The sequence below is a fragment of the Paenibacillus sp. PK4536 genome, from assembly GCF_028594455.2.
In the GTDB taxonomy this organism is placed as follows: domain Bacteria; phylum Bacillota; class Bacilli; order Paenibacillales; family Paenibacillaceae; genus Saccharibacillus; species Saccharibacillus nuruki.
This window is the reverse complement of the sequence record NZ_CP126313.1, coordinates 689,154-804,496: the sequence shown is the minus strand read 5'-3', so window position 1 is coordinate 804,496 and position 115,343 is coordinate 689,154. Positions and strand designations below refer to the sequence as shown.

The following is a 115,343-nucleotide window of genomic DNA, read 5'->3' as shown; positions in this document are numbered from 1 at the left end:
CAACTGGCGTCACTTAAAGATATCAAAATTATTAGTGCTCATCTAGTAACGATGCTTACTTTAGCAGGGCATTATACATTATATGCGTACCTTACGCCTTTCCTTGAAACCATGATGGGTCTAAATTCCAACTGGATCAGTATCGTATACTTCGTATTCGGTCTTGCAGCAGTAAGTGGCGGTATGATCGGTGGAGCATTATCAGATCGTCTAGGTAGTAAAAAGAGTATTTTGCTAGTGGTAAGTGTGTTCGCTGTTATTATGTTCACTTTGCCGATGGCTAGTCAGTACGTTTATATATTCCCAATTGCACTATTTATCTGGGGTGCACTAAGCTGGGCGCTGGCTCCGGCTCAACAAAGTTATTTGATCCAATATGCACCGGAATCTTCGGATATCCAACAAAGCTTTAACTTCTCAGCATTGCAAATTGGTATTGCTGTAGGTTCTGCTATGGGTGGTGTATTGATCAAAAATACAGGCAATATCGCTATTAATGCTTGGGTAGGTGGCGGAATTATCGTGGTTGCTTTTGGAATCGCCTTGTTCTACTTATTGTCCAAACCTGTAAGATCTCGTAATGTAGCGAATACGATTACTCGCTAAAATAAATATCACTACGTATGGTTTTAATATAGGGTGAATTAAAAAACACCGATATGATCTGCGTCTAAGATCTTATCGGTGTTTTTTTGATTAGTACAGATAATAAACAACTGCTATCTTGATGCAAAAATACAGTGACATGGACTATAGATCATGCTATCTTAGCAATGAAAAACCAATACATATCAGAGGAGACAATGATGCCAAAAACAGATTTCGCAAACTTTAATTGGCTTAATGAAAATGCTATACGTTTTGAAGAGGACAACGTTATTTTACATGCACCTGCTCAAAGTGATTTCTTTTGCAATCATGGGGGCGTATCAGAAGAAGGCATCACACCTGAATCGTTGACCAATGCTCCCTTCTTTTTTACAGAGGTAGCCGGTGACTTTGTGATGCGTGTACAAGTGAATCATGATTTCAAAGATGTCTATGATTCTGCTTCGATTATGGTGATGCAAGATGAAAAGCTATGGGCGAAATTATGTTTTGAATATACTGATTTTTATACACATTCGATTGTAAGCGTGATCACCAATACATTCTCAGATGATGCTAATGGCAACAATGTAGAAGGCAACACAGCATGGCTTCAAGTGGCACGTGTTGGGCAGTCGTTTGCTTTTCATTATTCGTTAGATGGTGTTCGCTTTGATATGGTTCGATTCTTTTATTTACCTGTCGATCAACAAGTGAAAGTAGGATTACTACCCCAAGCCCCTACAGGTCAAGGTGGAGAACGAACATACTCGCATTTTTCGTTAGAACAAAGAACAGTCAAAAATATTAGAGTGGGCAAATAAGCAGTCGATTCTGTTCTATTGAAGTGTGTATGTTTTGGATGAGTTTTTTGATTGATTGTACAAGCTACCTGATTGTTATAAGGTAGCTTTTTTTGTTGTTCTAATTGGAGTGAATCATCATTTATCTCTAGATCGTTTTGTATATTCAATTATAAAATCATAGACAAAATCAAAAAACGTTTGCTTTTAAATAAACATAATTATATAATATCTATGAAATGAATAGATAAAATCAAATTTGTCTAGAAGGAGATAAAGATATGGAAAAAAATCAAGAAATATCAGATCGATTCTGGAAAGCAGCGTTATCCGATCTGAAGCGTGGTTATGTATTCGAAGAAGATACTCATTCATTAGGTCGTTTTATATGCTTGATTGATGGGAAGACGTGTGAAAAGGGAGTAATTTATCAAGAAGAAGGGGTCTTTTACGAAGCAGAACGTTATATGCAACATTATATTCAGCAACAGCACACATCTATGTTTTCTTATTTGTTGGAGCTAGATAAAAAGTGGACAGGGCTCACGGATATCCAAAGTGGAATGGTGCAATCTTTTTATCAAGGGCGTTCAGATACGGAGATTGTGGCTGAAGTGGGCGGTAGCAAATCAACAATTCGTAATCACCGCTTTGCGTTACGAGAGAAGACCAAGCAAGCCAAAGTATTTCTAGCGATTATGGAATTATTAGAAGAACAGCAAAATGATCCAGCTCCATTAGTGTCTGTGCATCGTACAGCAACGATGGTGGATGAGCGTTATGCTGTGACTGAGAAAGAAAGTAAAGATATTTTAAATCAATATTTCCCGGATGGATTAGAAGGTTCACTAACCAATTTTCCGCGTAAAGAAAAGCGCAAAATTGTTATTTTACGCCATCTGATGAATGGCTTCGAACTTGGTAAAAAGTATACCGAAAAAGAAGTTAATGAGATTCTGAAGCGTTCTTTTGCAGACTATGTTACCCTACGCCGCTATATGATCGAGTATGGATTTATGGATCGATTAGATGATGGAAGTCAGTACTGGGTAAAACAATAAGTGCTAGCAAGCATAAGTACACAGAATTTAATATTAAAAAGTGTGATATGTAAGTTAGTTATCAGAATAGATTAAAAAACCTCTCTGACACTCAAAGCACAGAGAGGTTTTTGATCTATTTATTTAGCACGCAGTTCTTTTTGAATCTGACAGATACGACTTTGAGAAATACCTAGAATACGAGCTAATTCATTTTGCGTCGCTTCTGGATTAGCTTTCATCGTATCTTCTACTTTCGTCAGCATTTCCCCCCGTTTACTCCGTGATTTACGTAAAGATGATTGTAGATTGCGATTAGGTGCGGGTGCACTAGGCATATCTTCTAAAGCGATATGTTGAGTCTCATCGCCCATCTGTTCGGTACAATCTCCACAAATAAATTGATCTTTATAATAGATTAGATTGTCAAATGTTCCGCAAAAGATACATTGAATTCCTTTATGTTTCCGAAAAATAATTTCTTTTTCTGTGATAAAGAATTCCATAGGATCGCTGACACCAATTTCCATCGTATCGCGTATTTCTTTCGGAATAACGATACGTCCTAGACTGTCCAATTGACGGACCATACCGGTTTTTTTCATAAGAGTTCCTCCGCTTGGTCAAATTTATAAAAGAGAAAAATAAAAGTAACTAGAAAAGTAAGGTTATTTACTTTCTAATCCCTTATTTGTATAAATTCATAGTAACATCGAATATACAGATAAGGAACAAAATTAATGCAAAAAATATAACTTCTATATTTAGTTAACTACATAATTATGCATTAAAGCAACTGAAGATGCTTATTTTCTATCTTGAAAATATAAATTTTCATTATGATTTAGATCTAATTAGTATGATTTAAGCATGAAAATGGATAAATAAAAAAAATATCAAATTTGAATAATTTGTATAAAAATTCATTTAAATATATAATTGTTTATTTCGATATTAGGAATCATTTGGCCGTAAAATCACCTGCTTATCGATTGACATTAAGCGTTTTAAAGCAATATGTAACATCTACTTTGTTATCATACACCCATCTGCGAATAGATTCAAATTTCAGATATACATACGATACTATAAACATATCTGAAATAAAAAAAGCTACCTGTTAAGGTAGCATAACCATCATCAATACAGGAGTAGCAGCGAGTGTGAATAACGCCGCCAAAATCATCGAAATACTGGAAATCGTACCGGTTAAAGAACTAAGCTCAAATGCTTTGGATGTACCTGTTCCGTGTGCCGCTGTACCAAATAAAATGCCTCGTGCAATCTCGCCGTCGATCCGTAACCATTTCACAATAAAAGGACCTACAATCGTACCGATCAATCCGGTCATAATCACAAATACCGCTGTTACTGTAGGTACACCGCCAATCGCTTGAGAAACGTTCATAGCGATCGGTGTAGTAATCGAGCGCGGAATAATACTGCTCATCAGACCACTATCCAAATGTAAAAGTTTCGCTAATAATGCAGACGAAGTTACCGCTACAATCGAACCGAATAGAACACTGGATACAATCTCAACTGCATGCTTTTTGAGGGTTTGGATATTTTTGTACAATGGAATAGCAAAAGCAATCGTCGCCGGCTGTAGTAATCGAGATAACCATTGTCCACCTTGATTATAAGCGGTATAAGGCACATGAATAGTCAGCAAAAGAATCACTAGAATCAGTGGCGTAATCAGCAGTGGAGATAGATAGACACGCGGAAAGCGGCGATATATTCTTTTGGTGACCATATAGATTAACAATGTTAGTAGTAAGAATAATACAGTGTTCATCCTGCGTGACGCTCCTTCCGCTTGGCCATCGTTCCAGCAAGTAATCCTGAACTGACCATCACTAATATCGTGCTGAGTATAACAATAACGATAATTCGTACCCCATCATGTTCTAACATCGGGATATAATTCATAATACCGACCGCTGAAGGAATAAAGAACAATAACAGTTCAGCCAGTAACCAGTTCGCTCCAAGCTCTACCCATTCAAGCTTGATCACTTTGGTCTGTAACAATATAAATACAAGAGCAATGCCGATAATACTACCCGGTACAGGTAGGTGTAACCAGCGCACCAATACATTTAACAGTTCAGAAAAGCCCATCAGTACAGCAACCTGAAGTATTCCTTTCATGATATTTCGCATCTATGTTAAACCTTCTCTCTTATTAACTCCGAATGATTGTCTATATGAAAATTTTACATCTGTTTCTTTCATAGGTAAAATTCATATATGGCATGAAATGTATTCCATCTGTCTATAGGAGGAAAGTGACATGGATATTCGGCATTTGCAGTACTTTATGGAAGTTGCGAGGTTGGGAAGCTTTACCAAAGCGGCAGAAGCGCTGTTTATTACACAACCTACGATCAGCAAAACGATCCGTTCATTAGAAGATGAATTAGGTGCCAAGCTGTTTAATCGAATCGGGCGTACCGTCGAATTAACCGATGCAGGCAAAGTGATCCAGCATCAAGCTCGCATTATTGTAAAGTCTTTTCAAAATTTATCCTCCGAGTTAGACGATCTACGAAACCTCAAAACAGGGCATTTACGTATCGGATTACCCCCAATGATCGGTTCACGATTTTTCCCACAGATTATTGGAAAGTTCCATCAGTTGTATCCAGATGTAACGATTCAGCTTTTTGAAAATGGTGGGAAAAAGGTAGAACAAGATGTTGCAAACGGTGCGCTAGATATTGGAGTCACTGTATTACCTGTGACCGAGAATGTATTGAACCATTTCTCCTTTACCGAGGAAAAATTGAATCTACTCGTACCGAACCATCACCGATTCGCGCACCAAGATTGTGCTGAGTTAAGTACACTCGCAGAAGATTCATTTATTATTTTTAGTGAAGACTTTACCTTGCATGGTCGTATTATCGATGCGTGTATCCGAGCAGGATTTCAACCGAAAGTGATCTATGAAAGTTCGCAGTGGGACTTAATTAGTGAAATGGTTGGAGCAGGCTTGGGAGTAGCTCTTTTACCTGAGACCATCTGTCAGCAGATTAGCCGGGATCATGTGCATATCCTGCCATTGGTGAACCCATCTATCCCTTGGCAACTGGGCATGATCTGGCATCAAGATCGCTATCTATCTTTCGCCGCTCGCGAATGGCTTCGATTTACAAGAGAGTTTTTGGGGAAATAAAGGTTGGTTGTGGAAGTCATTAGAGATTGGTGAATAAGGGTATGCCTATTTGAGGGTGTATCCTTTTTTTAGTAGTCTGAGTAGATATGTAATCTAATAAAACTTATATCAGTAATTTTTAAATTATATAGTATGAAATTAAAGCATCAGCATCTAAGATAAAGAGAATTAATATATAAATGTATATATTTAAAATTGCTTAAAGGTAGTATCAAAATAATATTAGAGGAGCTTTAGGTGTGGAAAGATATGAAGTAGAACAAGTAGTCAAAGAGCTAAATAAATATATTGAAAAAGAGCTATGGTTTGATTTTACAGTTATAAGTTTGCTTCAAGATGAAATGATTATCCATGGTGGACTTAGTCTTAGTTATCCAGACATCGAGATCAAATTCAAAGGGATTTTCTTTACTTCTTTATTAATGGACTGGCATACAAATACAAGTCACAGGTCTCTATTTCTACTAAATGCAGAAGAAGAAAGACAAATGAATTTGAAATTAAAAGTAGAACATTCGCATTTCATTTTTAAATTTTTAGCTGAAGAATATTCTGAAGAGGTCGAATTTTTGATTGTAGCAAAACAGATTTCATATCGTTTGTTAACAGCTAAGGAGAATATATGATGTACTAACATAAGCGAACTGACTATTGATAGGATAGGTACGTTAGAAGGGTTCACAGAACCTGATAAAGTTGGTGATCATATTACAAATCCATGTCCTGACATGATCATCGCATATATTTTATATTGGATACCTGATCAAGCAGAAGATTTCTACAAAGTACTTGTAAATGACTATATCATCTTAGATTTAGCAGTCGCTATAGATTTATATCAAGAAAAGAGACGATATTATGATCTTGTATAACATGGGAGAGTATAGAGTATGAGAACATCAAAAGAACGTATAGCTGAATTTGGTCAACAACATAGAGCATTTCCTAATCTAGAATCTCTACATGCTTATCGTGATCTGAGCAAAGGAAATCGTTCAGAATACAATATAGAGGTTATTTTATGTAATACTTTTGTTGAAGGAAATAGTAAAATGCGAATCATCTTTCTACATGCAAGAGATATTAACATAGGTAGCTTGGAAGGAATACTAACATTAATGATTAAAATAAACGACGTATCCAAAGATCAAATGGAAGATATCAATTACAGAATTGTTGAAGAAGAAAATCTTACCTTCTCATTTTATTGCAAAGATTTTAATTTCGAAATGATATAGTTTTAAATCAACACTGATTATGCTATATATCAAAAAACTTTTAATGAAAAAATTATTACATAACTAGGTATCTGTTATTTTATAGAATAATGGATAGCTTTCTTTATCATTTAACTGAAGTTAAACTTACTAATTAACTTTTTATTACATATAAAATGCTCACTTGTATAATCTACCCTTCTGTTTTATTAGATATGAATGCTTTTGGTAAAATAAAGAGATTGCAGTACAATAGAAATGATGCTTACTTCAAAAACAAAAGAAACAACCAATAGAGAGAAGGTGCGGAAGGTGACGACCGTTATCGATATTTCAGTACGGACTTTAGTGGAATATGTGTATCGGACAGGTAGTATCGAATCAGGCTTCCGTGTCGCCCAGTCGATGCAAGAAGGAACACGTATTCACAAACAGATTCAAGAAGGATACGGAGAACACGGGGAAAAAGAAGTCCATCTCAAAACCGAAATTGCTTATCATGATCTGCTCTTTCGGATCGAAGGGCGTTGCGATGGATTATGGGTGGATGAACAAGGGCTACTCACTGTGGATGAGATCAAGTCCACTTCGATTTCAGCAGAGGATATTGGAGACGGGCGAGAGGTGCACTGGGCGCAAGCACAGATGTACGGTTATATCCTCGCACGAGATCGTCATCTGGAACAGGTGAGAGTCCAATTAACGTATGTACACAAAAGCAGTGGCAAAGAGACCAAGCTTGAACGTATACAGACCTGCGAACAACTACAACAGTTTGCTAACGATACGGTAGCTGAATATGCACCTTATGCGGAAATGATCGCCAAGCACCGTCAGAAGCGTAACGATAGTATTGAGCAGTTAGCGTTTCCTTTTGCCGGTTACCGATCCGGTCAACGTAAATTTGCAGGAGCAGTCTACAAAACGATCGGTGAGAAACTGAATTTATTTGCCGAAGCACCGACAGGTACAGGGAAAACGATTTCGACGTTATTTCCAGCGATCAAATCGATCGGAAGCGAACAAGCAGAACGATTGATGTATGTGACTGCCAAAACGGTCACCAGAGCCAATGCCGAAGAAGCACTACAACGGATGGAAAGCAGTGGCTTGAATCTACATGGAGTGACGATTACTGCCAAAGACAAAGTCTGCTTCTGTTCGGCAAATAGTACAGGCGGACGCGATAATTGCGAATATACAGAAGGTTACTATGACCGTATTAATGGCGCTATTCTCGATATGATGAGTAATGAGACTCTGATGACCCGCGCAGTGATCGAACAATATGCGCAAAAGCATCATCTATGTCCATTTGAATTATCGATTGATGCTTCGTATGCGTCAGACGCTGTCATTTGCGATTATAACTATGTGTTTGATCCGAAAGTTTCATTCAAACGTTTATCCGATGATATGCGTAAAAAAACGATTTTGTTAGTCGATGAAGCCCATAATCTGGTCGATCGTGGACGCAATATGTTTTCGGCAGCATTGAACAAGTCTGGTTTTCTGGATTTGAAAAGAGATTATAAAGACTCGGCGGAATCGTTAGCCAAAATCTCCAGTGCGATCAATGCGTACTTTATTCGGTTACGGAAGCAAGGCGAAGATGGCAAGTTGATCCAGCGACAACAAGCACCAGAAGAAATTTTCCCACTGTTAGAAGAGTTTGTGATTCGAGCTGAAGTTACCTTGCTAGAGCAAGGAGATCAGGGGGATATCCAGTTGTTGCTGGAAACGTATTTCGCGGTGCAGGCTTTTCTACGAATTGGGCGATTGTATGATATGGAGAGTCATATGACGTATGCGGAAGTGCAGGGTAGTGATGTGCATTTACGGATGTTCTGTATTGATCCTTCGCTACAACTTCGACAGACGGCTAAAGGATATCGCTCAGTGATTCACTTCTCAGCGACATTATCTCCAATTCGGTATTACCGCGATATGTTAGGGGCAGAGGAAGACGATTATAATATTTCGATTCCATCTCCTTTTTCACGAGAACAATTGGAGGTACAGATTGTACCGTTGTCTACACGTTATCGAGATCGGGAGCGTACACGAACAGAACTTGCAAATGTACTGGCTCAACTGATCAATAAGCGACCAGGCAATTATTTAGCTTTTTTCCCTTCTTATCAATATATGCAAGATGTGATTGATATTTTTGAGACATTAGATGTAGAAACAGATGTATTGATTCAGCAGTCTGGAATGGCAGAAGAAGAACGAGACCGTTTTCTAAATGCTTTTCAAAGTGATAATCCGCGTACCTTAACAGGGTTTGCGGTGATGGGTGGAATATTCAGTGAAGGGATTGATCTAGCGGGTGATCGCCTGACAGGTGTCATTATTGTCGGTGTAGGGCTACCACAGATTGGACCTGAGCGAGAATTGATTCGTGAGCATTTCAGTCAGGCTGGATTCAATGGATTCGATTATGCGTATGTCTATCCCGGAATGAACAAAGTCCTTCAAGCGGGAGGTCGCCTAATTCGTACCGAAGAAGATCGGGGACTGTTGATGCTGGTGGATGATCGCTTTTTGCAACGTCCTTATTATCAGTTGTTACCAACAGAGTGGCGCAGTGATTCTCAGCCATAAGATTTTATAAAGTTATCCATCTATAAGTCAAAGACTCAAAAAATACCCCTGTACAGTTCATATCGCAACTGTGCAGGGGTATTCGCGTACAATTCTATAGTGTAACCCTTAAATACTTATTTCTGTGAAGCTTTGGTAATTTCGCTATATGCCCAGTGTCCAGGAGTTACATCTTTCCAGCTACTTGCTGTAGTAGACGTAGAAGAAGTGTCCTCACCCAGTACACGATTCAATACAGTAACAATCTCAGCCCGACTGACTGCTTGATTCGGATAAAATTGACCGTCTGGATATCCTTTCATCCATCCGGATTGAATGACTTCACTGATCGTATCAGCTGCCCAGTGCCCTTGAACATCTGCTGGCAACAAAGCTGTAGATGTGCTGTTCAGTCCTTGCCAGCGAGTAATCAATGTAGCGAGTTCAGCGCGAGTCATCGGTTGAGCAGGCTTGAAGTTGCCGCCCGGATACCCTTGTAACCAACCGCTTCCTTCGATACTTTGAATACTGGAAGCTGCCCAGTAAGAAGTCGGTACATCTTTAAAATCGGTACTGCTTGTGGCAGTGGCTGTTGTTCCTGCTTGTTGTAATGTCAGAGCACGCTCTAACATAACCGATAATTCCGCACGGGTAACTTTCTGATCAGGACGGAATGTGCCATCTGGATAACCTTGAATATAACTGCTTGCTTTGACATTGGTTGTCGATTTCGGAGGTGCTTTGGTCGTTGCATCGGTATTTTTAGCTGGTGTAGTGGTAGTGCCGTTCGCTAATTCATTATACGTTGGATTATCATCCAGCGCAGATGCTCCAATAGCGCTTCCGCCTCCACCGCCAGTGACCACTTCAGTTGATGGTAATGGTTCAGTCGGTACAACAGGTACAAATGGTGCTGTTATGACCAGTGGTGGAGAGACTGGCAAGCCTGTATACGTGTCTGTTGTTGGAGTCGTTTGTGTTGGCATTGCTGGTACGGAATCATTTGGAACAGGTTCTGTAGTCTCAACAGGTACTACAGGTGGAAGTGTCGAATTAGAAGATACCTGAACCTTATAAAATTTGGAAATTCCATTAGTACCACGCACTTCGAGCGTAATCGTTGTTAATCCAGATTGAAGTGTTATCGGTTCTTCCGCATATACACTATCTGCTACTGTTACATTATTAATAAGAAGTGATGCGTCTGGATTATAGACACTCGCTTTTACTGTTGTCTGTGTGGTTCCATCAGGTAATGTTACCGCATAGGCTGTATTTTCAGGTGAGAATGAAGGAGTTAAAGCTCCATTTTCAATAGATAAAGAAGCAAGATCTGTTCCCAAATCAGGTGCAGTGGCATGAATCACAAAGCTTTGTTCCAAATTACTGCCATTACTTCCTGTTGCTAATACACGAATTGGATAGCTGGTAACGCCTCGTGTCAGTGCTTTGGTGGTCTTCACCTGATTATCTTGAATCGTGAAATAATCGTTAGCACTGCTTCCCTCGCCACCAATCAATGTGTAGGTAAAGGAATCTTGTACTTTTGGATTTTGAGTAGAGGTGTTCAGTAAGCCTGCTGTTGTGCCAGCATCTACGTTCCATGCAATCGTATCGCCGGTTAACGTGATCTCGGAAGGGACAGCCAGTGTGCTCGCCGCATAATCTTCTCTAATTTTAGATAGCGCACCATTCATATTGGAATCTAGACTACTATAGAATACCAATTCGGTTGTGCCACCGGGTTCTAGATCGCCAGCATTAAATGTCAGTGTTAACCAATCATCGGTAAGATCAGCTGGAATATGCTGACCGCCATCTTTTTTAAAAGCAGGTTCGATATAAGGGTTACGACTGAATCCTACAGATGCTTGAGCACGTGGATCTTGTGCCACATACATGAAAATATTATCACTGGTATTCCCAATCGCTGCTGCAATCGCTTCGGCATCTTGAGGTGGATTGGAAGGAACCCAGTTGATCGTACTGTTATCTTCATGGAAATCAGCATCAATATCAGGATCAAGGAAGCGCATATAATGAACATCGTACACGGAATCTGTAACGCTGTTATTTTTGAGTGTGATAGTTGTTTTGAAAAAAGCATCTCCCGGCTTGAAGGAAATGTTCTGTTGGACAGCGAGTGCTTGATCAGATGTGTTGCCAGATGTTTGAGCGATTAATTGCTCATCCGTGGATAAATCCTGAGTGGTGCTTGGAATATCAATACTTCCACTTTGTTCTTCGTTCACAAATGTGAGTGGAGACTTAGAAGATACAGACGGTTTGTAACCGACCACAAAACCTTCTGAAGGGCTTCCCGGCAATACATAATCACCACTGGTCATATCCTTACCAAAATCATAACCGTCTTTGTCCACATTCATACCAATATTGCGTCTCAAATCTCCGGGATGAAAACCGGATGGGCTGTCACTGTCTGTGCCGAGTGTTCCACTGCTGGAAATCCCGAGTTCAATATAGGTTCCACCCAGGAATGTATCCTGACCGTTCTGCACATGTCTTGCTAATTCTGATGCGTGTGTTGGAATCGGTGGTAGTAGTAATAAGACAGCCATCACACTACAGATACCTGTTTGTAGCAGACGGCGTGGGTAAAACGGATTACTGCTCATCAGTTATAGTCCTCCTTTATATATGAATAGTTCGCAAGAATTTGCAAACCTATATAACTGTTTATCGTAATCAAATGATTTAACTTTACATTTTTATGCAAAAAAGATTAAAAATTTGTTAAGAATCAGGAGTGATCGGTGTGAAGTTGGAGATTTCGGAGGTATTAAGTCAGACTTTTATGAAATTAACAGGGATACCTGAACATACACCAGCTGCACAATCGGTGAAAACAACGATTCAATTTATCCGTACAGCTGAAGAGATTTTTAAAAGTATGGATGCCCGTTTTGCAGGGATGGGATTATCCCGGGGCAAAATTATGATGTTGTGCATTTTGTATGCCGATACGAATCGTAGTCTGTTACCTTCTGAATTGGCAGATCGAGCACAAGTGACGAGAGGAACGATTACCGGTCTGGTGGATGGATTAGAAGCTGAAGGTTGGGTCAAACGAATTCATGATGCCAAAGACCGTCGCCGTACATCGGTGCAATTAACCGACAAAGGAATGCGATTTGTAGAGCAAAATGTAGAAGGCTATGTTGGCTTAATGATTGCTCTTACGTCCAAGTTCGATGAGGATGATTTTGTGAAGATGCAGGAACTGATATCCAAACTTCGAGAAGGTTTTGAAGTAAGCAGTCAGCTTGAGATATAACATTATTTACCATATAAATATAAATAAAACGGATTCTCTTAAAATAAAGAATTAAATGTAGGATTATTACGAAAAGTGTATATAATTAAAAGTATATGGTTATAAACATTGACAAGGTTTGCATACAGATTTAAAATTAGTTAACCTAATAATTAGTATGGCTAAATAATAGGATTTTACGTTGAGGTGAATAAATGGTGGAAGAAGATTTGAAGTTTGAGGGAATATCACCGATGGGTGAAGAGTTATTACGTGCGTTTCGTCTTTTTCGTAAAGCAGATTGGCGTCAAAAGCCAGTAGCGGGATATAAACCAAGTGAAATTATGGCTTTGATCTGTATCGGTAACAAAGCAGATTCGGTCAGTTGCGGGATGCAAGTCTCTGAACTTAGTCGCCTGCTTCGGGTTACATCTCCAACCGTTACACAATTGATCAAAGGGATGGAAAACGATGGATTGGTTGAGCGCAATATGGATCAAAGCGATCGTCGTGCTGTTCGTGTCACATTGACTGATAAAGGTGCGGCTATCATGGAACAGTCATTAGCTGTATTCAAAACGTCATTTGAAGGTTTGGTCGATTATCTAGGAGAAGAAGATAGTCGCAAATTAACCGAATTATTGGGTCGCGTTTTTTCATATTTTCAAGAACGAGTGTTTGAACCTGCGGAGCCAGAACATAAAGGGGATGCAGAGTAATGACCAAACTGCTAGGACAGCTTCGACCGTATTACGGTGGAATCGGTCTGGTTCTGCTGTTGGTATTTTTGCAAACGATGTCAGAATTGTTCCTGCCTACATTAATGGCTGATATTGTAGATACAGGTATAGCGGCAGGGAATACAGCTTATATTGTGCGTATTGGCTTATATATGTTACTCTTTGCCGCAGGTGGAATGTTATGTTCCATCGCGGCTAGTTATTTTTCAGCCAAGATTGCGATCGGTTTTGGTCGTGATCTACGCAGTCGTGTATTTTCACATGTCGAAAATTTTTCGTTGCAAGAATTTGATCGTATCGGAACAGCTTCTTTAATTACGCGTACAACCAATGATATTACACAACTTCAACAAGTGCTAACGATGATGTTACGGATGATGGTAATGGCTCCGCTTATGATGCTTGGCGGTCTTATTATGGCGATCTCCAAAGATGCAGAGTTATCACTTATTTTCGTTGTTGTTATTCCATTGTTAGGATTTGCGATTTTTAGTATTGCTCGTAAAGGAATGCCACTATTCAAAGCATTGCAGAGCAAATTGGATCGCTTGAATATGGTCATGCGTGAAAATCTGACCGGGCTACGCGTAATTCGTGCATTTAATCGGGATACGTATGAAAGTAAACGGTTTGATGGAGCCAGTCGTGATCTAGCGGATACAGCAATTTCGGTTAATAAATTGATGGCGCTGATGATGCCTGTTATGATGCTGGTCTTGAACTTCTCGATTATTGCGATTATTGGATTCGGTAGCGTACGGATTAGTTATGGTGATATGCAAGTTGGTGATCTGATGGCATTTATTCAGTATGCGACTCAGATTCTATTCTCCTTCTTAATGTTATCTGTAATCTTCGTGATGGTGCCAAGAGCTTCGGCTTCTGCAACCCGTATTAATGAAGTCTTGCAAATGAAACCAGAGATTGAAGATCCTGAACAACCTGTGACTACAACACTTCAAGAGCGCCGTGGCAGTGTGATTTTTGATAATGTAACCTTCCGTTATCCAGGAGCAGAGCAACCTGCTTTGGAACAGATTTCGTTTCAAGCCAAAAGTGGTGAAGTGACTGCCATTATCGGTGGAACAGGATCAGGAAAATCGACACTGGTGAATCTGATCCCACGTTTTTACGATGTGGAAAGTGGGCAAATTCTGGTCGATGGTATTGATATTCGTGAACGTGATCAAGCGTCACTGCGTGCGAAAATCGGCTATGTACCGCAAAAAGCATTATTGTTTACAGGCACCATAGCAGAAAATATTCGGTACGGATATGAACAAGCTACCGATGAAGAAATGAAGCATGCGGCTACGATTGCGCAAGCCTCTGAATTTATTAGTGAAATGAAAGAAGGATACAATTCAGTGATTGCTCAAGGCGGTTCGAATGTATCGGGTGGACAAAAGCAGCGGTTGTCGATAGCTCGTGCATTGGTACGTAAGCCAGAATTGTATATTTTTGATGATAGCTTCTCAGCACTTGATTTCAAAACTGATTCTAGATTGCGTGCAGCACTCAAAGAAGAAACAACAGACGCTGCTGTTTTGATGATTGCTCAGCGTGTCAGTACAGTAATGGATGCTGATCAGATTATTGTGTTAGAAGATGGCAAAATTGTGGGTCGAGGCACCCATCGTGAATTGCTAGAAAGTAGCGAAGTCTATCGTGAGATTGTATCTTCGCAACTGTCGGAGGAGGAAATCGCATGAGTGAAGAAGAAAAACCGAAACCTCCACAACGACCTCAAGCGGGACAAATGGGCGGACCACCACGGATGTCTTTACCGGGCGAAAAGCCTAAAGACTTTAAAGGCACATTACGAAGATTGCTAGCTTACTTGAAGCCTTATCGTATGCAATTACTTGTTGTGCTAATTGCTGCGGTGCTCAGTACATTATTCAGTATTGTGGCTCCCCGTATTATGGGAATGGCGACAGATGAATTGTTTAACAGTGTCACCGGAGGAACTGCTATTAACTTTAGATATATTATTGATCTGCTAATGATTCTGGCAGGATTGTATCTATTTAGTTCGTTGTTTGCTTATTTTCAGCAATACTTTATGTCTGGTGTGGCTCAGAATACCGTTTATGAAATGCGGAAAGATGTGAAAAGCAAATTGTCCCGTCTACCGTTACGTTACTATGACAGGCAGTCTCATGGTGAAGTGCTGAGTCGGGTAACCAATGATGTGGACAATATTAGCAATACATTACAGCAAAGTCTGACCCAGTTGATTACATCGATCGTGACACTGGTGGGTGTAATCATTATGATGTTGACGATCAGCCCACTGTTGACACTAATTACGATCTTAACGATTCCACTGAGTCTACTTGTCACTATTGTGGTTGCTAAGCGTTCGCAAAAGCATTTTGCCGGACAACAAGCATCACTAGGTGATCTGAATGGACATGTGGAAGAAATGTATACCGGACACCGTGTTGTCAAAGCATTTGGACGGGAAAAGCAGTCTTTAGCCCAATTTGATGAGTTAAATGAAAAGCTGTATGAGTCGGGTTGGAAAGCGCAGTACATTTCCGGTACGATCATGCCATTGATGTCATTTATCAGTAATATTGGTTATGTGTTAATCTGTGTAATTGGCGGTATTATGGTCACTCGTGGAACAGTAGGGATTGGTGGCGTACAAGCCTTTATCCAGTATGCTCGTCAATTCTCGCAACCGATCACACAGCTTGCCAATATCTCTAATATTATTCAATCCACGATTGCTTCAGCAGAGCGTGTTTTTGAAATTATGGATGAACAGGAAGAAGAAGATCAAGCGACAGCTACGATTGCTCGTCCTGTACGTGGTCATGTCACGTTCGAACATGTAGCTTTTGGCTATAAAAAAGATGAATTATTAATTGAAGATATGAATATTGAGGTACGTGCCGGACAGACAGTTGCGATTGTAGGTCCGACTGGCGCAGGGAAAACGACATTGATCAATCTATTAATGCGTTTCTACGAACTCAATAACGGACAGATTACGATAGACGGTCAAAATATCCGTAAATTGTCACGTGCTGAACTACACAGCTTATTCGGAATGGTATTGCAAGACACCTGGTTGTTCGGTGGAAGTATTCGCGATAATATTGCGTACGGACGTGAAGATGCGACAGAAGAAGAAATTATACGAGCTTCTGAAGCGGCGCGTGCGGATCATTTTATCCGTACATTACCAGATGGCTATGATACTGTTCTGAACGAAGAAGCTTCTAATATTTCACAAGGTCAAAAGCAGTTATTAACGATTGCGCGTGCGATCTTAGCGGATCCTGCGATTCTGATTCTGGATGAAGCGACCAGTAGTGTCGATACCCGTACCGAAGTATTGATCCAACAAGCGATGAATACGTTGATGGAAGGGCGCACTAACTTTGTGATTGCTCACCGTTTATCGACGATTCGTGAAGCCGATCTGATTCTAGTGATGAATCACGGTAAAGTGATTGAGACAGGTACGCATTTGGAATTGTTAGAGCAAGAAGGATTTTATGCGGATCTGTATAATAGTCAGTTTACTGGACAGGTGAAGATAGCGAATTAACGTCATATCAAAAAGAAAATATAATAAAAAGCACGATCTTTATCCTTAGAAGAGGAAAAAGATCGTGCTTTTTTTATTGAAAGTATTCTATATAATATAAGAATTTTGAAAATAAATAAGACCAACACGAGGCAGCTCCTAGACCGAACTACAACACCAGTCTTATTCGGATTTTAACAAAGAAATGATAGGTTATCATCTCAGTTTTATCTGTAAAACATAAAAAGCCTCTTCGCCATATAGCGAAGAGGCTTTGCTAGCTGAATAAATAGCTATGGTCATTTTTTTAATACTACTCTAGCATAATTCACTAGAAATATTAATGAATATTTTTCTTCTCAAAGTTACCACCGATGACTTCAGACACATGCTCAATCGCAAGGAAAGCAGAAGGGTCGATATCTTGTACAATCGTCCGTAGCTTCGCAAGTTCGAGACGAGTCACGACGCAATAGATCATCTGGGTGTCTTCTTTGGAATAACCACCTTTAGCATACATAAAAGTAGTACTACGTCCAAGGCGATCCACAATCGCTTGCGAGATTTCTTCGTATTCTGAAGAAATGATCGTAACCGATTTGGATTCTTCTAGACCTTCTACAACAATATCCATCACTTTGGCTGCTATATAATACGTAAAGATTGAGAACATCGCTGAATCCCAGCCAAATACAAACCCGGCAACAGCAAAGATAAATACGTTGATAATCATAACGATTTGTCCTACAGGCATATGGAATCGTTTGGAAAGTAAAATCGCTACAATCTCTGTACCATCCAGTGATCCACCGAAGCGAATAACCAGACCAATTCCGAATCCAAGAATCACACCACCAAACATACTGGCTAGGATCTTATCATCTGTCAGTGCAGGTACATGATGCAAGTAAGCTGTCATCAACGACATGACTGTAATCCCGTATAATGTAGAAAAAGCAAACGTTTTACCGATCTGTTTATAACCGATAATCAGAAAGGGAACGTTGATAATAAAGATAAAGAGACCTAGCGGAATCGGAGTCACTTCCGATAAAATGATTGAAATACCTGTAATTCCTCCATCGATTACGCTGTTAGGAATAAGGAAAATTTCGAGGGCTACTGCCATCATTACAGCACCAGTTGTAATGAAAATGAATTTGGCGAGCAATTGGACGGGAGTTAATTTGCGGTGTTTTCTCGGCATACACAATCCTCTTTCTCAAATTATTAGGTAGGATTATTGATTAATTCCATAAGCGCTACACGTTATGGATATTCTTGCATAAACAAGCGAACCTATCGAACTATTCAACAATATCTAAAGAGCACAATCGTACTGAAAAAGATAAGCTACCTATATAAATAATATCATAAATTTCTTATCAATCCTAATAAAACGTAAAATTTAATCAATAAACCTCAAAAAAGGCAGAATTATTAAGCTTTTCGCATGTTCTCGTAGCCAAGCAAGAGAAATGTACGTATTTGTCTACTAATCGTTTAAAAATAGGGCAAAGAAGGGTATGAATAAGTATCTTATGCTCCAATCATGGGGGTACTTTTATGTATAATAAAGGGCTACTTATTTACAATGGAAACGCAGGTTCATTGACGACCGAATTACTAGGAACAGCTTTGGGCATTTTGTCATCACAATTACCTGAATTAAATGTACGGCGTACAGATCGACCCGGTGAAGCGAAGCAGTTATGTCATGAACTGGGTGAACAATACGATGTTGTCTATATTTTAGGTGGAGATGGAACAGTCCATGAATGTATTAATGGATTAGCACTATTAGAGCATCCTCCAGTGATCGGGGTATTGCCAGGCGGAACTTGCAATGATTTTTCACGAGCATTGTTAATGCCTCAGCAGATGGAAAGAGCCGCACAAGTACTCAATGAACGTCATACCCGTACGTTAGATATCGGAACGGTGAACGGGCAATATTTTACTAACTTTTACGGGATTGGATTAATTGCAGAGACTTCGCAAAATATTAATCCTGATCTCAAAGGTGCTTTGGGCAAAATTAGTTACTTTCTCAGTACATTACAGACGGTACGAACAGCCGAACCGTTTACCTTTCATTTGACTCATGATGAAGGAGAGATCGATGGGGAAGCGATTATGATCTATGTGGCAAATGGGCGCTTTTTGGGAACCAATCCATTACCTTTTCCAGCAAGTTCATTGGAAGATGGTCTATTAGACGTGCTGATTATCCGTGAGGCGGGATTGCCATTACTTCGTGAAATTGTCAGTCGCAAAACAGAAGAAATATGGAATCCGCAATATAGCAATATAGATTATATTCGAACCACCCGAGCGACGTTAACTACTGCTCAACCGATGCCTGCTGATATGGATGGTGAAATCTATCTGGAGACACCCGCAGAGCTAGGCGTATTATCCGGTAAATTAACATTTCTGATCGGAGAACCTGTATCCAATATAGAATAAATCGTTATACGATAGCCTCCAAAGCGTACAATTTTCTATAAAATATTGACGATAGACGGGATCAACACTGGCTGGTATTCTGTGGGGCATTATGATATGAATAGAGAGAACGTGAAATTCAAGCATCGTCAGTAAAAGATGCACTACAGGGGGAACAAGTAATCATGTCACAAGTTCAATCGGTTTATTTTAACCATGATGCTGGAGTCGATGATCTAGTATCTCTATTTATGTTATTGCAAATGGACAATGTAAAATTAACAGGTGTATCCGTCATTCCAGCCGATGGCTATTTGGAGCCAGGAGCAGCAGCGAGTCGTAAAATTATCGACCGTTTTGGCAAATATGCACCTGAAGTGGCTCGTTCTAATTCACGGGGTAAAAATCCATTTCCTGCGGCTTGGCGGATGCATACCTTTTATGTAGATGCATTACCGATCTTAAATGAATCGGGTACGATGGAAGCACCACTGGCTGAATTGCCGGCTCACCGTCATATGATTCAACAATTGCTACAGACGGAAGGTAAAACAACATTACTATTTACCGGCCCTCTTACCGATCTAGCGCGTGCTCTAGATGAAGCACCAGAGATCGAAGACAAAATTGAAAAATTAGTCTGGATGGGTGGCGGATTCGCACATGGCAATGTCGATGAACCTGAACATGATGGAAGTGCAGAATGGAATGTGTTCTGGGACCCGGAAGCGGCACACCGTGTATGGCAAAGTAATATTGTGATTGATCTTGTCGCTTTGGAAAGCACGATCAAAGTACCTTTAGACCTCAATATTCGCAAGCGTTGGTCAACCGATCGTCGTTATGAAGGTGTTGATTTCTTAGGCAACTGCTATGCTTGTTGTCCACCACTTGTACATATGGAGAACAATTCAACCTACTACTTCTGGGATGTACTGACTACGTTATCCATTGGTCGTCCAGATATTGTGCAGAAAAAAGTAGTGAATTGCGTAGTCATTCCAGATGGCCCATCACAAGGTAGAACGGTAGAACAAGCAGATGGTCGCCCGGTGAATTTTGTCTATGATACGAACCCGACTGCGTTTTTTGACTATATGATAGAACTTGCGAAGAAATCAGCACCTGCTCGTTATTAATACATCAGATAGCATACATTCCAAGCTGTATATGATCCGTCTGTCCAAACCTATATACTAGGTCAACTACAGGCGGATTTTTGACGATATCCCAAAAAGGTGTAGGATAGATAAGATATAGAATAATTACATTCATTTTCTAGACAAAATAGTAGAAATTGAAGCTCAATAAAACGGATGAATTGGAATATGCTTACACGTAATGTTCGCTTATAGAACAAAATTTATTTTAAATAGCCTAATTATGTTGCTCCATACTATTAATTTATGTATAATAACGAGGTCGGACGAACCAAACGTACGACATTTACCAGTGAAGGTGATAAGATGAATCTTCTGGATCATAATGAGTCCAAAAAGAAAATGGCACAGTTGTATAACGAAGTATCCAAAGAACTATTTGGTTACGGAACTACGTTGTTACGAGTTACGGTTGAAGATCATATTATTACTTTTCAAGCCAGACACCGACGTTCTCCGCGGTCGGCTGCTCTTGAAGGCGAAGATCCTGCACTCAAGCAGGAAGTCGATTTTCGTTTATCGACTGTCTATAAGCGCAAATTTCGTGAGAAGTTAGAACAAGAATTACAATTGAATATTGAAGCTATATTGCGCGATTATGATGCGTCTACCCAATGGGCTTTTACCAATGTGGTACTGGCAGAGAATCAATAACGCAAGCTGGTTTCAACTGACACGCCAACCTGACTGGCGGATTTCCTTTTTTGATCTATCTTAAAAGGTGACCGGATACAGATCAGTTTGTAACGGGTACCGCTTTGCTTTGTTTATCGAAGAAAAGTGTTCTTGTTCTTACAAGGATACTTTTCTTTTTTGTTTGTTTATAGGTAATTGTTGCAACATTGTTATTCAGAATCAACCATTTGAGAGGGGAAACCAAACAATGAGTAAAAAGTGGATGAGTGGATTGCTGGCATTAACATTAGCAGGTGTGGGGCTTGCAGGTTGTGGAACAACGATTGATCAGAACGGTAATGCAAGCACAGGTGGCAATGCAGACGGACAAAAGGAACTGGTTATCTCGACATGGGGCTTTTCCGAAGATTTTCTACAAGAATCGGTATTCCAACCATTTGAAAAAGAACACAATGTCAAAATCGTACTCGAAACAGGTAATAATGCAGAACGATTAAACAAAATTCGTCAAGGCAGTACGAATGTGGATCTCATCTACCTCTCTGATTATTATGCCCAACAAGCGATTGACGATAATTTACTAGAACCGATTGATCGTACCCAATTAACGAATTTAGATCAGATTTATGATATTGCCAAAGCACCCAATGGCGAAAAATATGGCCCTGCTTATACGGTAGCTCAGCTCGGTATCGCCTACAATCCAGCATTAGTGAGTGGTGAGGTAACTTCTTGGAGCGATCTATGGAAGTCAGAATTTGCTAATAACTTAACGATGCCAGCGATTACAGCAACCGCAGGCCCGATGATGATCGATGCCGCTTCACGTGTAGCAGGCAATAAAGAATTTAACGAAGATGCAGCATTTACTCAACTAAAACAATTAGACCCGAGTGTGGTCAAATACTATAGCCAAACCTCGGAATACGTCAATATGATCGGACAAGAAGAGATTGCCGGTGGCCCGATTATGGAAATGTATTTCAAAGATATTCAAGCCGCTGTACCGGGTGCGAAGTTCGTCACTCCATCCGAAGGGGCTTATGCCGTTATCAATACAGTGAACATCGTCAAAGGTAGCGATAACAAAGAACTGGCTGAAGAATTTATCGACTGGCAGTTGAGCAAAGACGTACAAGAGAAATCTGCCAAAGCCAAAGTTGATTCTCCTGTCAATAAAGATGTGGTACTGACAGATGAAGAAGCACAAGGAATTACGTATGGTGCAGATATTATAGAGAATCTACGTAAGTTAGATATGGAATTTGTAAATAAAAGTATGCCGGTATGGACAGATCGTTGGAACCGCGAAATCGGAGGTTAAGCTCCAATAAAGTACGATCTTTACAACCACATCTTAAAGATCAAAGGAGGATGTATTTTGAGTGCAGGGCAACGGAAAGTCATTATGGATGTCGACACAGGAATCGATGATGCGCTTGGAATCATGCTAGCTGTTGGTAGTGGAAGTTGTGACATTTTAGGGATTACGACGGTTAATGGGAATGTATCCATGCAGCAAGCGACGACGAATACATTCAAAATTCTACAGTTGATCGATCGTACGGATATTCCTGTTTTTGCAGGAGCAGATGCTCCTTTAGTTCGAGAGCCTAGATTCGAACATTCAGTTCATGGCAATGATGGGATTGGTGGCGCCTTAACGGAGATGCAAGTGGAGCAGCAGGTTCAACCTCAAGCGGCTCATGAATTTATGATTGAGCAAATTATGAGCCATCCCGGTGAGATCACGTTGATTCTTACAGCACCACTAACTAATGTAGCATTAGCGATTCAACAACAGCCGGAGATTGTCGCTAACGTCAAAGAAATCGTCATTATGGGTGGAGCCGTTAATGAATACGGTAATATCACACCAACAGCCGAATACAATATGTACGTCGATCCTGAAGCCGCCAAGCAAGTACTAAACGCAGGCTTTGCCAATCTAGTCCTTGTACCGTTAGATGTGACACGCAAAGTATTGCTAAACAACAACCATCTCGGTGCGCTCAATCGTACCGCTCAACCTGAAATCGCAGTGTATGTAGGTCAGAGCACATCCGCTTATATGGAGCGCTACGAACAACGCAATGGAGTCAAAGCATGCGCCATGCATGACCCGCTTGCAGTAGCCGCCGCTCTGTATCCCGATGTGATTAGCACCACGTTATATCACGTCGATATCGAAACCAACAGCGACTTATGCGATGGACAAACGGTATGCGATTTTCAAAATCGTTTGGGCAAACAACCCAACGTCCAAGTCGCTCTAACGGTCAACCATATCGCCTTTTTCAAAATCTTTTTGGAATCCCTTAGTAATCTCAAAGCAACCGAGCCTGTAGCAAGTGTAGAACTAGAACTGATCGAAAATGCAGAGCAGATTTCTTTAAAATAGCAGTGTGCTTAGAGTGGACTAATCATTTAACTTTTGATGTGGTTAGGGTATCCGCTTCAGAAAAGACTTTGTTCTTATACTCCGTACCATTGAAGATAGGGTGGATTTTCTAAAAGTAAAACCAATTGCTCTATCCCTAAGAACCACCTTAATTCTGCTCAGATAGGAGCGTATCCACCTATGAAAATCAATAAGATGTACTGGCTGCTCCTACCCGGGCTGCTGTTCCTTACCGTATTTATGCTGATTCCGATTATATTGACGATTGGCTCAACGTTTGTGCAAGAAGGCAAGCCTACCTTGGAAGGGTATCTGTACTTTTTCAAAGATGCGTATTTCAACCGGATTCTACTGACAACTCTACGAGTGAGTGTATTTACAACTGTGATCTGTATTGCTCTTGGTTATCCGGTCGCTTACTACATTTCTCGCTTGGGTACACGAAAAAAAGGGATTTTACTAGCTTTATCTATTTTTCCGTTGTTGACCAGCCCTGTTGTGCGCTCGTTTAGCTGGATGATTATTCTAGGACGTAAAGGTCTGGTGAATAATGCTCTGGTTGCTACTGGGATTGTCGATAAACCGATCGAAATTTTGTATACACCAACAGCGATGATTATCGGACTGGTGCATCTATTTTTACCATTGATCATTATTACACTTGTAGGTGTGATGGAAAATGTAGATAGTGAACTGATTCGTGCCGCAGAAAGTCTGGGCGCTTCTCGGTTTACAGCATTGCGTAAAGTATTATTTCCGCTCACGATTCCGGGTCTGATCATCGGAAGTGTACTTGTATTTGTCGGTAGTCTAACCGCGTATACCACTCCAGCCTTGCTTGGAGGCAAAGAACGGGTAATTTCTACATTCCTATATCAGAATGCAATGACATTAAATGATTGGTATCTAGCTTCAGTGATCGCTACGATTATGATTGTGATTACACTGGTTGTTGTAGGATTGATGAACAAAGTAGCTACGAAATTGAATCCGAAGGGGTGAGACGAAGATGAAAGAAAAACATTACGGACTGGCGATATTTAGCACGTTAGTTTTTATTTTTCTGCTAGGACCACTGGTGATCATCTCGGTCACCTCATTCGGACCGGGCACAGTATTGAAATTTCCACCGGATGGATTTTCACTCAAATGGTATCAAAATATATGGGCAGTCGATATGTTTCCGAAGACGTTTGTCACCTCTATTATTATTTCGTTATTGGGGAATTTACTTGCTCTGATTCTGGGTGTACCTGCGGCATACGCGCTAAGTCGATATCACTTTCGCGGACGTGATTTGCTCAATGCGATCTTTTTATCACCGGTGTTGATTCCCGGTATTGTACTTGGTTTTACGATGCTCAAATATGTACTGGTCATGTACCAATTGCCAATTTATGCAGGTCTCTTAGTCGGGCATACAGTCATTATGTTGCCGTTTATTATTCGAGTGATTGGTTCCAGTCTATCGAACTTTGATTTTTCAATCGAAGAAGCTGCAGTCAGTCTTGGTGCAGGGCGTTTACAAGCTTTTTTCAGAGTGGTATTACCGAATATTCGCTCAGGCATTATGGCGGCGGTATTGATCGCTTTTCTGGAGTCATTCAATAATGTCGATATCTCTGTATTTATGACAGGACCGGGAATTAGTACATTGCCGATCCAAATGTTGACGTATGTACAGAATTATTTTGATCCAACAATAGCTGCGATTTCGGTCGTATTGATGATATTGACCGGTCTATTGATGTTCGTGATTGAGCGCCTGATGGGTGGACTGGCTTACTTTACCAAACGATAAGGGGAGGCATACGACGATGACATTACTCAGCTTAGAACAGGTATCGGTGGCGTATGATAACCACCTGATTTTGGAGAATTTCGATCTCAAATTAGAAGAAGGTAAATTACTTTCATTACTCGGACCAAGCGGCTGTGGCAAAACAACCACATTGCGTCTGATTGCAGGCTTTTTGGAGGCAAAAGGTGGCAAATTTATGTTCGACGGGCGTGATTATACCCACCTACCTGTGAACAAACGCAATTTTGGATTTGTTTTTCAAAGTTATGCGTTATTTCCACATTTGTCGGTCTATGATAATGTAGCGTTCGGCTTACGTCTGCGCAAAATGAAAGAAGCGCAAGTGAAAGAAAAAGTATTACGTATGCTTGATATCGTTAGTCTGAATGGCTTTGAAAAGCGGTTCCCGCAAGAATTGTCTGGTGGACAACGGCAACGTGTAGCTATTGCCCGCGCACTGGTGATTGAACCGGATCTGCTACTATTTGATGAACCGTTAAGTAATCTGGATGCTAATCTCCGAGTGACGATGCGTGTTGAGATTCGTCGTTTACAGCAAGAATTAGGAATGACTGCGGTCTACGTATCTCATGATCAGGAAGAATGTTTTTCGATCTCCGACCAAGTAGCAATTATGAACGCTGGCAAAATCGAGCAATTAGGTGCTCCTACCGATATCTACCAGTATCCCAAAACCGAATATGTCGCTCGTTTTATCGGGTTTAATAACTTTTTGGTGTTTGATGGGACTCGTCAAGGAAATACAGGGCTAGAGTGGACGATTGGAGATTACGGATTTGATGTGCAATTACAAGCCGGTCAATCGACAGCGAACACGTACAAAGGCGCGATCCGTCCGGAAGATTTACGTATTATACCTTTAGGTCAACTGACGGATCTACAAAAGTCTCTGTCCAATCAAGTACCAGGAGCGGTCAAAGTCAGCACGTATCTAGGACGAAGTTATCAATTTGAAGTACAGACAGCGTTAGGCGCATTTACAGTTAATCAAGAAATGGATATCCCGATTGCACCGGGTCAACAGGTGATGATTACTTTTCCAGCGGATAAGATTGTGATGGTGGGACAATGAGTAGTGTAAATACATCTGCATCCTCTCCAATCGCTGTAGATCTGCTTATCACCAATGTTCAGGTTTACAATAGTTACTATAAAGAATTTCGTACAGGCGATGTAGCCGTTAAGGGAGACAAATTTCTATATATTGGTCAACAAAGCAGTGATCGTTTTGCCGCCGAGCAGATCATCGAAGGTCATAGACGATATATGATCCCCGGTCTAATCGATATCCATTTGCATATTGAAAGCTCGATGATCACACCAGCGACCTTTTCTCACGGCATTTTACGCCGCGGAGTTACAACGATCGTACCTGAACCGCATGAGATGGCTAATGTATTCGGGCTTGAAGGGGTCAAAGAAATGATTGCCGCCAGTCAAGATGTGACGTGCGATATGATGTATAGTATTCCTAGCTCTGTACCCGCCACACCGCTGGAAACAACAGGCGGTTCTATCGAGATTGCGGATATCGACGAGTTGATGCGTACGGAGTCGATTATCTGTCTGGGCGAAATTATGAACTATGTCGATGTGATACGTGATCCAGAATGTAAAACGAATCAAATTTTACGTCATATGAAGACGCATTATCCGCATCTTGTTATCGAAGGGCATACGCCCAAGTTACTTGATCTAGATCTCCATCAATTGATCACAGCAGGAATCGATTCTGATCATACCCACCAGAGTATTGAAGGAATGACAGAGCGTATAGCAGCAGGGATGTTTATTGAACTGCAAGAGAAATCAATGACACCGGAAATTATGGATTATATGATCCATCATGATGTTGCAGAACATTTCTGCTTTGTGACAGATGATGTGATGACCGATAGTCTAGCGTGGCGTGGACATCTCGATTATATCGTCCGTAAAGCGATTCAGATGGGAATGACACCTGAAGCAGCGGTCTATGCGGCCACTTTTACACCTGCAAGACGAATGAATATGAGTGATCGTGGAGCCATAGCACCCGGTAAATTAGCCGATTTTATTTTACTATCCGATATCGAGCAGTTCCAGATTGATGAAGTTTACAAAAAAGGATTGTGTGTGTATCAGCAGGATCAGCCGTATATACAGCCTTCTTCTCAACCACAATTCCCAGCCCACTTTTATCAGAGTGTGAAGTTAGAGCTACTGAACGAGCAACATTTTCAAGTTCCAGTTCATAACGAGGACGGTCTGTATGAATGTCGGGTAATGATGGTCAAAGACGGATCAACCTTTACCGAAGAACGTCTAACTGATGTGAGTGTGCGTAATCAGCAGTTGATGTGGGAACAGAGCGGGTATGGATTGATCGCTACGTTTGAACGGTATGGAAAAAATGGTAATCATGCGTATGGTCTGATCGGTGGAGATACGATTACACGTGGTGCGATAGCAACAACCTATTCACATGACAATCATAATCTGCTTGTCGTCGGTCGTAATCCACAAGATATGGCGATAGCAGCCAATGAAGTGATTAGTAAGCAGGGTGGATTCTGTGTTGTATTAGATGGAGAAATCATCGCTTCCCTACATTTACCTGTAGGTGGTATTTTAACAGAAGCCCCACTGGAAGAAACAGCTGTTGCTGTGGATCAACTGGTTACGGCTATGCGTGAATTAGGGTATAAGCATTATAATCCGATTATGTCGATTAGTACGCATTCGTTGCCCGTTAGCCCTGCACTCAAAATTACTGATTATGGTCTTATTGATGTTAATCATGGGAAAGTGGTTCCTTTATTAACAGGAGCTACTCGAAATAGTATGAATTCTTCCTATTAAGACTGCATCATCTTTTATGCTATCTCTACCTAAAATGATGAAAAGCATAATTATTCAAAATAGTCATACTAAAAAAGCCGTTGCTCCTCTACATAAAGGAAAACGGCTTTTTTAGATTCACCTACTTTTTTTGACGATATCCCAAAAACGTGTAGGATAGATTACATATAGCGAAAATAGAGCATAAGATGATAACTATTCAGGAGGTATCTGTATGAAAACACAAGCACAGTATATAGAACAATTACATTCGTTGTTGCAACGTACTTCTTTACTGAAAGAAGAGTATATCGATTATATTACGAATCCGTTTATGTCATCTTTTCGAGAAGACTTTGCTCCTTTTGTCGAACTGACTGCTACAGGATACCGACTACAGATGTATGAACGTGGACAAAATGTGTTTACCAAAATGATATATGATGAGGATGCGATGTTGTACTGGATATTAGCGTATACGATTGAACTGGTGACGCATATTCGCTTATTACGCAAATACAAAGTCGATAACAAAACCTCTTTTCTTACATATGATGAACAGCTAGTAGCAGAATGGCAACATGATCAGACGCAAATATTTGATGCGATTGGCGGCATATATGCACAATGGTGGCATGAGAAAGGTAAACGAGCAGATATAGAATCAATCTAGCATCATAAAGGTTACCCGATCATTTGATGGGCTTGATGCTTCATCTGTATTAATTGTTCCCGGATATGAACCACTGCACCGATAATAATCATCGCTGGATTACTCACATGAGCGGCAGTGGCTATTTGAGTGATATCCGCCAGTGTACCTGTAAATATGCGCTCGGCTTCGGTTGTTCCATTTTCGATAATAGCGACAGGGGTTGTAGAAGGTTTACCGCAAAAGATCAGTTCGCTACAGATTTCTTCCAACTGACTGACACCCATATAGATTGCCAGTGTATCCACGCTGTGAGCAAGTAGATCCCACCGCACAGGGGACGGAGATACCAGTGGAGCGGAAGAAAATATCGATTCTGTCGTAGTTGGCTCAATCGCTGGATTCGCCCGGCAGACTGTAATACAAGCAAATGATGTGGCTACACCACGATGAGTGAGCGGAATCGAAGCACTGGCGGCTGTTCCAATCGCTGATGTGATACCCGGTACAATCTCATAAGGAATATGATGTTCAGCTAGAAATAAAGCTTCTTCTGCACCCCGTCCAAAAACAAAGGGGTCGCCTCCTTTGAGTCGAACCACAGCATGACCTGCTGATGCATAAGAGAGTAGTGTACGATGAATAGTGGCTTGATTCATATGATGCAATCCAGGCGCTTTACCACAAAATAGCCTCTGTGCATCTGGACGGGCATAGGTTAACAACTCGTCATTCACCAGACGATCATACATAATCACATCGGCTTGCTGAATCCGCCGTAATGCTTTAACTGTAATCAATTCAGGATCACCTGGACCTGCCCCGATAATGCTTACTGTGCCATATGCTCTATTCATCTTCACCACTCCTTTGCTCAAAATGTGATATAGATCGCTCCACTATCAGGATCGACTTCTGTATTGTACGTGTGCACACAACCTTCATCAGGTTCTTGTACTTTGCCACTTCGTAGATCGATTTTCCAATCATGTAAAGGACAATGAATCGCTGTCCCGCAGACCATCCCTTCAGATAAACGTCCTTTTTTGTGAGGGCAGCTATTTTCAACGGCATGAATACTACCATCACTAAGGTGAAACAAAGCAATCTCGGTCTCACCTAGTTGGAAAGTACGTGATCCTTTTTTATCGATGTCTTGAATATGCCCTACATGTAATTTGGTCATCGTCATCGCAGTTCCCCCTTAATGGATAGATGTGGTCGATCCGGTTAATGGTGCTTGGTTCAAAGGTTCAAAGTTTTTGCGTAATTCGTCTTTGGCAATAATTTCTTTCCACGGATCAGAAGTATAACTCAGCGTTTCTTCTATACGACTAACCAGCTCCAAGCGAGTCTGTTGATCGGCAAGTGCTTCTTTGACATGATCTAGACCTACACGTTCAATCCATGCGGCGGTGCGTTCATTAAAGCGAGCATGTTCACGATAATATTGTAAATACGCGCTGGACCATTCCATCACTTCTTCTTCCGTTTTGACTGTGCATAGCAGTTCGGCAGCCCGTACTTTAACACCACCATTGCCTCCCACATGCAGTTCCCAACCGCCATCGATAGCTACTAAGCCCAAATCTTTGATTGTCGCTTCTGCACAGTTACGTGGACATCCAGAGACTGCTAATTTTATTTTGGCAGGGCCAGTTAAGCGTTCATATGCTTTTTCCATTTTGATTCCCATTGCCATCGCATCTTGTGTCCCAAAGCGGCAGAATGTATTACCCACACATGTTTTGACTGTACGTAATGTTTTGCCATAAGCATGACCGGAAGGCATATCTAATTCTTCCCAGATTTTAGGCAGGTCTTCTTTTTGGATACCGAGTAAATCTAATCGTTGACCACCTGTAAATTTAACGAGTGGTACATTATATTTTTCAGCTACATTAGCTATCTTTTTGAGATCAGCAGGTGAGGTGACTCCGCCATAGATACGAGGAACCACTGAATACGTACCGTCTTTTTGAATATTGGCATGATACCGTTCATTGGTGAAGCGAGATTCTTTTTCATCTTCATATTCTGCTGGAAATAACATGCCTAGATAATAGTTGAGTGCTGGACGGCATTTGGAACAGCCTTCAGGTTCGCGCCATTCCAGTACATTCATTACTTCTTTGACTGTTTTGAGACCCATCGTTTTGATCTGCTCTACAATCTCGTCACGTTGTAGTGAAGTACAGCTGCACATGCCTTCTTTGACCGCTACTTGAGCCGAATCTCCCGCATAATATTGAAGCAATCCTTCTACAAGTGGAGCACAACCTCCGCAAGAAGCAGAAGCTTTGGTACAAGCTTTGAGTGATCCCATCGTATGACAACCTTGATTCAGTACTGCATCACCGATCGCTGCTTTGCTAACACCGTTACAACCACATACGATTTCGTCATCAGCCATACTTTCTAATCGTTGCAAAGGAGATACTGTCGCCGCACCAGCTACATAACCAGTGAGCAATTCTTTTTCACGTCCGACAATCGACTCACCACTTTTGATCAAAGAGAACAATGAACTGCCTTCAGACGTATCTCCGAACAATACAGCTCCGATTAATTTACCATCTTGAATAACTAATTTTTTGTAAATATGATCGATATCATCTTGCATACGTAGCGACTTGGTCTGTTTTGTATCTGCAAATTGTCCTGCTGAGAATACATCTACACCAGCAACTTTGAGTTTAGTCGAAGTAACAGAACCCTCGTACCCGGCAGTGTCTAGTCCTGCGAGACGTTTAGCAAGCACAGCACCTTGCTCATATAAGGGAGCAACTAACCCGTATCCAATGCCACGATGTTCTGCACATTCGCCAACGGCTGAAATATGAGGAATATTCGTATGCAGATGATCATCGACTATAATTCCGCGATTTATTTGAAGTGCTGAAGATAAAGCTACATCAATATTAGGACGAATCCCTACTGCCATCACCACAAGATCAGCGTCCAATGATTCACCATCTGTGAATCGAAGCCCTGTGACTCTGCGCTTGCCGGTTAATTCAACGGTACGCTTACCTAGTAAGAACTTCATGCCCTGAGCTTCTAACTGTTCTTGAAGCATCAATCCTGCGGGAAGATCAAGCTGGCGATCCATCAAATGTTCATTAATATGAATAACGGTGACATCCATACCCAGATTCAGTAATCCACGTGCCGCTTCAAGTCCAAGCAGTCCGCCCCCGATAACAGCTGCTTTATGATGAGTCTGAGCGGTTGAGATCATGGTCTCGCAATCTTTGATATCTCGAAAACCAATCACTCCGTCTTTGTCTGAACCCGGAATAGGTGGGATAAAGGCTCTTGAACCTGTTGCAATAATCACTTCATCATAGTCAACATGCAAGCCAGAAGCAGCAATGACCTGACGGTTCTGCGCATCTATACGCACGACTGGATCACCTGTATGTAGAGTGATCTGATTGTCACTGTACCAATCATGGTCATTGATAATGATATCGTTGATTGAAGCGCCACCTGCAAGCACGGTAGATAATAAGATACGATTATAGTTCGGATGAGGTTCTGCTCCAAAAATAGTGATCTCATATGCATGTGGTGCTAGCTTCAGTAAATGCTCTATCGTCCATACGCCTGCCATTCCGTTTCCGATCAGTACTAATTTTTTGGGTGTTGTCATGATGATCTCTCCTCCTATAATCTCTGTAAAATATAAAAAGCCTGTCTCATTCCAACCAGAGATAAGCGTGCGAAACGCTTGGTACTCTGATATAGGGTAGAGACAGGCTTCATTGCCGTCTATGATTTAGATACTCCATTGTATCTATGATATTCAAAAGAAATGTAGTTCAACATAATGATGCGACAAGCTAAACATGTTGTTTTTCGATAAACCAACTATAAAAGATGTATAATTACATGTCAATATAAATAACATAAAAATTTTATTTGAAATTAGAAGTTAATTATGTTTACATGATAAATATCGAAATAACCTCATTTACCTTCTTTTTCTCAGAAAAGAGCTGAAATATATATATTTACTTTAAAATTTAGCTTTTCATGTAATATTTTCTATTATATATTTCATATAAAGTATTAAGTGATATGAGGAGGGAGTACCTCTCAATGCGTTCTTTACTGATTATCCGTATGAATAATATGATCTGTGGTCCGGATCAGCTAGAGTCTGTGGTATTACCTGAGACTTTGCTGGAAGATAACGGGTATCAGGCGTCGATTTCAGTTGGGGCTGATGATGTCAAATCTTTGTTAACCAAAGCCGATGCTGTAGTGCTTGATCTACCTATTGAAGAGATTGCTATCCTCGAACATATTCTGACGCATTCACGCAATATCCCGATGTTATGGTGGTGCAGTCCATATACCACCTCTTCTTCTGTCCAAGCCTGTGAAATGGAAAGTGCTATTGATGGGATTCTTACACCTACCATGAAAGAACAAGACCTTCACTGGGCACTTCATTTTGCAGCTAAGATCTGTGTCGAAAGGCAACAATGGCATAGCGAACGTCAACAATTGGTCTCCCGCTTAGAAGATCGAAAGTGGATCGATATGGCAAAAGGCATTTTAGCAGATATGAAAAAGATCTCTGAAGCAGAAGCCTATGACATTTTACGTAAAAAAGCGATGAACGATCGTAAACGCCTTGTAGATGTTGCCACAGCGATCGTTAAAGCCCATCAATTGTTACAATCTTAATAGTCAAAGGAGGAACCTGACGTGAACATGACGGACATACTGAAAGAAGTAGGTCGAGGCAAAAGAGGTTCCAGAGATCTTACTTATGATGAAGCGATAGCGGTAGGCGAAATGATTTTGAATCGAGAAGCGTCTGATGTACAGATCGGTGCTTTTTTGATGGCAGAACGGATGAAGATGGAAAATATAGAAGAAATGCATGCGTTCGTAGATATTTGTCGTAAATATGCATTACGTACTTCTTCGATCAATAGTCTAGATTGTGCAGCGCCTTATGATGGACGTACGGCTTCGTTTATCGCCAGCTTTGCGACTTCATTTGTGCTAGCGTCCACAGGTCAAAAAGTGACGTTACATGGCAGTGAGCCATTACCTCCTAAATGGGGAGTCACATTGCCTTTATTGTTGCGTGAAATGGGAGTCAATACCGATCGTCTGACACGAGATCAATCTCTATACGCCGCCCAAGAAACAGGGTTATTATTTGTATCAGCAGAGCAGTGGTGTCCTCCTCTCGGCGCTTTGCGTACATTACGTGAAGAAATAGGGGTACGTACGATCCTGAATAGCGCTGAGAAATTAATGAATTATAGTCATTCTCCTTATCTAGTATATGGCGTGTTCCATAATACGTTTTTTGAACGAATTGCTAAAGTATTGCAACGGCTGGATTATCAGCGTGCCGCTATTATTCAGGGAGCAGAGGGGTCGGAAGATTTATTTATTGATCGCCCTACACGTACGTATGTAGTAGAACATGGTGAAGCTCGTATGGAGATTATAGATCCTGAAGTGTATGGACTTGATATTTCGTTGCCTGAAATGAGCTGGACAGCCGCTACACAGATCGAAGTGACCGAACAGGTGTTACGCGGACAAGCTGATCTTGCATTTACTAATCAAGTACTACTCAATAGTGCTTACCGCTTAGCACTAACAGGCCAGACAGGCTCGATTGAAGAAGGCGTATATACCGCTAAGTCTATATTGGAAAGTGGCAAAGCTTATCAAGTCTACTGTCACTGGGGTCAGCTGATGCGTGGCGAACAGCCTAATATGTTATCGCTTGGGAAGATATAAACATACAAAAACCGCTTCTCCTGTTGAGGAAAAAGCGGTTTTAATGTTTTTAGCCAATGATTGAATGAGGATCATCGAGATCAGATACCATTATGATTCGGTATCTTCATTTTCATCGATTTCGACTACTTTTTTGACAATCTCTAGCTTGCGATAACGACGTGCGCTACGACGCAATACTTTGAACGTCAGATCTTCAAATTCATAGATTGCTCCAATGGCAAGATCAGGACGTTGACCGTATAACCAACCACTGATCGTATCCAATTCCTCATCATCCAGATCCGTACCTAGCAGATCGTTGACACGGTTGATAAATACTTTACCATCGACAATCAGATGATGTGGAGCAATTTGTTGAATTTCATCTTCTTCATCGGCATCGAATTCATCGCGAATCTCGCCCACGATTTCTTCCAAAATATCTTCAATCGTAATCATCCCTGAAGTCCCGCCATATTCATCGACTAATATCGCAATATGTGTTCCTTCACGTTGCATTCGTTTGAGCAAATGCTTTACAGGTGTGGTCTCTGATAAAGACATCACCGGATGAATCAATGGAGCAACATTCAGATTCGGCGTTTCTTCCGCTGCTAAAAAGAACTGCTTGGTATTGATCATACCGATAATATTATCTTTACTTCCTTCCGCTACAGGGAAACGAGTGTATTGTTCTTTACGAATAATCATCCGATTTTCTTCCGGTGATTTCTCGGTAAATAAACACACCATGTCTGTACGGGGAACCATTAATTCTTTGGCTAGCATTTCATCAAAAGCAAAAATACGACTCACATAACCATATTCACTTTGATTGATTTTGCCACTTTCATAGCTTTCATTCAAAATAATATGCAATTCTTCTTCCGAGTGAGCTTCTTCATGTTCGCTTGCAGGTTGTAGACCAATCAAGCGTGTTAAGAAGATAGCCGATCCATTTAAAATAAAAATAAAAGGATACATCAAACGGTTAAACCAGATAATCGGACGAGCGGTATACAACGTCACTTGTTCTGCTTTGCGTAAAGCCACTGTTTTCGGCGTTAATTCACCAACAACCACATGGAAATAAGTTACTAATAATAAAGCAATCGCATACGATAAAATATGACTGAGTGATTCAGTAACACCCAAATTAGCAAAGATAGGAGATAACATATACTCTACAGTCGGTTCTCCTAACATACCCAGCCCTAACGCTGTAATGGTTATGCCTAATTGACAGGTAGACAGGTAACCATCCAGATTCGAGATGACTTCTTTCGCATAACGAGCATTTTTGTTTCCCTCGGTGATCAACTGATCGATACGACTACCTCTTACTTTTACAATCGCAAATTCCACAACGACGAAAAACGCAGTAAAGATAATTAAAATTACAAATAACGTTAAATTAAGTCCTATACTAATACTGTCAGACAACAAACTCTCTCCCTTCGTGCGTGCCGATCCTATCGGGTCAGCATCCGCGATCCATTAATGTGAATGAGTCACACTTACTATCAGCAAATGTGTTAGACATGATTAAGGTCGTACGGAAACTGTATCCATATAATTGGACCGGTACTTAAGCTCTGCAAGTAATAAGCGCTTGAGCAAGAGAGGGATGAAAGAAAGAAGATGAGTGGGACTGATCGATATACGCACATACCGAACCAGAATCGCAAAGTAAGCAGCCAGTGTCATCACTGGTGGTAAAGTAGGCACATTTTATCCGCCATCTACATTACCTGCATACCGTGCTGATCCGTATGTCATTTTGCCTGGATAAATTCCAGTTGTGACAGCAAAGTCATAGTCTTCTTCATCTGTTGATTGAAATGGCATACAGAACAACAGCATGATTAGACTCATCAGTACAGCACTCATCATTCGCCTTCGTGCGGGTAAAGTATCCAAGTAGCATCTCCCATTTGAATAGGACGGTAAAGTCGTCCTCATGTATAGTTATATATATTCATATTATTACAAATATATTAACTCTGAATATCGAATATTGAATCAGATTACGGATTAGCTCTATACTAACTTTTGCTTAACGAGTAAGTAAGATAAAGAAAATAATAGCTAATGCAAAGCGATAGTAAGCAAATACATACAATGGAAGACGTTTAAGCAGATTCAAGAATGTTTTGATTGCGACTAGAGCGACAAGGAAAGCCGCAATAAATCCAGCTGCAAAAAATCCGAAGTCATCCATACTTAAATACTGTGCACTTTTGACAAGATCAAGTCCTGTTGCTCCGAACATTACCGGCACAGACACTAGAAATGTAAATTCAGCAGCAGCAGTGTGAGATATCCCGAGCAATAGTCCACCTGAGATGGTAGAACCAGAACGAGAAAATCCTGGCCATAGAGCAAGACACTGGAATAAGCCTACACCAAAAGCCTGCTTGTATGTAATATCATCAACCGTCATATTACCCGCTGAGCGGCCTTTACGCCATTCGGCATAGATCATTAGCAAACCACCGACAACAAGGCTGTAGACGACAGTCATAGGTCCGAAAAGGTGTTCTTTAATGAAGTCATGCAAAATCAATCCAACCACAACAGCTGGCAACATCGCCAAAATAATATGCAAAATGTTTAGACGGCGTTGAGGAGCAATACCATTTTTACTTTTGAGACGACCATTAAATAGATCAGGAATCGTCATCAAAATATCAATAAACTTACGCCAGTACAATACGACAACCGCAAGTACGGCTCCGAGTTGTACTACAATCTCAAATGTTTTGACCTGTTCTGCATTCTGATCTAGACCAAGTAAATAACTTGTCAAAATCATATGCCCGGTACTGGATACTGGCAAGAACTCTGTCAAGCCTTCAATAATACCCATAATAATCGCTGAAATAATATCCACGAACGGACCTCCTTTTAATGTGAGCATAGGTATAAATGTAATTTACGCTTACTCCATAGTATGAGATAAGACCGTACTCCGTCAATTTGCTAGATAGCCTATGTTATAAAGGTACATTCGTGCTATCTTCAGAAAACTGAACGAAAAGAACTAGATATATAAAGTTTATTGATAAAGTAAGCGTTTGCTTATTTAGAAATAGTTACGATTAGCAACATATAAACTCGTAATTTGTCGATCATTTTACTGATATTTATTATAAAAAGAAATAAATCCCACTTAAAATCATACTTTTAAGTGGGGGTTATTTAAGGGTTTATTTTATTGATTATTCTCATTTGCTTGCTGAAGGAGAATCAGTCATACGTATACTATAAGAACCAGAAAGTACACCATCTTTGCTTGAAAAATTAATCACATGTAACCCTATACCTGTAGCTTTTCCGTAATTAGGAATAATTAATTGTTTGCCCGCAGGTACTTGATAAGATAAATAAGGTTTGTTTGTACTTGCCATTCTAACATTTACAGTTAGTATAGTATGCCCTGAATTACGTATCCAGACTTTAAGCCAACCGTATCCAGCTGGAACATCAAAGTTTCCTCCCGAAGAAACAAGAGGAGTTTTTTGGATCGCTATTTTAGTGTGATGGCTAACAGCTGTATTATGTACTTTGGAAGCTTTAACCTCTAAAGGTTGTAATGCAATCCCTAACGCTAGAATAGCTAAAAGATAAATTTTGGATCTTTTCATAGTATAAACTCCTTATCTTCAACTTTATGTATTTTCTATAATTTAACTATAATACCTTTTTTATTTAAATGTTGCCATCTTGATCATAAGGTAGGATAGAAAAATAACAAATTTGCTCTACTTTTATTATTATGTTTAAATTATTTAATTTTTTGCAGATAACACTAGCCAAATTCTATAGTATCTGTTATGATTAATTCAGGAATTAGAATAAGTCTAAATTTAAAAATATAAAACGAAAAGAGGAATTATCTATGACATCTCTACAAAACACTTCTACTACAACTGAGACTACACAAACAACTGCATTATATAACGCTTTGAATGTACAAATTGCAAACTGGTCTTTGCTTTATACTAAACTTCACAATTTCCACTGGTACGTCAAAGGTGAAAACTTCTTTACACTACATGCTAAATTCGAAGAATTGTACGATCAAGCAACGGTATACATGGACGATATTGCTGAGCGTTTGTTAGCCATCGGTGGTCAACCTGTAGCTACACTTCGTGAGCAGTTGGAATTGTCTACATTGCTTGAAGCAACAGGTACAGAGCAAGCGAACCAAATGGTCAGTTCACTTGTTGAAGATATCGCAACTGTATCGACAGAATTAACAGAAACAATCGTGCTTGCAGAGCAAGTCAGTGACCAACCGACTGCTGATCTATTGATCGGTATTCGTGGCGAGATTGAAAAAGCAGCATGGATGTTGAACGCTTATCTTGGTCGTTAAGATCATCTGTTATCGGTCACAATAATGAATGTATAGTATAGCTTTTATTATAGAAGCCCTTCAGAGTATGATCTGGAGGGCTTTTGTTGTCGATAAGATAGAAAGCGATCGCATGGCTTAAAGCCGCTCATACTGTTCCTTTGAAACGATAAAATGAGCTATATATTCTAGTCATCCAAATGCAGTATAGATGCGTATTTTAGAGTGAGTGTGCTATTTATGGAACGATATGGAAAGTCTCTCAGCCCTTATACAGCAAGGATGTGCACGTTCTGTGACAATTGTGTCATAACACTGCCGAAGCGTTGTTTTGTAACGTATAATATGGACAATCCGAATAATGATACACAGACCAATCAGGCGGCCTCCCACCAGAGCGTCGCCTGTTTTTATATGTTGTAGAAGCGATTCTAATTTATAAGATAAAATGAGGTGGAATACATGGCCGTTACACATCCGCTGATGCAAGAAGCTACATTGTTTTTGCATCAATGTTATCAAGAACTTGGCAAAAGTGATGCTGAACTAGAGGCACGTCTGCAACAAGTTGAATATGATATTCAAAACAATGGAAGTTATGAACATACATTTGAAGAATTAGAGCATGGGTCTAAGATGGCATGGCGTAACAGCAATCGCTGTATTGGACGTTTATTTTGGGATAATCTCAAAGTGCGGGATCAACGCCATATTCAGGGAACGGAGCAGATTGCTGACTCTTTACTTGAGCATATCCGGTATGCTACAAATGGAGGGAAAGTGCGTCCAACAATCACTATTTTCAGACCTCGTGCTATAGATGGCTCAGAAATGCGAATTTGGAACCATCAATTGATTCGGTATGCAGGTTATCAGACGAAAGAAGGCATAATCGGTGATCCTGCTTCACTTGAGTTTACGCAATTTTGTGAACGTTTGGGTTGGACAGGGGCAGGAACTTCATTTGATGTGCTCCCATTAGTCATTAGTGAACATAATGGTTCACCACGCTCGTTTGAGATTCCTCAAGCAGATGTAATGGAAGTGCCGATGATCCATCCTGATTTTCCGGGATTTACAGAAATGGAATTAAAGTGGTACGCTGTTCCCATCGTTTCTGAAATGCGTCTAAATATTGGCGGTATTCATTATACAGCGGCTCCTTTTAACGGTTGGTATATGGGTACAGAGATCGGTGCACGTAACTTTGCAGATGAACATCGGTATAATTTGTTACCGCAAATGGCGAAGATTATGGGATTGGACACCAGTAGTAAAGCAACACTATGGAAAGATCGTGCATTAGTTGAATTGAATTTGGCTGTGTTATATTCGTTTAAAGAAGCAGGTGTGAGTATTGTGGATCATCACACAGCGGCTTCACAATTTCAGCGATTTGAAGAACGAGAAGCTGAAGCAGGACGTGCTGTAACCGGTAACTGGACATGGCTTATTCCGCCAATGTCACCTGCAACTACACATATTTTCCACCAATCGTATGATAATCGGGTAGTCACTCCCAATTTCTTTTATCAGGATAAACCATATGAACAGAAAGCTTCTGCTTCTCAAGGAGGCTGTCCGTTTCATTAACATGAGAGGAATATTATTTTGAATAAAATGGCAAGGCATATGAAAGGGTTTGTTCATCCGGCACGCTTGATCCCACTGGGTTTTGCAGGGATGATTTTTATTGGAACGATACTTCTGAGTCTTCCGCTAGCGGGTACTAATGGTCATAGTGTAGGGTTATTGAACGCATTTTTCACCGCCACTTCAGCTGTTTGTGTGACAGGGCTTGCTGTGATTGATACGGGAGCCAGCTTTTCATTATTTGGTGAACTGGTCATCATGGTATTGATTCAGATCGGTGGACTAGGATTTATGACGTTCGGGGTGCTGTTTGCTGTGTTATTAGGAAAGCAGATTGGACTCAAGCATCGTTTAATGATCCAGCAAGCGACTAATGCTTTTTCAACGCAGGGATTAGTGAAATTATCGCTTAACATTTTCCTGATCGCTTTTGTACTTGAATTTGTAGCGATGATCACTTTGACACTACATTGGGGACCGACAATGGGATGGGTACCTGCGCTATATCAGGGCGCTTTTTACGCGATCTCTTCTTTTAATAATGCAGGCTTCTCCTTGTCTCCAGATAGCTTGTCCAGTCATGTGGGCGATCCGGTCGTCAATACGGTCGTTATTTCACTATTTGTGATCGGTGGACTTGGATTCATTGTCGTAACCGATATATTGCAAAAGCGCAGATGGCGTCGATTTTCTTTAAATACCAAGTTGGTACTGATGACTTCAGCGATTGCGACCATATTTGGCGTATTGTTTGTACTGATAGTAGAATGGGGCAATCCATCAACACTTGGGCATTTGAGTATCACCGAGAAAATCTGGGCATCGTTATTCCAAGGCGTTATGCCACGTTCATCCGGTTATAATACCGTCAATATCGGTGGTCTGATGGCGGCAACGCAATTTGTCTTTATTATTCTAATGTTTATTGGAGCTGCCAGTGGTTCCACCGGTGGGGGGATCAAAACCAATACGTTTGCGATTCTAATGCTAGCACTCTATAGTGTCGTACGGGGTCGTAGTGAGATTCGCGCATTTCACCGCAGAATTAGCTTTGATACAGCATTTCGTGCATTAGCAGTTATTATGATCTCGCTGGGTATTGTGTTTACAATGACGATTTTACTGACCATCACGGAAAGTGGAACAGATGCGCAATTTTTAAGTATTTTCTATGAAACGGTATCAGCTTTCGGTACAGTCGGTTCATCTATGGGCTTAACGCCTCATTTAACACCCGCAGGAAAAGTGATCATTATTATTACGATGTTTATCGGTCGTCTTGGTCCACTTGCTCTAGCGTATGCACTAGCACAGAAAAACAAAGAAGCCAAGTTCAGTTACCCGGAAGAAAAGGTACTGATTGGCTAAAAAAAAACATTCTACTCAAAAAAGTAGAATGTTTTTTTTTTTTATATTTTATTATACTAAAGAGATAGCAAGAGCAAATCTTTCTAAAAAATGGGGTGCTATAATAGTAGATGTAGTCGTTTCTAATACCATACCAATTCTTGAAGTAGAACTATTCGCAGCTACAGGTGACCAATTTTTATTTCTTACTAAAATTGTAACTATTGCTCCATTTTTAATTTCAGTATACTTAGGTTCCTGATATTCTTGAAAGGCTCCATTTTTTGTATTATCCATAACAGCGCCTTGTTGAAAGTAATCTAGTTTAGAAGCTATTTTTCTTAATTTATAATCTGAAACTTCATATCGATAACTAAGTTTATCTATTCCGTAATATGAAGGAAGACGAGAATCTGAATTTGGATACTCAAGATAATAAACTGTACCATAAACGTGAATTGTACCAGCACTATCAGTAGTTTGTTTAGGAATATATTGATTAAGGGCAGTAGCAGCAAAATTTGCTTTATACTGAGTCACTATTTGGCCTGTAGCAATATTTCTTAATTCTTGGATAGGATGAGTTTCGTTCTCAATAATTTTGAAATTATAAACATCTTCGTTTACATTTGTACTATTTGTAAAAGATTTAGCAGTAGGTAAATCAGTTGAAATTTTTAGTGGTGCCTGTACTTTAGTACTATCTAAAATTTTTACAGATTCAAATCCTTCTGGTATGTACAATTCTTCTGTACTTTCACTTGCAAAGGTTAAATTTGACGAACTAAACATTAATGTAAAAATTAGTAATGTTAATGTTAATCTTTTAAAATTTTTCATTATTGAATTCCTCCTAAATTTCTATTGTTTTGATCCTAAATTTCTGTTCACCTCCTAAACTTAATTATTCATTACAAAATATCTTACTTTCTGAGAGAAGTCAAATTGCGGAATAATAACCATAATCAAACTGTACATCCTCAACCGATAGGACTTGAGCGAAACGGCCATTCCATACATTTTCATGATGAGCAATAATCTGATCGGCATGCAATACAGAGCTATCCAGTGTGCTGGTGCCATCTTTAATCACAATATTTTGCTGATAACCTAGACTATAGGCAGCTCGCATAGAAGTATCGATACAGAATTCAGTCTGTGCACCTGCAAAAATGAGTTGCTGAATCTGATTTTTTTGAAGCCATGGTAGTAGTTCCGTCTGATAAAAAGCATCCCATTTGGTTTTGCGGAACACAGGATCTTTATCCTGACGATCTAGCTTATGATAGATTTCCCATTCAGGCGTATCGACATATAGATCTTCGCCTGCGGTATAACTGGTGTGTTGAATAAAGATCACCGGACAATCTACAGTACGAGCTTGGGCAATCAGTTGATTGACTTTTGTAGTGAGTCGATCGCGTTGATACAACGCATTTTCAGGCAAATCAAAAAAGATTTCTTGCATATCAACAACAAGTAATGCCTGCTTCATCTTTATTCCTCCGATCACCTATGTATGATGTAAAAACATATTATATCTTAAAAAGCATCTGGATTATATAAATGCGATTGGTGTTTTATACAGAGTTATGGAACAATATAAGACATAAAGTACGCGATCAATCTTACTTATACTCTAGAATCAAAGGATGGATATGCCATGAGCGAAGAACGTATCGAAATTAGTAAAAATGTATTGATTGATTGTCTTGGACTCCAAGCAGGAGAGTCTTTGGTTGTAGTGGCTGATGATAGTCGCCAACATCTAGCTGAATCTCTGTATGAAGCAGGAAAGCGATTAGGAGCAGAATCGATGTTGATGGTTATGCAAGAGCGTAGCAAATCAGGAGAAGAACCACCTGCTTCGATTGCTACAGCGATGATGAACGCTTCGGTAGCAATCTGTGTAACACGTTATTCGTTAACTCATACCGCTGCACGTAAGCAAGCCGCAGCCGCAGGTACACGAGTAGCGACGATGCCAGGGATCACAGAAGATATGTTCACCCATGGTGCGATCACTGCTGAATATGCCAAAGTAAAAGAATTAACAGAACATGTAACTTCTTTACTGACCAAAGCATCGACAGTCCGTATTGAAAAAGAAGGATATAGCTTATCCTTTTCAATAGAAGAACGTGAAGGTGTTCCGAGTACAGGATTGTATTTGAACCCCGGAGAATCCGGTAATTTACCTTCAGGTGAAGCTTATATTGCTCCGATGGAAGGAACCGCTCAAGGTCAGATCGTGATTGATGGTTCTATTGCAGGGATCGGAGCACTGGATTCTCCATTATTACTGAATATTAGCGAAGGTCGTCTGGTCGCTGCCGAAGGAGATACAGGAGCCGAATTATTGCTGATGTTAGGTGACGGCGATGGACGGATGTTAGGTGAATTTGGAATTGGAACAAATGATAAAGCACGTATTACAGGAATTGTGTTGGAAGATGAGAAAGTCTACGGTACGATCCATGTTGCTTTTGGCAGTAATAATACATTTGGTGGAACAGTTGCAGCAGGTGTACATATTGACGCTGTTGTCTAGAAGCCAGACGTGTATCTGGATGATGTTCTGATTATGCGTGCAGGCGAATTGTTAGCATAAAAAAAGTAAAAAGAGCGATTTCTTGCTATTACAAGAAGTTGCTTTTTTTTATTGTAATAAGTGGATTCAAAGTAATACTTTGTCGTTTATTGTAAATATAGAGCTTTTTTATTCTATTGTTAATTACACAGGGAGGAATTTGTTCATGCATCGTAAGTATACACGAAATATATTATGGATTGTCCCAATGGTTATTTTATTGTTGATGACTGCCTGTACGCCAAGATCTGATTCATCGGAGCAACGAGCAGATGGCAAGGTAGAAATCGATTTTTGGACATTTTGGGGTTCGGAGACTCGTCGTCCGATTATCGAAAAGATTATCAGTGACTTCAATGCTTCGCAGGATCGCATTATTGTTAAGCATACATACCTCCCTTTTGGTGATATTTGGACAAAGAATCTTGCGGCAGTGGCGGCTGGTAATCCGGCGGATGTCATTATTAATGATTACGCCAACGTAAACCTCCGGGCGAGCAAAAATCAAAATACCAATCTAACCCCTTATTTGCAAAAAGATAATATTGAAGCCAATTTCTATCCAGAATTATGGAAAAATGTACTTTATAACAATGAAGCATATGCTTTACCGTTCAATACCGATACACGAATGCTGTATTATAACAAAACCGCTTTTAAAGAAGCAGGGCTTGATCCCAATCATCCTCCGCAAACATGGGCAGAATTGGAAGAGTATGCTCAAAAATTAGATAAAAAAAGTGGTGATACCTATCAACAAGTTGGGTTCTATCCACTTTGGGGTGATTTTGGGATAGATAGTTGGTTGATCAACGGAGACAATGGTCAAGGGTACTTTGATGATAATAATCAGACCACGATCAATACTCCGGGCAAAGTAGACACGCTGAAATGGTTGCTGTCCTGGCAAGATCGTCTAGGTCGTCAGACGGTAGATGCGATGAAAGCCGAATTCGGTAATGGACAAAGCGATGCCTTTATTTCAGGTAAAGTCGCTATGTATATTCAGACAGGAACGTATAACACTCAACTTGAAGAGTTTGGCAAAGACCTTGATTTTGGTGTAGCCCCGATTCCAGAACGTGAAAGTGGCTCCGGTCATTGGAGTAGTGGTGGTGGATTTGTCGTAGAAATTCCTCGCGGAGCTAAGCATCCAGCGGAAGCTTGGGAATTTATGAAGTATCTAACAGGTGTAGAAGCTCAGAAATACTGGGCCATCAAGAATTTTGATAATGTCGCTAATATGGAAGCTGCACAAGATCCAGAAGCGAATCAGAATCCAGTCTACAAAGCTTCAGTGGAAAATCTAGAAAGTACCAAATTATTCCCTATTCCATTAAGTGCTCCTGATTATAAAAATCTAATTAATCCACATATGGATGCTGTATTACTGGGAAAAGAAACGCCCGAGCAAGCTTTAGCAGCGGCGCAACAAGATATACAGAACTTGATGGCGCAAAATACAAAATAAATCAATCATTATGTAATTCAAGTGTAGAGGCGAGAGTGGACTCGGAGCTAATCCTTGTTAAACTCTCGCTTCCTATGTTCATAAAGGGGGTCAATCATGAAAGCAACGATCGGGCACAAACGTCCGAAACTGTCTAAATTAGCCCGTCAGGAAGAAAGACAAGGGTATATGTTTATACTGCCGTGGTTGATTGGATTATTTGGGATTACATTGTTTCCTATGTTATTTTCACTGTATGCCAGTTTTACCAATTATGATGTGACCTCACGAATGGACTTTATCGGGATAGACAATTATAGACGGATGTTTTCCGATGATCCTTTGTTCTGGACGTCTTTAGGAAACACATTATATTATGTCGTATGGATGGTTCCTCTAACGACGATTGGTTCTGTGCTACTGGCTTTGTTATTAAATGAGAAGATCTTAGGGATGCGCTTTTTCCGCACGATCTATTATTTGCCTGCTGTACTATCTGGAGTCGGTGTCTATTTTCTATGGATGCAATTATTAAGTCCAACCAGTGGGTTAATCAATACCTTATTATCTTGGGTAGGTATATCAGGCCCTGCTTGGTTAAGTGATCCAGTATGGACTAAGCCAGCGATTATTTTGATGAAAATGTGGGCAGTAGGCGGAGGGATGTTATTATATCTAGCGAGCTTACAAGGTGTACCTTCACAACTCTATGAAGCGGCTAAGCTAGATGGAGCTTCTGTGTTTCGTCGATTCTGGCATATCACGTTGCCGATGATTTCGCCTGTCATTTTCTTTGATGTTGTAACCAGTTTTATCGGTGGATTTCAAGTGTTTCAAGAAGGATATGTTATGACTGAAAGTGGTAACGGTGGACCTATGAATTCACTACTTTTTTATAATCTGCATATGTGGCACAAAGCGTTTACCGTTTTTGATATGGGCTATGCCATGGGTATGGCATGGGTGCTATTTGTGATCGTGCTTGTACTCACTTTAATCAATATGAAATTATCCAGACGCTGGGTGTATTATGAAGGAGATGATCAATAATGGGACGTGTACAGTCATATATCTCACCGCAGATACATCACAAAAAGCGTCTATCTACACGTCAAATCATTATTTTTATCATTCTGGCATTAGGAAGTATCTTATTCTTATTGCCACTCTGGTGGATGATCGCAACATCGTTAAAGTCGATGCAAGAAATTGCTCAATATCCGCCTACGTTTATCCCGCAAGAATTTCATCTGGATAATTATATTCGTACATGGGCAGCTGCGCCATTTACTCAATATACGTTGAATACCTTATTGCTTTCCTTTTTTGCAGTCACTGGTAATGTGATTGTGAATGCATTTGTTGCGTATGGATTTGCACGTATTCGATTTCGTGGTAAAAAAATATGGTTTTCGATTTTGCTAGCGACTATGATGATTCCGGGATTTGTTACCCTTATTCCGCAATATGTGATGTTTTCCAAATTACATTTAGTAGGCACTTATTATCCGTTAATTATTCCGCAGTTTTTGGGAAGTGCTTTTTATATTTTTATGTTGCGACAGTTTTATTTAAGTATTCCTCGTGAACTGAGCGAAGCCGCGAAGATTGATGGAGCCAATCACTTTTATACATGGTTAAGAGTGATTATTCCACTATCCAAGCCTGCACTAGCAACGATTGCGATTCTTTCATTTAACGGCGCATGGAATGACTTTTTGGGTCCACTGTTGTATGTAAATGATGAGTCGCTGTATACCTTACAAATCGGTCTGCAATCTTTTCGAGGAAGTGTACAGACACAATGGAATTATCTGATGGCAGGTTCTGTACTGGTATTATTGCCTGTGATTGTGTTGTTCTTTATTTTTCAACGTTATTTTATCGAAGGAATGAATTTGACCGCAGGTACCAAAGGATAAGTCACTATAGTATTGCAACTCCATTAAGCGTTACCCTATTCTACCGAAGAAAGGGATACGCTTTTTTGGTGTGTTAGGATAGTATGATAGAGCAGAAGATAGATCTAGCAACAATGTGAATATGGTGGTGAACAAAATGAGAGTGCTAGAATTGACGATACAAGAGTTATTAAAGATTCCTTTGTTACATCAAACAAAGGTGATAAGCGGTGCACAAGGGCTGGATCGTGTAGTCAAAACGATTGATATTATTGAGGAACCTTATGAGATTGCAGGAGATAAGCAAGGAGTACTTATTCTGGTGACCGCATATGCGCTTCGAGATCGTCCAGCGTTATTACTAACAATGATTCAACAGCTACATCAAAGTGGAGCAGCAGGTCTGGTGATCAAATCGGTACAGGTGCTTGATCATATTTCAGCAGAAGCGAAAGAGCTAAGTGATCAGTACGGACTTCCCTTGATCGAATTACCAGAAGACATTTCATATAGTGATATCACTCATGCTGTTATCGAACAAGCACTCCATCGACAAGAAGTGTTACTGCAACGATCAGATGAATCGTATCGTACATTAACCACCATGGTTCTTGAAAATATAGGTATCCAAGCAGTAAGCGATCATGTGGCAGGACTACTCAAAGCACCTGTCGCTGTGATCAACCACAGTGAAGAATTGATCGTCTCCTCACCCATCGGTTGGGATTTCCATCATGCGCAGTATCCTGTCCGGCGAAATATTAATGTCGATCAGCGTAGTGTCGCTTATCTGTTAGTCGATAAAGAACATTTAGATGCAATGGAAGAAGTGGGGATTGAACAAGCACGATTAGTACTGGCGCTAGAACTGATGCGTAACAAAATTATCGAAGACACTGAAAACCGTTTACGAGGTAATTTTATAGATGAATTGATGACACCACCGGCTCCTCCTCGTCATGAAGTCGAAGATCGTGGTCAACAATTAGGAATGAATCCTTCTCATTTGTGGGAAGTGGCTGTGATTGAAGGACGTGTAGCACCGGATGAAGAATGGTTGACACGCTTATTGTACCAAGAAGCTGCCAAGTATAATATTCGTCCACATATCGAGTTTCGTAGTAATCGTGCGATTCTATTTCTACCTACACCTCAAGTGAATGCAGATTATGCGGGAGATCAGCGCCAACAGACTATTCCATGGGCAGATATTGTCTTGTCATGGTTAAATGATAAAGAAGGCAAATTAGCAGGATATCGCTCGGGTATTGGTCGCCCCAAAGCGTTGTGGGATATCCATGAAGGATTTAGCGAAGCCCGTAATGCACTAACGATTTCTCGCCGATTGAGCGGGGAAACCGCTTTGACCGCTTACAAAGATATCGAAGTCTATCATTTACTACGTGGCACGATGGATGAGAAAGGGTTCGGTATACTATTTGACCGTAAGCTCGGTAAGCTCAAGCAATATGACGAAGAACATACGACCGATTTATTACGGACACTTTTCTTCTATCTGGAAAGTCGAAGTAGCTTGATTGATACTGCTCATTTGCTATCGATCCACCGCAATTCAGTAAAGTATCGGTTAGAACGTATTCGCGATATTACAGGATTTGATCTTAACGATCCTCATGAGCAATTGGTCTACCAGATGTGCTTGATCTACTATTACCTGTTAGAACATCCCGAATAATGAAGGATCCAAGTCGTTTTCTCATCAGAGAGAACGGCTTTTTATTTTAAATTTTAGTTACATAGAAGCTTAATCAATTAATGATTTTGACCGATAAATAATAAGCAAGATAGTTAGCAAATGATGTTGTACTGGGGATAACAACAGAGATTGCACATGAATAATTACGAATAGAGTTACATTTTTACAGGTAAAAAGCATAATTAGGGGGAGTACGAAAAGGTATGGCAAGATTAGGATTTCGAGAAAAGATGGTTATTTATATTAGTATCGTTATTATTATTGGAAGTGGATTATTGGGTTATTATGCAGTTCAACGTGCCAGTAGCCAAATGATTCAAGCTTCTCACCAAAAACTACTTGGCGATCTGGAAAGTGGTTATTTGTTAATGGATGCGATGTATCCCGGGGAATGGGAAGCACGTGATGGGAAATTGTATAAAGGCTCGCAGGTCATGAATGATCAATTTGCATGGATAGATCAATTTGGTCAAAAAACAGGGGATACCGCTACTTTATTTTTAAATGATACTCGAATTGCTACAAATGTGATCAAAGAAGATGGGCAACGTGCAACAGGTACCCAAATCTCAGATACAGTCGGTAATATCGTATTAAAACAAGGTCAATCCTATACAGGCGAAGCCAATGTGGTCGGGCAAGTCAATCAAGCCGCATATATGCCTCTTCAAAATGCTTCGGGTGAAGTGATTGGTATCTGGTATGTGGGTGTGCCTAATGCTCCTTATGAAGAAGCCAATGCTAGTTTTGAAAAAGGGATTATTTTATTCGTTGTATTAGAAATTGTTGCTGCAATGATTGTAGTGTGGTTAGTAACGAAGCGTCTGTTACGTCCTTTAATTATGATCACTCGGGCTGCTGAGCAAGTCGCAGGGGGCAGTCTACAAGTAGAGCTTCCTGTAGTACGTAGTCAAGATGAGATTGGACGTTTAAGTCTGTCGATTCGTGCCATGATGGATAATTTATCGCATCTAATGGCAGACATTCGCCAGAATATGTATTCTTCGGCAAGTCAGATCAGTGATTCGTCAGAGCACTTTTCCAGATCACTCGAACAGATGAGTCATTCGTATAGTGAGGTTGTACTTAGTAATAAAGAAATGAATAGCAATGCGTCTTCAGGCAACCAAGTGATTCACGAATCCAACGATATTATGCAGACACTCTCACATCTTATTACTCGTGCTGCGATTCGTATCAACGGAGCTGTGCAGGATTCAGAATATACACAAGAAACAGCGCAACGAGGCAAAGAAACGATGACACAAACGATTCAATCGTTAGAAGCATTTGCCCAAGCCGCTGTTGAAAATGGGAAAATCGTACAGGAGTTAGATAGCTATTCCAAAGAAATTCAATTGATTGCACATACGATCTCAGAGATTGCAGGATCGACAAATCTACTAGCTCTCAATGCTTCGATAGAAGCTGCACGTGCAGGAGAAGCAGGGCGAGGATTCGCAGTAGTCGCTTCAGAAGTCAGACGACTGGCTGAACAAGCAAGTGAAGGAGCACAATCAGTAGAACAATTCACTTCCAAAATGAGTGTATCGATTACTCGTGCTGTAGAGACGTTGAATCAAGGCAGTCTTTATCTCGCATCCGGTCGTGCTGCGGCGCAATCATCTGAAGAAGCTTTGGAAGCGATCTGGCAAGCGGTAGGAACAACAGCGATCAGTATTGGTGAAGTATCTGTGATTGCTCAAGAAAAAATCGAGTGTTCTCAAAAGGTGAAAGCAAAATTAATTCAGTTAGAAGAAACGATTGAACATGCCCTTCAATCTTCTAATAAAGTATTGGTTGTATCAGAAACCGTAGGAACTGAGATTGAACAACTGGCGGCAAGCTCACAGCAGTTAGATGCGATGTCATCTCAATTGCAAGCAGCAGTATCTAAAGTTCTTTCGTAATCTAATCGTTTGATTAGAAAATATCACAAAGCCAAATACCCGCTGAACCGACCATAGATGATCGATTCAGCGGGTATTTGTTGTACACATTTACACATAGCCAATCTGTTCAAGTCCAAGCAGAAGGGTCCCAACGCAGATCAGAAGTGATCGGCATATCATGACTCACTTGTTCTAACAATGTATCTGCATCATCAGAATAGACCAATCGGCTTAACGAAGACGAACCTGAAAATCCTTCGCGGACAGTATGTTGAATCAACTGTAAAAGAGGTTCATAATACTGATTCACATTATATAATCCTAACGGCTTATGATGAATTCCAATCTGTGACCAGCATAATACTTCAAATAATTCTTCCAGTGTACCTAATCCACCGGGTAAAGCGATAAAAGCATCTGCCATTTCTTGCATCATTGCTTTACGTTCATGCATACTATCGACTCGAATCAACTCACTTAATCCTTGATGGCCTCGTTCGCTATGTAGCAATCCAGCAGGCATAATTCCTGTGACTGTACCTCCTGCTTGTAAAGCGGCATCTGCGATAGCACCCATCAATCCCAGTCGTGAACCTCCATAAATCAAATGAATCTCATGTTCAGCAATACGTTGACCTAACAATGATGCGTATTGCAAATAATCACTATTATATCCTGTACCCGAGCCTGCAAATACACATATTGATCTCATACTATTCACTCCTTATGCAAGGTATATATCTGTATAGTATATATACCCTTTATCAGCGCAATATAAGAAAAAGCCTTGAATATATTCAAGGCTTGATCCCCTAATAGAACTTTAATAAAGAAATAGATAAGCAAAATTGAATTATTGCGGATTATTTGTCCATAGACCTGCGCTTTTCAGCAACACACGAGAAGGTAATTTAAGTGCAGCTACAACCAATTCAGCCAAATCTTCCGGTTGCATCATACGATCTTCTTCACCAATCGGTAGCCCTGCATTGACTGCAAGTGGCGTATTCACTGTACTTGGTGTTAGCGCAGTTACGCGGATATTGAATTTGCGTACTTCTTGCATTAATGATTCAGTCATACCCATCACAGCAAATTTGGAAGCGCAATAAGCTGATCCTGTAGCGAATCCACGTTCACCCGCAGTAGAAGCGATATTGATAATATCTCCGCTTTCTTGTGCGATCATACCTGGTAACAATTCATGAGTCACATAGTATGTACCCATCAGGTTAACACGTAGAATTTGTTCCCATTCTGCCGGGTCCATATCAACCATTTTACCGAAGCTACCGATTCCAGCATTATTGATCAGAATATCTACACGTCCCAAAGAAGCCGCAAGTGAAGCAACTGCCTGACGTGCTTCTTCTGAGTTCCCGATATCTGCTGTCGCTGTAAATACTTGAATATCATAAGTAGAAGTCAATTCAGCCTTCAACTGTTCTAGATCTGAAGCAGTACGTGCTAGTAATCCTAATTGCACGCCTTCTTTCGCAAGAGCTTCAGCAATCGCTTTACCGATTCCTTTACCTGCTCCTGTGATAATAGCTGTTTTATGATGAATATCCATAGATGAAATCCTCCTAGTAATCGTGTGATAGATTGCGTACCTATTATACTCTTCCGAACTCATCGGGGCAAAATTAAAGCAATTACTTTTGAGAAAATGTAATAAAATCAGTTACAAATTCCGACAATTCCTATATACTGATATATTGTGGAATTTAATTCCTAGAAAGTGAAGGGATGCCTTTTGGATCAAGATTATGTTCAACCTATTATTGAAAAATTATTGCACCGCGCCAATAGTCATGTGCACGTGTTAACCAAACCGTATTTTCCAGGTGATCGTTCGATAGGTGGCAAGTTCGGTATGAACAGCCGTACGATTACTTTATATATTCAAGAAATTGAAGAACAATGTATCGAGCTATTTGGATCGTTACAACCTATCGAATCTTATATTCAGATCATTTTTGCTCATGAATTAGGTCATGCTCATGATCCGATGTTAGAAATGTTAGCTGATGAATTAGAGCAGTGTTCGGATTCTTTGCAATGTGCACGGATTGCTTTGCGAATTGAAGAAAATGCGTGGGAATATGCACGCGATTTATTGCCTGACGTAGAACTTTTTATTTTTGAAACGATTCTGGATCGTTCTTTAGAAGCGTATTATGATGCGTTAAATGCCTATCAGACAGGGAATATTGCATGATCTTACATCTAACGAACTACCAATATACAATGATAAAAAGATAGATTAGTCACACGAACATGTGTACTGATTTATCTTTTTTTGTTACAATAAATACAAACTAGGAGGTGTATTTATGAAATTCAAAGATTCATCCAAGCGTCGTGTTATTTTGTTTATAGCTATGTCTTTAGACGGGTATATAGCGGATGAACAAGGAAGTGTAGAGTGGTTAGAACAGATTGAAGGGGAAGGTGATAACGGGTATAACGATTTTATAGAGCAGGTTGATACGATTTTTATGGGTAGACATACATATGAAGTTATTCAGGGGTTTGATATGCCTTTTCCATATCAGGATAAGCAGTGTTATGTATTTTCTCGTTCATCTCAGCAGGCAGACGAACATGTTACTCCTATTCAAGAAGAATTAATATCGTGGGTACCACAGCAATTAGAACAATCAGGTAAGCATATCTGGTTAATGGGCGGCGGTCAGCTTGTTCATGAATTTTTGCAACATCATTGGATCGATGAAATGATCATTACGATAGCGCCTGTGATGTTAGGTTCAGGAATCCCCCTTTTCCGAGAAGGATTCCCGACCTCATCATGGATTGCTCAAGAGACTCGTTCGTATGGACAACTCGTCACACTACATTATGTTAAGCCTGACTTGCTGCAATCGCCTGCTCCAGATCAGCAATAATATCCGAAATATGTTCTGTTCCTACCGATAAACGAATCAACTCTGGACGTACGCCCGCAGCCAGTTGTTGTTCTTCCGTTAACTGCTGATGGGTTGTACTGGCAGGATGAATAATAAGCGACTTGGAATCACCTACATTAGCAAGATGTGAAAATAATTGAACTTGCTCAATCAATTTCTTCCCGGCATCAGCGCCACCACGAATCCCAAATGTCAGAATCGCTCCTTGACCTTTAGGTAAATATTTCTGTGCCAAATCGTAAGAAGGGTGACTGGCTAGACCGGGATAGCTTACCCATTCGACTTGCGGATGTTGCTCTAGAAAAGCAGCCACTTGACTAGCATTTTCACTATGACGTTCCATTCGCAGATGGAGCGTCTCTAATCCTTGTAACAATAACCACGAGTTAAATGGAGCAATCGGCGCGCCTAGATCACGCATCAGTTGTACACGGGCTTTGATAATATAAGCAATAGCACCTACCGCTTCGGTATACACCAAGCCGTGATAACTCGGATCAGGCTCAGTTAAGCCTGGAAATTTACCATGGGCTGTCCAATCGAACTTCCCACTGTCTACAATCACACCACCAATAGATGTACCATGACCTCCGATAAACTTGGTCGCCGAATGCACTACAATATCCGCTCCATGTTCGATCGGACGAAGCAAGTAAGGACTTGGAAAAGTATTATCGACAATTAGCGGAATCCCATGCTCATGGGCAATCGCAGCAACAGCTTCGATATCCAGCACATTTCCTAGCGGATTACCTACCGTTTCTGCATAAAGCGCTTTCGTCTGATCTGTAATCGCTGCTCGGAACGTCTCCGGATCGTCTGAATTAACAAATGTAACTTCTATACCAAGCTTAGGCAATGTATTAGCAAATAAGTTGTATGTACCTCCATATATACTCGCCGCGGATACAATATGATCACCGCTACTGGCAATATTGAGAATCGAAAATGTGATCGCGGCTTGCCCTGATGCGGTAGCCAGTGCACCTGCGCCACCTTCCAAAGCAGCAATCCGTTGTTCAAATACATCCGTTGTCGGGTTCATCAGACGGGTATAGATATTACCAAATTCGTTGAGTGCAAATAAATTAGCCGCATGTTCACTATCACGGAATCCATATGAAGAAGTCTGATATAACGGTACAGCTCTTGAAAAAGTAGTCGGATCGATTTCTTGTCCTGCATGAATAGCTAACGTTTCGAATGAAAAAGGTTGATGTTCAGACATAAGCTCAAATCTCCTTTAACCAAATAGAATAGGTGAATAGAGGCTGTCGAATCAGAGGTGTTGTTCATTCTCAATTTTACCTATTTTCGCATGATCTGATGTAATATTCAATCTTAATTTTATAATTCCTATAAAAATAGTATGCTTTATAGCTGGAGTACATATAGTTTTGTGAATAAAGTGTTGATATTTACGACATAAAAGCTTCTCTTGAATGACTTTCACTCTTTAAAAATAAGGGTAATATCAGACGAGGAGGGTGATCTTATGCGAAAACGTGATGCAACGAGAAGAAAGAATCTACCACGAAAATCACGTCGGATGCGTATACGTAAACCAGATGAAACCAGTCTTGTTGTGGATCTAACACATCGGCGTATCTTTACCAACAATCGGTATGAACTATTCCGGCTCTTGAATGATATTTTTACAACACTTTGTTTTTTGACAGGTAGTTATTTCTTTTTTACCAGTGAAACGAAAACAGGTACGATTATGTTTATTATCGGTAATGCGAATACATTGCTACGAGCGATTATTTCTATTATTCAGCGTGTTCATATGGAATGGATTGACGATGAAAAAGGAAAAGAGACTTTTTATCCTTCTAAATAAACAGCAGGATATAAAGATAATATAAAGCACACCATTTGCATTCAGATTATAGATGATTATGAAAACAAAAAACGGCAACAAAAAACCTCAACGATAAGAGTTGAGGTTTTTTTATATTTAACTCTAACATGCGCTCTATTTAATTCTAAGATAGGCTCCATAGAAATGCTGATTACCGATTTACTTTTTTCAATGCTTTAGTCGCTGGTCCTTCAATTACCTCACCATTATAGGCAAATCGTGCTCCGTGACAAGGACAATCCCACGAGCGTTCAGCTTCATTCCAACCGACTTCACAACCCATATGGGTACATGTCGTATCCACCATATGTAGAGCACCCTCTGGATCACGATAAGCACCGGTGCGTTTCCCATGATGCCAGATGACTCCGCCTTCATCATTGTCTAGATCATCGGCTTTACGGCGGTTAAAGTCTAATTTACCTGTAATCATTTCTTTAGCCACGTTCGCATTTTGGACAACAGCTGTTTTGATCTTAGTCAATAACGGTTGCTTGCGAGAAGGGTTAAACAGTTCAGCATACCGATTATCACGGCCCATAATCATATCTGTCATCATATGAGCGGCAAGTGTACCTGAAGTCATCCCCCATTTGGCAAAAGCGGTACCGACTAGAATATTCGGCTCATCTTCTGTGATATAACCAATACATGGGATATCATCAAGCGAAAATAAATCTTGAGCTGACCAGCGGTAAGGAATTTCTTTGATCCCCAGTAACATGCCTACAAAGTGTTCCAAACCTTCATAATGCGTAATCGTCTCATCTTCTTGACCTGTTTTGTGTCCATTACCACCAACGATCAACATTTCTTGTCCATCAATCGTAGCCGAACGAAGAGAGTGTTTTGGTTCATCTACACTCAGATACATCCCACCGGCAAAAGTCGTCTCTGCACGAACCGCTAATGTATAAGAACGTTGAGCACGTAGACGAGCAAAGTAAAATCCATTCTGGTCAGTGACTGGATAATGCGATGCGGATACTACTTTGTCGCAAGTGATACCAAATTCCTGATCTTGTATCAACAAACGTGGACGATCTCCTGATTCCACTTCTTCAATCATCGTATCTTCATAGACTGTTCCACCAAGTAAAAGGAATTGTTGCAACAAGAACACAAGGTACTGTAACGGATGGAATCGTGCTTGATCCGGTAAAGCGATAGCTCCTTTGACACTTAACGGAATAGGCAACGAATCAACCCATTCGCCAGGAATACCCAGCTTACGGTAAGCATCCATTTCTTTTTCCAACTTTTTGAGTGTAGCATCGTCTGACTCTACATAGATGTAAGATGTCTCTTGTTGCCAATCACAATCAATCTGATGTTCTTCAACCAGACGGCGCATATAATGGAGTGCTTCTTGGGCACCTTCATAATAAAGAATAGCTTCTTCTTCACTAAAATTGCTGATCAACTCATCATAGATCATGCCATGTTGCGAGCTGACTTTGGCAGTTGTATATCCTGTGGTTCCATCTAATACTTTGCCACTTTCTACTAAGACTACTTTTTTACCTTCTTGAGCCAGTAGATAAGCCGCTGTAATGCCTGTGATCCCTGCTCCTACAACAACAATCTCTGTATCCAATTCTCCTTGCACACTAGGAAAAGTAGGCAGATCTACCGTAGCTCTCCATAGCGAAGATGGATATTCAGGTAAATTTTGAGGCGATGTATTTTCAGACGTTTCTTCATGAGATGGTTCTTGCATCGTTGTCCTCCGTCCGGTTCTGTAATAAGAACGCTATAATTTGAAATTCATAGGTTTTCATTTTTATTATTACCACCGTATGGATAAGACTAAGCGCTTGGCTATACGTGAAAAGATGTATATGCAGGAATTTCATGGTAAAATAGAATACTTCACCAACTACAAAGGAGAGATACATATGACCCAAGCAACGAAAAAACGCAAATCACGTCTGTTTATCATGGGAAGTGTCGTTTTACTTTTGGCTGTAATGACAGGATGCCAACAAAGTCAATCAGCGACGCCAGCAACTACGGAACAACCGTCTACAACGCCAACCCAGACTACTGAAAATGCAGCAAGTAATCAAGCAAATAGCATATCAACAAGTTCCAAAGCAGATTCAACTACATTCACAGAAGAGCAAGTAGAGCAAGCTATCCAATTCGCTGCTAATTACAAAAAAGATCAATATACAGTAGGCGAGGAATACAAGAAAAAAACTTCACTAGAAGAAATGATCGAACAAGAAATGAAGAAAAATGAATCCTATCTTACAGAAAAACAATTACAATATCAGACTGTATCCAGACTGCTCACTTTACCTATGCAGTTAGCTGTTAAAAAGCAAAGTACCTTAAGCCCTGAAGATCTAGAAATACACAAAAAAGAACCCCAAACCAAACAAGGGGTTCTGCAACTTTCTTATACAATGAAGATCGCTTTTGCGAACGGAGAGCCAAGTATTCCTGTCGAGGGCGAATTACAATTACAGCCTACCGCAGATACATGGAAAGTTAGCTATGATGTGTTTAATCATAACGACTTATTTAACATCATCAATGCCAAATCGTAAAGTGTAAACTACATTTGTATAGAAATATGATCATGGTAATTATCGCAATTATCGAAGTAATTCTTGTAAAGTCTGTTGCCAGCGTTCCAATACTTCGTCTGCTTGATGAAGCTCAATCGTGATACCGGAAGTAAGGGTAGCATATTTGGCAGTATCTTCGCGAATATGCTCGATGGTAGCGACAAATCGTGCTCTAGCATAGAGGGCATTTGGTAACGCTGGCAAAGGCGTAAGCGATACACGCAAAGCATAAGACACCCCTTGCCAGACAAACGTTAGTAACGCTTGCCCAGTACGTAAAATATTAGTGGTCGTTGTTGTACCTTCCCATAGAGCGAGTCGTAGATGCTCGCTATCTATGGCGATCACTTCACCGACACTAACCATGGCTTGATGCGGATAACCATCTTCATTAACCGTAAGAAGAGGCATCGCTAATTGCTTTTTTTCATGTAATTGCTGTCCATCGAATAACTCTAATAATACAGGGGAAAGTGAGACAGTATTCATCAGTAGACACATCCTTTTCTAAAAAAAAAAGTCTTGCTATACCCTAACCATCTATGTTAAAAATATATTAATTATACCCGAGTCTGTTGAACCTGTAATCTCTGGGATAGAAGCAGGAACATTCAACGACTTGAATTGGAGAAGGAGGTGAGGCAGGATGTTGTATTTCCTATTATCTATTACGCTTGAGCGCAGACCGCTTGGTAGCTATAGTATTATTCATTCATTTGGCGAAGACGGGAGAAGTCTGTCCAAAAATGAATATCTTTATTATGGCGAAATGCCGCTCCTGCCTTTATCTCCAGACGGATACAGAGCGTAAGTTTGTCTAGATACGAAGCTACGATTGATCGGTGCAACGGAAATCAATTCCGATATAATCACTTCGTACGTTCTAGCAAGCCACACGTAACACTCTATACCTACTGGCATATAAAGCGTCTGCTCTGATGCAAGCAAAAACAGAGAAGTCGCAGGGACATTTCCCTGCGGCTTTTTTGTGTTCTTTACCCTATGCGCACAGATCAGATCGCAAGGCAGAAGCGCATTTCCCTCTACTTTATATACTCAGAGGAGAATGAACAATATGTCTATTATGATCGCCTGTCAGCAGGTTCAACAATATTATGGTGCCGAGCATGTGTTAACGAATGTTACTTTTGAAATTCACAGTGGTCACAAAGTCGGTCTGATCGGAATGAATGGGGCAGGCAAAACAACGCTGTTTCGCATTTTGTCCGGTCAAGACAAACCGTTTCAAGGAGAAGTCCATATCCAAAAAGGCGCTAGAGTGGGTTATCTGCAACAGATGCCTGTCTATGCTCCAGATATAACGATCTTAGAAGTTCTGCAAGAAAGCTTTATTCATCTGACCCAATTGCAAGAACGAATGGAGCAACTAAGTATACAGATGTCAGACGAACATCTGGGAGAAGAACAGATGCAACGGGTACTTCAGCAGTATGGAGAAGCACTGGATACCTTTGAGCGTGGAGGCGGGTATGAAATGTCTGCTCGAATCGATCGAATCGCAAATGGTCTAGGGATTCCTGCTGAGCATTACGATCGGTCGTTCGAAGGGCTATCCGGTGGAGAAAAGACTAAAGTCGGTCTGGCCACACTATTACTCACCGATCCAGATATTCTGCTTTTAGATGAGCCGACCAACCATCTAGATATGGATGCAGTGGTCTGGTTAGAACAATTTATCAGTCAATCGACAGCAACGGTAGTCGTGATTTCGCATGATCGTTATTTTTTAGATAAAGTAGTCCATCAAATTGTAGAACTAGAGGATGGAGAAGCTACCACGTATCCGATGAGCTATTCGGCATATCGAGATGAGAAACAGCGCCGTCTGGTCAGACAATTCGAAGATTACAAAGATCAGCAAAAAGAAATTAAACGCATCAAAGAGTCGATCAAACGTCTGATCGAATGGGGGAATCGTTCTAATCCGCCTAACCCATCGTTCCACCGCAAAGCGGCTTCGATGCAGAAAGCATTAGATCGTATGGAAAAGGTTAAACGTCCAATTATGGATCGTGCACAGATTGAACTGGATTTGAGACAGAAAGATCGTTCTGGTGATCGTGTATTGGTACTGGATCGAGTGACTAAGCGCTATGGAGATAAAGTCTTGTTAAACCAAGCCTCGGCTCTATTACGATATGGGGAAAATGCTGCGATTATCGGTGGCAATGGTGCAGGGAAAACGACCTTATTACGTATGATACTGCAACAAGAATCAATCGATGCCGGCACATTGTCACTCGGCTCACGTGCCGAAGTCGGCTATCTGGCGCAAGAAGCCGCTCCACCTGATCTGGGAGAAACGGTACTGCAATGGTTCAAGCTAGCGGCGAAGATGGAAGAAGGCGAAGCCAGAGGACAGTTAGCGAAGTTCTTATTTTACGGATCAGACGTGTTCAAAAAAGTCTCTGGTCTATCGGGTGGCGAATGGAGCCGTCTCCGTCTAGCCATCCTGATGCACGAACGCCCGAATCTGCTGATTCTGGATGAACCGACCAACCATCTGGATATTTCCGCCAGAGAAGCACTGGAAGAAGCATTAGAAGAATTTCCAGGAACGATCTTGACGGTATCCCATGATCGCTATTTTATCAATCGGATTGCCGGTCAGATTTGGAGTCTGGATGGTGGAGTGTTGAGTGTGAATTTGGGGAATTATGAGGATTGGCGAGAGTGGAAGGAGAAATTAAGTAATAAATAAAAATAAAAAGAGATTCTTTTTAGAATCTCTTTTTATTTTTAATTTTATTTAGAATCCTACTCCATTGCTATTAGTAGTTATTTTGCTATCAAAGTTAGAAGAATTTATCACTGGACTGCTAATTAATATCAAAGCTAGACTTAGCAACAATGTGAATTTTCGCATCATTATTCACCCCTCTAATTAGATTTTCGTAAAATTCTTTCTGATTATCTGTAGAAAAAGCTTTGAATTGTTCAAATAAAGATACACAATCTAGAACTTTATTTTTATTAACTATTTCTAGAGCCATTTCTAAACTTTTTAAAACGTATTTTATTCCATCGTTGTGTAATTCTCTTATTAAAAAATAGAGAGCTAATTCATAATAGAATGTTACCAACCGTGCTTTATAGGTAGATTTTTGATAATAATCATTTTGAAAATTGATTTCAGAATCAAATGATATTGAAAAAGTTTTCAAAGTGTTTTTAATATCAAAGTTGTATTTATTAGCAGCTTCTAAAATTACTATTATACTAGGCAATATTTCATTTGGATGTCTTTGAAGAAAATTAACATACTCATCTAAATTAGAGTCGTCACCCATTAACAAGTCTAAATTATGTTTGTTTGCTATAGCAGCTAATTTAAATTTATCAACTTCTTTTTGACCCACGCTATCTAAATCAGGAAACCAACTTAAATCAGCATATCCAGATATATAAGATTTTGCATCAAGATATTTTCCCAAGGATTCTAGAGCAACAGACTTCAAAAGAAAGCTTTGTCCATAATACACAACTATATGACGCTCTGTCTCTTTTGGTGCAATTATTTTTTCAGGATAATGAGGATCAATCTTATAAACTTGTTCTAATAATAATTTTAATTCATCAGCACAGTACTCCATTGTTTTCCAGTCTTGAAGAGTATAATAAACATTTGCTAATTGAAGTAATGCATCTAACATTAAATTTTCGGGTAATCTATTACGATAAGGTTCAAAGCGTATTGCTGATCTAAAGCTTTTTTCTGTATTCTCACCAATCGAAGCTCTAAAAACTCGATAATGCGAAATCGCTAATCTTTCAGAATGCTGATGCTTTTCGTTCTCAATCACACATTCATAGAATGGCAACGACTCTTGTACCTTACCTTCAGCATACAATTCTTCAGCCAATCCAAAGATTGATATCGTATTGTTCAAATCCTCCATCAAACGATCAAGAACTTCTTTGATACAATCATATCTGCCAATCTCTGTACAACGCAATAAAAATGCCTTGATCCGACGCCAGTCTGCTTTTTCATTAATAAAACATTCGTCCACATAATACTCATACATCCAGCCTTCTGCATGACCCAAAGCTTCTGCCATCAAGTCTAACTGCCGAATAGAAATCGATTTTGGAGGATTACCATTCAAGATCCCGCTGATGATACCACGGTTGATTCCAGCCTGTTTACCGAAGCTGCTTAATGAATGACCTTTTTGTCGAATTCCTTTTTCAATCTCAAGCCGTATGGTTGTGGTGTTGGTAATCATAACCGAACACACCCCTTTATGTTGAAAGTTTCCCGTTGCTGCGCCCCAGTAAGCCCATGAAATTCAAATTTATTACATTATACATTACGCTTTGAACGGGGGTCAATTACTTTTAATCAAATCTTCAAAATTTAGGAATCACAAAAGACATAGTTACCATACAAGCGAAGTTATGGTTTCTATGTCTTATTGGGTGCTCAGTTTCCATTTTTAGAAATCAGTCGAAACTTTTTAAATTTTTATTTATAGTTCATTTCCTGTATATAGAACATTTCCTGAATAATCTCTAATTTCATACTTACTTTTATCTCTCACTAGCTCAAATAATTCTAAAGCAAGCTTAGAATAGCGATGATTTGCTTCACGTCCACTTCCTTGTTCTCTATCTAAATGATATAAATTATTATCTTGTTGTATATCATATCCAGTATCATTTTTAATTTCTCCCATAAATTTTTTGACACTATGCCATCCTTTGTAGCCCATTAATTTTCCAATGTCACTTAAAGAATAAGGATATAATAATACCAATTGTTCAGGATCAGTTACTCCTCCAGCTCCTACAACATTTATTTTTGTAGTATTATCTGATCCGTCTATTGACTCAAAACCTAATTTTGATGCAAGCTGACCCATATCACCAATTGATTTAAAATCTAATAAATTGGCTTCTAAATTAGTTACTGTTTTACTCTTTATTATATTATAAATATTATTTTCTAAATTTCGAATAATATCCACAGGTTCATTAATATTTTGATGAAGACTTTCGTAAACATTAGTGAAATCGTTTACAAGTAAATAATTTATTCGAATAGATTTTCCATTATTAAGATCAATTAACTTATCTGAGGCTGGTTTCATCGTTTCAGAAATTGGATCTTGTTGCCAGTCAATAAACCAAATATTGCTGACAGGCTCATCGTCATCTGAAACAATTATTTCTGAAACGTCTGCTAAAATAGATTTTATATTTTCGTCATTTAAAGCATATCCAATAAAAATGATAGGATATTCCATAAAATATGTTAACAATTTGGCAATAAGATATTTTTGTTTTTCCATAAAGAGATCATAATCTTCGCTTGAAATTATAATTTCTTTAGGAGTAGTAATGCATCCGTGAATTTTTAGTAAATGTCCATAATTAGCTGACTCTCTAGAACGAATTACTTGTTGGCCAATAATAGGATTATGATTTGGAAATAGCTTTTCTAATAGCAAATCGTAGTTAGTTGTTATTATAGCATGTGGAGTTATTTTCATTAATGCTTCTAATTCTTCTTGTTTATAATGATCTTTTACAACAAATGCCTCACTTAATTGTTCGAGATAAGAAGAAATTTGATATTTAAGAAATATGCTTCTGGGATAGTTTCCTTCAAATAGTTTTTTTGGAAATATATCATTTTTATGATTTTTCCAAGCATAATTATGATATTCCTCTACTATTTTTGACCCGACTTTAGGTAAATTTTCAGTATACTGTTGAGTATAATAGCCTATAGGATATTGTTTTTCAGGATTTAAGTTAATTAAATATTCTAATAGACCGACCCAGTTAGGAGAATTAATATCTTCTTGAGATTCCAGCTCCAGCGAATAAAATAGGTCTACTATTACTATCATTAAGTAATGTACGTATCTTAAAAAGAGATTCGTCTAAATAATTTTGGTAATTTGACATCATGTTCCTTCTTTCCTTTAATATATTCTAATTACGATTTTATTATACTTTATATAAGTAGTCATTAATTTATTGGAGTTTAGCATACATAGCTAACATTAACTAAACAAAACTTAATTATTTTTAGGCATATCTCGTAACTTTCGGAACAATTCTAAACAATCAACAATACGTCCATGACTGTACTTCTCAACTGAATTTTCTAAAGCAAGAAGTATTTTTTCTAATTTCTCATCATATACTTCACGGTTGCATTGATAGAGAGCTAATTGATAATAGATATTAATATAGCGACTAATTCCAACAGTTACATCTAAATAATATTGATTTAGAAATTTTTCTTGATAAATATACTCTAAAATATTTGGAGGATAAATGTGATCATTAAAAGTATCTAAAATAAAATCTATATCATACTGATGAGTATTGGCAGATTCTAAAATAATCGTTAAACTAGCAAGAATTTCACTAGGATGGACTTTTAGCAGTTCACAATAATCTTTTAATACACTAGAGTTACCTGATAGCAATTCCAAATTAGCATAATTGAATTTGGCAAAGACTTTAAACTTTTCTACTTCGTATTTTCCTTCTTCATCTAATCCTTCAAACCAACTCAAATCAGTAAAACCTTCTAATTCAAGACGTGCATTAGTATAATCGCCCTTATGCTCTAAAGCTGTAAATTTGATAATATGACTTTGTCCATAATACACAACTAAAGGTCGTAATGTTTTAATAGGAGAGGTTTTTCTAGTAAATTTCTTGTTTTGAAATTCTTGTTTATAAATTGTGGAAGCTAATATATTCAACTCATGACCACATTGCTCTAAAAGCTCCCAATCTCGAACAGTGTAATAAATATTAGATAATTGTAATAATGCATCTAGTGCGAGAGCTTCTGGCAGTTTATGTCGAAATGGATAGAAGATCATGGCTTTTCTTAGATTATTTTCAATGTTATGACCTAATGATGCTCTAAATAACCGATAGTGACTGATGGCTAACCGCTCAGAATGATAATTGCGCTCATTCTCAATCACACATTCATAAAAAGGTACAGCAACAACCGTTTGGTTTTGCTCCACTAATTCTTCTGCGAGATGGAATACATGAGCGACATGAGTAGGATCTTCCATCAATGAGTTTAAAATATCACCGATTAGATCATCACGATTGAGTTCGATGCAACGGAGTAGAAGTGTACGAACACGTCGCCAATTCGCTTTATTTTCTTCTGAAAAGCATTGTTCTACAAATAATTCGTATAGCCAGCTTTCCGGTTTGCCCAGAGCTTTAGCCATAGCATCTAATTGAGTGATCGACATGATTTTGGGAGGGTTTCCATTCAACGTAGCACTCAAAATACCACGATTGATTCCAGAAACCTTACTAAAATGACTAAGCGAATAACCCTGCTTATGCATTTCGGACTCAAGTTCAGTAATTAGGGTTATTCGATGCTTCATGCAGATCACCTCGATGTAGTAGGATATATGTTAAGGCATGGAACGAATGACATTTTGAAGCAAAGAAGTATAGTCTAGATTGAGATTCATATTGCATTTACGTAATGATGTATCAAATCGTTTAATCGTATTTTGAAGTTTAGTAGACTGACTCGCATGTTTCGATTGATAGACAGCTAACTGGTAACACATATTTGTATACTGATTGTCTGCCACAGATTTTTTTTTCGCTGAATGATCCATATATAAGTTCGTTGTAATATGCTCATGAAATTTTTCGATAATATGATCAACCACAATATTGTATTGATTTGCAGTACTTAGAATCGTCAGCAACCCCGGAATCGTTTCCTTCGGATAGTTTTCCAAAAAGGCAACATAACCATCCAGTACACTAAAATTCCCTTTATATAACTCGGTACAGTAGCTGTTGCCTTGAGCAAATATTTTGAAGCGTTCTACTTCTTGTTGCCCGCACTCATCCAGATCGTCTAACCAACTCAGATCACTATATTTCCTAATGTATGTTGTTGATTCTTCATATTGTCCTACTTTTTGATAAAATATGGATTTGATAAGATACCCTTGTCCATAGTAAACAACGAAAGAACGCTCACTTTTGAGATTATGGTATTTCTTTTCTTTATAAAGTCGATTGGATAATTCGATTAAAGCATCTCCGCACTTTTCCATTAGTAACCATTCGTTAGCGGTATAGTACACATTTGCCAACTGCAACCAAGCATCTAATTGCATATAAGAAGGCAGACGATCACAGAAAGCTTGGAAAGTCACAGCCGCTATAAAGTTCTGTTTAATATCGCGTTTAATCGAATAGCGGAAAATACGATAATGACTGATCGCCAGCCGTTCTGCTTGGTAGTTGCGCTCATTACTCACGACACATTCATACAACTGCATAACACTGTCACTCGGATTATCTACAATGAGTTCTTCAGCCAATTCAAAAACGTGATTAAGATAGGATATGTCTTCAAGCAACAAGCACAAAATACGATCAATCAAAACGTTTCGATTGAGTTCAATACAACGGAATAGGAGTGCGCTAACACGTCGCCAATTCGTTTTACCTTGTTCGTCAAAGCATTGTTCTACAAACAGCTCATACAGCCAACCTTCTGGCTTGCCCAAAGCAGTATTCATTGTATCTAACTGATTAATCGACATCGGTTTGGGAGGGTTTCCATTCAATGTGGCACTTAAAATGCCACGATTGATTCCAGAAATTTGACTGAAACGACTAAGAGAATAACCTTGTCGGGAAATCTCATTTTCTAACTCCGTACATAAGGCTATTCGGTTGTCCATACAGCTCACCTCTTGACTGTTGTATTAAGGCATCGAACGAATAAAAAGTTGTATCAAAGACGTATAGTCCATCGTACGGCTCATATTGTATCTACGTAATGACATATCAAATGTATTCAATGTATTTTTGAAAATAATAAATTTTTCTTAAAGTTTATCTATATGTCTTTCGGTTGACAGAGCAACATCATTCTTATCTAGTTAATTATAGTTTTAATTTATTTTCCTTATAACAAATATAAATTCTGCTAAATCAAAACGTTTCGATAAACATGTTGCTCATATAACCAGCCTTCCGGTCGATCGAGAGCGGCTGCCATACGATCTAGCTGGTTGATCGATATTGATCGAGGTGGGTTGCTATTGAGTGTTGCGCTCAATACGCCACGATTAATCCCTGATATTTTTTCAAACTGCGTTAAATTGATTTTTTTGTCTTGCAGTTCTTGCTCAATATGAGAGCGTACTGTATCCAGTGGGCTCATAAACGGTAAGCACCTCCGAAAAATACAATAATCCTTATACGATTCCAGAAAATGATATTTTTTATTATTCTATAAGTTACTTAAAATGTCAGAGTACCTTTTTTAGTAACTTAGTATAAGGGTTCTATTGACCTATAGAATTTGGGAGTAAACACTCACGGATTACAAAAAAAGGTTGTGATTACAAAATAAAAGAATCCGTTTTTTGAAAACTCCTGTAATAATAAGGATACAAGTTACTTCACTACTGACCTATAAACGGACACGTAGAAGTACAAATGTTGGCTGACAGGATCTCACTACAATCCTATATACCCTAAGCTCATAAGCACGCTAGAAATAACATTAGTAAAGTAGCTTGTAGATGTAAATAGCTGTCCTATAGAAATATGGAAATAAATAGAAATACTCTAGCAAGTAAACGTAGTGAGTCCGAAGAATTGTGTAGCAACATACCACATAAGTAGTAAATTAGTTGATATCATAGAACACCTAAACATTCCCTAAATGAATAGAGAAGACCAGAAAAGAGCATGATCGCCTACAGATCACGCTCTTTTCTGGCGTTTAATGACTGTTTTGTTGAATTTCAAAATATTTCCAAAACATATCTTCTAAAATGGTTTTAAATGGATATTTTTGTGGTATATTCTATAAGCTGTTATTTTATATCTAACATGGAGGCTTATGAATGAACAGAGTCAGCATAGCGTTTACCGATTGTGTTAAAAAGAAAATGATTTGGAATCTGATCCCGGCGATGATTATCTTTTTAGTGTGGATGTATGGTATTCATGTCAGTGTCTACGAAGCCATAGGATCTGCTGTTATTGCAGTCATCGTATTAACGATTGGTGATATGATTTCTAGTTATTTTTTTGGCGACACATTCAATACGAATCATCGTGCACACTAAGCGACTACTCTAACTTTTATTCTTTCTTCACACTATAAATGAACCTACCTTTCTTCCTATACTATGGAAAAGTTAAAATAAATCGTTGTTTACAAAAAACAAAAAGCACTGTTTTAAAAACATGTGTCATACTCGGTGGCAAGAGTAACAAGGAGATACGTTATTCTGCCCGGTGATGCGCCCCACGTAGAACTGTGCAACGTCAATCTAGAACAGACAAATAGCTAAATGATAAAGAGCATCTTGATCTCGGAAATATACCGGATTAAGGTGCTTTTTGTTTCAGTAAGAGAGCTGTGGCTTATTATGAGAGAAGAGACTATTTCTTTGCTGAGATCAATCTACAAACTCAAAAGGGAAATTTGGTTTTTTTGATAACTTGTGGGAAAATATAGAGGCACAGTGGTTTCTATAAATACTGTAGATTTGCAAAACTAGAGGTCTGCTTCAAATTGGTTTATGATAAATAGGAGGTGATCGATATGAGTGCATTCAAATCATGGTTAAACAGTACGAAAAGCAACTTGAATGATCAGATGAAAAAGTTCAAAAATAAGGACTTTTTAGAAGCGATCGTAGCAGGTTGTGCTCTTGTAGCGGCAGCAGATGGTAATATCAGCGCAGATGAAAAGCAAAAAATGGCAGGTTATATCGGACGCAATGAGCAATTGAAAGTGTTTGATATGAGTTTGGTGATTGCTCGCTTTAATCATTATGTAGAAAATTTTGAATTTGATGCGATTATCGGTAAGCAAGAAGCGCTTAAAGCGATCAGTAAATTCAAAAGCAAACCTGAAGAAGGTCGATTGTTGATTGGTGTATGTAGTGCGATCGGTTCAGCAGATGGTGACTTTGATCCTCAAGAGCAAGCGGTTGTACGCGAAATCGCGACAGTTCTTGGCTTGAATGCTTCTGAATTTGGACTGTAAGTCGGGTAAGAATGAAGGCAGTTTCAAAAAAGTTGAAACGATTCTCCGGTAATAACAGTATTACATATCAGTATTACAAAGGAGGTCATATCATTTTATGAGTATCAGCTTAGTCAAAGGTCAAAAAATTGATTTAACCAAAGGCAATAGCGGTCTGAATCAACTGGTGGTTGGTTTGGGTTGGGATCCCGCAGAAACGCAATCTAAAGGATTCTTCGGTATGAAAAAAGCAAAAGCAGATATCGACTGTGATGCTTCAGCGATTCTGTTGGATGCAAATGATAAATTGACCAAAGCTACCAACTTGGTCTGCTTTCATAACTTGACGAGCGGTTGTGGTTCTGTCAAACACAGCGGCGATAACCTAACTGGTGAAGGTGCAGGAGACGATGAGCAAATCCATATCGATCTTTCTAAAGTACCTGCTGATGTGAATAAAGTGCTCGTTGTGGTTAATATTTATCAAGCAGAGCAACGTAAACAAGATTTCGGTATGATTTCGTCTGCTTATATTCGTATTATGAATGGACAGAATCAACAGGAATTGGTTCGCTTTAATCTGACGGATGATTATTCCGGTATGACAGCATTGATTACGGGTGAAATTTACCGTAACGGAGCAGAATGGAAATTCAACGCAATCGGTCAAGGAAAACAGGCCGCACATATCGATATTTTGGCTCGCCAATATTCGTAATCAGTAAGCGTTATCTTCAACAGCAACTCCAAATCATACACATGGAAAGAAGGAATTGAACATGGGAATTAACTTATCTAAAGGACAAAAAGTAGATTTAACGAAAAGTAATCCAGGATTGGCTAAGATCACTGTAGGTCTTGGTTGGGATACAAATAAATATGATGGCGGCGGAGAGTTCGATTTGGACGTATCTGTATTTTGCGCGAATACTGAAGGTAAAGTATCTAGCGAGAAAAACTTTATTTTCTTCAACAATCCTCAAAATGAAAATGGTTCTGTCGTACATACAGGCGACAACCGTACAGGCGCAGGCGATGGCGACGATGAGCAAATCAAAGTAGACATCCCGAACGTACCTGCTGATGTAGACAAAATTGCATTTACAATCACAATCTATGAAGCAGCAGCTCGTAACCAAAACTTCGGTCAAGTATCTAACGCTTACGTTCGTATCGTAAACGATGATAACAACGAAGAATTGATCCGCTTTGACCTTGGAGAAGATTTCTCTATCGAAGCAGGTGTAGTTGTTGGTGAATTGTACCGTCATGGCGCAGAGTGGAAATTTAACGCAATCGGTAACGGCTACAAAGATGGTCTTGCAGGATTGACACGCGACTACGGCTTACAATAAACGTTTGGTATCTAGCGTTTGGCAGTAAAAACGCGACCAAGTGCAATGAAAAAATGATTTTTGCAAAGCAAAATATCTTACTTCTAGCGTTTGGCAGTAAAAACGCGACCCAGTGCAATGAAAAAATGATTTTTGCAAAGCAAAATATTGTAACATTTTCTATCTTTTAAATAAGCTGTCAATGAGGCGGAGCGCATAGCTCCGTTTTGTTTCAGTCTCATATGTAGTATGACATTACAGTGATGGTAAGGAGTGAGCAGAGGATGACCATTAATTTATCCAAGGGGCAACGGATCGACCTTACGAAAACAAATCCAGGATTAACACGTGTTGTGGTAGGTCTGGGCTGGGACACGAACAAATATAGCGGTGGTAGCGATTTTGACTTGGACGCTTCGGCATTTTTATTGCATGAAGATGGCAAAGCCAAAACAGAAACGGATTTTGTATTCTACAATAATCTAACGACCTACAATGGTGCTGTTACGCATACCGGAGATAACCGAACAGGTGAAGGTGACGGGGATGATGAGCAGATCGTTGTCGATTTCAGTAAAGTGCCTGCTAGCATTTCGCGTATCGGAATTACCGTTACGATTCATGATGCTGACGCACGTGGACAGAATTTTGGACAGGTAAGTGCTGCTTTTGTACGGGTAGTCAATGAAGATAACAATAGTGAAATTTTGCGCTTTGATCTAGGTGAAGAATTCTCTACAGAAACAGCAGTAGTGTTCTGTGAGTTCTATCGTCAAGCAACAGATTGGAAGTTCCAAGCGATCGGTAGTGGATTCTCAGGCGGACTGGCAGCATTGTGTCAGAACTACGGATTACCAGTATAATCCTGTTGTCTCAACAAATAAGGCAAAAGCATGAACTATACATGAATAGGGTGGGTTTCCTGCCCTATTTTTTTTAACTCGTCACTAGCATTTAATGCTAAAATAGGAAAGAACAATGGACCATTTACGTCATAAATTACGGGGTTAAACAATTATGAGTGTAGCTATTGTTAAAGGACAAAAAACAGACATAACCAAAACAACACCAGGGCTTCAACAGCTTATTATTTCGCTGGGTTGGGAAGCACCTGCTTCATTAGAATTAGATACTTCTGCTTTTTTGCTTCAACAAAATGGAAAAGTGAAAAGTGATAATGATCTTATTTTTTATGGTAACCCGGGCAATTCTTTTATTACTTATGTTGAAAATGCGACAGGCAGTGATGCTCGTCAATTTAAAGTAAATGTAGGAGCGATTCCGCAAGATATTCAAAAAATTGCGGTAACGCTGACCATTTACAATAGCGATAAACCGACAGAAAATTTTAGTCAGGTGAATCGTACGTACTTACGTTGTACCCATGAAGCGACAGGTGCAGAGATTTTTCGCTATGATATCGATTCCCAATTTTCATCCGAAACTGCGATTGTGGTAGGGGAACTCTATCGTTATCAGACAGAATGGAAATTCGCAGCAGTAGGAGCAGGTTATTTTGGTGGACTGAAAGAATTATGTGGTAGTTATGGTGTTGAGGTAGAAGATACACCTGCTCCCACACCGCCACCAACACCACCAGTACCTCCTAAGCCTGTTTCGCCACCACCGCCGCCTCCTGCACCAGCTCCAATACCGGCGAAGCCGATGAATCTTAATCGACCATCGACTCCACCTCCTGCTCCTCCAGCGCCAACACCAGCTCCTACGCCTTCAGTAAACTTAAATCTATCCAAGATTGAGCTTAAGAAAAAAGGCGATGTGATTAATCTTCAGAAAAAATCGGGCGGTACCCTCGGGGAATTACTGATCAATCTGAACTGGAATCGTCAGGAGAAAAAAGGATTATTCAAACGTAGTTCAGGAGTCGATCTGGATCTAGGTTGCTTGTATGAATTACAAGATGGTGATAAAGGTGTAGTTCAAGCACTCGGTAATTCTTTTGGTTCTTTGACAAATTGGCCTTTTGTAGCGCTAGACGGTGATGACCGAACAGGTGCTATAGCAGGTGGCGAAAATATGCGGATTAACGGTAACAAAATATCCGAAATCAAGCGTATTCTGGTCTTTTCTTTTATCTATGAAGGTATTACACGTTGGACAGATGCCGATGGTGTCGTGACTATTTCTCAACAAAATGGACCTGATATTATTGTGCGTCTAGACGAAGCAGATAATCGCAGTCCGATGTGTGCGATTGCAATGATACAAAATGTGGGTAATGAAACTTTTAGTATCGAAAAGTTGGTTCAGTATTTCAAAGGTCATTCGGATATGGATCGTGCTTTCAATTGGGGCATGCGCTGGAAAGCCGGTAGCAAAGATTAGGCTATCGCTATAGATGATGATAATGAACATACACAGAATTTACACAAATCGGTATTACAAGTGTTGATACACCTCTAAAATAATTAGAATGTGGACATCACGCTTAACACACGAAGTGTATATGGAGGACGATGTATGGACTGGTTCAGTAATTTTTTTCAAAGTATTGCTGATAACTACGGTCACTTCTTCTCATGGAGTGAGATTGCTGCAACTCTATCCGATCCAGTGAGCTGGGGAGTTATTGCAAGTCTTGTACTATTAGAAGGATTATTGTCCGCTGACAATGCGCTTGTGTTAGCCGTTATGGTCAGACATTTGCCACCGAAACAGCAGAAAAAGGCTTTGTTCTATGGTATTCTCGGAGCCTATCTTTTCCGCTTTCTGGCGATTGGTCTTGGAACGTATCTGGTTACATTTACAGCAGTCAAAGTCATTGGCGGATTGTATCTGTTCTATATTGCGTACAAAGGATTATTCAAAGGCGGAGACAAAGACGAAGTACAGAACAAGCCAATGTCTTTCTGGAAAACCGTATTAATGGTTGAAATGATGGATATTGCATTCAGTATTGATAGCGTCGTGGCTGCTTTTGGTATCAGTAATGAAGTCTGGGTACTATTCCTGGGCGGTATTATTGGTATCTTGATGATGCGTGGCGTTGCTCAATTGTTCTTGAAACTGATTAATAAGTTCCCTGAACTTGAAAAAACCGCTTTTATTTTAATTGCGATTATTGCAGTCAAAATGATTGTAGGCGCATTTGGTTTTGAAATTTCTCAAGTGTTGTTTTTTGCAATTCTTATTGTGGTGTTTGTAGGAACGATGGTCATCAGTTCGATTCGTCGTAAAAAAGAACAGTCTTAATCAGGATTGCTGCTACAACAGATTGGATGATCCCTCCTGCCTGCACAATAGGAGGGATTTATTTATTATACGGCGGCTTAACAAGCTCAAGTTTCGGTGCAACAAAGGAGGAGACTTATGCGTTACTTTAATTATTTATCGCTTGAAGAAGAACAGGAATTGTTCTATTCAGCACCGATTCATTATAATAACTCTTCCGAACAGGAACTATTGGCGTATGCCGTAGGCGCAGCACTATATTGTCCTGCAACACGTCCCACAATTGCTAGAGATATTTTGACAGAGCGGCATCAAGGATTGACTTCATGGGTACTTGATCTAGAAGATGCTGTTGGAGATCATCAGGTAGCAATGGCTGAAGAATTATTAGTACAACAACTGACACAACTGTATATCCAATTACAGCAAGAACAGGTGCATAGAGATCGATTACCTTTGTTATTTATTCGTGTACGCAGTATTGGACAATTAGAGCGAATGATCGACCAGTTAGGCGAAATGATGAAGTTGATCACAGGCTTTATGTTACCCAAATTCGATCCCGAACAAGGATTGCAATATTTTCAAGCGATCGCACGTTATAATCAGGAGAAAGATATTCATGCTCCTGTATTGTATGGACTGCCTATCTTGGAGACAGCTGCTGTGATCTACCGTGAAAGTCGGGTTGAACATTTATTAGCGATCAAAAAAATATTAGATGCATATAAACCGTATGTACTGAATGTACGGATTGGTGCGACTGATTTCTCCAGTTTATTCGGATTACGTCGTAGTCCAGATATGACGATTTATGATATTGCGCCTATTCGTGACTGTATGTCTGATATTATTAACTTATTCGGTCGCATGGATTCGCCATATGTAATCTCAGGGCCGGTATGGGAATACTTTGCCAATGGTGAACGTGTACTCAAACCGATGTTGCGTCAATCGCCTTTTGAAGAAGCGCTTGGTGATGATGGACGTAAGTTACGGAAAGAGTATATTAATCGTCATGTGGATGGATTGATTCGCGAAGTCATTATGGATAAAGAAAATGGAATTATAGGCAAAACGATTATTCATCCAACGCATATTGGTCTGGTACAATCACTATATACAGTGACCCGCGAAGAATTTGAAGATGCGGAAAGTATTATTCGTAACAATAATGGCGAACTCGGGGTATTCAAAAGCGGCTATGCTAACAAAATGAATGAAATCAAACCTCATTTAAATTGGGCGCAAAAAATTATAGCAAGATCACAAATTTATGGGGTGCTACATGAACAACAACATTTCATCTCTCTTCTCTCAGAGCAAGAACAACGTATATACGTATAAGATTCTAGAAGACTTAACGGTAAACGTAGAAGTGCAACATAATCCTTTTCAATTAGAGTTAGATCACTTATTTACGATGGCGGCACGTATTAATCCTAAGCGCTCGTTTTTATTTGTCAGCAAAGTATTAGGCAAACATCTGGCGGTTGATCCTTATTTGTCATTGCTGAGTGGAGCAGTACTATCATTGTTACTTTACAATGATATGCGGGAACAATCTGATCCCAAGATAACAGCGTTACTTCCTCGTATTCTACAAGCGATGTCATCTGGTGAAGGCTTGGCAGAAGCCTATCATGAATTGATGAACCTAAAGCTTGTTTTACCTGCGCCTGTATCGTTTATTGGCTTTGCTGAGACAGCGACAGCGTTAGGTCATAGTATGTATCAAGTGTTTGATCGGGGAGCTCAGTATGTACATACGACACGGCATGATATAGCCGGTCTATCCTCGGTAATTACATTTGAAGAAGAACATTCCCATGCAACAGCTCATCGCTGTTATGCCCAATCAGAAGGTATGATTACAGGCAACGATCCGATTATTTTGGTAGACGATGAGATTACGACAGGCAAAACAGCCCTTAATATTATTCGGGAAATTCATGCTGAATATCCACGTGATACGTATTATGTTGCTTCGTTACTGGATTGGCGAGAAGATGCTCATGTTCAGCGATTTGCTGATCTAGAACAAGAACTGAATATTACGATTACAGTGCTATCATTGATCAAAGGACAGATTACGGTGGATGGACAACCGAGTCTGACTCATGATCCGATGACACTGCATGAGCAATTAGCAGATATTCCGGTAGATATGATTTATCTGGATCATCTGTTTGCACAGCAAGAAGGATATGCCTCTATTGATGGACATGGTCATCAGAATCGTGCTTCATTGATGACAGGTACAGGACGATTCGGTATCGGTGCACATGATAATCTATGCAACACCATCAGTATAGAAAAAGCTGCACAATTACTTGTTGAGCACAGAACCGGTCAACGGACATTATGTCTGGGAACCGAAGAATTTATGTATATTCCGATGCGAATCAGTAGTGAAATGGGTGATGCCATTAAGTTCCATTCCACAACACGTAGTCCGATTTATCGTTCACTCATGCCGCATTATAGTATTCAGACAGGAGATACCTTCCCCTCTCCCGAAGATAGTAGTGTAACCAACTTTGTATATAACATTCCGGAAGGGCATTATGATGAGGTATTTGTCTTTCTAGAACGCGATGTCCCTCAAGAACGTATCCAACCATTAATCGATGTATTACGCTCCAAGCTGTTCCAGCAGATTCGTATCGTGATCTGTGGTCCTCAAATGGTGCAAGAGAAAGGGATAGATCATGACCGAACATAAACAAGAGCAATTGCTAGCATTCCCCTTACCACATCCAGAACCTCTTGGAAGCTACAGTCCATCCGATGTGATTTTCCTATTGAAAGATTTAAGTAATGTAAATTTAGAGCGTGGTACCGAGGAACGTGAAGAAGCGATCCAGACGGGAACACACTATTCGGAAATGTTACCTGTAGAATATCAACCAACTCCTGAATATATTCAGTTATTTCACGAAACGTTAGCCGAATCTGCTGAAAAAGTAGCTTTGGCTGCGGGTGTAGTGAGTGAACTGATTTTGCATAAACGTGGTCAAAAACTGGTTCTAGCTTCGCTTGCTAGAGCAGGTACGCCTATTGGTATCTTGATGAAGCGCTATTTGATGCAACAATATGGATTGGATGTTCCGCATTACAGTATCTCTATTATTCGCGGTAAAGGGATCGACGAAAATGCACTGAAATATATTTTCCAACAACATGGTGCAGAGCAAGAATTACAATTTGTAGATGGTTGGACAGGTAAGGGCGCGATCCGTCAGGTATTGATTCAGGCTTGTGATCAATTTGAAAAAGATTACGGAGTTCGTCTGAATGATGATCTCGCTGTACTGGCTGATCCTGGCTTCTGCTCGGATACGTATGGCACACGCGAAGACTTTTTGATTCCAAGTGCTTGTCTGAACTCGACTGTATCTGGATTGATGAGTAGAACGGTACTGCGTGACGATCTGATTGGGGAACATGATTTTCATGGTGCTAAATTTTATAAAGAATGGTTAGATAGCGATCTATCCAATGTGTTTGTCGATCAGGTATCTTCTTATTTCCCTGCTATCGCTGAAGAAGCCAAAAAACAAGCGCAACAATTGCTAGATACGCCTGAACCGATTACATGGCAAGGGTTAAGTGATATTCGGTCGATTCAAGATCAGTATGGGATCGAAGATATCAATCTAGTGAAACCGGGCGTAGGAGAGACGACACGTGTCTTGTTACGTCGTGTACCGTGGAAAATTCTTGTTGATCGTGAAGACAATCCGAATCTGCGTCATATTTTGCTGTTGGCTCAAGATCGTGGTGTGCCTGTCGAAGTCTATCCGAATCTAACGTATTCTTGCTGTGGCATTATTAAGCCAAGGCAGGGGGAAAGCGAATGATCTATGCTAGTGATCTGGATCAGACGTTAATCTATTCGGTACGCTCGATGGGAATGGATGTCGATCTATCGGTGATGCAACCTGCGGAGACGTACAAAGAACGGATTATTTCTTATATTTCCATAGCAACTCTTCAACAATTGCAACGTGTGGCTCAGCAGATCACTTTTGTACCGGTCACGACTCGTACACTCGATCAATATGCACGTATTCATATTTTTCAAAATAACGTGATTCCTCAATATGCGATTACCAGTAATGGAGCGAATATTCTAGTCAATGGAGTGGTTGATCAAGCATGGCACGAGCAGATTCTGGCAGATGTGTATGCCAAGTCGGCTCCTGCGGCAGAAGCATTAGCTATATTCCATAGCGTATCTGATCCCAGCTGGATCGTAGCTGAACATTTCTGGGAAAGTACATTTTATTCTATTGTGGTAGATCGCGAATTGATGCCACTGGATACTGTGCTTGCTCTTCAACCGCAATTAGAATCGTTAGGCTGGGGGATGTCAGTACAAGGACGCAAAGTGTATCTGGTTCCTTTTCCAGTCAGCAAAAATCGGGCAATTACTGAAGTGAAGCAAAGAGTAGGCGCTTCGAAAGTAATTGCTTCGGGCGATTCGATTTTGGATCGTGGCTTACTTGATATTGCAGACTATTCGATCGCTCCTGCTCATGGTGAATTGTATCGTGAATCGGTAGCTGAGCCTGCACTTCGTCATTATTCGTTTACATCTACATCAGGCATTTTTGCCGCAGATGAGATTCTGCAATATGTAGTGGCTACATTAGATACAGAAGGGAAAGTCAGCTATGAGTCATAAAGTACGGGTCTGGTTCAATCGTTGGTTTGCTGTCGGATATCATTATATGAATAATATTCGTCATAACCCGGATGGACTGGAATTTGAAATTTACGGTACACATCGGGATGCGGAACATGTTTCGTTTCAAGCTTGTGATTATACAGAGATTGAACCGGCACTACCGGGTGATGAGTATGTAGCGTATTGTCTGGATTTCTGTAAGCGTCATAAGATCGATGTCTTTGTTCCACGCTGGCGGATGATCAATATTGTGAGAGCGATTGAGTCTTTTAAAGCGATTGGTGTCAAAGTAGTAGCTTGTACGAATCTAGAACTACTGGATGTGATCGAAGATAAAGGTAACTTTTATCGTTCAGTCGAACAGAATGGTCTGATGATTGTGCCTGAATATCATCTAGTGCATAATGTGGCAGAATTCAAGCAAGCGTATGATGATTTGACTGACAAAGGGCTAGGCGTATGTTTTAAGCCTACTCGTTCAGAAGGTGGACTGGGATTCCGCGTTATTCAACCGAATTATAATGCTTTAGAGGAATTGCTAGACGTTCCCAATGTTAATATTTCTTATGAGCAAACGGTTCAGATCTTATCTTCTGTTGAGTCTTTCCCTGAGCTTATGGTTATGGAAGTACTAGAAGGGCATGAATATAGTATCGATTGCCTGGCTTCTCCAACAGGCGAATTGTTAGCGGCTGTCCCTCGCCGCAAAGCCGATGGCGGACGTGCACGTTTACTTGAGAATGTACCGGAATTGATTCGACTTGCGGAGGAAGTGGCGCAGTTCTATAAGATTCCGTATAATTATAATTTACAACTGAAGTACCAAGGCGATATTCCCAAAGTGTTAGAGATCAATCCTCGTATGTCTGGTGGATTGCATATCTCCTGTCTGAGTGGTGTCGACTTCCCTTATTTAGCTGTCAAATTAGCATTAGGGCATGCTGTAGAAAAGCAGAATCCAGAGTTTGGTATTCTAGCGAGTTATGTAGAGCAACCCGTATTAATTCGTAAATTGGAACAATCTTGACTATAAAACGTATGTTATTAGATATGTTATTCAATAGTGCATTGTGATTTTAGACGAAAGGCAGGCGAACCGTAATGACGTTTTGGAAAACGTTTGGTAAATCAACCGTAGGTGGTATCGTAGGTTATCTAGCAGGAATATTAGCAGGATTTTGGTTTACAGAAGACTATATTACATTAATCTTCCCGGTTGTAGGGACGTTAGCTGGTGTGGTCTGGGCGAAGCTAAGCAGTAATCCTACCGCTAATCTAGAGAAACCACTCGCAGAACCTGTTCATGTACAAGACACGCTTACAACCGATCAACCTCTTGTGCCGACCCTTACAGAAGAACGTCCTGCCAATCGTCTATCTTCCTCTAGCCCTACACCTGTTGTGGAACAAGAAGCCGTACCTCCGATTTTTCAGCCGGTGCTAGAATATTTAGCGGTATTAGAAGATATGGTCATCTCTGAAGGGCAGAAAGACAATCTGGATAATGAGATTGTTGAAAAGTCCTGTTCGTTGTTTTTACGATTACAACGCGTATTGCCGATGCTAGGTGAGCTTCATAATGATGAGATCAACCATACGGTAAAACGACTGGTGCTGAAGGACTTAAACAGTATCATTAATCCCTTTTTGCGACTCAGTGGTGAAGCCAAGTCCAAAAATAGACGTGTATTACTCGATGGTATTCGAGATGTAGATAGCCGAATTACACATATCGTCAAAACGATAGAACATAAAGACTTGATGGAGTTACAGACAAGGGCAGAACTTCTTCACCAACGCTACTCCTGATTGACGGTACAATATCTATTTCAGTATGAAGAAGATGTTTATTGATAATAAGGAGGAAGAACTTATGGCAAGTCAACCTATTACTTTAAAAAAAGAAGACGAACACAAAGTCATGCAAGAAGCATCTATGATTATTCAGCGGGTATCGCAAGCGGATCAGATGCAGTTAGATACACTGATGGATGAAGTGGGTAAGCTCGGTATGCAGACGCAAGAGCGTGCAGGACAGACGCTACAGATGCTAGACCGTCCGGTCAATGATCTTATGAGCGGCAAGTCCAAAGAAGTGTCTAACTTGATCCTATCGCTTCGTAACGAGTGTGAAGAATTACAGCAAAGTAAAAACGTAGGATTATTTGGTAAATTGTTGCGTAAATCTCCTATCAAAAATTATGTATACAAATACCAGTCTGTCAAAACAAATGTAGATGCGATCGTAATCGGACTTCGAGATGGTAAAGATAATCTGGAAGAAAATATGATCAGTATGCGTACACTCAAACGCAATTCATTAGAAGAAATTTATCAACTCCAATATAAGATTGAGATGGGTAACAAGCTTAAAGATTTATTTGAAGCTGAAATTCAGAAGCCTGAAAATGCTCCTCGCAAAGTATACTTAGAACGGGGTCTACGTAAAGTGGTCACTCGTATTCAATCCATGACTGAAAATATTATGCTGTTTAACCAAGCAATTGCTGCAACCGATATCGTGAATGATACGAATGACAAATTGATTGATTCGGTCAATGATTCGGTCTACAAAGCCGCGAACTTGATCAAAATTTCAGCGATGATTGCGCTGGCGATCGAAGATCAAGAACGTGTAGCGAATGCAGTAGAAAGTGTAAACCAGACGATCGAAGATCAATTCAAGCGCAATGCTGAAATGCTCAAAGTGAATAGTGAACGTTCGGCTGAACTACTCAAAAAGCCTGCAATGTCATTGGATTCAGTCAATCAAGCGATCAATGATCTGATGTCTGCACTGGATAACTCGGAACAATCGAACCGTGATATTATTGCAAGCTGTAAAGATTATACGGTCAAATTATCCGGTATTAACGATATGATGACCAAGCGTCTAGGCTTAGATAGCGCAGATGTTAACAAAGATCCGATCGCTTCGATCACAGGCTCTCCATCCAATTCATTACCGTCTTCCCATACGGCTTCATCGCCTGCACGTGATCCATTATCTGATTTGTTAAAATAAAAAAAGTCACTGAGAACAGTATCCCTTTACAGAGGAAACTGTTCTTTTTTTGTTTGTATGGCATCACTAATTATTACGCTAATTACTCATGGGTGATTTGGTATGTAAGGGCTTTCTTTTAGAAATAGTTTGTTTTAATATAACAATGAGGTACGAAAAGAAAGACAAAATAAAATGAAATAACCTTCCAATGTTCACTGAAATAACGATAAACTTAAAGGAGATATAATAATATGGAACAGACTCAGAAACACCCATTTCAAGATCATACGCTAGATATTGATACACGTGTACACGATTTGGTGTCTCGCTTGAACGATGAAGAAAAGATTGAATCCATGTTGCAATATCAGCCTGCTGTTGAACGTCTAGGTCTAGGCGGATATAAACACGGTACAGAAGCGGCACATGGAATCGCATGGCTAGGTGAAGCTACCTTTTTCCCGCAACCGACAGGATTAGCCTGTACTTGGGATGCTGAATTGATGAAAAAAATCGGTAATGTAATCTCAGATGAAGCGCGTGTAGTCTACAAACGCAATCCAGAAGTGAATGGTCTAACGTTATGGGCACCGACGGTAGATATGGAACGTGATCCACGCTGGGGACGTAACGAAGAAGCTTATGGAGAAGATCCTAAGTTAACAGGAGAATTAACCAGTCATTTAGTGCAAGGTATTCAAGGAGATCATCCTACATATCTCAAAGCTGTAGCTACGTTAAAGCATTTTCTTGGCAATAATAATGAAGTGGAACGGGGCAGTGGTTCTTCCAGTATCGATCCACGGAATATGCGTGAATATTATCTAAAAGCATTTGAACAGCCTTTTGTAGAAGGCGGAGCAAAGTCGATGATGACGGCTTATAATTCGATCAATGGAACGCCAGCTATTTTACATCCACTGGTGAATGAAGTGGTTAAAGGCGAATGGGGAATGGACGGATTTATCGTTAGCGATGCAGGCGATGTGATGGGTATCAAAAATGATCATCATTATTATGACTCTCATACCCCGGGTGTTGCCGAATCGGTCAAAGCAGGAATAGATAGTATTACTGATGATCCTGAATTATCCAAAACAGCTTTGCGTGAAGCTTTGGCGAATGGCCAGCTTACATTTGAAGATATCGATCAAGCATTATTTAACACATTCCGTGTTCGTTTTCTGCTTGGTGAATTCGATCCTGCGGAATTGAATCCGTATGCTCATATCGGCGAAGAAGCTATGATGACCGCAGAAGCCAAAGCATTATCCCTTGAAGCTTCACGCAAGTCGATCGTACTCCTCAAAAATGACAATCAGACATTACCATTATCCAAAACAGCCACTGGAAATGTAGCTGTGATCGGTGAACTGGGAAATGCAGTCTATCGTGATTGGTACTCTGGTACATTACCTTATGCCGTTACTGCACTTGAAGGTATTCAACAGAAAGTGAATAGCAAAGTATCATATCAAGATGGTAATGATCGAATTACTTTAACGTCGACAGCAACAGGAGTACCATTGTCGATCCAACCTGATCCTGTACAAGAGTCTGTAACAGCTTCAGTCACATCAGCTAATCCTAATGATATTCAATCGAACAAACCGATTACAGGTGTACTGAGTGCTGCTAGCGAGTCTACAACAGAGCAGACTGTATTCGAATTGTCTGATTGGGGATTCGGCAGTTATACGCTACGTGCGCCTAATCATAAATATTGGACAAGCAATGATGATCAAGGCATCGTGACAGCTTCTGCTGATGAAGCATATGGTTGGTTTGTAAAAGAAGTATTTGGGCTTCAGCCTCAAGCGAATGGAACGACAGCTATAACAACCTGGAATGGTAAAACTGTTTCGGTCAATCCGACTTCCGGACAATTAACGATCATAGACACACCGGAATCGCTAGACGAACATGCTTCTTTTGAAAAGACAATCGTTGAGAATGGATTAGAGCAAGCGATCGCAGCAGCCAAAGAATCAGAAACAGCTATCGTATTTGTCGGCAACAATCCATTGATTAATGGTAAAGAAGAGATTGATCGTCCAAGCTTAGAATTAGCGGCATCCCAACTCCACATGGTACAAGAAGTATACAAAGCGAATCCTAATACCGTAGTCGTAGTGGTGGGAAGTTATCCATTTGCGATGGAGTGGGTAGAAGAACATATTCCTGCGATTATCTATTTATCTCATGTAGGGCAAGAATTAGGAAATGCGGTAGCTGATGTATTATACGGAGATTATGCTCCAGCAGGTCGCCTGAATATGACATGGTATCGTTCAGAAGAACAACTGAGTGATATTCGAGATTATGATATTATCCGCACAGGTAGAACGTATCAGTATTTTGAAGGAGATGTATTGTATCCGTTCGGTCATGGGTTAACATATGCGACCTTCCAGTATAGTGATATTCAAGTGGTCTCGTCTGAATTAGAAGTGGACGAAGTGATCGAATTATCGGTACAGGTCAAAAATATCAGCGAGATGGATAGCGAAGAAGTGGTGCAATTGTATACACATGCTGATCATTCGCGTGTGAAGCGTCCAATCAAAACGTTGCAAGCCTTCCGCCGTATACATCTAGCAGCTGGAACATCACAGACCATGCATTTTACGATACCTGTGAAAGAACTATCATTCTGGGATGTAACACGTGATCTGTATTGTGTAGAAGCAGGTACGTATACATTGATGATCGGACGTTCTTCAGCAGATATTGCTCAGCAAATGAGTATCAAAGTCAATGGAGAAGTGATTCCTGCGCGTGATCTCACGTTTACTACACAAGCTGTGAATTACGATAACTATCATCATGTACAGCTGGGCGAATCCAAAGAAGGCGGAGCAGTCATCGAAGCGATCACAGATGAGGCATGGATACTTTTTCAAGATGTCGATTTTGGTACAGGTGTAGAACACGTTGAGGTTCGAATGGCGACGACCCAAGATCAAGCGAAGATAGAGATTGCATTGGATCAGGTAGATCAAGCAAGTGTAGGTGCTATTGTGCTTGCGAGTGCATCTGGAGAACAGCATTGGAGTACAGAGCAGACATCTATCACAGGTGTGACTGGAAAACATGATGTCTACCTCAAACTTTCAAAAGGTGTGCGCATCTCTACACTCCAATTCGGAGCATCCTCTGAATAATATTGTGAGCCATGATCTATACAAGTAGTTAACGTGGCATTTGATTAAATTGATAAATCGGTAGTTCAGCAACGACAACAAGTGCAATCACCACGACGACAATAATAACACCTGCAAAAATAAAGCGATCAGCCATAAGATCACCTCCACATGGTTAAGAAATAGACTAAACTTTATTGAACTTCATTACTCAGACGGATATCGTTCTTGATTATAAGACGAACGATATCCGTTATTTGTATCTTTTGGATCAACGTTGAATATAATAAGCCAGGATATAAAGGAAATAAATATGAGCAGGGTAGAATAGATAGAAGAAATATTTCATACTACGTCCTTTTTCACCGTTGTAGAGAGAAAGTGGAATGACAGCGAAGATCATTAACCATTGAAAATTAGTATCCAAATCTAGTAGAGAAGCACCGGATAGCAAGCCTATCATCAGCGAAAATAAAACGAAAAAAATTATTTGCCCGATACGATATTTGCGTAATACATAGAACATGACGCCAAGTAAAATAAAGAAGTACCCACCTTCAACCAATATAGGTATAGGTAATACATACATAATATAAAGACTCCATGACGAAATATGTTCTTGCGATAATAGACTAATCGCTACAAAACTCAAAAGAACAGGAATCATCATCAGTCCTATTGTACCTAGCATATTCCACCAGCGATGATGCCTGATACTTTGGATCAATCGATCAATCATCAGCATATAAAGCACCGCTAGAAATAACGTTCCAAAAATATTATTGATCAGCATATGGTCTGAAGGGAAAGTAGTTTGCAATCCTTGACTTACGATATTCATCCCGACAAATCCAATATACAAATGCAGTAAATACTTGAACCGATTACGCGTATAATGAAATCCTTCTGCACTTAAAAATAAAAAAATAGGCGCAACAATTCGACCTAGCCATGTAAACCACATTGGTATTCCATCGATATAGAAAAATTGATGCACATGATCAAAAACCATGAATAATATTCCCAGTAATTTAAGCTGAAAATGATTCAGTGTTATTCCTTTACGAAGTGTGAGCATAGACAATATCAGTCACCGTCCTTTAATAGATGACTCAAGCATAAAGGACAGACGTAGATCCAAACTATCGATTTACCTTAAACTTTCCTTACATACCGTTTAAGGTTCTGTTCGTATGTATAGAAGATATAGACATAAAAAAAGACGCTTCATCCGAAGCGTCCCATAATATAATCTTGAGTGGATTGTTGTGTTGGATTGGTGAAGATCGTATCCGTTTCTCCGTGTTCCATCAATTTACCTAAGTAGAAGTAAGCTGTATAATTCGATACTCGTGCTGCTTGTTGCATATTGTGAGTTACGATAACGATACGCAATTCATCTTTGAGTTCACTGATCAATTCTTCTACTTTACCTGTCGATACAGGATCAAGTGCAGAAGCCGGTTCATCCAATAACAAAATCTGTGGTGTAACCGATAATGCACGTGCGATACAAAGACGTTGTTGCTGTCCACCGGACAAAGAAAGCGCAGATTCTTTTAACCGATCTTTCACTTCATCCCATAGTGCAGCTTTGCGTAGGCTAGACTCTACGATTTCATCCAGTTGTTTACGGTTTTTGGTGCCATAATAACGTGGACCGAATGCAATATTTTCATAGATCGATTTGAAAAATGGGTTAGGACGTTGCCATACCATACCAATCCGTTGACGAAGCTTGATCACATCGGTAGAAGATGCGGTAAGATCAATCCCATCCATCCAGATATGTCCTGTTGTACGTGAACCTGCGATCTCATCATTCATTCGATTCAATGAACGAAGAAATGTAGATTTACCACAACCTGAAGGGCCGATCAGTGCAGTTACACTTTGTGCCGGGAACGACATGCTTATATTTTTAACGGCTTGATACTCGCCATAATAGATACTTAAATCTTCTGTACTAAAAGGTAATGCCATTGAGAAATTCCTCCTTTAATTCACCCTACAAACCAGATCACATATTAACTCATTCGTCTTGAAGCTGTCATATAACGATAAAGAGTACGTCCCAAGAAACGTGCTAACAGATTGAAGATTAACACCATGATTACAAGTACAGCTGAAGCACCTGCTGCGATCTGTGTAGCATCTGGAGCAATACCTTCACTGTTTACTTTCCAAATATATACCGCTAATGTCTCAGCTGGACGAAGAGGGTTAATTGGCGAACGTGGGCTAAATGGGTTCCAGTTCGTAAAGTCTAGTGGTGGAGTACTCATCCCTGCTGTGAAAAGCAAAGCTGCTGCTTCACCAAATACACGACCTGACGCTAAAATCGTACCTGTAATAAGAGACGGAATCGCTACAGGCAACATAATCGAAGTGATGATTTTCCACTTGGACAGACCCAGTGCAAGCCCTGCTTCTTTTTGCTCTTTCGGTACACCTGCAAAAGCTTGCTCCGTAATCCGTACCATCAACGGTAAATTAAAGATCGTTAGTGCAAGTGCACCGGATAGTAAAGAGAAACCAAGATTGAATGTATTTACAAGTAATAATAATCCGAACAAACCGATAACGATCGAAGGGAATGAAGACAACACTTCAACCACTAGACGGATAAAGTTAGTTAGTTTACCCGGCTTTGCATATTCAGACATGTAAATACCTGCTCCAAGACCTAAAGGAACGGTAATTAGCATCGTTAAGAATAATAGGAATAATGAGTTAAATAATTGAGGCCCTATTCCGCCGCCAGCACGCATCGTCTGTGGAACAGAGGTTAAGAAGTTCCAACTGATATGCCCTAGACCACGGAATAAAATAAAACCAAGTAATCCAAGAAGAATCGCTACAATCGCCATAGCAAAAGTAACGATGAGCACAGTAGCCAGTTTATCTGTAGCTTTCGCGCGTTTTCTAGCTTTTTGATTGACTTTTACTGTGCTCATAACCGGTTTCTCCTTTCAAGTAGACGAATAATCAAGACGAAGACAAATGTCATCAACATCAAGACAAGCGCCATACTCCACAACGCATTATTTTGAATCGATCCCATCGCTGTGTTACCCATACCCAGTGTAATTACGCTGGTTAGAGTTGAAGCAGATTCCAGTAAGGATGTAGGGATATGTGGTGAGTTACCGATAACCATCTGTACAGCCAAAGCTTCACCAAAAGCGCGAGCCATACCCAGTACAATACCAGTTAACAATGCAGGCATAACCGTTGGTAAAACAACACGGTAAATCGTTTGCCAGCGTGTAGCACCTAGTGCATAAGAAGCTTCACGTAATCCGCGTGGCAGAGAAGCGAGAGCATCCGCAGCAACACTCGTAATGGTTGGCAAAATCATAATCGACAATACCAGTGCTCCTGCGCCAATCCCAATTCCTTGCCCGCCTACATGTTCACGTAGAAACGGGACAATAACACTTAAACCGATAAATCCGTATACAACTGAAGGAATACCTGATAACAATTCGATCGCTGGCTGAAGGATACGTTTCCCAAAGCTAGGCACAATCTCTGTCATAAATAAAGCTGCCGAGATACTCAGTGGACTAGCGATCAATGCCGCTAACAGAGTAACCATAAATGAACCTGTAATAAACGGTAATGCTCCAAAAGAAGGAGTGTCTGCTTGAGGATTCCAATTCGTACCCAAGAAGAACTCTTTAAGACTTACGCCGTTGACTGCAAAGGTAGCCACACCTTTAGATGTTACAAAATAAACAATAGATATAATAACAGCAATCAGAAATACGACACAGATAGACGTGTAGATTCTACCGATCCAGTCTTCTACGCGATGCTTTTCCATAGGCCAGGCGCGCCTCCGTGCTTCTCTTGGAGTTGTGTTGGATTGCTCCATACGTTAAAACCTCTTTTCTTAAACTTAAATGGTAATGATTAGAAAATTTTGTGCTATATTAAACGTGAAAAGAGAGGCGGATAGTCCGCCTCTTCCAGCTATTGCCTTGGAAACGTAAGTTTCCTCTTTTCACAGAATGTTTCATTCATTACTTCGTGATCTTACCTTCAACATCACGTTTTACTTGCATACCAGAGATAGAGATATATCCAAGGTCTTTAACATCACCGTTTTGTACTTCGTCAGTCAACATGTAATCAAGCAAAGCTTTAGTTGCTGCATCAGGCTCGCCTTTTGTATACATGTGCTCGTAAGCCCAGACAGGATATTTACCACTTTCAACATTTTCAACACTAGCATCTACGCCATCATATTGAATAGCTTTAAGGCTATCATCAAGGTAAGAAAGAGCTAGGTAACCAATTGCACCAGGTGTTTCAGTTACTAATTTCTTAACTGTACCTGAAGAATCTTCTTGAATCGAACCCGCTAAATCTTCTACTTTTTGACCCAAAGCAAATTTCTCATAAGTTGCACGAGTACCGGAGCTACTTGGACGGTTAACGATAACGATCGCTTGATCTTTACCACCAACATCTTTCCAGTTTTTCACTTTACCTGTGAAGATATCAACCAATTGTTGTTTTGTTAAGTTCGTTACACCAGCTGCTTCGTTAGCTACTGTTGCAATCGCTACAACTGCTACTTGGTGATCAACCAATTCTTTTGCTTTATCAGCATCTAATTTTTCTTCTGCAAATACATCAGAGTTACCAATGTTTGCTTGACCTTCGGATACTTGAGTTAAACCTGTACCACTACCGCCACCTTGTACTTGAACGGAGACGTTAGCATATTTTGAATCTGCCATGAATTTCTGAGCGACTTGATCAACCAATGGTTGCAATGCAGTCGATCCTACAGCAAGCACGGACCCGCTAAGTTCTGTACCTGTGGAAGCTTCTCCTGTAGTACCAGTTGTTGACCCTGACCCTGTAGTACCTGTGTTAGAACCACAAGCAGCAAGCACAAGAATCATCGTCAGTGTAAATAATAAAATTGGCAGTTTTCTAGACATCGTTTAAATCTCCTCCCCCTAATTAAAGGACCATACGTTTATGTTTTTTTTGACTACTCACTTATTGTAGGGTGGCAATGTTAGGTGTAAGTCCGAGTTTTGTAAACTCTGTATTAAAATTATAATGAATAATGTATTCCATACTTCGATCATGTTTGAAATGTTTTGCAATTATAATCAGCAGAGTCGAGAGAATAGAGCAAAGTCAGGAGAGTCGAGATGAATATTTGGAAATTTTCAGCGCTGATTGTGTTAACCACTTTTTTGATGGGTTCTTCATTTGCAGTCGGAAAAATAGGGCTACATTACGCTTCACCGTTTTTTTTGGCGGGTTTACGGTTTGTATTAGCAGGAATCATTATGGTAGTGATTGTGCTGGTATTGCGAAGACCTCATCCTCAAAGCCTTACGATTTGGCTGAAAATGGGGCTGATTGGTGCTTTGCAGACAGCAGGGGTAATGGGTTGTGTATTTATAAGTCTACGCACAATTACTGCGGGTGAGTCGTCGATCTTAACATTTACCAATCCATTATTAGTCGTTGTACTGGGTACGATCTTTATGGGTATGCGGTACAAATGGTATCAGTGGATCGGTGTTGTATTGGGCGTGATCGGTGTGAGCATTACTGTTGGAGCGCAGATTGAATGGAAAATAGGCATTGTATTCGGGTTGTGTTCAGCCGTATTCTGGGCGATGGCTACTTTGCTGGTGAAAAAGTGGGGAATGTTGTTTGATACATGGGTATTGTCTGCGTATCAGATGTTATGCGGAGGCATTATTTTACTACTACTGAGTCTACTATTAGAAGATCCTGTTTTTGTCTGGAATAAAGAGTCGATCTTGATCTTGCTATGGTTAAGTATTTTTTCTTCGATTGTTCAGTTTGCAGTCTGGTATTATGTCCTTCAACATGGCGATCCCGGTAAAACGAGTTCTTTTTTGTTTTTAGCTCCTTTTTTCGGCGTATTATCTGGCTGGTTATTGCTAGGAGAGACGTTGTATCTTTCCAGTATTGTGGGAGGATTATTTATTATAGTAGGCATTTATCTGGTGAATCGGCAATTTCAATCTAAAAAGAGATCAGCAAAGCTTATAAAATAGACGTTATCTATAGATCAGACTGTACGTTTTTTTGGATAGAAGTCGTGTAGGATAAGCATTTCTAACGCAAACGTACAGTAGTATATCTATGATTTACAGATCAAATACACTTTTAAAACCTTGAGCACCCTGCTCTGTAACTTGAACAGCACGAATAGAAGGAACACGTACAATCCATCCAAGATCAAACAGTTGATGCATCAGTCCTTGTCCCAGAGCGCCTGCTAAATGATGTCGGCGTTCGCTCCAATCCAGACAGGCATGAGAAAAAGCACGTCGTTTGCGCTTGAGCATATACAAATCGAGACCGAAATGTGCAAAAAAGACTTCACCTTTAGCGGTAACGATAAATTCAGTCTCGCCTGTAGTGATATATTGATTCGCAAGCATTGCATCGGTCAGATCTACACCTAATTTGCCAGCTAGATGATCATAACAAGTACGGGCTTCACGTAACGATTGCACTTGACTGGATTGACGCAGCGAACGGACTTCTGGCGGAGAAGATAGGGTTAGAAAGGACTCCAAAATAGAAGCAATATCCTGATTCGCTAACTGATAATACCGATGCCGTCCATGCTTTTCAAAAGTAATCAGTCGTCCTTCAATTAATTTGGATAAATGAAAACTAGCCGTCTGTGGCGTAATACCAGTCATCAATGCCAGTTCACTTGCTGTATGAAAACGTCCATCCATCAGACTGGTCAGTATCGTTGCTCGTGAAGGTTCTGCTAACAAAGAAGCGACTTCAGCGATATTGGGATTAATACTCATAACATCTTCCTTTCCGTATCAAAAAGGCAAAAAGAAGCGAATGTGCTAATGCTTCTTTTTGCCTTTTTTTATGCCTAAAGGTCTTCTTTAGTTCTTTCAGCTAACTTGGTAATAACCTCAATATCTTGATCTGTTAGTTGTTCAAAAAAATGTTTGCGTATCGCTTTGAAGAGAAAAGGACGCGCATTATCCAGTGCTAATTTGCCTTCAGATGTAATCTCAACTTGAACACCACGATCGGTATCAAGCGGATTTCGTACCACTAACTCACGTTTTTCCATACGTTTTAGATGATGAGACAACCGACTTTTATCCCAATCCATAGAATCGGCGAGTTCTTGTTGACGAAGTTTGCCTTCTCCCAAAAGAATCAATCGATCCAGTATTCCAAAGTCACTTTCTGATAGCCCGGTGTGATCCGACATTTCTTTAACGACACGTCCGAAAATGGTATGAAAAGTACCTTTCCACATATGCCATATTTTCATTTCTTCTTGATTGATCTCGTGATTATCCATAAAAGTATAATAACATGGTTGACACGTCAACTTCAACGTGTTAAATTGTATTCAGGTTGACACGTCAACCTATAAAAATACATTTATCAGTACAAAGGAGATCCTCATGAATAATAAACAGGTTGCTTTGGTGAGTGGAGCGAATAAAGGAATTGGTCTTCAAATTGCAAAAGATCTGGTGGCTAAAGGGTTTACGGTACTGGTCGGTTCACGTCAGTTGGAGAATGGTGAAACAGCTGCAAATAGCATAGGGAAGGATGCTCATGCGCTACAATTGGATGTAACAGATGCTAATTCCGTTACAGCCGCTGCCGAGCATATCCAGCGTGAATATGGTCGTCTTGATGTGTTGATTAACAATGCAGGTATCTCCCACCCAGGCAAAGCAGATGGGGCTTTTCCAGCAAGCGTGCAATCCGGTCTGTTGACGGTAGCACCGATTGAAGATATTCGGGTGGTATTTGAAACGAATGTATTCGGTGTGATTGCTCTGACGCAAGCGATGTTGCCACTTCTACATCAAGCGCCAGCAGGACGAATTGTGAATATCGGTAGCTCTGGCGGATCGCTAACATGGAATTCCAATCCAGATAATCCGCATCGAGCCATGTTCGGCACGTATTCTGCTTCCAAATCAGCACTTCATGCGATCACCCTTGCTTTTGCTTTCGCTTTGGAATCGACTCCGATTAAAGTGAATATTGCTTGTCCTGGATTTACCTCAACAGCACTGAATAACTTTGCAGGTACACGTAGTGTAGAAGAAGGCGCTCGTGAAGCTGTTCGTCTTGCGCTTATTGGAGCAGATGGTCCCACAGGAACATTTTCAGATGAGAATGGTGTAGTAGCCTGGTAAATAGTCTAGGAATATTATTTCAATCGTTCATTAGATGAGGAGAATAAGATTATGCATGTTTTTGTCACAGGAGCTACAGGATATATCGGTTCTGCTGTTGTTCGTGAGCTTATTGCTGCTGGTCATACGGTCGTCGGTCTAGCTCGCTCAGATCGGAGTGCTCAATTATTAAAAGAAGCTGGTGCTGAAGCGTATCAGGGAGATATTGATCAGGCAGATCGTCTACAACAAGGAGTGGCTAGTGCAGACGGCGTCATTCATTTAGCGTTTAAACATGATTTTTCAGATTTTGAAGGTGCTCTTGCAACAGATCTACAAGTGATTGAAGCGATAGGAGCGGTACTTGAAGGCTCTGGCAAGCCATTTGTGACTACAGCTCATTTTAACGGAATTGCTTCTGAAAATGTCGCTTTATCATTAGCGAAACGTGGAGTGCGCACATCGATTATCGAACTTTGCCCTTCTGTTCATGGTGAAGGAGATACTGGCTTTATACCACAGCTTATTGAGATTGCTAGAACCAAAGGGGTTTCAGCCTATATCGCAGAAGGCAATAATCGTTGGCCTGCTGTACACAGACTGGATGCAGCTCATTTATACCGGCTTGCTTTAGAACAGGCTGAAGCAGGTTCGCGGTTAGATGGGGTAGGCGACGAAGGAATAGCTTTTCGAGAGATAGCCACTATAATTGGCAAACATTTGGATTTGCCTGTAGTGAGTATTGCACAGGAAGAAGCACAAGATCACTTTGGTTTTCTTGGAGCGCTTGCGGGTTTGGATATTCCTCGCTCTAGTCAATCCACTCAAGCAATCTTAGGATGGCAACCGACACATCCTTCATTACTTGAAGATCTAGAACAAGGACATTACTTTACATCATAAAATAGGTAACCTGTATATACGATAAAACCCTCTTTGATAATCAAAAAAGCCCTTCTATTTAACATAGAGGGGCTTTTTGGTATTGAAATGTATAAATTGCAATTAGCTTGTATGTGAGTTTTTGAAGCCTTGAATTTCGCCTTTAACTTCTTGAGTTGCAGATTGAGCTTCATCTTTCAAATCTTTAACACCATCTAAAGATTCTTTAACCATACCCACAACTTCTTGACCTTTTTCAGCAAGAACATGTCCACGTTCGTTCAACATTGGAGCGTTCTCAACAACAAGATCAGTCAATTCTGCTACACGAGTACGAATTTTTTCACCTTGTGGAGTAGAGAATAGAAGTGCTGTTCCTGCACCAATTAATGCCCCAGCAATTGCACCTGTAATAATTGATTTTGTAGATTCGTTATCCATAATTGTCGACCCCTTATCTTAGCAATTTAGTATTTACTGTATTATTACCCAGTCAGAAGAATATTACACTCATTCTTCAGAATAATTCATAGAAATAAGATCATAATAAATAATACTTGCAAATACATAGATATCTATGTAATATAAAATTATGTTAAATTACAACGCATGTGCAATCATTTCTAAAATTCGCGACGACGTTAACAAGCTGATTATCACAGAGTTAGCAAAGAACAATATTACAGATGTTGTTCCTTCTCATGGAGATATCCTTTGCTTTTTGTACAGTGAAAAAGGTAGCTTATCTGTTAACACGCTAGCACAGAAAGTGCATCGTACTCAACCAACCGTTACCGTACTGGTCAACAAACTTGAGAAGTTAGGTTATGTAAAGCGTCTCAAAGATGATCAAGATCAGCGCATAACGATGGTTCATTTAACAGATAAAGGATGGGAATTAGAGCCTATCTTCAATCAAGTATCTGAAGCTATCAATCATAAAGTCTATGGTCGTCTCAGTGAACAGGAACAAGAACAATTTGAGTATTTATTAGAACGCGTGTACTCAGGGCTTTGAGATGGTGAGAGCCTTTTTTTATAAAAATATATAGATATCTATCTAATAAGGAGAATGTCATTCATGAAACATTTAATCGTATTTGCTCATCCCCATCAAGAAGGTACTAATCAAGCTATTTTGAAAAGAATGGTACACACCTTAGAAACGCAAGGGCATGAAGTAGTTGTTCGTGATCTATATGCACTCAATTTCCAACCAGTATTAACAGAAGCAGACACAGAAGCGATGAAAGTTGGTAATACACCAGCAGATATCAAAACTGAGCAAGAATACATTACTGCGGCTGACGCAATTACCTTTATTTATCCGATCTGGTGGACAGGTCTTCCTGCTATTTTGAAAGGCTATGTAGATCGTGTATTTGCTTACGGATTTGCTTATGGTTATGGAGAAACAGGAATTGCACAATTGCTTACTGGTAAAAAAGGGCTTATTATCAATACGCATGGTCAGACGAATGAAATCTATGATCAAGTGGGTATGACCGATGGTCTCAAAATCACATCGACAACAGGAATCTTTGGATTCGTAGGCATTGAAAGTGTAGGGCATTTGATCTTCGGTAGTGCGCCTTATGCGGATGAAGCTCAATTGGAAAATGTATTGCGTCAGGTCGAAGAAACAGTAACGACTGCGTTTAATTCATAAAATGCTTCTTATACTATAGTAGGAAAAAACAAAAAACGAGCTCCTGATGCAACAGGATGCTCGTTTTTTGTCTTTTATGATGGGATTACAATTTAAAAATAGAATCGTTATTCGGTTTGTTCGGATTATCTTCGAAATTATGATTCATTTTATCTTTCAAATACATACCATAGATATGCACGATCCCAATCTTCACAACCATATACAATGGAATAACAAGCAACATTCCCAGAATACCACCCATGTCTCCACCTACTAATAAGAGCACAACAATCGTAAACGGATGAATATCCAACTGCTTCCCGAAAATAATCGGCTCAAGCAAGTTATTTTGTATCATTTGCGCAATAATCACGATCACGATTGCCCAGATTCCCATAGCAGGGGATTCGATCAAACCCACAATCGCTACCGGAACAGCAGACAAAATGGCACCGATATAAGGAATAAAGTTTAAGAAGAAAGCTAAAAATACAAGTAATAATGAATATGGTAGATCAATAATCAAGAAACCAATATACAGAAGCACACATAGTGCCAAGTTAACCAGTACTCGACCTGCAATAAAGCTACTTAGTGAATCATCCATTTCATCCAACATCGCTTTTCCATCTTCTTTATGACCAGCTGGAAAAAGTTTGAGCAATTGAGGTGACAACCGTTTGTCATCTTTAAGCAAGTAGTACAACATAATAGGCACGGTAGCCACAACAAGTACAAAGTTAGAAATAAAGGAGAACATACTTGAAATATGAACCGATAACCAATCAAAGATCGTATTCAAATATTCTGTTAATTTAGCAATCAACTCTTGATTGTTTTCAGCAGGGATATATTGCTGAATCGTTGGATTCTGTTGTAATAGCTGGATCTGCGTAATAATACTTTGTGTAAATCTAGGCGCATTTTCGATAAAACTTGAGACCTGATCTCGTAATGTCGGCCAGCCGATAATAGAAAAGATGGCTAAAACGATAATAACCGCCAGATACATCAATAAAATAGATAAAGAACGTTTTAACTTCTTTTTTTCTAAATAATTAACGAGTGGACGTAGTGGATAGTATAGAAAAGCTGTGATCAACAGTGGAACGATGGTGAGGCTAATTAACGAAGCGATTGGGGTAAAAATAAAGTCAACCAGTGTTCCTAAATAGACAATCAAGAGCATAAGCGCAACCCCGGCACCTATACGGAAAAAGCGTCTTTGTAGCATAGATAAATCCTCCTTCAGAATCTTAAATGGCCAATATGTAGAATCTTTGTATATTCCCTATACACTCATACGTAAAAAGTAATGAGTTGGATGCATCAATGGAAGCTTTATGAAAGTTCTCATTTGGGTCTATCTTACTATATAAACCGCAATATGCTTGCTTAATCTCTGGAGAAAGGTAAAATAAAAAAGCAATCATTTGTAAGCGTTATTAATAACTACATATCCAAGGAGGCATATCTACAATGACAATGAATTATCGCAGATTAGGTGGTAGTGGCTTGAAAGTAAGTGAAATTAGCCTGGGCAGTTGGCTCACTTACGGAGGATATGTGGAAAAAGAAAATGCGGTTCAATCGATTCGTGAAGCTTATGATTTAGGGATTAACTTTTTTGATACTGCAAATGTCTATGAGCGTGGAGAAGCTGAAAAAGTGGTAGGTGCTACACTTAAAGACTATCCTCGTGAATCGTATGTACTGGCAACCAAAGTATTTGGCGATATGGGCGATGGACCGAACGACAAAGGGCTATCCCGCAAACATATTACCGAACAATGTCATGCCAGTCTTAAACGTCTAGGGCATGATTATATTGATCTTTATTATTGCCACCGCTTTTCCCCAGAGACACCGATCGAAGAAACATTACGTGCACTCGATGATCTTGTTCGTCAGGGCAAAGTATTATATGTAGGTGTCAGTCAGTGGACAGCTGCTCAGATGCAAGCGGCGGTGGGTGTAGCAGATCGTTATTTGCTAGATCGTATTGTTGTCAATCAACCAGTCTATAATATGTTTAACCGTTATATAGAAGAAGAAGTCATTCCACTTGGTGAGAAATACGGTATCGGACAAGTCGTCTATTCACCGCTTGCCCAAGGATTATTGACAGGTAAATATACATCCAAAACCGATATTCCATCCGATAGCCGTGCCGCTAAACTCAAATGGGATGATGACCGCTTTAGCGACGAAAAACTATCTCAAATCGGACAATTGCAAAAAATCGCTGATGAAGCAGGGATACCTTTAACTCATCTAGCACTAGCATGGATCTTGCGTCAAAAAAATGTATCCAGCGCACTCGTTGGAGCCAGTCGTCCTGAACAAGTCAAACAAAACGCCAGCGCATCCGGCATCCAACTTACATCCGACGTCATCGAAGCCATCGAAAAAGTATTAACCGTCTAAAATAAACTCAATCTATAACCCTTTGAAGCCTTCCGCGTTATGGAAGGCTTTTTAGTTTAACTATATACATAACCCTCAATGTCCTAATTTCAAATATCTTAATATCAAATAATTCCCAAATCGTCACCGATAATATAAGTAAGAGGTAAGAGGTAAGAGGTAAGAGGTAAGAGGTAAGAGGTAAGAGCCAAGAGGTAGCAAAATTAATTAACCAACATCATATTTACCCTGCTCCCCTCCCACCCAAGATTTCAGGTTTTGCCCTACACTCATTTCAATACCCAACGTGATATCCCACGCCAGCGGAGGCAATCATTATTGTGAAAGAGCGGAGCGTTCGCCTTTAGAACGTAATCCCCACCGCAAAGCGGTACATCAAGGGATTCCGTTCTACCAGCGACGACAAGAATAACGATTGCCGTAGCGTCACTTACCTAATACCGTCTAAATGCACCTCTTTAAGCCTCAAATCCGCCCAATTTATGATAATGATTCTCAGAATTGTCTGCAAAACTATTGACCATAATTTTAAATGGATTTATACTTATTCTAAAATCAAATTAAGGGAATGATCCAAATGAAAACAATCAACTTGACGACACAGCGCAAAGCTGTATATGAAATCGTCTGCGAAGCTGCGGATCACCCGACTGCTGCTGATGTTATGAATCGGTTAGTAGAGCGTGGTCATAATTTTGCATATGGGACGGTATATAACTCTTTAAGATATTTATCAGATAAAGATTTGATTCGCGAATTAAAATTAGGTGAAGCCGCAAGTCGTTATGATGGCAAAATGGATGATCACCAACACATCGTATGTGAAAACTGTGGAGCTGTAGATGAAGTGATGACAGACGCACCTGTAGAATGGTATGCAGCCGTAGCCGAAGAAACAGGATATGATGTACACCATGCTCATGTCGTATTTAGAGGAGTGTGCACAGAATGTCGAAACAAATCACGAAAATAATTGATAATGATTATCATTTAGGAACAACAGATACATTAATGAACTGGTCTGTAGCTGAACGTAATATGCGTAATGCAGCCGATCTTATCGCACATTCTTGCCCGATTACAAGACGAGTGGTTATTATCAGTCCAGCACCAAGCCGCGTACATGAATTAACACGTACACTATCAGATAGTTGTTTTGATGTTATGGTTTTTCACCGTTGGGAAAGTAATGGTGCAGGCGCAATCAGTGCTGATTTGTTTATATTTGATCTGATTTCTTCATCAGGTGCTCAAGATATTGAGTCTGCTAAGTTACAGTTTAGTGAGAAAAATTCTCATTTACCAACATTGTTCCTTGTGCGTGAAGATATGTTAACGACGGATCTGAACGAATGGGCAGAAGAAGAATTGTTAGTCTGGCCTGCACGTCCGCAAGAAGGACTGTATCATGTAGAACGTGTGATTCGTGCTGGAAGCAATCGCCCTGCGGCACCTGCAACAGGAGATACCGAACATCGCACTGTTTTCAAAGACCTATGGATCGATCGCAAAAAAATGACCGTTCATCGTGCACAACAGCGTATTGAACTCACCAAAACAGAGTATGATCTATTACTTATGCTGATCGAAAGCGAAGGCGGCGTATTGTCTCGTGAAGATTTGATGAGCGAAATTTGGGGCACTCAATTTTTTGGCGGTAGTAATGTTGTTGATGTTCATGTAAAAAGTCTACGTAAAAAAATCGGTGATAATGCTTCTGCACCGCAATATGTAGAAACTGTGCGTGGCGTAGGTTATCGATTGGCAGATTAAGGGAGCTCTTCATCATTTCTTCATCGAAGGCTCATAGGTAACTCATGAATGGTGGTAAGGGTAGATGTTAGAATGAATCTAATCTTTTGGAATGAGTCTAATTATAAATTAGATTGATGACCATTTATGATGAGAGGATGATTTCTAACAATGACAAACAACGACCACCGTCTAACGACCAACCAGGGTGCACCTGTAGGGGACAATCAGAATTCCCGTACCGCAGGTCGTCGAGGACCTACTTTACTAGAAGATTATCATTTGCTAGAAAAAATCGCTCACTTTGACCGTGAACGTATTCCAGAACGTGTTGTTCATGCTCGTGGAGCAGGCGCTCATGGAGTGTTCCGTGTCGATCAAAGTATGAAGGAATACACCAAAGCTGAATTTTTACAAGAAGTAGGCACAGAAACACCTGTTTTTGTACGCTTTTCAACAGTTATTCATGGTGTAGGTTCACCCGAAACAGCACGCGATCCGCGCGGATTTGCTGTTAAATTTTATACCAAAGAAGGCAACTACGATATCGTAGGTAACCATTTGCCTGTATTCTTTATCCGTGATGCAATGAAATTCCCGGATATGGTTCACTCACTCAAGCCTGATCCGCAGACCAATCTACAAACACCGGCACGTTATTGGGACTTTATGACACTTACGCCTGAATCGACGCATATGATGACATGGTTATTTTCAGATCATGGTACACCAGCGAATTATCGTGAAATGGATGGATTCAGTGTTCATGCGTTCAAATGGATTAATGCTGAGGGTAAAGTGACTTATATTAAATACAAATGGGAAACAGCCCAAGGTGTACGTACTTTCACGGCTGACGATGCTGAAAAGCAACAAGGTAAAGACTTCAATCATGCCACCCGTGATCTGTTTGAACATATTGAAAAAGGCGAGTTCCCGGAATGGACATTGAAAGTCCAATTTATTGAGCCCAAAGATATCGATAATTATGCTTTTGATCCGCTAGATCCAACGAAAGTATGGCCTGAAGATCAATTTCCTTTGCATACGGTCGGAACGATGACACTCAATCGCAATCCAGATAACTTTTTCGCTGAAGTCGAGCAATCTGCTTTTTCACCAAGTGCTTTGGTTCCAGGGATTGAGCCTTCTGAAGATAAATTACTTCAAGGTCGTCTGTTCTCTTATCCAGATACACAACGTCACCGTCTAGGAACCAATTATCTTCAAATTCCAATTAACTGTCCGTATGCACCTGTTCGTAATCAACAACGAGATGGATTGATGAATATCAAGCAAGATACATCTACGTATAATTACGAGCCTAACAGCTATACCGATGGCCCTACAGAAGATCCGCATTACCGTGATTCTGAAGTAGAATTGGAACAAGGACATGTGACCCGTCAGAAAATTGCCAAAACCGATGATTTTGCTCAAGCAGGAGATCAATATCGTTCATATACTGCTCAAGAAAAAGAGAATTTATTGCAAAATTTGGTTAATGATTTAAAAGAGGTTAAAAAAGATACTCAATTGCTGGCAATCTGTAACTTTATCCGTGCTGACCGTGAATATGGTATGCGTCTAGCACAAGGATTAGGCATTGATATCAGTGAATTTATGGGGCAAATGAGATCGTAATCATCACTTACAACAGATGACAAATGATTGACTTGAGATATTCAGCGTTCCGCTTTATATTAAAGGGGTATCGTTAGTTGAAATGAAGCAGAACGCTTTTATATATAAGCTGTGAATAGAGACCTTAATCGTTCTCAAAAAAAGATAGCTTAGTAGGATAAGGTCACTATTGACCGCAGTTATGACGAAGGAGCGCTACAAATTCATGTGTGCGCTCCTTTGTATACTCTAAAAAAGGGGTGATGAAAGGCAAAAGGGGTCTGTTCGTATGAATACAGTGTAGGAAGATCAACAGATGGGTGCTTACTATTCCAGAAGATTGAAGGAGATGTGAGTCATGAGAAAATCATGGAGCGTTGGCATGATAGGTGTGTTGTTCATCTTTGTTGTCGGAACGTCCAGTTCGTTCGTTGCACCTGCATTTGCTGCCACTGAAAATGGATCTTATACTGTTGTGACTCCTGATATTCTAACCAAGCGACCAACCACAGACATTTTACCTGCTGATTTCCCAATTCCCGATGATGCCGTGATCGATACGTCCCAACAAACGTATATTGAAGGACAACATAGTATTTTGCTTGTTTTTCATACAAAAAGCAGTATGGAGACCCTTGCCAAAACGTATGATGAATACTTCCGTATTGTGAATATGGATCAAGCGATTCAGACGTTAAATGAACAACAATTGAGTGTACAAGGAACAGAACCGGTTACAGCTCAACAATGGTCATTAACTGGTGCACCTACTGCCTCCAAAGATACAGTAGAAGTAACAGTGAAAGTGATGAAACATCAATAAAGATAGATGATCAATCGAAATGAAAACGATAGGAATGAATACAATCAAATGAATAGTATAAATAACAAAAAGATGTAACTTCCTTTTTGAGCGAAGTCACATCTTTTTGTTGTATAAGCGTATATTGATTTGAAATACTTAAAATACGTATCTACTTATTTCTCTGACCAGCTTACTGTCAATTCTACAACATCTTTGCCTGTTTTAGCGCCGCCAATAATCGACCAGACTTGTTTAGTTTTAGGATCGGTTCCTTGAATGATAAGGTTTTTCTCATCAATTGTGGATGTTGCATCAGTAAGAGATTTGGCATCAAAATATTGTTTGTACGTTTGAGACAGAGTCTCCATGCTTCCTTTAGTAGTAAAGATAAGTAAAACCGATTTTTTACCTTTGTTTTCTTCTTGATGAGATGTGGAGATGACTGCATCATCGGGAATCGGGAAGTCTGTCGGTAAGTAAGTAGGACGTTTTTCTACACTATCTGCTGCAATCGGTCCTTTTTCTGTCAGTGATCCTGAATTGGTTGCAGTATCATTACTTTCCGTCGCAGGCTCGGTTGCTTCAGTGGAAGAATCAGTCGTCGAAGCAGGTTCAGTGGTCATATCTGAAGATTCTGTATCTGTTGTCCCAGGTGTTGCCGGTTCTGTATTCGTCGTATCGGTTGTATTATTCGTTTCCGGAGTGCTCTCAGTTGAAGGATTAGCGGGTGCAGATGCGTTACTACAAGCACTTACGATGACGACAAGTAACATTCCAGTCAAGAATAGACTCCATATTTTTTTCATTCATCATGCCCTCATTTCTAAATAGATTATAGATCTACTCGCTTGTGGCTATACAGCTATTGCTTGTTATTCCAGTTCAATTATAACATGACCTTTACATAAAGAGTATTTATGACAGTGGCTTATCAGAAGGGCTATAGATAAGATCATGATTTCCAAAAAAATAGCTTCGCAAAACGATATTAATCTGGTATTATTTGTATAATGTATCCTTATATAGAGGAAATGCAGAAAAAAGAATCAATTCTACTCTAAAAGGTAGACGTTTGACGCGTGCTACAGAGATACACTACTATATGTAGTGAGGTGGCATAAGGATATGAAAATACAAAATTTTAAAGTAGGCGCAACAGGAATGGATCGCTTTTTCGGTCCACTGGAAGCTCAAGTCATGAATATTCTATGGGATATGGATCACCCCATGACGATTAAAGAAGTTCTAGCTTCACTTCAGACAACCAAAACACTTAGTTTTAATACCATTATGACGGTGATGAACCGCTTGGTTGAAAAAGGAGCTTTAACGAAAACGGGAGAAAGTCGAAGTTTTCATTATGAGCCTTCTGAAAGTCGAGAGCAATTTTTAAACAATCAGTCCAGGGAATTGACGCATGAATTGATGGAAGAATTCGGGTCACTCGCCGTAAATCATATGGTAGATGTGCTGGAGGAAGTAGATCCTCAACTTATTCGCGCCTTGGAGGATAAAATCAAACAATGGAAAAAAGAAACGTAAATCACTGGCAACGTCGTTCAAGAAGATTGCTTCATACCGGGCTATTGCTATCTTTATTTACGATAGGGCTTATGTTTATTTATGCGCTCCATGCGATATTTGGCTGGAATATTCCTTTTGATCTGCTACGTATCTGTAACCGTTGGATGGAAGCTCAAGGTTGGTTTTCAGTAGCGCATGTACTCAGAGGTCTTGTTCTTTGTACATTTGTCTTATATATCGGCTACGGGTTAGATCAATGGCTAGGATCGCACCGAGCATATCGTTATTTTCAGTCGCTACAAGATGAAGAACAGTCAGCACGATATAATGGAGTCTACAGCCCTGCGAACAAATTATTTGTGATTATTCACTGTCCGCAACCATTGGCGTTAACAATGGGTATTTTTCGGCGACGTATTATTTTATCAGATGGATTACTTCGCATGTTGGATCAACAAGAGCAACAAGCTGTTGCGCATCATGAGCTATTTCACTACCGACATCGTGATCCATTAACGACTTTTTTGTTGGGGCAGTTTGCTGTTGCATTATGGTTTTTGCCTGTATTGAGAAAGATTACGTTACATTATAAAATATCGCGTGAAATTCTAGCAGATAGTTATGCTGTTCATCATTTGGGTACACCTGTTGGCTTAGGCGGTGCATTATTAAAGCTTGTTCACCGTCAGCAATACCATTCCCCTCAACCTTTTCGGATGATCTATTCTTCTTTTGCCGAGACATCACTCAATTACCGAATTCATCGTATTGTTGAACCTGATCAAGAGAAATCTTTGCGTTTGCCAATAGGAACTGTGCTATTTTCTGTGGTTATATTGATATCACTCAGTATTTTGTTATTGTGGTCACTTCTATAATGATTGTATAAGTGGCTATTTTTATAGTAATACACTACGCCATGTAGTGAAGATTTTACTCATACTAAGGAGGAATAATAATGTTGCTTAAACGTAATGTAGAATTGGGATTGTTTATTGTTCGTGTATTAACAGGTATTATCTTTTTATTGCATGGATTTTCTAAATTTCAAGGTGGTATTGGCGGTACAATGGGATTTTTCCAAAGTATAGGGTTACCTGGAGCTTTGGCTCCTGTTGTAGCGATTATTGAGATTCTAGGTGGATTACTGTTAATTCTGGGTCTACTAACGCGTATTGCAGGTGTTGCTTTAACCGTAATTATGGTTGGCGTATTGCTTACAGCCAAAGCCGGACAGCCATTTATGATGGGTACCGAATTTGATTATTTGTTGTTATTTACCTCACTTCAATTAGCATTTACAGGTAGTCTATTATTATCTGTAGATAGTCTTCTTTTCAAAAATAAATACAATAGTCGACTAGCCGAAAACTAAGTAACGCACAATATATTTGTGCGAAACCAAAGATAAATCAAACAAAAACCGACAAATATCATAACGATATTGTCGGTTTTTTGTTTTTTACCTAAAAAACTAACATCGTTTAGGCGATATATACAGTACCAGCAAATTGTAGATGATTAACATCAGGCATCAGAATCATCTGTATTCATTTATAGAAAGAGTGGGGTTCATGAAAAAAAGAAAAAATTTGGCTAAATTACCTGCTTTTCGATGGTCTATTCGTAATCAATTAATTTTAGCTTTCGCTTTAATTTTATTGGGTCCAAGCTTAGTCATTGGTATCAGTATGTACAACAAAGCCAAAGTCGAAGCACAAGACAATCTAAATGCTAGTGCAACACAAAGTGTAGAAATGGCTAATTTATTTATCAGCAATGCGATTCAGGCGAAGTATAACGATGTGGAGTACTTATCAGGTATTTTTGATAAATCGCTTCTAGCTGAAAGTTCTAGCTCCCTTCTTAATCCCAAGTTAACTCAGTATTTAGGGCTTCATCCAGAAGCAACAGATATCTTTGTGGGTACTGAAGATGGAAGAATTATTCATGGAGCAACCAAAGAAAATAAAGCGGGCGATGATCCTCGAAAAAATGATTGGTATCAGTTGGCAGAAGCTTCTCCAGACAAATCTATTATTACTTCTGTGAAGCTCAATGCAGATAATCTGCCTGTTGTGCTGATTGCTCATCGTTTAAAAGATCAATCAGGTGTAGTCGGTATTACATTAAATTTGCAAAATGTTTCTAAATTAGTGGATATTGATGTAGGTACAGCAGGTTATGTGATTATTTTGGATGCCGAGAAAAAATATATTGTGACACGTAGTGGTGTACCCGGTGATCCCGCAACTGGTGAATATTTAGAAAAAATGTATGCTCAGGATACCGGTACGATTAACTATACATTTGAAAATAAACCGAAAAAAATGGTCTTTCTTACTAACAAAGATACCAACTGGAAAATTGCAGGTACGATGTACACCACTGAAATTGATGCAGCGGTCGAACCGATTCGTAATCAAGCATTCCTGATTATTATTATTGCAATTGTGATTGCAGCGATCATTGTGGCGTTCTGTATCAATATGATTATGAAGCCATTGCTTGCTTTGCGCAAAACCACCCATCAAATTAGTGAAGGTGATCTGACTATCCAAATAGATGATCGCAAAAACAATGAGATTGGCGATTTGGCGCATGACTTTGCGATTATGGTGAGCAGTCTGCGTGAAATGATCGAAAAAGTCAGAGATACAACAGATAATGTATCCGCAGCTTCGGAAGAACTTGCAGCAGGTGCAGAAGAAACCAGTCGCTCTGTAGAACATGTAACGATGGCGATTCAAGAAGTGTCGACAGGTAGTGAAAGACAAGTAGCAGGCGTACAGATCGGAGCAGATGCTATTCATCGTATGTCAGAACGTGTATCTGAAATTTCTGGTCATGTGGCAGAAGTGAGCCAGAGTATGACCGATGCGGCAACAGCTTCAGCTAAAGGAAATGAATCGGTTATTAATGTAACGCAACAAATTTTTGAAATTCAATTAACCGTCGATCGGTTGGCTGAAATTATCACCAGTCTGAATACTCAATCCAGTGAAATTGGTGGTATTGTTGATCTTATTCGTAATATTGCCAAACAGACTAATTTGTTAGCGTTGAATGCTTCGATTGAAGCTGCTAGAGCAGGGGAACATGGTAAAGGGTTCGCTGTAGTTGCTGACGAAGTTCGTAAGCTCGCTTCCGAATCAGGAGAATCCGCAGAACGGATCGGTAGTCTGATTACAGGCATGCAAGGTATTGTTGCACAATCGATCGAAGTTATGGATCAGGCCAAAGAAAATGTAACTGGTGGGATTCTAGCAGTTGATACGTCTGGACGCTCATTCTCCAAAATTAATCGTGCGATCAAAGCCGTTTCTCGCAAAATGAATGATGTAACCGGAACAACAGATCATTTGAACAGTGATGCGAATGCGGTTGTAGAATCGATTGAAGATATCGCTAGTATTTCAGAAGAAGCAGCAAGCAATACAGAGACGATCTCAGCAGCAGCAGAAGAACAACTGGCTTCGATGCAAGAAGTATCCAGTGCGGCTACAGATTTAACGCGTCTAGCAGAACAGTTACAACAATTGGTTTCTCGTTTTAAAGTATAACTATTGCGATGAACATGTTTCAATACTATAGCCGTTGTCTCATATTAAGTGACAACGGCTATTTCTTATTTTATATTTTACATTATATTCGTAAGTTTGTTACAATAATTCAGTAATGATATAAACCAATGAACAGCAGATCATCTACTCAGGGAGGAATAGATATGTTTACACGATACCCGGCAGAAGAACGTTTTAGTTTTGATCGAGGTTGGCTACAAGGAAGTCATAGCTTTTCATTTAGTGAATATCAAGATCCGAATAATGTAAGCTTTGGTCCTCTTCGTGTATTTAACGATGATGTGATTGCACCTTCACGTGGATTCGGTGCGCATCCGCATAGTGATATGGAGATTGTATCGATTATTTTGGAAGGACAATTGCGCCATGAAGATAATATAGGGAATGTAGCTGTAAGTTCTTTTGGCGGTGTTCAGCGGATGTCTGCGGGTACTGGTGTTGTGCATACAGAGCATAATGCTTCAGATGAGACGCATTGTAATCTATTGCAGTTATGGTTTGAGCCAGAAGCACGTGGTCTTAAGCCTTCGTATATGAGTTCGTCGTATAATCCAGCTTCGTTAAACGGTCAATTGTTACCGATCGTAAGTCGTCAGGGTGGCGAGAATCAAGCGACGATTCATCAAGATATGACTATCTATCTCAGTCGTCTGGAAAAAGGGCAAGAGATTCCATTCGTTCAGCATCCAGATCGCCGTACGTATGTATTTGTGATTCAAGGTAGTCTGACGATGAATCAAGAACATCTATTATCCAAGCGAGATGCCATGCGGATCGAACAAGAAACTCATTTACAGATGACAGCAGAAGAACCTGTCTTTTTCTTGCTGATCGACTTGCCTTAGGAGGAATATAGCTGATGAAAGAAACCGTAATGGTCAAGCATGCAGTGACAGGTCGAGAATTGTTAAATAATAATAAGCACACGTTCACTTATGAATTAAGCGATCTGCCAGCAGGTGGTTTCCGTATGACGCTTATGAATGTGCCTGAAGAGATTGTAGAAGATATTCTTACTTTGCAAAATGAGCTAAATCTATTCCGCTTTGAACTACCTGAAGATGCTCCACAGATCAAGCACTGGTACTATGTCAAAGAACAAGGTGTGCAGTATCAAGCAGATCAACACCAATTAATTATCGAAGCCGCATCAGAAATTGTTTATCTACCTTCAGAGTATTTAGAATAATATAAAATATAACCTGATTTTGGAATGATTCTTATAACCTCATTGTGCTATGCTCTGTATAGTTACTTTGAGGTTTTTTTGGTATGTATATTCAGTCTCAATGGGTTTATCCTAATCATTTGTACCCCGGGGAGGAAACAGCATGAACATCACTAAAGGACAAAAAGTTGATATTACTAAAGGACGCCAATTATCTAGTATCGCAATCGGACTTAATTGGACAACTGCTCAAGCTAATTTGGATATTAATGCTTCTGCTTTTCTGCTTAATACAGCAGGAGTCTGTACGCAAGATGAAGATATGATCTTCTATAATCAACAAAGTAGCCGTCAACATGCGGTCACTCATTCCGATCAAAGTCCGCCAGATCGTGAAATGATTCAAATTACTCCGAGTCTAGTTCCTTCGGATATCTCCAAAATTGCTATCACATTAACCATTCATGAAGAAGGCGATCATCATCATTCCTTTCAACATGTTCAACAAGTGAACTGTCGTATTTACGATCCAGTGACCAACGAAGAACTTATCACGTTTGCTTTTGGCGAAGGATTAAGTAGTGAAACAGCGATTGTGGTAGGCGAAGTATATGTACATAACGGCGAATGGAAATTTAATGCGATCAGTAGTGGGTTTAACGGTGGATTATCAGCATTGGTACAGAACTTTGGGCTATCCGTAGACGATGATGTATCTACACCTGATCCTATTCCAGAAGTGACTCCACCAGTTACGGTTGCGCCTGTATCACTCATGAAGATCGAACTGAAAAAGAAAGAAAGCATTAATATCCAAAAGTCGCCGACGATTACAGCTACATTAGAATGGGAAACCAAAAAAGATCTGGATCTATATTGCTTTTATGTCACCCAAGCCAATCAGGTAGGCAAAGTATATTATCGTAATCTAGGCTCGACTCATGAAACGCCGTATATCACCCTTGATGGAGATGCGTTAACACATGGCAAAGAAACAATTCAGATTCATCGACCGGATGCTTTGAAATATGTGTTATTTGCAGCCTATAGCGCTGTAAGCAATGGCACAGGTAGCTTCAAATCAATGAAAGTTCGTGCAGTTGTAGATAATAATCAAGGGCAAGTCATCACCTCTCCACTCCATGAAAAGAATAATTATGCGTATTGGGTAGCGATTGCTCATATTGATTTTACCGCTAATGATGCAACCAGTATTAGTCATGTAGAACAATATTCCGGTCGAGGGGTAGAAGCAAGCCCGTGGCTATATGAAGATGGCACATTCAAAATGGATGCAGGTCCAGAAGAATTTAAAGATAATGAAGATTATAAATAATAATGTTCAGATCATTGATCTATAAAAAATACTATCTTTAGACAGAATCGGAGCTGACCTATGAATATTCTTATCACTGGAGCGGCTGGCAAAATTGGCAGTGAGCTTGCCGCTTATCTACAAGATAAATTCCAACTACGTCTGGCTGATCTGCATACTGATCGATTACAGACGTATGAGCATACCAAGCACGAGATCATCACTCTCAACGTTGCTGATCCAGAAGCTTGCCAGCAAGCCTGCAAAGGAATCGATACCGTCATTCACTTAGCAGGTGATCCTTTGCCAGATTCAGGATTCTATGAATCTTTATTAGATAACAATATCAAAGGTACATTTAATATCTTTCGTGCTGCCAAAGATCAAGGGGTACAGCGGGTCATTCTAGCAAGTAGCGCACAGACGATCGAAGGCTATCCGATTGATGCGCAGATTTATCCTGACACACCCACAAGACCACGTAATCTGTATGGCGTGAGCAAATGTTTTGGCGAATCATTAGCATCATATTTTGCGTATACCGAGGGATTGCAGAGTATTGCAATTCGTATCGGAGCTTATGATGATTTTAAGGCAGAAGGGCCGACACTTGAAGCGCGTGATATGAGTGCATATCTCAGCCCGGCAGATATGTGTGATCTATTTTATAAATCGATTATAGCTACGGATCTTGAACCGTTTACGATTCTGCATGGGATTTCAGATAATCGATTTAAGCGTCTCAATTTAGAAGATACCAAAAAGAAAGTAGGCTATACGCCTAAATCGGATGCTTTTGCTCTTAGTCACATTTCTCTATACGACAGTCCAAGATAAATATCTACTTTTTCTACCCATCATCGCTAATAGACTTCTATCTTCTCATATCTTATATGAATAAAATTTGAAATAAAGCTTATCTATTTGTCGAATTGTTGCAAGAAAAGGGTAATGGAACATAGAGAGCGAAATTTTCGGTCAACACTCTATGTAAAGGAGATTACTTGTCTTATGAAATTACAACCGGATCGCAAAACTTACATTAAACAAGCTATTTTAATTGGGGATTATCATCAAGATGCACCTTATCATCCACTGGAACCGATTGAAAAAGAGATTCGTAAGCTGATGCCTGAAGGCTGGGAATTACATGTAACCGATGACTATGATATGTTTACAGCGGAACGTCTAGAAGCTTATGACCTGTGCATTTCGTATACCGATTCTTTTGACAAAAAGATGAGTGACAAGCATACTGCCGGCATTATTTCATATATTGTCAATGGAGGCGGATTGCTGATTATTCATGCAGGGGTATCCATGCAAGAACAGCGTCACGAAATAAAGTTACTTATGGGAGCTGTTTATCGTGGACATACCGATTACCAGCCACTGGATATGAGCGTATCGTCACTAAGTCACCCGATCATGCAGGGAATTTCTTCTTTTTCGATGGAAGAAGAACCTTATGAATTTTCATTGTTATCTGCGGCAGAGCGTACGATATTAATGGAATATAATTTAGAAGGTACCACATGGCCAGCCGCATGGTGTTCTAATTACGGATTAGGACGGGTTGTGTATCTTATGCCAGGACATCATGCAGCTTCGTTCGACTATCCCGAGTATCGCAAAATCGTAGTGCAAAGTATGTTTTGGGTCGCAGGTCTGGACAATGAAAAATAGTAGAAATGATGTACAGATACGTAGAGGATATAGATCGCTTTGGGAATCATCTTGCATGTACAGAAATTAGGCATATCTGCTTTTAGACGTTATACTTATAATAGATCGACAAGACATGGGCATGTTGCCATGAGTCGGTAATGAACAAGTAACCGGACTATGGCAATGTGCAGGGCTTCTGTTAGGTAAAAGGATACTTAGCATAGATAGATGGAAGTATACAACAGGAGGAATGAAAATGAGCGATTTATTCAAACGAGCAGTATCTTTAGGGCTGGGACTTACCATTGTCAGCAAAGAAAAAGTAGAAAAAACAGTAGAAGATTTGGTGAAACGTGGAGAATTGGCTCCTTCTGAATCTCGTGCATTAGTGAACAAGTTAATGGATCGTGGAGAAGAAGAACAGAACCAAGTGAAAACATGGATTCGTGGACAAGTTCAGAAAGTGCTGACTGAACTGGAAGTACCGTCCAAAGAAACAACAGAACAATTGAATGAGCGGATTACGGTTCTAGAGAAGCGTGTTGCCGAACTGGAATCACCGCAACAACCGGAATAAGATGGCTCTTCATATCCGGCATGCCGGAAGGTACAGAGAAATAGCCATGGCGCTCATGCGTCATGGCTTTGGTTATATGGTCGAGGAATTAGGGCTACACCAGATGCTAGCGATTCCGCTTCGACTGGCACGTCGTGAAGTACACGGTATTCGTACGCTAGGAGAACGTATCCGTCTGGTGCTTGAAGAATTAGGTCCCACCTTTGTAAAGCTAGGGCAATTAGCCAGTACACGTTCTGATCTATTGCCTGAAAATATTGTTAAAGAATTAACCAAGTTACAAGAACAAGTCCCTCCATTTCCTGCAACAGAAGCACGTAAGATTATCGAGCTAGAATTGGGATTGCCGATCGAAGAAGTTTTTGAGTCGTTTGAAGATGTGCCTGTAGCTGCTGCTTCTATTGGACAGGTGCATTTAGGCACTTTACATTCAGGAGAAAAAGTAGCGATCAAAGTACAGCGTCCCGGCGTATCACGAGTCGTTAATCGAGATTTGGAGATTTTGCGTGATCTGACAGGATTGATCAAAAAGCATATGGAATGGGCTTCACAATATCAACTGGAAGAAATCGTTGAAGAATTTGCCAAGTCGATGCGTGAAGAATTGGATTACAGTGTCGAAGGACGTAATATGGAGCGTATCGCCAGTCAGTTTGAACGGGATCGCAATATCCATATTCCGGTCACGTACTGGAATTATACGTCTGCTCGTGTATTGACGATGGAATATATCGATGGGATTGCTTTGGGTAAGCGAGAAGAGATTTTAGAGCAAGGATTAGACTTGGGAAATGTGGCGCAACATCTGGTCGATTCGATGTTGCAACAGATTTTTATCGATGGTTTTTTCCATGCCGATCCGCATCCTGGGAATCTGCTCGCTTTGCGTGATGGACGGATTGCTTTTCTTGATTTTGGACTCATGGGACGACTTAGCAGTGAAATGAAAGGTCATCTGACCGCATTAATTATTGCTTTGCTACGTAAAAATACAGATAGTATGATTCGTGCGGTGATGCGACTCGGTTTTGTACCGGAAGATGTCAATATGTCTGCGCTACGTAGCGATTTTGAACGCATGCGAGAGCAGTATTATGATGTTCCTTTTTCCCGTATTAATCTAGGTAGTGCATTAAATGAAATGTTTGATGTGGTGCGTCGTTACCGAATCGGAATTCCACCAGATTTGACGTTGTTGGGTAAATCACTGATTACACTGGAAGGTGTAATTGAGCGGTTAGATCCATCGCTCAGTATTTTGAGTATGGCGGAGCCTTTTGGACGCAAACTTTTGCGAGAAAAATATGCACCTAACAAAGTTCGCCAACGTATCACTGACGGAGCATTACATGCAGTAGAAATGTTAACCGATCTCCCAAGACAAGCTTCTGAATTATCTCGCATGATCCGTACAGGTAAGATGAGGATAGAAGTGAGTGTGCCTGAAGTCAAAGATATGATGCAAAAAATGGATCAGATCAGTAATCGACTGGCATTCAGTATTGTTTTGCTGGCTTTTAGTATTATTATGGTCGGTCTTATCGTCGGTTCATCGTTACGAGACCAGACACCGATTTTATGGGGTTTCCCAGTCGTTGAGATTGGTTTTGTGATTGCTACACTGATGGTTATATGGCTATTCTATGCTATTTTCAAATCAGGTCGATTTTAGCAAAAAGAACGACTCTTTTTATTAAAGAGTCGTTCTTTTTGCGTTTTATTCTTTTTTTATTTTTAGCTTATTAATAGAAGATAAAGAGAAATACTAACGATAACGATGAATAGCGGTGATTTTTGCGCTTACATAGACGAAAAAAGATGTAGGTTTTATAGAGAAAATTTTGTATAATAAAAATCTATCTGTACCTACGGCTCCTGTTTTCCCGCGAGAGGAAAGCAATCTATGTATTACATTTAATATCATAATGACTACTGTCTTCGATATTCGTTCGGAAAGTTTGTTAACGTCCGGGCAGATTCGTTATGTGCCAAATAAGGAAAGAGGATGATCATGAATCTACAACAACAATGGTTTGGTAATATCCGTGGAGATCTTCTTGCCGGTATTACTGTAGCCTTGGCTCTTATTCCCGAAGCGATCGGATTCTCGATTATAGCTGGTGTTGATCCGATGGTCGGATTGTACGCTTCAATCTGTATTGCCATAGTAATCTCTATTGCAGGTGGACGCAGTGGGATGATCTCAGCGGCTACAGGTGCAATGGCGGTACTGGTCGTCGATCTGGTACATGACCATGGGGTTGAATATTTATTCGCAGCCACGATATTAGCAGGTATTTTTCAAGTCTTACTCGGTTGGTTCAAGATCGGGCGCTTTATTACGTTTATCCCGCAATCGGTGATGACGGGGTTTGTGAACGCATTGGCTATCGTTATTTTTATGGCGCAATTGCCACAGTTTGTCGGATCGAACTGGATCATGTATGCGATGGTAGTAGGAACGCTTGCGATCGTATATATTTTGCCACGATTTACCAAAGCTGTGCCAGCACCACTCGTAGCGATTATTGTGATGTCGTTATTGACGTATTTTCTACATCTGGATGTGCGAACGGTAGGGGATATGGGGCAATTGTCTAACCAACCGCCGGTGTTCCATTTACCTATGATCGATATATCGCTAGATATGCTGTTAACCATTTTACCGTATTCGATTTCACTTGCTTTTGTCGGTCTGCTTGAGTCGTTATTGACGGCAACCATATTAGATGAAATGACAGATAGCAAAAGTGATAAAAATCGTGAAGCTCGTGGACAAGGGATTGCCAACATCGTAAATGGATTTTTCGGTGGGATGGCAGGATGTGCAATGATCGGGCAATCGGTAATTAATATTAAATCTGGCG

The 115,343-nt window shown here is 40.0% G+C and carries 109 protein-coding genes (2 of these 109 cut by a window edge); 75 read left to right on the top strand and 34 right to left on the bottom strand.

The annotated features are described in order from the left end of the window. From PO903_RS03805 to PO903_RS03795, 3 genes are all read left to right on the top strand, one after another. Positions 1–606 carry the 3' portion of an MFS transporter gene (locus tag PO903_RS03805; protein ID WP_069328058.1) on the top strand. Its footprint begins 573 nt before the window's first position, so the window shows 606 of its 1,179 coding nt (coding positions 574–1,179); its start codon lies beyond the left edge, outside the window; the stop codon is at positions 604–606. A gap of 200 nt (positions 607–806) precedes the next feature. Beyond that, positions 807–1,412 (top strand): DUF1349 domain-containing protein, encoded by a 606-nt coding sequence (locus tag PO903_RS03800; RefSeq protein ID WP_273592638.1) that lies wholly within the window; start codon positions 807–809, stop codon positions 1,410–1,412. Positions 1,413–1,672: 260 nt separating this feature from the next. Then, a complete protein-coding gene (locus PO903_RS03795) occupies positions 1,673–2,452 on the top strand; it encodes a DUF2087 domain-containing protein (RefSeq protein ID WP_273592637.1) in 780 nt (259 codons plus the stop codon). A gap of 119 nt (positions 2,453–2,571) precedes the next feature. Here PO903_RS03795 and PO903_RS03790 read toward each other — a convergent pair whose 3' ends face one another. From PO903_RS03790 to PO903_RS03780, 3 genes are all read right to left on the bottom strand, one after another. Next, entirely contained in the window at positions 2,572–3,036 is a 465-nt protein-coding gene (locus PO903_RS03790; RefSeq protein WP_069328061.1) for an AbrB/MazE/SpoVT family DNA-binding domain-containing protein, read from the bottom strand. 515 nt (positions 3,037–3,551) lie between these two features. Continuing rightward, a complete protein-coding gene (locus tag PO903_RS03785) occupies positions 3,552–4,232 on the bottom strand; it encodes a CidB/LrgB family autolysis modulator (protein WP_137223158.1) in 681 nt (226 codons plus the stop codon). Further along, on the bottom strand, positions 4,229–4,600 hold the full coding sequence (locus tag PO903_RS03780; RefSeq protein ID WP_069328063.1) for a CidA/LrgA family protein: 372 nt from the start codon (positions 4,598–4,600) through the stop codon (positions 4,229–4,231). Before PO903_RS03780 ends, PO903_RS03785 begins: the two co-directional genes overlap by 4 nt. 130 nt (positions 4,601–4,730) lie before the next feature. Here PO903_RS03780 and cidR point away from each other — a divergent pair, with 130 nt between their 5' ends. The 4 genes from cidR to PO903_RS03760 all read left to right on the top strand — a co-directional run bounded on the left by cidR (position 4,731) and on the right by PO903_RS03760 (position 9,439). Further along, entirely contained in the window at positions 4,731–5,615 is an 885-nt protein-coding gene (gene cidR / locus PO903_RS03775) for a cidABC operon transcriptional activator CidR (protein WP_069328064.1), read from the top strand. Positions 5,616–5,854: 239 nt separating this feature from the next. Then, on the top strand, positions 5,855–6,241 hold the full coding sequence (locus tag PO903_RS03770; protein WP_273592636.1) for a hypothetical protein: 387 nt from the start codon (positions 5,855–5,857) through the stop codon (positions 6,239–6,241). Between the two features lie 264 nt (positions 6,242–6,505). Continuing rightward, entirely contained in the window at positions 6,506–6,853 is a 348-nt protein-coding gene (locus tag PO903_RS03765) for a PIM8 family immunity protein (RefSeq protein ID WP_273592635.1), read from the top strand. Between the two features lie 291 nt (positions 6,854–7,144). Next, a complete protein-coding gene (locus PO903_RS03760) occupies positions 7,145–9,439 on the top strand; it encodes an ATP-dependent DNA helicase (RefSeq protein WP_273592634.1) in 2,295 nt (764 codons plus the stop codon). 116 nt (positions 9,440–9,555) lie between these two features. Here the strand turns inward: PO903_RS03760 and PO903_RS03755 are convergent, their stop codons facing one another. Further along, positions 9,556–12,054: an S-layer homology domain-containing protein gene (locus PO903_RS03755; RefSeq protein WP_273592633.1), complete on the bottom strand. Its 2,499-nt coding sequence runs from the start codon at positions 12,052–12,054 to the stop codon at positions 9,556–9,558. Between the two features lie 140 nt (positions 12,055–12,194). On the opposite strand from PO903_RS03755, the gene PO903_RS03750 reads away from it, so the two are divergent. From PO903_RS03750 to PO903_RS03735, 4 genes are all read left to right on the top strand, one after another. Next, positions 12,195–12,713, top strand: coding sequence for a MarR family winged helix-turn-helix transcriptional regulator (locus PO903_RS03750; RefSeq protein ID WP_069327657.1), 519 nt, complete (start codon positions 12,195–12,197; stop codon positions 12,711–12,713). A gap of 197 nt (positions 12,714–12,910) precedes the next feature. Continuing rightward, the gene (locus tag PO903_RS03745) at positions 12,911–13,411 is read left to right on the top strand and encodes a MarR family winged helix-turn-helix transcriptional regulator (protein ID WP_245703473.1); all 501 of its coding nucleotides are present in this window, start codon (positions 12,911–12,913) and stop codon (positions 13,409–13,411) included. After that, positions 13,411–15,144, top strand: coding sequence for an ABC transporter ATP-binding protein (locus tag PO903_RS03740; RefSeq protein ID WP_137223146.1), 1,734 nt, complete (start codon positions 13,411–13,413; stop codon positions 15,142–15,144). Before PO903_RS03745 ends, PO903_RS03740 begins: the two co-directional genes overlap by 1 nt. After that, a complete protein-coding gene (locus tag PO903_RS03735) occupies positions 15,141–16,997 on the top strand; it encodes an ABC transporter ATP-binding protein (RefSeq protein ID WP_273592632.1) in 1,857 nt (618 codons plus the stop codon). Before PO903_RS03740 ends, PO903_RS03735 begins: the two co-directional genes overlap by 4 nt. Before the next feature lie 319 nt (positions 16,998–17,316). Here the strand turns inward: PO903_RS03735 and PO903_RS03730 are convergent, their stop codons facing one another. Further along, complete coding sequence (locus PO903_RS03730; protein ID WP_069327660.1) at positions 17,317–18,183, bottom strand: YitT family protein; 867 nt, start codon at positions 18,181–18,183, stop codon at positions 17,317–17,319. A 359-nt stretch (positions 18,184–18,542) separates the two neighbouring features. Here PO903_RS03730 and PO903_RS03725 point away from each other — a divergent pair, with 359 nt between their 5' ends. The 10 genes from PO903_RS03725 to PO903_RS03680 all read left to right on the top strand — a co-directional run bounded on the left by PO903_RS03725 (position 18,543) and on the right by PO903_RS03680 (position 28,936). Next, positions 18,543–19,445: a diacylglycerol/lipid kinase family protein gene (locus tag PO903_RS03725; protein ID WP_069327661.1), complete on the top strand. Its 903-nt coding sequence runs from the start codon at positions 18,543–18,545 to the stop codon at positions 19,443–19,445. Between the two features lie 164 nt (positions 19,446–19,609). Beyond that, positions 19,610–20,563: a nucleoside hydrolase gene (locus tag PO903_RS03720; protein WP_273592631.1), complete on the top strand. Its 954-nt coding sequence runs from the start codon at positions 19,610–19,612 to the stop codon at positions 20,561–20,563. A gap of 327 nt (positions 20,564–20,890) precedes the next feature. Further along, complete coding sequence (locus tag PO903_RS03715) at positions 20,891–21,238, top strand: DUF2294 domain-containing protein (protein ID WP_137223262.1); 348 nt, start codon at positions 20,891–20,893, stop codon at positions 21,236–21,238. A 229-nt stretch (positions 21,239–21,467) separates the two neighbouring features. Further along, on the top strand, positions 21,468–22,544 hold the full coding sequence (locus tag PO903_RS03710) for an ABC transporter substrate-binding protein (protein WP_273592630.1): 1,077 nt from the start codon (positions 21,468–21,470) through the stop codon (positions 22,542–22,544). Between the two features lie 84 nt (positions 22,545–22,628). After that, positions 22,629–23,621, top strand: a complete 993-nt coding sequence (locus tag PO903_RS03705) for a nucleoside hydrolase (RefSeq protein ID WP_137223261.1) — start codon at positions 22,629–22,631, stop codon at positions 23,619–23,621. A 180-nt stretch (positions 23,622–23,801) separates the two neighbouring features. Beyond that, on the top strand, positions 23,802–24,623 hold the full coding sequence (locus tag PO903_RS03700; RefSeq protein WP_069327666.1) for an ABC transporter permease: 822 nt from the start codon (positions 23,802–23,804) through the stop codon (positions 24,621–24,623). A 7-nt stretch (positions 24,624–24,630) separates the two neighbouring features. Continuing rightward, entirely contained in the window at positions 24,631–25,422 is a 792-nt protein-coding gene (locus tag PO903_RS03695; RefSeq protein ID WP_069327667.1) for an ABC transporter permease, read from the top strand. Between the two features lie 16 nt (positions 25,423–25,438). Beyond that, entirely contained in the window at positions 25,439–26,515 is a 1,077-nt protein-coding gene (locus tag PO903_RS03690; protein ID WP_273592629.1) for an ABC transporter ATP-binding protein, read from the top strand. Beyond that, positions 26,512–28,284, top strand: coding sequence for an adenine deaminase (locus PO903_RS03685; RefSeq protein ID WP_502921660.1), 1,773 nt, complete (start codon positions 26,512–26,514; stop codon positions 28,282–28,284). Before PO903_RS03690 ends, PO903_RS03685 begins: the two co-directional genes overlap by 4 nt. 214 nt (positions 28,285–28,498) lie before the next feature. After that, complete coding sequence (locus PO903_RS03680; protein WP_069327669.1) at positions 28,499–28,936, top strand: Imm63 family immunity protein; 438 nt, start codon at positions 28,499–28,501, stop codon at positions 28,934–28,936. A gap of 11 nt (positions 28,937–28,947) precedes the next feature. Here PO903_RS03680 and cobA read toward each other — a convergent pair whose 3' ends face one another. The 3 genes from cobA to nirB are packed head-to-tail and all read right to left on the bottom strand — an operon-like array spanning position 28,948 to position 32,570. Next, positions 28,948–29,772 carry a uroporphyrinogen-III C-methyltransferase gene (cobA, locus tag PO903_RS03675; protein ID WP_273592628.1) on the bottom strand — a complete coding sequence of 275 codons (825 nt, stop codon included), beginning with the start codon at positions 29,770–29,772 and terminating at the stop codon, positions 28,948–28,950. 17 nt (positions 29,773–29,789) lie between these two features. Next, the gene (gene nirD, locus PO903_RS03670; RefSeq protein WP_069327780.1) at positions 29,790–30,101 is read right to left on the bottom strand and encodes a nitrite reductase small subunit NirD; all 312 of its coding nucleotides are present in this window, start codon (positions 30,099–30,101) and stop codon (positions 29,790–29,792) included. Between the two features lie 18 nt (positions 30,102–30,119). Further along, positions 30,120–32,570, bottom strand: coding sequence for a nitrite reductase large subunit NirB (gene nirB, locus PO903_RS03665; protein ID WP_273592627.1), 2,451 nt, complete (start codon positions 32,568–32,570; stop codon positions 30,120–30,122). Between the two features lie 449 nt (positions 32,571–33,019). Here nirB and PO903_RS03660 point away from each other — a divergent pair, with 449 nt between their 5' ends. Further along, positions 33,020–33,613 carry an ANTAR domain-containing response regulator gene (locus tag PO903_RS03660; protein ID WP_273592626.1) on the top strand — a complete coding sequence of 198 codons (594 nt, stop codon included), beginning with the start codon at positions 33,020–33,022 and terminating at the stop codon, positions 33,611–33,613. Positions 33,614–33,634: 21 nt separating this feature from the next. Beyond that, the gene (locus tag PO903_RS03655; RefSeq protein ID WP_273592625.1) at positions 33,635–34,693 is read left to right on the top strand and encodes an anthranilate phosphoribosyltransferase; all 1,059 of its coding nucleotides are present in this window, start codon (positions 33,635–33,637) and stop codon (positions 34,691–34,693) included. Positions 34,694–34,783: 90 nt separating this feature from the next. On the opposite strand, the gene PO903_RS03650 is transcribed toward PO903_RS03655, so the two are convergent. From PO903_RS03650 to PO903_RS03635, 4 genes are all read right to left on the bottom strand, one after another. Further along, positions 34,784–36,118: a hemolysin family protein gene (locus PO903_RS03650; RefSeq protein WP_273592624.1), complete on the bottom strand. Its 1,335-nt coding sequence runs from the start codon at positions 36,116–36,118 to the stop codon at positions 34,784–34,786. Positions 36,119–36,406: 288 nt separating this feature from the next. Beyond that, positions 36,407–36,595 (bottom strand): hypothetical protein, encoded by a 189-nt coding sequence (locus tag PO903_RS03645; RefSeq protein WP_273592623.1) that lies wholly within the window; start codon positions 36,593–36,595, stop codon positions 36,407–36,409. 136 nt (positions 36,596–36,731) lie between these two features. Further along, positions 36,732–37,568 carry an undecaprenyl-diphosphate phosphatase gene (gene bacA / locus PO903_RS03640; protein WP_273592622.1) on the bottom strand — a complete coding sequence of 279 codons (837 nt, stop codon included), beginning with the start codon at positions 37,566–37,568 and terminating at the stop codon, positions 36,732–36,734. A 334-nt stretch (positions 37,569–37,902) separates the two neighbouring features. After that, positions 37,903–38,322 (bottom strand): hypothetical protein, encoded by a 420-nt coding sequence (locus PO903_RS03635; RefSeq protein WP_273592621.1) that lies wholly within the window; start codon positions 38,320–38,322, stop codon positions 37,903–37,905. A gap of 254 nt (positions 38,323–38,576) precedes the next feature. On the opposite strand from PO903_RS03635, the gene PO903_RS03630 reads away from it, so the two are divergent. From PO903_RS03630 to PO903_RS03620, 3 genes are all read left to right on the top strand, one after another. Beyond that, entirely contained in the window at positions 38,577–39,059 is a 483-nt protein-coding gene (locus PO903_RS03630) for a Dps family protein (RefSeq protein WP_069327677.1), read from the top strand. A gap of 441 nt (positions 39,060–39,500) precedes the next feature. Further along, positions 39,501–40,631: a nitric oxide synthase oxygenase gene (locus PO903_RS03625; protein ID WP_273592620.1), complete on the top strand. Its 1,131-nt coding sequence runs from the start codon at positions 39,501–39,503 to the stop codon at positions 40,629–40,631. Positions 40,632–40,658: 27 nt separating this feature from the next. Then, a complete protein-coding gene (locus PO903_RS03620; RefSeq protein ID WP_273594618.1) occupies positions 40,659–41,999 on the top strand; it encodes a TrkH family potassium uptake protein in 1,341 nt (446 codons plus the stop codon). 51 nt (positions 42,000–42,050) lie between these two features. On the opposite strand, the gene PO903_RS03615 is transcribed toward PO903_RS03620, so the two are convergent. Continuing rightward, the gene (locus tag PO903_RS03615; protein ID WP_273592619.1) at positions 42,051–42,818 is read right to left on the bottom strand and encodes a hypothetical protein; all 768 of its coding nucleotides are present in this window, start codon (positions 42,816–42,818) and stop codon (positions 42,051–42,053) included. A gap of 100 nt (positions 42,819–42,918) precedes the next feature. Next, the gene (locus PO903_RS03610) at positions 42,919–43,473 is read right to left on the bottom strand and encodes a cysteine hydrolase family protein (protein WP_273592618.1); all 555 of its coding nucleotides are present in this window, start codon (positions 43,471–43,473) and stop codon (positions 42,919–42,921) included. Positions 43,474–43,641: 168 nt separating this feature from the next. Here PO903_RS03610 and PO903_RS03605 point away from each other — a divergent pair, with 168 nt between their 5' ends. From PO903_RS03605 to PO903_RS03580, 6 genes are all read left to right on the top strand, one after another. Then, positions 43,642–44,529: an aminopeptidase gene (locus tag PO903_RS03605; protein ID WP_273592617.1), complete on the top strand. Its 888-nt coding sequence runs from the start codon at positions 43,642–43,644 to the stop codon at positions 44,527–44,529. Positions 44,530–44,734: 205 nt separating this feature from the next. Then, a complete protein-coding gene (locus PO903_RS03600; protein ID WP_069327683.1) occupies positions 44,735–46,039 on the top strand; it encodes an ABC transporter substrate-binding protein in 1,305 nt (434 codons plus the stop codon). Between the two features lie 96 nt (positions 46,040–46,135). Beyond that, positions 46,136–47,068 carry a carbohydrate ABC transporter permease gene (locus tag PO903_RS03595; RefSeq protein ID WP_069327684.1) on the top strand — a complete coding sequence of 311 codons (933 nt, stop codon included), beginning with the start codon at positions 46,136–46,138 and terminating at the stop codon, positions 47,066–47,068. After that, positions 47,068–47,940 carry a carbohydrate ABC transporter permease gene (locus tag PO903_RS03590; RefSeq protein ID WP_273592616.1) on the top strand — a complete coding sequence of 291 codons (873 nt, stop codon included), beginning with the start codon at positions 47,068–47,070 and terminating at the stop codon, positions 47,938–47,940. Before PO903_RS03595 ends, PO903_RS03590 begins: the two co-directional genes overlap by 1 nt. A gap of 136 nt (positions 47,941–48,076) precedes the next feature. Next, the gene (locus PO903_RS03585) at positions 48,077–49,615 is read left to right on the top strand and encodes a PucR family transcriptional regulator (RefSeq protein ID WP_273592615.1); all 1,539 of its coding nucleotides are present in this window, start codon (positions 48,077–48,079) and stop codon (positions 49,613–49,615) included. 224 nt (positions 49,616–49,839) lie between these two features. Then, positions 49,840–51,546: a methyl-accepting chemotaxis protein gene (locus tag PO903_RS03580; protein WP_273592614.1), complete on the top strand. Its 1,707-nt coding sequence runs from the start codon at positions 49,840–49,842 to the stop codon at positions 51,544–51,546. Positions 51,547–51,655: 109 nt separating this feature from the next. Here PO903_RS03580 and PO903_RS03575 read toward each other — a convergent pair whose 3' ends face one another. Both PO903_RS03575 and PO903_RS03570 read right to left on the bottom strand, forming a co-directional pair. Then, positions 51,656–52,240, bottom strand: a complete 585-nt coding sequence (locus PO903_RS03575) for an LOG family protein (protein ID WP_069327688.1) — start codon at positions 52,238–52,240, stop codon at positions 51,656–51,658. 141 nt (positions 52,241–52,381) lie between these two features. Continuing rightward, positions 52,382–53,101, bottom strand: a complete 720-nt coding sequence (locus PO903_RS03570) for a 3-ketoacyl-ACP reductase (protein WP_069327689.1) — start codon at positions 53,099–53,101, stop codon at positions 52,382–52,384. A 183-nt stretch (positions 53,102–53,284) separates the two neighbouring features. Here PO903_RS03570 and PO903_RS03565 point away from each other — a divergent pair, with 183 nt between their 5' ends. Next, a complete protein-coding gene (locus tag PO903_RS03565) occupies positions 53,285–53,749 on the top strand; it encodes a hypothetical protein (protein ID WP_273592613.1) in 465 nt (154 codons plus the stop codon). A 115-nt stretch (positions 53,750–53,864) separates the two neighbouring features. Further along, entirely contained in the window at positions 53,865–54,437 is a 573-nt protein-coding gene (locus tag PO903_RS03560; protein WP_273592612.1) for a dihydrofolate reductase family protein, read from the top strand. On the opposite strand, the gene PO903_RS03555 is transcribed toward PO903_RS03560, so the two are convergent. After that, the gene (locus PO903_RS03555; RefSeq protein ID WP_069327692.1) at positions 54,394–55,686 is read right to left on the bottom strand and encodes a homocysteine synthase; all 1,293 of its coding nucleotides are present in this window, start codon (positions 55,684–55,686) and stop codon (positions 54,394–54,396) included. The two genes, PO903_RS03560 and PO903_RS03555, sit on opposite strands and share 44 nt — an antisense overlap. A gap of 267 nt (positions 55,687–55,953) precedes the next feature. On the opposite strand from PO903_RS03555, the gene PO903_RS03550 reads away from it, so the two are divergent. Next, on the top strand, positions 55,954–56,301 hold the full coding sequence (locus PO903_RS03550; protein WP_069327693.1) for a YrhK family protein: 348 nt from the start codon (positions 55,954–55,956) through the stop codon (positions 56,299–56,301). A 172-nt stretch (positions 56,302–56,473) separates the two neighbouring features. Here PO903_RS03550 and PO903_RS03545 read toward each other — a convergent pair whose 3' ends face one another. Further along, complete coding sequence (locus tag PO903_RS03545) at positions 56,474–58,042, bottom strand: FAD-dependent oxidoreductase (protein WP_273592611.1); 1,569 nt, start codon at positions 58,040–58,042, stop codon at positions 56,474–56,476. Positions 58,043–58,220: 178 nt separating this feature from the next. On the opposite strand from PO903_RS03545, the gene PO903_RS03540 reads away from it, so the two are divergent. Next, complete coding sequence (locus tag PO903_RS03540) at positions 58,221–58,877, top strand: hypothetical protein (protein WP_273592610.1); 657 nt, start codon at positions 58,221–58,223, stop codon at positions 58,875–58,877. A 48-nt stretch (positions 58,878–58,925) separates the two neighbouring features. On the opposite strand, the gene PO903_RS03535 is transcribed toward PO903_RS03540, so the two are convergent. Continuing rightward, positions 58,926–59,387, bottom strand: a complete 462-nt coding sequence (locus PO903_RS03535; protein ID WP_273592609.1) for a pyridoxamine 5'-phosphate oxidase family protein — start codon at positions 59,385–59,387, stop codon at positions 58,926–58,928. Between the two features lie 157 nt (positions 59,388–59,544). Between PO903_RS03535 and PO903_RS03530 the strand changes: the two genes are divergently transcribed. Together PO903_RS03530 and abc-f are read left to right on the top strand one after the other, a co-directional pair. Further along, positions 59,545–59,709, top strand: coding sequence for a hypothetical protein (locus PO903_RS03530; protein WP_161594256.1), 165 nt, complete (start codon positions 59,545–59,547; stop codon positions 59,707–59,709). Positions 59,710–59,973: 264 nt separating this feature from the next. Then, positions 59,974–61,620 carry a ribosomal protection-like ABC-F family protein gene (gene abc-f, locus PO903_RS03525; protein WP_273592608.1) on the top strand — a complete coding sequence of 549 codons (1,647 nt, stop codon included), beginning with the start codon at positions 59,974–59,976 and terminating at the stop codon, positions 61,618–61,620. Positions 61,621–61,738: 118 nt separating this feature from the next. Here the strand turns inward: abc-f and PO903_RS03520 are convergent, their stop codons facing one another. The 5 genes from PO903_RS03520 to PO903_RS03500 form a co-directional block, all read right to left on the bottom strand. Then, positions 61,739–63,148, bottom strand: a complete 1,410-nt coding sequence (locus PO903_RS03520; protein ID WP_273592607.1) for a DNA-binding protein — start codon at positions 63,146–63,148, stop codon at positions 61,739–61,741. 243 nt (positions 63,149–63,391) lie between these two features. After that, positions 63,392–64,777: an SIR2 family NAD-dependent protein deacylase gene (locus PO903_RS03515; RefSeq protein WP_273592606.1), complete on the bottom strand. Its 1,386-nt coding sequence runs from the start codon at positions 64,775–64,777 to the stop codon at positions 63,392–63,394. A gap of 171 nt (positions 64,778–64,948) precedes the next feature. Further along, on the bottom strand, positions 64,949–66,304 hold the full coding sequence (locus PO903_RS03510; RefSeq protein ID WP_273592605.1) for a helix-turn-helix domain-containing protein: 1,356 nt from the start codon (positions 66,302–66,304) through the stop codon (positions 64,949–64,951). A gap of 30 nt (positions 66,305–66,334) precedes the next feature. After that, positions 66,335–67,633, bottom strand: a complete 1,299-nt coding sequence (locus PO903_RS03505) for a DNA-binding protein (protein ID WP_273592604.1) — start codon at positions 67,631–67,633, stop codon at positions 66,335–66,337. A 248-nt stretch (positions 67,634–67,881) separates the two neighbouring features. Next, positions 67,882–68,118, bottom strand: coding sequence for a helix-turn-helix domain-containing protein (locus PO903_RS03500; protein ID WP_273592603.1), 237 nt, complete (start codon positions 68,116–68,118; stop codon positions 67,882–67,884). Between the two features lie 691 nt (positions 68,119–68,809). Between PO903_RS03500 and PO903_RS03495 the strand changes: the two genes are divergently transcribed. The 15 genes from PO903_RS03495 to PO903_RS03425 all read left to right on the top strand — a co-directional run bounded on the left by PO903_RS03495 (position 68,810) and on the right by PO903_RS03425 (position 85,332). Then, the gene (locus PO903_RS03495; RefSeq protein WP_137223084.1) at positions 68,810–69,034 is read left to right on the top strand and encodes a hypothetical protein; all 225 of its coding nucleotides are present in this window, start codon (positions 68,810–68,812) and stop codon (positions 69,032–69,034) included. A gap of 482 nt (positions 69,035–69,516) precedes the next feature. Beyond that, the gene (locus PO903_RS03490; protein WP_069327704.1) at positions 69,517–69,963 is read left to right on the top strand and encodes a tellurite resistance TerB family protein; all 447 of its coding nucleotides are present in this window, start codon (positions 69,517–69,519) and stop codon (positions 69,961–69,963) included. 97 nt (positions 69,964–70,060) lie between these two features. After that, positions 70,061–70,660, top strand: a complete 600-nt coding sequence (locus PO903_RS03485) for a TerD family protein (protein ID WP_069327705.1) — start codon at positions 70,061–70,063, stop codon at positions 70,658–70,660. Positions 70,661–70,721: 61 nt separating this feature from the next. Continuing rightward, positions 70,722–71,297: a TerD family protein gene (locus PO903_RS03480; protein ID WP_069327706.1), complete on the top strand. Its 576-nt coding sequence runs from the start codon at positions 70,722–70,724 to the stop codon at positions 71,295–71,297. A gap of 263 nt (positions 71,298–71,560) precedes the next feature. Further along, positions 71,561–72,139, top strand: a complete 579-nt coding sequence (locus PO903_RS03475; RefSeq protein ID WP_069327707.1) for a TerD family protein — start codon at positions 71,561–71,563, stop codon at positions 72,137–72,139. Positions 72,140–72,293: 154 nt separating this feature from the next. Continuing rightward, on the top strand, positions 72,294–73,622 hold the full coding sequence (locus tag PO903_RS03470; RefSeq protein WP_137223082.1) for a TerD family protein: 1,329 nt from the start codon (positions 72,294–72,296) through the stop codon (positions 73,620–73,622). Positions 73,623–73,757: 135 nt separating this feature from the next. Further along, positions 73,758–74,489, top strand: a complete 732-nt coding sequence (locus PO903_RS03465) for a TerC family protein (protein ID WP_273592602.1) — start codon at positions 73,758–73,760, stop codon at positions 74,487–74,489. Between the two features lie 117 nt (positions 74,490–74,606). Further along, positions 74,607–75,815, top strand: coding sequence for an HpcH/HpaI aldolase/citrate lyase family protein (locus PO903_RS03460; RefSeq protein ID WP_273592601.1), 1,209 nt, complete (start codon positions 74,607–74,609; stop codon positions 75,813–75,815). Next, entirely contained in the window at positions 75,757–77,193 is a 1,437-nt protein-coding gene (locus PO903_RS03455; RefSeq protein ID WP_273592600.1) for a phosphoribosyltransferase family protein, read from the top strand. The genes PO903_RS03460 and PO903_RS03455 overlap by 59 nt, the downstream gene beginning before the upstream one ends. Continuing rightward, entirely contained in the window at positions 77,180–78,331 is a 1,152-nt protein-coding gene (locus tag PO903_RS03450) for a cysteine protease StiP family protein (RefSeq protein ID WP_069327711.1), read from the top strand. Before PO903_RS03455 ends, PO903_RS03450 begins: the two co-directional genes overlap by 14 nt. Continuing rightward, on the top strand, positions 78,328–79,158 hold the full coding sequence (locus tag PO903_RS03445; protein WP_273592599.1) for an HAD family hydrolase: 831 nt from the start codon (positions 78,328–78,330) through the stop codon (positions 79,156–79,158). Before PO903_RS03450 ends, PO903_RS03445 begins: the two co-directional genes overlap by 4 nt. After that, positions 79,148–80,188, top strand: coding sequence for an ATP-grasp domain-containing protein (locus tag PO903_RS03440; protein WP_273592598.1), 1,041 nt, complete (start codon positions 79,148–79,150; stop codon positions 80,186–80,188). Before PO903_RS03445 ends, PO903_RS03440 begins: the two co-directional genes overlap by 11 nt. A 74-nt stretch (positions 80,189–80,262) precedes the next feature. Beyond that, complete coding sequence (locus PO903_RS03435; RefSeq protein WP_069327714.1) at positions 80,263–80,970, top strand: hypothetical protein; 708 nt, start codon at positions 80,263–80,265, stop codon at positions 80,968–80,970. A 64-nt stretch (positions 80,971–81,034) separates the two neighbouring features. Further along, the gene (locus PO903_RS03430) at positions 81,035–82,186 is read left to right on the top strand and encodes a toxic anion resistance protein (RefSeq protein WP_273592597.1); all 1,152 of its coding nucleotides are present in this window, start codon (positions 81,035–81,037) and stop codon (positions 82,184–82,186) included. Positions 82,187–82,419: 233 nt separating this feature from the next. Beyond that, positions 82,420–85,332 carry a glycoside hydrolase family 3 protein gene (locus tag PO903_RS03425; protein ID WP_273592596.1) on the top strand — a complete coding sequence of 971 codons (2,913 nt, stop codon included), beginning with the start codon at positions 82,420–82,422 and terminating at the stop codon, positions 85,330–85,332. A gap of 250 nt (positions 85,333–85,582) precedes the next feature. Here the strand turns inward: PO903_RS03425 and PO903_RS03420 are convergent, their stop codons facing one another. From PO903_RS03420 to PO903_RS03400, 5 genes are all read right to left on the bottom strand, one after another. Continuing rightward, positions 85,583–86,389 carry a TraX family protein gene (locus tag PO903_RS03420; RefSeq protein ID WP_273594617.1) on the bottom strand — a complete coding sequence of 269 codons (807 nt, stop codon included), beginning with the start codon at positions 86,387–86,389 and terminating at the stop codon, positions 85,583–85,585. Between the two features lie 149 nt (positions 86,390–86,538). Beyond that, a complete protein-coding gene (pstB, locus tag PO903_RS03415; protein ID WP_069327717.1) occupies positions 86,539–87,294 on the bottom strand; it encodes a phosphate ABC transporter ATP-binding protein PstB in 756 nt (251 codons plus the stop codon). Between the two features lie 44 nt (positions 87,295–87,338). After that, complete coding sequence (gene pstA, locus PO903_RS03410; RefSeq protein WP_069327718.1) at positions 87,339–88,268, bottom strand: phosphate ABC transporter permease PstA; 930 nt, start codon at positions 88,266–88,268, stop codon at positions 87,339–87,341. Then, entirely contained in the window at positions 88,265–89,191 is a 927-nt protein-coding gene (gene pstC / locus PO903_RS03405) for a phosphate ABC transporter permease subunit PstC (RefSeq protein WP_069327719.1), read from the bottom strand. The genes pstA and pstC overlap by 4 nt, the downstream gene beginning before the upstream one ends. Positions 89,192–89,339: 148 nt before the next feature. Beyond that, the gene (locus PO903_RS03400) at positions 89,340–90,269 is read right to left on the bottom strand and encodes a phosphate ABC transporter substrate-binding protein (protein WP_069327720.1); all 930 of its coding nucleotides are present in this window, start codon (positions 90,267–90,269) and stop codon (positions 89,340–89,342) included. Between the two features lie 219 nt (positions 90,270–90,488). Here PO903_RS03400 and PO903_RS03395 point away from each other — a divergent pair, with 219 nt between their 5' ends. Next, positions 90,489–91,373 carry a DMT family transporter gene (locus PO903_RS03395; protein WP_273592594.1) on the top strand — a complete coding sequence of 295 codons (885 nt, stop codon included), beginning with the start codon at positions 90,489–90,491 and terminating at the stop codon, positions 91,371–91,373. 93 nt (positions 91,374–91,466) lie between these two features. Here PO903_RS03395 and PO903_RS03390 read toward each other — a convergent pair whose 3' ends face one another. Beyond that, positions 91,467–92,147, bottom strand: coding sequence for an ArsR/SmtB family transcription factor (locus tag PO903_RS03390; RefSeq protein ID WP_273592593.1), 681 nt, complete (start codon positions 92,145–92,147; stop codon positions 91,467–91,469). A 74-nt stretch (positions 92,148–92,221) separates the two neighbouring features. Beyond that, positions 92,222–92,665, bottom strand: coding sequence for a MarR family winged helix-turn-helix transcriptional regulator (locus tag PO903_RS03385; RefSeq protein ID WP_069327723.1), 444 nt, complete (start codon positions 92,663–92,665; stop codon positions 92,222–92,224). Positions 92,666–92,771: 106 nt separating this feature from the next. On the opposite strand from PO903_RS03385, the gene PO903_RS03380 reads away from it, so the two are divergent. Together PO903_RS03380 and PO903_RS03375 are read left to right on the top strand one after the other, a co-directional pair. Next, positions 92,772–93,521, top strand: coding sequence for an SDR family NAD(P)-dependent oxidoreductase (locus tag PO903_RS03380; protein WP_273592592.1), 750 nt, complete (start codon positions 92,772–92,774; stop codon positions 93,519–93,521). 51 nt (positions 93,522–93,572) lie between these two features. Further along, a complete protein-coding gene (locus tag PO903_RS03375; RefSeq protein ID WP_273592591.1) occupies positions 93,573–94,403 on the top strand; it encodes an SDR family oxidoreductase in 831 nt (276 codons plus the stop codon). Between the two features lie 102 nt (positions 94,404–94,505). On the opposite strand, the gene PO903_RS03370 is transcribed toward PO903_RS03375, so the two are convergent. After that, on the bottom strand, positions 94,506–94,823 hold the full coding sequence (locus tag PO903_RS03370) for a YtxH domain-containing protein (protein WP_069327726.1): 318 nt from the start codon (positions 94,821–94,823) through the stop codon (positions 94,506–94,508). Between the two features lie 151 nt (positions 94,824–94,974). Here PO903_RS03370 and PO903_RS03365 point away from each other — a divergent pair, with 151 nt between their 5' ends. Both PO903_RS03365 and PO903_RS03360 read left to right on the top strand, forming a co-directional pair. Then, positions 94,975–95,400 carry a MarR family winged helix-turn-helix transcriptional regulator gene (locus PO903_RS03365; protein ID WP_273592590.1) on the top strand — a complete coding sequence of 142 codons (426 nt, stop codon included), beginning with the start codon at positions 94,975–94,977 and terminating at the stop codon, positions 95,398–95,400. Positions 95,401–95,463: 63 nt separating this feature from the next. Next, a complete protein-coding gene (locus PO903_RS03360) occupies positions 95,464–96,051 on the top strand; it encodes an NAD(P)H-dependent oxidoreductase (protein ID WP_273592589.1) in 588 nt (195 codons plus the stop codon). Between the two features lie 85 nt (positions 96,052–96,136). Here the strand turns inward: PO903_RS03360 and PO903_RS03355 are convergent, their stop codons facing one another. Continuing rightward, entirely contained in the window at positions 96,137–97,267 is a 1,131-nt protein-coding gene (locus PO903_RS03355) for an AI-2E family transporter (protein WP_273592588.1), read from the bottom strand. 251 nt (positions 97,268–97,518) lie between these two features. On the opposite strand from PO903_RS03355, the gene PO903_RS03350 reads away from it, so the two are divergent. The 5 genes from PO903_RS03350 (at position 97,519) to PO903_RS03330 (ending at position 102,658) form a co-directional block, all read left to right on the top strand. Next, positions 97,519–98,460: an aldo/keto reductase family protein gene (locus PO903_RS03350; protein ID WP_069327784.1), complete on the top strand. Its 942-nt coding sequence runs from the start codon at positions 97,519–97,521 to the stop codon at positions 98,458–98,460. Positions 98,461–99,037: 577 nt separating this feature from the next. Continuing rightward, positions 99,038–99,433: a Fur family transcriptional regulator gene (locus PO903_RS03345; protein WP_069327730.1), complete on the top strand. Its 396-nt coding sequence runs from the start codon at positions 99,038–99,040 to the stop codon at positions 99,431–99,433. After that, complete coding sequence (locus PO903_RS03340) at positions 99,409–100,233, top strand: winged helix-turn-helix transcriptional regulator (RefSeq protein WP_069327731.1); 825 nt, start codon at positions 99,409–99,411, stop codon at positions 100,231–100,233. The genes PO903_RS03345 and PO903_RS03340 overlap by 25 nt, the downstream gene beginning before the upstream one ends. A gap of 150 nt (positions 100,234–100,383) precedes the next feature. Then, complete coding sequence (locus PO903_RS03335) at positions 100,384–101,856, top strand: catalase (RefSeq protein ID WP_273592587.1); 1,473 nt, start codon at positions 100,384–100,386, stop codon at positions 101,854–101,856. 337 nt (positions 101,857–102,193) lie between these two features. After that, positions 102,194–102,658, top strand: a complete 465-nt coding sequence (locus PO903_RS03330) for a hypothetical protein (RefSeq protein WP_137223046.1) — start codon at positions 102,194–102,196, stop codon at positions 102,656–102,658. Positions 102,659–102,813: 155 nt separating this feature from the next. Here PO903_RS03330 and PO903_RS03325 read toward each other — a convergent pair whose 3' ends face one another. After that, positions 102,814–103,446 carry a hypothetical protein gene (locus PO903_RS03325; RefSeq protein WP_139129243.1) on the bottom strand — a complete coding sequence of 211 codons (633 nt, stop codon included), beginning with the start codon at positions 103,444–103,446 and terminating at the stop codon, positions 102,814–102,816. Positions 103,447–103,765: 319 nt separating this feature from the next. Between PO903_RS03325 and PO903_RS03320 the strand changes: the two genes are divergently transcribed. From PO903_RS03320 to PO903_RS03265, 12 genes are all read left to right on the top strand, one after another. Next, the gene (locus tag PO903_RS03320; RefSeq protein ID WP_069327735.1) at positions 103,766–104,182 is read left to right on the top strand and encodes a BlaI/MecI/CopY family transcriptional regulator; all 417 of its coding nucleotides are present in this window, start codon (positions 103,766–103,768) and stop codon (positions 104,180–104,182) included. Further along, positions 104,164–105,042, top strand: coding sequence for a M56 family metallopeptidase (locus PO903_RS03315; RefSeq protein ID WP_273592586.1), 879 nt, complete (start codon positions 104,164–104,166; stop codon positions 105,040–105,042). Before PO903_RS03320 ends, PO903_RS03315 begins: the two co-directional genes overlap by 19 nt. 80 nt (positions 105,043–105,122) lie before the next feature. Continuing rightward, positions 105,123–105,539 carry a DoxX family protein gene (locus PO903_RS03310; RefSeq protein WP_273592585.1) on the top strand — a complete coding sequence of 139 codons (417 nt, stop codon included), beginning with the start codon at positions 105,123–105,125 and terminating at the stop codon, positions 105,537–105,539. A gap of 199 nt (positions 105,540–105,738) precedes the next feature. Continuing rightward, complete coding sequence (locus PO903_RS03305) at positions 105,739–107,727, top strand: methyl-accepting chemotaxis protein (protein WP_273592584.1); 1,989 nt, start codon at positions 105,739–105,741, stop codon at positions 107,725–107,727. A 164-nt stretch (positions 107,728–107,891) separates the two neighbouring features. Continuing rightward, complete coding sequence (locus PO903_RS03300; RefSeq protein WP_273592583.1) at positions 107,892–108,593, top strand: pirin family protein; 702 nt, start codon at positions 107,892–107,894, stop codon at positions 108,591–108,593. 14 nt (positions 108,594–108,607) lie between these two features. Next, the gene (locus tag PO903_RS03295) at positions 108,608–108,937 is read left to right on the top strand and encodes a hypothetical protein (RefSeq protein ID WP_273592582.1); all 330 of its coding nucleotides are present in this window, start codon (positions 108,608–108,610) and stop codon (positions 108,935–108,937) included. 142 nt (positions 108,938–109,079) lie between these two features. Beyond that, positions 109,080–110,252, top strand: a complete 1,173-nt coding sequence (locus PO903_RS03290; protein WP_273592581.1) for a TerD family protein — start codon at positions 109,080–109,082, stop codon at positions 110,250–110,252. A 60-nt stretch (positions 110,253–110,312) separates the two neighbouring features. Next, on the top strand, positions 110,313–111,068 hold the full coding sequence (locus tag PO903_RS03285; RefSeq protein ID WP_273592580.1) for an NAD-dependent epimerase/dehydratase family protein: 756 nt from the start codon (positions 110,313–110,315) through the stop codon (positions 111,066–111,068). 174 nt (positions 111,069–111,242) lie between these two features. Further along, the gene (locus PO903_RS03280; RefSeq protein ID WP_273592579.1) at positions 111,243–111,917 is read left to right on the top strand and encodes a ThuA domain-containing protein; all 675 of its coding nucleotides are present in this window, start codon (positions 111,243–111,245) and stop codon (positions 111,915–111,917) included. 238 nt (positions 111,918–112,155) lie between these two features. Beyond that, the gene (locus PO903_RS03275) at positions 112,156–112,476 is read left to right on the top strand and encodes a phasin family protein (RefSeq protein WP_069327744.1); all 321 of its coding nucleotides are present in this window, start codon (positions 112,156–112,158) and stop codon (positions 112,474–112,476) included. 1 nt (position 112,477) lies between these two features. Beyond that, positions 112,478–114,148 (top strand): ABC1 kinase family protein, encoded by a 1,671-nt coding sequence (locus PO903_RS03270; RefSeq protein ID WP_069327745.1) that lies wholly within the window; start codon positions 112,478–112,480, stop codon positions 114,146–114,148. 339 nt (positions 114,149–114,487) lie between these two features. Further along, positions 114,488–115,343: the 5' portion of a SulP family inorganic anion transporter gene (locus PO903_RS03265; RefSeq protein ID WP_137223028.1), read on the top strand. It continues 686 nt past the right edge of the window; only the first 856 of its 1,542 coding nucleotides appear in the window; its start codon is at positions 114,488–114,490; its stop codon lies off the right edge, out of view.

What these genes read in the sequence shown, in the direction of transcription:
- PO903_RS03515 (WP_273592606.1), bottom strand. Translation starts at nt 64,777, where the DNA reads ATGATAGTAATAGTAGACCTATTTTATTCGCTGGAGCTGGAATCTCAA.
- PO903_RS03440 (WP_273592598.1), top strand. Translation starts at nt 79,148, where the DNA reads ATGAGTCATAAAGTACGGGTCTGGTTCAATCGTTGGTTTGCTGTCGGA.
- PO903_RS03305 (WP_273592584.1), top strand. Translation starts at nt 105,739, where the DNA reads ATGAAAAAAAGAAAAAATTTGGCTAAATTACCTGCTTTTCGATGGTCT.
- PO903_RS03580 (WP_273592614.1), top strand. Translation starts at nt 49,840, where the DNA reads ATGGCAAGATTAGGATTTCGAGAAAAGATGGTTATTTATATTAGTATC.
- PO903_RS03715 (WP_137223262.1), top strand. Translation starts at nt 20,891, where the DNA reads ATGAATCTTCTGGATCATAATGAGTCCAAAAAGAAAATGGCACAGTTG.
- PO903_RS03700 (WP_069327666.1), top strand. Translation starts at nt 23,802, where the DNA reads ATGAAAATCAATAAGATGTACTGGCTGCTCCTACCCGGGCTGCTGTTC.
- PO903_RS03400 (WP_069327720.1), bottom strand. Translation starts at nt 90,269, where the DNA reads ATGTCTAGAAAACTGCCAATTTTATTATTTACACTGACGATGATTCTT.
- PO903_RS03585 (WP_273592615.1), top strand. Translation starts at nt 48,077, where the DNA reads ATGAGAGTGCTAGAATTGACGATACAAGAGTTATTAAAGATTCCTTTG.
- PO903_RS03610 (WP_273592618.1), bottom strand. Translation starts at nt 43,473, where the DNA reads ATGAAGCAGGCATTACTTGTTGTTGATATGCAAGAAATCTTTTTTGAT.
- pstB (WP_069327717.1), bottom strand. Translation starts at nt 87,294, where the DNA reads ATGGCATTACCTTTTAGTACAGAAGATTTAAGTATCTATTATGGCGAG.
- PO903_RS03295 (WP_273592582.1), top strand. Translation starts at nt 108,608, where the DNA reads ATGAAAGAAACCGTAATGGTCAAGCATGCAGTGACAGGTCGAGAATTG.
- PO903_RS03380 (WP_273592592.1), top strand. Translation starts at nt 92,772, where the DNA reads ATGAATAATAAACAGGTTGCTTTGGTGAGTGGAGCGAATAAAGGAATT.
- PO903_RS03480 (WP_069327706.1), top strand. Translation starts at nt 70,722, where the DNA reads ATGGGAATTAACTTATCTAAAGGACAAAAAGTAGATTTAACGAAAAGT.
- PO903_RS03500 (WP_273592603.1), bottom strand. Translation starts at nt 68,118, where the DNA reads ATGAGCCCACTGGATACAGTACGCTCTCATATTGAGCAAGAACTGCAA.
- PO903_RS03340 (WP_069327731.1), top strand. Translation starts at nt 99,409, where the DNA reads ATGTCGAAACAAATCACGAAAATAATTGATAATGATTATCATTTAGGA.
- nirD (WP_069327780.1), bottom strand. Translation starts at nt 30,101, where the DNA reads ATGACCAAATTACATGTAGGGCATATTCAAGACATCGATAAAAAAGGA.
- PO903_RS03710 (WP_273592630.1), top strand. Translation starts at nt 21,468, where the DNA reads ATGAGTAAAAAGTGGATGAGTGGATTGCTGGCATTAACATTAGCAGGT.
- PO903_RS03370 (WP_069327726.1), bottom strand. Translation starts at nt 94,823, where the DNA reads ATGGATAACGAATCTACAAAATCAATTATTACAGGTGCAATTGCTGGG.
- PO903_RS03325 (WP_139129243.1), bottom strand. Translation starts at nt 103,446, where the DNA reads ATGAAAAAAATATGGAGTCTATTCTTGACTGGAATGTTACTTGTCGTC.
- PO903_RS03800 (WP_273592638.1), top strand. Translation starts at nt 807, where the DNA reads ATGCCAAAAACAGATTTCGCAAACTTTAATTGGCTTAATGAAAATGCT.
- PO903_RS03285 (WP_273592580.1), top strand. Translation starts at nt 110,313, where the DNA reads ATGAATATTCTTATCACTGGAGCGGCTGGCAAAATTGGCAGTGAGCTT.
- nirB (WP_273592627.1), bottom strand. Translation starts at nt 32,570, where the DNA reads ATGACAACACCCAAAAAATTAGTACTGATCGGAAACGGAATGGCAGGC.
- PO903_RS03660 (WP_273592626.1), top strand. Translation starts at nt 33,020, where the DNA reads ATGCGTTCTTTACTGATTATCCGTATGAATAATATGATCTGTGGTCCG.
- PO903_RS03505 (WP_273592604.1), bottom strand. Translation starts at nt 67,633, where the DNA reads ATGGACAACCGAATAGCCTTATGTACGGAGTTAGAAAATGAGATTTCC.
- PO903_RS03735 (WP_273592632.1), top strand. Translation starts at nt 15,141, where the DNA reads ATGAGTGAAGAAGAAAAACCGAAACCTCCACAACGACCTCAAGCGGGA.
- PO903_RS03680 (WP_069327669.1), top strand. Translation starts at nt 28,499, where the DNA reads ATGAAAACACAAGCACAGTATATAGAACAATTACATTCGTTGTTGCAA.
- PO903_RS03545 (WP_273592611.1), bottom strand. Translation starts at nt 58,042, where the DNA reads ATGCAAGAACCATCTCATGAAGAAACGTCTGAAAATACATCGCCTCAA.
- PO903_RS03595 (WP_069327684.1), top strand. Translation starts at nt 46,136, where the DNA reads ATGAAAGCAACGATCGGGCACAAACGTCCGAAACTGTCTAAATTAGCC.
- PO903_RS03620 (WP_273594618.1), top strand. Translation starts at nt 40,659, where the DNA reads ATGGCAAGGCATATGAAAGGGTTTGTTCATCCGGCACGCTTGATCCCA.
- PO903_RS03530 (WP_161594256.1), top strand. Translation starts at nt 59,545, where the DNA reads ATGTTGTATTTCCTATTATCTATTACGCTTGAGCGCAGACCGCTTGGT.
- PO903_RS03625 (WP_273592620.1), top strand. Translation starts at nt 39,501, where the DNA reads ATGGCCGTTACACATCCGCTGATGCAAGAAGCTACATTGTTTTTGCAT.
- PO903_RS03555 (WP_069327692.1), bottom strand. Translation starts at nt 55,686, where the DNA reads ATGTCTGAACATCAACCTTTTTCATTCGAAACGTTAGCTATTCATGCA.
- PO903_RS03590 (WP_273592616.1), top strand. Translation starts at nt 47,068, where the DNA reads ATGGGACGTGTACAGTCATATATCTCACCGCAGATACATCACAAAAAG.
- PO903_RS03335 (WP_273592587.1), top strand. Translation starts at nt 100,384, where the DNA reads ATGACAAACAACGACCACCGTCTAACGACCAACCAGGGTGCACCTGTA.
- PO903_RS03310 (WP_273592585.1), top strand. Translation starts at nt 105,123, where the DNA reads ATGTTGCTTAAACGTAATGTAGAATTGGGATTGTTTATTGTTCGTGTA.
- PO903_RS03360 (WP_273592589.1), top strand. Translation starts at nt 95,464, where the DNA reads ATGAAACATTTAATCGTATTTGCTCATCCCCATCAAGAAGGTACTAAT.
- PO903_RS03300 (WP_273592583.1), top strand. Translation starts at nt 107,892, where the DNA reads ATGTTTACACGATACCCGGCAGAAGAACGTTTTAGTTTTGATCGAGGT.
- PO903_RS03635 (WP_273592621.1), bottom strand. Translation starts at nt 38,322, where the DNA reads ATGAAAAGATCCAAAATTTATCTTTTAGCTATTCTAGCGTTAGGGATT.
- PO903_RS03755 (WP_273592633.1), bottom strand. Translation starts at nt 12,054, where the DNA reads ATGAGCAGTAATCCGTTTTACCCACGCCGTCTGCTACAAACAGGTATC.
- PO903_RS03685 (WP_502921660.1), top strand. Translation starts at nt 26,512, where the DNA reads ATGAGTAGTGTAAATACATCTGCATCCTCTCCAATCGCTGTAGATCTG.
- abc-f (WP_273592608.1), top strand. Translation starts at nt 59,974, where the DNA reads ATGTCTATTATGATCGCCTGTCAGCAGGTTCAACAATATTATGGTGCC.
- PO903_RS03420 (WP_273594617.1), bottom strand. Translation starts at nt 86,389, where the DNA reads ATGCTCACACTTCGTAAAGGAATAACACTGAATCATTTTCAGCTTAAA.
- PO903_RS03270 (WP_069327745.1), top strand. Translation starts at nt 112,478, where the DNA reads ATGGCTCTTCATATCCGGCATGCCGGAAGGTACAGAGAAATAGCCATG.
- PO903_RS03550 (WP_069327693.1), top strand. Translation starts at nt 55,954, where the DNA reads ATGCGAAAACGTGATGCAACGAGAAGAAAGAATCTACCACGAAAATCA.
- PO903_RS03330 (WP_137223046.1), top strand. Translation starts at nt 102,194, where the DNA reads ATGAGAAAATCATGGAGCGTTGGCATGATAGGTGTGTTGTTCATCTTT.
- PO903_RS03520 (WP_273592607.1), bottom strand. Translation starts at nt 63,148, where the DNA reads ATGATTACCAACACCACAACCATACGGCTTGAGATTGAAAAAGGAATT.
- PO903_RS03395 (WP_273592594.1), top strand. Translation starts at nt 90,489, where the DNA reads ATGAATATTTGGAAATTTTCAGCGCTGATTGTGTTAACCACTTTTTTG.
- PO903_RS03765 (WP_273592635.1), top strand. Translation starts at nt 6,506, where the DNA reads ATGAGAACATCAAAAGAACGTATAGCTGAATTTGGTCAACAACATAGA.
- PO903_RS03365 (WP_273592590.1), top strand. Translation starts at nt 94,975, where the DNA reads ATGTTAAATTACAACGCATGTGCAATCATTTCTAAAATTCGCGACGAC.
- PO903_RS03790 (WP_069328061.1), bottom strand. Translation starts at nt 3,036, where the DNA reads ATGAAAAAAACCGGTATGGTCCGTCAATTGGACAGTCTAGGACGTATC.
- PO903_RS03385 (WP_069327723.1), bottom strand. Translation starts at nt 92,665, where the DNA reads ATGGATAATCACGAGATCAATCAAGAAGAAATGAAAATATGGCATATG.
- PO903_RS03435 (WP_069327714.1), top strand. Translation starts at nt 80,263, where the DNA reads ATGACGTTTTGGAAAACGTTTGGTAAATCAACCGTAGGTGGTATCGTA.
- PO903_RS03455 (WP_273592600.1), top strand. Translation starts at nt 75,757, where the DNA reads ATGAACAACAACATTTCATCTCTCTTCTCTCAGAGCAAGAACAACGTA.
- PO903_RS03630 (WP_069327677.1), top strand. Translation starts at nt 38,577, where the DNA reads ATGACATCTCTACAAAACACTTCTACTACAACTGAGACTACACAAACA.
- PO903_RS03470 (WP_137223082.1), top strand. Translation starts at nt 72,294, where the DNA reads ATGAGTGTAGCTATTGTTAAAGGACAAAAAACAGACATAACCAAAACA.
- PO903_RS03350 (WP_069327784.1), top strand. Translation starts at nt 97,519, where the DNA reads ATGAATTATCGCAGATTAGGTGGTAGTGGCTTGAAAGTAAGTGAAATT.
- PO903_RS03705 (WP_137223261.1), top strand. Translation starts at nt 22,629, where the DNA reads ATGGATGTCGACACAGGAATCGATGATGCGCTTGGAATCATGCTAGCT.
- PO903_RS03475 (WP_069327707.1), top strand. Translation starts at nt 71,561, where the DNA reads ATGACCATTAATTTATCCAAGGGGCAACGGATCGACCTTACGAAAACA.
- cobA (WP_273592628.1), bottom strand. Translation starts at nt 29,772, where the DNA reads ATGAATAGAGCATATGGCACAGTAAGCATTATCGGGGCAGGTCCAGGT.
- PO903_RS03560 (WP_273592612.1), top strand. Translation starts at nt 53,865, where the DNA reads ATGAAATTCAAAGATTCATCCAAGCGTCGTGTTATTTTGTTTATAGCT.
- pstA (WP_069327718.1), bottom strand. Translation starts at nt 88,268, where the DNA reads ATGAGCACAGTAAAAGTCAATCAAAAAGCTAGAAAACGCGCGAAAGCT.
- PO903_RS03425 (WP_273592596.1), top strand. Translation starts at nt 82,420, where the DNA reads ATGGAACAGACTCAGAAACACCCATTTCAAGATCATACGCTAGATATT.
- PO903_RS03315 (WP_273592586.1), top strand. Translation starts at nt 104,164, where the DNA reads ATGGAAAAAAGAAACGTAAATCACTGGCAACGTCGTTCAAGAAGATTG.
- PO903_RS03445 (WP_273592599.1), top strand. Translation starts at nt 78,328, where the DNA reads ATGATCTATGCTAGTGATCTGGATCAGACGTTAATCTATTCGGTACGC.
- PO903_RS03290 (WP_273592581.1), top strand. Translation starts at nt 109,080, where the DNA reads ATGAACATCACTAAAGGACAAAAAGTTGATATTACTAAAGGACGCCAA.
- PO903_RS03695 (WP_069327667.1), top strand. Translation starts at nt 24,631, where the DNA reads ATGAAAGAAAAACATTACGGACTGGCGATATTTAGCACGTTAGTTTTT.
- PO903_RS03795 (WP_273592637.1), top strand. Translation starts at nt 1,673, where the DNA reads ATGGAAAAAAATCAAGAAATATCAGATCGATTCTGGAAAGCAGCGTTA.
- PO903_RS03485 (WP_069327705.1), top strand. Translation starts at nt 70,061, where the DNA reads ATGAGTATCAGCTTAGTCAAAGGTCAAAAAATTGATTTAACCAAAGGC.
- PO903_RS03730 (WP_069327660.1), bottom strand. Translation starts at nt 18,183, where the DNA reads ATGCCGAGAAAACACCGCAAATTAACTCCCGTCCAATTGCTCGCCAAA.
- PO903_RS03725 (WP_069327661.1), top strand. Translation starts at nt 18,543, where the DNA reads ATGTATAATAAAGGGCTACTTATTTACAATGGAAACGCAGGTTCATTG.
- PO903_RS03430 (WP_273592597.1), top strand. Translation starts at nt 81,035, where the DNA reads ATGGCAAGTCAACCTATTACTTTAAAAAAAGAAGACGAACACAAAGTC.
- PO903_RS03535 (WP_273592609.1), bottom strand. Translation starts at nt 59,387, where the DNA reads ATGAATACTGTCTCACTTTCCCCTGTATTATTAGAGTTATTCGATGGA.
- PO903_RS03510 (WP_273592605.1), bottom strand. Translation starts at nt 66,304, where the DNA reads ATGAAGCATCGAATAACCCTAATTACTGAACTTGAGTCCGAAATGCAT.
- PO903_RS03575 (WP_069327688.1), bottom strand. Translation starts at nt 52,240, where the DNA reads ATGAGATCAATATGTGTATTTGCAGGCTCGGGTACAGGATATAATAGT.
- PO903_RS03375 (WP_273592591.1), top strand. Translation starts at nt 93,573, where the DNA reads ATGCATGTTTTTGTCACAGGAGCTACAGGATATATCGGTTCTGCTGTT.
- PO903_RS03275 (WP_069327744.1), top strand. Translation starts at nt 112,156, where the DNA reads ATGAGCGATTTATTCAAACGAGCAGTATCTTTAGGGCTGGGACTTACC.
- PO903_RS03785 (WP_137223158.1), bottom strand. Translation starts at nt 4,232, where the DNA reads ATGAACACTGTATTATTCTTACTACTAACATTGTTAATCTATATGGTC.
- PO903_RS03345 (WP_069327730.1), top strand. Translation starts at nt 99,038, where the DNA reads ATGAAAACAATCAACTTGACGACACAGCGCAAAGCTGTATATGAAATC.
- PO903_RS03450 (WP_069327711.1), top strand. Translation starts at nt 77,180, where the DNA reads ATGACCGAACATAAACAAGAGCAATTGCTAGCATTCCCCTTACCACAT.
- PO903_RS03465 (WP_273592602.1), top strand. Translation starts at nt 73,758, where the DNA reads ATGGACTGGTTCAGTAATTTTTTTCAAAGTATTGCTGATAACTACGGT.
- PO903_RS03600 (WP_069327683.1), top strand. Translation starts at nt 44,735, where the DNA reads ATGCATCGTAAGTATACACGAAATATATTATGGATTGTCCCAATGGTT.
- PO903_RS03780 (WP_069328063.1), bottom strand. Translation starts at nt 4,600, where the DNA reads ATGCGAAATATCATGAAAGGAATACTTCAGGTTGCTGTACTGATGGGC.
- PO903_RS03740 (WP_137223146.1), top strand. Translation starts at nt 13,411, where the DNA reads ATGACCAAACTGCTAGGACAGCTTCGACCGTATTACGGTGGAATCGGT.
- PO903_RS03605 (WP_273592617.1), top strand. Translation starts at nt 43,642, where the DNA reads ATGAGCGAAGAACGTATCGAAATTAGTAAAAATGTATTGATTGATTGT.
- PO903_RS03490 (WP_069327704.1), top strand. Translation starts at nt 69,517, where the DNA reads ATGAGTGCATTCAAATCATGGTTAAACAGTACGAAAAGCAACTTGAAT.
- PO903_RS03690 (WP_273592629.1), top strand. Translation starts at nt 25,439, where the DNA reads ATGACATTACTCAGCTTAGAACAGGTATCGGTGGCGTATGATAACCAC.
- PO903_RS03540 (WP_273592610.1), top strand. Translation starts at nt 58,221, where the DNA reads ATGACCCAAGCAACGAAAAAACGCAAATCACGTCTGTTTATCATGGGA.
- PO903_RS03720 (WP_273592631.1), top strand. Translation starts at nt 19,610, where the DNA reads ATGTCACAAGTTCAATCGGTTTATTTTAACCATGATGCTGGAGTCGAT.
- PO903_RS03280 (WP_273592579.1), top strand. Translation starts at nt 111,243, where the DNA reads ATGAAATTACAACCGGATCGCAAAACTTACATTAAACAAGCTATTTTA.
- pstC (WP_069327719.1), bottom strand. Translation starts at nt 89,191, where the DNA reads ATGGAGCAATCCAACACAACTCCAAGAGAAGCACGGAGGCGCGCCTGG.
- PO903_RS03390 (WP_273592593.1), bottom strand. Translation starts at nt 92,147, where the DNA reads ATGAGTATTAATCCCAATATCGCTGAAGTCGCTTCTTTGTTAGCAGAA.
- PO903_RS03615 (WP_273592619.1), bottom strand. Translation starts at nt 42,818, where the DNA reads ATGAAAAATTTTAAAAGATTAACATTAACATTACTAATTTTTACATTA.
- PO903_RS03495 (WP_137223084.1), top strand. Translation starts at nt 68,810, where the DNA reads ATGAACAGAGTCAGCATAGCGTTTACCGATTGTGTTAAAAAGAAAATG.
- PO903_RS03460 (WP_273592601.1), top strand. Translation starts at nt 74,607, where the DNA reads ATGCGTTACTTTAATTATTTATCGCTTGAAGAAGAACAGGAATTGTTC.
- PO903_RS03570 (WP_069327689.1), bottom strand. Translation starts at nt 53,101, where the DNA reads ATGGATATTCATCATAAAACAGCTATTATCACAGGAGCAGGTAAAGGA.
- cidR (WP_069328064.1), top strand. Translation starts at nt 4,731, where the DNA reads ATGGATATTCGGCATTTGCAGTACTTTATGGAAGTTGCGAGGTTGGGA.
- PO903_RS03320 (WP_069327735.1), top strand. Translation starts at nt 103,766, where the DNA reads ATGAAAATACAAAATTTTAAAGTAGGCGCAACAGGAATGGATCGCTTT.
- PO903_RS03355 (WP_273592588.1), bottom strand. Translation starts at nt 97,267, where the DNA reads ATGCTACAAAGACGCTTTTTCCGTATAGGTGCCGGGGTTGCGCTTATG.